Consider the following 115343-nt stretch of genomic DNA (forward strand, 5'->3'; position numbering starts at 1 on the left):
CATCTGCTCCTACAACAGCTCCACTATGGACAACACAGTGATGTCCAATTACAGATTCTGAATATATTTTGGCTCCAGCAAACACAACTACATGATCTCCTATTACCACATTATCTCCCACATATACATTAGGATATATTTTAACATTATTTCCTATTGTAACATTTTCCCCTATATAAGAAAAAGCCCCTATGTAGATGTCTTCTCCATAACGTGCTGTCTCATCTATAAACACCGGTGTCTCTACACCATTTTTGTTCATTTTTACTTGATTGTAATACTCAAGGAGTTTTGAAAATGATTTATAAGGGTCATCTACTTTGATCAGTGTTGTATGGATAATAGCATCTGCTTCGAAGTCTTTGTTAACAATGGTTACAGATGCCTTTGTTTTATATATGAATGATTTATATTTAGGATTAGCCAAAAAAGTTAAAGAGCCCTCTGTCCCCTCTTCAATTTTAGATAACCTAGATACCTCTACCTCAGGATTCCCTACTACATCACCTTCTAGAATCCCTGCTATTTGATTTGCTGTAAATTTCATTCTCGCAAAAGTATAAAAAAACTCCTAATGTTGGTCTTTTGGGTAACAGATGTAATATTTCTTAACAGGTTTTGATAACGCCAATATATTCAGTTGATCCGAGGCAATAGCAACATCTATTGTCTTTTTATTTTCTAAGAGAATATTGATATTGTGTTTTTTTGTATCGTATGCTTGGTTTTCTATTCCACCACTAAAAACAAAGTAATTGGCCTCATGTTCAGATATTTTGTGAGTTTTTGCAAAACGTTTTCTATGTTTTTCCAATTTATCTATAGAAATAGGTTTATTTTTTAGTTTTATTTTTAAAAGTGTACGGTTGATCAGCATGGTACACAATGTTGATAAGACATAATCATCTGAACGTTGCCATGCTTTCATAGCTGATACAACATCATAATCATCCAGTTTCGAGAATAAATCTAGATACTTAGTGTCAAAATCTTTTTTTGATAACTGGTTTTTCATAAAAAACAAAAGTGCATCACTTGCATAAAGGTCTTTCCCTTCAAGCAAAAGTTCCTTAGCACGTTTAAAAACACGAATCATGAGTTGTTCAGCAACCAAGCTGGTCTTATGTAAATAAACCTGCCAGTACATTAATCGCCTGGCTACCAGGAACTTTTCAATAGAATATACCCCTTTTTCCTCAATAGCCAATTTATCATCTTCAGTCACATTGAGCATTGTAATAATCCGTTCTGAGTTGATATTACCTTCTGACACCCCTGTATAAAAACTATCACGCTTTAAATAATCCATTCTATCAATATCTAACTGGCCTGATACTAATTGGTTCATAAACGTCATAGAGTAGTCTCCTTTGAATATAGCTATAGCCATTGACAATCTGCCCGAAAACTCTTGATTGAGTTTCTTCATGAACAATAATGACATGTCTTCATGATGAATCCCTTCAACAATGCTATGCTCCATAGCGTGAGAGAAAGGCCCATGGCCTATGTCGTGCAATAAAATAGCAATCAAAAGCGCTTCCTTCTCTTCTTCTGTGATATTAATGCCTTTATAGTGCAATACTGTTATTGCTTTTTGCATTAAATGCAAACACCCTAATGCATGTTGAAAACGTGTATGATGTGCCCCGGGATAAACTAGGTATGAAAGTCCCATTTGTGATATCCTTCGCAAACGTTGGAAATATCTATGTTGTATTAAATCAAAAATGAATGTATTGGGAATGGTAATAAATCCGTAAATTGGATCATTCAAAATAGTAAGCTTGTTCGTGGCTTTCAAATTAAGATGTAATTAATAAGTATTAGCAAATATACATATATGAATCATATTAAAATATTGTGGGTAGATGATGAAATTGAACTCCTAAAACCACATATTCTTTTCTTACAAAACAAAAATTATGATGTTGCTACTTGCCGAAGTGGCAGAGAAGCACTTGAAGATATAAAAAACAACGATTATGATATTGTTTTTCTGGATGAAAACATGCCAGGCATTACCGGCTTAGAGACACTCACTGAAATTAAAACAATGAAGCCTAATCTTCCAGTTGTAATGATTACCAAAAATGAAGAAGAATATATTATGGAAGAGGCCATTGGCGGAAAAATCTCTGATTATTTGATAAAACCTGTAAATCCAAATCAAATTCTATTAAGCCTCAAGAAGAATTTGGACCATTCAAGATTAGTTACTGAAAAAACAACTGCTAATTATCAGCAAGAATTTCGAAAAATTGCTATGGATATGGCCTCGGTGAATTCATATGAAGGCTGGGCAGAACTCTATAATCGACTTGTTTTTTGGGAGATGGAACTGGAAACCATTGAGGATTCCGGAATGTTTGAAATACTAGAGTCTCAAAAAACAGAGGCTAATATGCAATTTGGTAAATTCATTGAAAGGCATTATGATTTGTGGTTTAAAGACGCTAACCCTCCTGTAATGTCCCATACGCTTTTTAAAGAACGAATTGCCCCCGAGTTATCTCGTGAAGTCCCCACATTGCTTGTAGTGATTGATAATTTGCGTTTAGACCAATGGAAAGCACTTGAGGGTTCCATCGGGACTCATTATAAAAAATCAAATGAGGAACTGTATTATAGTATTCTTCCAACAGCTACACAATATGCTCGAAATGCTATTTTTTCAGGGTTAATGCCAGCAGATATGGAACAATTATATCCAACCCTATGGAGAAACGATACTGATGAAGGAGGCAAAAACCTATATGAAAAAGAATTTTTAGAAGCACAGCTCAAACGGCTCGGGCTTTCTCTTAATTGGGAGTATCATAAAATATCGAATGTAAAATCGGGAAAAAAACTTGCCGAGAATTTTAAATCACAAGAAAAAAATGACCTAACAGTTGTGGTTTACAATTTTGTGGATATGCTTTCGCATTCAAAAACAGAAATGGAAGTGATTAAAGAATTAGCGTCCAATGATAAGGCATACCGATCGCTTACGCAAAGTTGGTTTAAAAATTCTCCGCTACTAGAAATCATCCAACAATCACAATCATTTGGTTTTAAGCTTATCATAACTACCGATCATGGAACAATCAATGTAAAGAACCCTTCAAAAGTAGTAGGTGATAAAGAGACCAGTCTTAATTTACGCTATAAAACAGGTAGAAGCCTTACGTATAATGAGAAAGAAGTTTACGCTGTTAAAAACCCAAAAACCATTCACCTTCCAGCAATAAACATGAGCAGTTCGTTTATTTTTGCAAAAGAAGATCTGTTTTTTGCGTACCCAAACAATTATAATCACTACGTAAGCTATTACCGGAACACATATCAACATGGGGGTATTTCTCTTGAAGAGATGATTATTCCTTTTGTGGTAATGCAGCCCAAATAAGAATAGATGACAATTACATATAAGCTAGAAGATATAGATACCATTGCCAAGAAAATATTAGCGTATTGTAGCGGCAAAGTTTTTCTGTTTTACGGCGATATGGGTGTAGGAAAAACAACCTTGATTAAAAGTATGGCAAAACAATTAGGAGTAACACATCCCATGTCGAGTCCTAGTTTTAGCCTTGTAAATGAATATCTAACAAATGATGTTCGGATTTATCATTTTGATATGTACCGTATCAATAATGAAAATGAAGCGTTGGATATAGGTTTTGAAGCCTATTTAGAAAAGGATGGGTATCTATTTATAGAATGGCCTGAAAAAATTCCAAACTTAATTCCCTTTGATGCTCATAAAGTTTATTTAAAAGTCATTAATGACCATGAAAGAACAGCAAAGTTTTGATAAAGATGTTGCTGATTGTTTATTTTTTTCACTACATTTGTCCCGGTATTTAATCACTCACCCTCTATATTATGTCGATTAACTGCTTAAAAAAATCGACAAATATACAACAAAAGTTTTTTATACGCTTATTTTTTTTCTCCATAAGTTTGTGATGTTCAATAACCAATAAACGCAAAACATCATGAAAACTGGAAAATTTTTACTCGCCATCGCATTTATAGCTACTACATTATTTGTATCTTGCAGTCCAAACAGCGTAGCCGATGAAGACAACCTATACACGGAAGGAGTCGAAAAAGCAAAAATTAAAGTCTCCGATATACGTTAAATCAAAATTTTTATTTGATTCTATAGCCGTACTACTTATAATATTATCACCTTTTATAATATACGTATATACAATAATTCCTAATAAAGAAGCTATAGAGACTCCGTTCTTTACACTCACAAAGAACGGATTTTCTAGTATAATAGTAGCTGTATGGATATATGTTAGTAAAATAGTTCCCCTATATTTATTCATATTATGGTTTATTACATGTAAACATTGGTGGTACCATGCGATTCTTATTCCCATCGCTATGTATGCTTTTCAATTTTTTACAGCCATAAATAATGATTCATCCATTATGGATGAAAATGAAATTATTTGGTTGATTCCTGTCGTTATGGTAGTAACGCCCATTGTTTATTTGATCCGTATCAAACTTTTTGATAAATTGGTCTATGGTATTGATCTAAAAGAGATTGAGCGTGAACTGGACGAATACAAACAACGGGAACGGGAAGAAAAAAAGGAAAAAGAAGCAGCACGTAAAAAACGGCTCTCTGATATCCATTAATAATTTGGCTATATGAGTAAACCAATGTCCCCTTTTACCCGTCAGCAATTATTGCCTCAAGAAGAAACTCTGGAAATTGCCAAAAAAAAAGGTGAGCTATTTATTGGTATCCCAAAAGAAACAGCCTATCAAGAAAAACGTGTATGTCTTACCCCAGATGCCATAAACGCACTTGCCTCACATGGACACAGGGTTATGATAGAGTCTGATGCAGGAGAAGCTGCCAATTTTACAGATAAAGAATATAGCGATGCAGGTGCAGAAGTAACCAATGATACTAAAAAAATATTTTCTTGCCCAATTATTTTAAAAGTAGAACCTCCCACATTACAGGAGATAGGATACATGAACCCACAAGCCATCCTTATTTCTGCACTACAGATAAAGACCCGAAGCAAGAAATACTTTGAAGAACTTGCCAAAAAACGAATTACTGCCATCGGTTTTGAGTATATAAAAGATGAAGATGGTAATTATCCAGCTGTTCGAGCACTAAGTGAAATTGCCGGCACGGCATCAGTGCTAATCGCTGCAGAAATAATGACCAATGGCGAATATGGTAACCGGTTAATGTTTGGAAATATTACAGGTGTTCCCCCTGTAGATGTTGTGATCATTGGAGCAGGAACTGTTGGTGAATTTGCCGCACGGGCTGCATTAGGGCTTGGGGCAACTATCAAAATATTTGACAATTCAGTGACCCGGTTGCGAACTATTCAGTTGAATCTGGGAAGGCAACTGTACACTTCTACGTTACAACCAAAAACCTTGTTAAAAGCATTAAAACGTTGTGATGTGGCTATAGCAGCCGCTAAGGGAAAAAGCAGAGCCCCTGTTATTGTAAATGAAGCAATGGTAGAAAACATGAAAAAAGGAGCTGTCGTTATAGATGTAAGTATTGATATGGGAGGATGTTTTGAAACCAGCGAAATTACGACACATGATAATCCGGTGTTTGAAAAACATGGTGTATTGCACTATTGTGTACCCAATATCCCTTCTCGTTATTCCAGAACGGCTTCTATATCGATTAGCAATATGTTTACACCATATTTATTAAAGATCGGGGAAGATGGCGGTTTGGAAAATTCGCTTCGTTTTGACAAGGGATTGAGAAACGGGTTGTATTTTTATCACGGAATACTGACAAGTCGCTCTGTCGCCGAATGGTTCGATTTACCACACAGTGATATTAACTTATTGATTTTTTAATGACACTACTCCGAAGGATTGGGTTTTATTTAGTTGGATTTGCTATAGGGTTAATTATTTTGGCATATGTTCTCAAAGAGAAAAACACTACTTTTTGCTATTCACCAAATTGCAGAGTGTTAAAAAATATACGGTCAAAAAAATTGTCTTTTAATGAAAAGTTGCAAGGACAAGAAATTGACACAAACTTGTTTAATTATATACTAACCAAAGGAAAAGTGAGTTTTTCGAAGAGTGACACAAAAACTAAGCCCTGCAAAAAGTATATTATTTCAGGAAGTTATCAAGAAAAAAATACAGAAGTTACTATTAAAAATTGTGACAGCACAGCTATTGTGCAAAAAATAGAATTAAAACAATAACCGGATATTTCTCCTCTTCATTTCTTGTTGTAAAAGTGATAGCTCTCTGTTACTTTGCCCTGCTACAGAGGTGTTTTCCTGAGCCCTTCTAGTTAAATACGGAATTACTTCTCTAATTGGGCCAAAAGGGATTAATTTTGTAGCATTGTAACCCTTTGCTGCTAGGTTATATGTTATTTGTTCACTCATACCATACAATTGCCCAAACCATATTTGTTTATGGTGATTGGCTAATCCTTTGCTTTTCATTAATTCTATTGCCAAATATGTACTTTCTTCATTGTGCGATCCTACAAAAAGCGAAAAAACATCTAAATTATCCAAAACATAAGTAAGTACATCATTAAACATAGAATCCGTGGCTTCTTTGCTTTCGCATATAGGCGATTTGCGGCCCATTTCCATAGCACGAAGGTTCTCTTTTTCCATATATGCACCCCTCACAAGCTTTGTGCCTATTAAAAAGTTGCTTTTTACCGCTTTTTCTTTAAGATGTTTTACATACTGCAACCGGTCCCATCGATAACATTGAATTGTATTGTAAACAATGACCGATTCTTTATTATATAACTTCATCATTTCCTCCACAAGTTCGTCTGCGGCATCTTGCATCCAGGATTCCTCGGCGTCTATTAATACGGGAACATCCTGTTCATATGCTTTATGACATATTTGCTGAATGCGTCTTTGAATATTTCGCCATTCTTCTTCTTCTTTGTCTGAAAGGCTATCATTTGCAGTAATTTTCTCCCACAAAGCAAAACGACCTAAAGCAGTTGGTTTCATTGCAACAAATGATATATGCCTATTTTTAGAGGCCAACATTATCAATTCACACTTTTTAGCAGCAGCCCTTTCAAAATCAACTTCTGAAATCTTTCCTTCTACCGAGTAATCCAAAATAGAGGAGATATTACTACTGCTTAGGTTTTTTATGATTGTTTCACACTCATGCACTGTGGTTCCTCCGCAAAACTGTTTAAAAATAGTGCTTTTAATGATCCCTTTTATTGGGAGGTGCATTCTCAAAAGAAAATTTACTACGTTCGTTCCTAGCTTCACCAATAAAGGATTTGCTATAATTTTGAAGAGGAGAAACGTTTTTTTTAATTCTGTATTTGATTTGCTGGCAAACGCAATTTCAGTATTGTCAAATAATTTATTCATTAAATGCTAAAAATGTGAGCAAATATACTTATAGAAAACTATTTTTTCTGTAAAATCTTTTTATTTTGGCTACTCATTAAAAGAAAAACATGCTCAAGCCAATAGTTACAAATGAATCGCCGATATTGTTTGATAACGACTCATACAACTTCCTTTGTCAGTATATCAAGGAACAAAATTCCTCCAAGCTATTTGTAATTGTTGACAGCCATACAAAAAAGGAATGCTTGCCCTATTTTTTAGATCGCATCCAGAAACTCGAAAACATAATTGTCATTGAAATACAACCCGGAGAAACCTACAAGAACATAACTACATGTTCTTATATATGGGAAAGGCTATCATTACACGGTGCAGACCGTAAAAGCCTTATTATTAATCTTGGAGGTGGTGTTGTAACTGACTTAGGAGGCTTTGTAGCAGCTACATATATGCGAGGTATTCGTTTTATAAACATCCCCACCTCTCTTCTGGCTATGGTAGATGCTTCTGTTGGAGGAAAAACAGGTGTTGATTTGGGTATTTTAAAAAATCAGGTGGGGGTTTTTGCTGCTCCACAATTTGTAATTGTAGATCCCCAATATCTCATAACATTACCGAAAAACCATATAACAAACGGTATTGCAGAAATGTTGAAACATGGGCTTATACATAATAAGGATCATTGGGACGCTGTTTCCCTGCTTCAGAAAGGGACTATACCCTCAAGAAGGCTGGTATATGATTCTGTAGTGATCAAAAGTACAATCGTAAATGAAGACCCTAAAGAACAAAACCGTCGTAAGATATTGAATTACGGACATACGCTAGGCCATGCAATAGAGTCCCATTATTTAAAAAAGGGAAATAAGGAAGGAGTTTTACATGGAGAGGCCATAGCAATAGGCATGCTTCTGGAAAGCTATATTTCTTCTGTCCAAGAAGGGCTATCAAAAGATACATTGAAAACTATTAAAGAAACTATTTTTTCTTTTTTTGAAAAAAAACAAATATCACATACTGATATTGATGAAATTATAGCACTTTTACAATACGATAAAAAAAATTCGGAAGGAGTTGTTAATTTTGTATTATTGAAAACTATTGCTCAACCGGTAATAGATAAAAAAGTGGATCGTCAATTAATAAAAGAAGCGTTTTATTATTATTTAAATTAAAGAATATCAATACATTGTGTTTGTATTTTTATAATGAATACAATTCTTCATTACGGGCATACTAAAGAAAGAACATTGTTTTTCTTTATTTCTCAGGAGCTGAGAACCCGGGTAAATATGGAAATTCAATTAAAAATTCCCTGTATTATTTTCAGGTGTGTTTTTTATATGTTGCGAATTTGAATTTTGCATCCATGTACATTTCCCTCTAATTTTTTATAATTGAACTAATAAACAGCAATGAAAAATAAATATATCGATCTAATAGATCAAACCTATTACTTCCCTCAAGAAGAATTTACTTTAGACAAGGAACATTTATTGTTTAGGGGAGTTGATTTAATGGAACTCATCAAAAAATATGGAACCCCGTTAAAATTCACATATTTACCTCAAATATCTAACAACATCAATAAAGCAAAAATATGGTTCAGCAAAGCAATGGCTAAACATAAATATGAAGGTAGTTATCATTATTGCTATTGTACCAAAAGTTCCCATTTTGAACATGTAATGACCGAAGCATTAAAAAATGACATTCACATTGAAACGTCCTCTGCGTTTGATTTAAACATAGTAAACAAATTAAAACAACAAGGCACAGTAACAAATGACACTTATATCCTCTGTAACGGCTTCAAGCGTGATCAATACATAACTAACATTGCTAATCTTATAAATAGCGGGCACCATAACTGTGTACCCATAATAGATAATTATGAAGAATTAGACCTTTTATTGGAAAGCATTGATAGAAAATTTGAAGTCGGAATACGTATTGCCTCAGAAGAAGAACCTAAGTTTGAGTTTTATACAAGTAGGTTGGGAATTGGTTATAAAAACATCGTTCCCTTTTATAATAGAGAAATTAAAGACCAAAAAAGAGTAACACTCAAAATGCTTCATTTTTTTATTAATACCGGTATACGGGACAATGCTTATTATTGGAATGAACTCTTAAAGTGTTTAAAAGTCTACACACAGCTGAGAAAAATATGCCCTACATTAGATAGCTTGAATATAGGGGGAGGCTTTCCTGTTAAAAATTCCCTTGCTTTTGAATATGACTATGAATATATGGTCGACGAAATTATCAATCAGATAAAGGTGACATGCGAAGAAGCCGAAGTTCCTGTTCCTAACATTTTTACAGAATTTGGAAGTTTTACAGTAGGTGAAAGTGGCGGGGCTATATATGAAGTGTTATACCAAAAACAGCAAAATGACCGTGAAAAATGGAACATGATCAATTCTTCTTTTATTACCACATTACCTGACACATGGGCTATTAATAAACGTTTTATTCTGTTGGCGATAAACAGATGGAATGACGAGTATGAACGTGTGTTACTTGGTGGTTTGACTTGTGACAGTGACGATTATTACAACAGTGAGCAAAACATGAATGCCATATATTTACCAAAGTTCAACAAAGGCAAACCGTTATATATTGGTTTTTTTAACACCGGTGCCTATCAAGAAACTATAGGCGGTTATGGAGGATTACATCACTGCCTAATCCCCGAACCACAATATATTCTTATAGACAAAGACGAGAATGGAAATATAATCACTTCCCTGTTTTCTGAACAACAGAAAGCGGAAAATATGCTAAAAATATTAGGCTATGAAAAGTAAAAAGACATATGCAGGGATTCCTGAAAAATATGCCCGGTTAGAAGATGCCTATGTTGTTCTAATACCTGTTCCCTATGATGGGACAAGTACTTGGCAAAAAGGGGCTGATAGAGGCCCGGAAGCTTTTTTACATGCATCTGAAAATATGGAGTTGTTTGATATCGAAACGCGTACCGAGCCATATAAAAAAGGAATATACCTTGCTCCTCCCATAACCGAAAGTTCTTCTCCGGAAAAGATGGTAGACACTGTACATAAAACCACTAAAAATTATATTCAGCAGAAGAAATTCGTAACGGTATTTGGAGGGGAACACTCCATTACGATTGGTACTATTAGAGCTTTTAGAGAATGTTTTGACAATCTTACGGTTGTACAAATAGATGCCCATGCAGACCTCCGCCCAGAATATGAAGGCAGTACCTGTAATCATGCTTGCGCTGTTTATGAAGCTAGTAAAACTACCAACCTAATTCAAGTAGGGATAAGGAGTATGGATGTTGAAGAGCTTCAACACATGGATGAAAATCAAGTATATTTTGCACATCAATTATTAGATGACGATGATTGGATAGATAATGCTATACATCAAATGACAGAAAATGTATTTGTTACTATTGATCTAGATGGTTTTGATCCCTCTATCCTACCCGCTACAGGGACTCCTGAACCTGGAGGGTTATTGTGGTACGAAACATTAATGTTTTTGAAAAAAATATTTAAAAAGAAGACCGTAGTAGGTTTTGATATTATGGAACTATGCCCTAATACAATTGAAAAATCTTCGGATTTTTTGGCTGCAAAACTCTACTATAAAATGCTTGCATATAAATTTAAATACACCATCTCATGAGTACAAAAGGGCCTATTTCCGACTTTATAGAAAAATATTACCTGCATTTTAATGCTGCTGCATTGGTTGATGCTGCCAAAGCATATGAGCAACAACTGAATGCCGGTTCAAAGATGATGATAACACTTGCCGGCGCCATGAGTACTGGAGAATTAGGGAAAATCCTAGCTGAAATGATCCGCCAAGATAAAGTACATATTATCTCATGTACGGGAGCAAATTTAGAGGAAGATATTATGAATTTGGTTGCCCATTCACATTACAAACGTATTCCCGATTATCGAGACCTTACCCCTAAACAAGAATGGGGTTTATTGGAAAAAGGACTTAACAGAGTTACAGATACCTGTATTCCGGAAGAAGAAGCCTTTAGAAGACTTCAAAAACACATCTATAAATTATGGAAAGATGCAGATGATAAAGGAGCGCGCTATTTTCCCCATGAGTTCATGTATAAAATGTTATTGTCGGGAGTATTGGAAGAATATTATGAAATAGACTTGAAAGACTCATGGATGTACGCAGCTGCAGAGAAAAACCTTCCTATGGTAGTCCCCGGTTGGGAAGACAGCACCATGGGCAATATTTTTGCTTCATATGTTATTAAAGGGGAACTGCAAGCCAGCACCATGAAAAGTGGAATTGAATATATGGTGTTTTTAGCAGAGTGGTACTCAAAAAACTCAGGGGAAGGAGTTGGTTTTTTTCAGATAGGTGGAGGTATTGCAGGTGATTTTCCCATATGTGTGGTTCCAATGCTCTATCAAGACATGGAAATGCACGATGTTCCTTTTTGGAGTTATTTTTGTCAGATATCAGATTCTACAACTAGCTATGGGTCATACTCAGGGGCAGTCCCTAATGAGAAAATTACTTGGGGAAAACTAGACATCGATACCCCTAAATTCATTATTGAATCTGATGCTACCATAGTAGCGCCACTCATATTTGCTTATATTCTAGATATGTGAAATTTATTTTGACAAACTATTGCGTAAAATATTTTTTTTGATTTACATTTATACTAACCAATCTTAATCAATATATGAAACGTGTAATAGTTGATTATAAAAAACTTACAAACGAAATCTTATCATTGTTGGTTGAAAAATATCCTGACGGATATGGCGATGATGATATCATCAGGTTCAAGAATGCCAATAATGAAACTGTAGAAGCTGTAGAAGTACGTACAGAAGACACTACTTATTTAGTGAAAGTGAGTACACGCTTAGCAAATACGATGGAAAACTATGAAGAAGACGATGATGATTTCCAGTCTTCTGACGATATAGAAATCCCTGATGAAAATGAACAGGAAGAAGAATGATTTAATTAAGCAGAATTTCTACTTGCATTAATATTCCCAAATAATGATCGGGTTACCATCTTTTCATATACTTTAAGTAATTTCTCGTTTGCCCCTCCACCCTTTTCAATTGCTTGTATCTTTCTTAAGGCATATTGCTGAATGGTAAGTAATGGTAAAACGATCTTTTCGCGTACTCCAATAGATGCTTTCATAGAAGGGCTGTCCTCCATAAGTGTCTTATAGTTTGTCACTTTCAATATCATTTGTTTGCTTCTCTCATATTCTTCATGAATACTATTCCAGAATTCACCAAACTCTATATCTTCCTTCATATATGCTGTGAGTTTAAAAAAGGACTTTGTTAAACTCATCATGCTATTTTCCAACAGTGCACGAAAAAAAGCAGAATGATTGTATAAGGATTGTACTTTTTCCAGTTCATTATTTTTAGCAAAGGCTTCAATAGCAATGCCAACACCATAAAAACCCGGAACATTTTGTTTCAATTGGCTCCATCCCCCTACAAAAGGAATGGCCCTAAGGTCTGAAAAAACAAGTTTATCGGATTTACCTCTTTTGGATGGACGGCTTCCGATGTTAGTTTTCGCATAATATTTAAGCGTGCTCATTTTTTCCAGATATGGTATAAACTTTGGGTGTCTTTTAAAATTTTTATAGGCTTCATAGCTGATTTCAGCCAATCGCTCCATAGTAGCTCTATCTTCCGGGGTCAACTTATTTTTTTCATTTTCAAACAACTTGTTTATAATACCTGAACTGAGCAGCTGCTCCATATTATATTGGCAAGAGTTAAGCGTTCCGAAATTCGAACTAATTGTTTGCCCCTGTATCGTCAATTGCACTTCTTCTGCTTCTATTGTAGGTCCTAACGAGGCATAAAATTGATGTGTCTTTCCTCCTCCTCTTGCTGGTGGCCCACCCCTCCCATCAAAAAATATCACTTTAATATTATATTTCCTTGATATTTCCGTAAGAGCTTCTTTTGCTTTAAAAATGCTCCAATTAGCCATTAGATATCCTCCATCTTTAGTTCCATCAGAAAAACCAAGCATAATGATTTGCTTGTTTCCCCTTCGTTTCAAATGTGCAGCATAAGCATCATTTGTATAAAGTGTTTTCATAGCCCTCCCTGCTGTCGTAAGATCATCAACCGTTTCAAATAAAGGGATAATATCTACCGAAGGGGTTTTCCAATCACATAAACGAATCATGGCAAATACTTCCATCACGTTTAGAGCCCCTCTATTGTTACTAATAATATAGCGGTTGGCTCCTTGTTCCCCGTTTTGTTTTTGGATGGTTTTCATGGCATAGATAGACTCTATAGTATTTCTGGTAGTTTCATTGGAAAAAATGTCAGGATTTAATTTTTCACTTACATTTTCTAATACTTTTATTTGTTCTTCTTCGGGTAGCTGTAGGTAATTTTCAGGGAAAATACCTGATCCGATTTTATGTGTTTCTTCTATAATATTGGTTAAAACGGTATGGTGTACCCGGGAATCTTGCCGTATATCAAGCGTTGCAAAATAAAGTCCAAAAAGATTGACTTTATTGATTAATATCTGGACTTCATCAACAAATAGTGATTGATGCTTTTTTTTAAGTATGTTTTTAATTTGATGCAGCTTTTCTAAAAGCACTTCTTTCGACATAGAGGCTTTATTGTCTGAAAAAATGTTATTGTATAGCTGCAACTCAACCTCAGTAACCAATATATCTACTTTATCGAATGTTATTCTTCTTTTCAATAAACGAATGTCTCGGTAATAATTCCGTATAATACTTCCGCGAAGCCGTTCAGCTACTTTTAATGTTATTTCTGTTGTTACAAAAGGGTTGCCATCTCTGTCTCCTCCCGGCCAGAACCCTAAATTTATAATATGGTTATCTATCGGGGAGTCTTCAAAAATATTATTTTGAATATATTCATATATTTTACTGGCCGATTGGTAAAATACATTTTCAAGGTACCATACTAAGCTGACGGCTTCGTCATAGGGCGTTGGTTTTTGTTTTTTAAAAAAGGGGGTTTTCCCTAATTGTGCGAGCAGTTTTTTAATAGCAGTAAAATCATTTTCTTCAATTGCTTTTGCTAAATCAGTAATAATACCCAATACAGGGCCAGGATAGAATTGCGTAGGGTGGGCTGTTAAAACCGGCCGTATGTTGAATGTCTGCAAATACTTTTGTAACTCTTGCATTTTGTTTTTAGCAGCAGCCTCTTCTTTTATACTCCTTAAAGTACCATGGCCTTCCATGTTGTTGATTACTGAGAACGCTGCATCTTCTATAGCATCAAACAAGACTACTTGTCGTTCTATATATTGAATAAAACGAAATAGTAAATTTATTTTGTCATTCTCATTTGCTCCTTCTTCGTATTTTGAAAAAAATGTATTTACTATTTCAGTAGGATTATTATTCTCTTCATATCCTTTTTCACAAACATCACTAAATAATGGTAATAAAACTCCTGTATTAGTTATATCATCAAATGGCAATGTCATAAAAATGCTGTTGTATATCTGATACTTTGACAACACATTTTCATTGAACCGATCTAACTTTGGTTTCCTGAGCATAGCATTTGTTTTATTACAAAAATACCCTTTCAATTACACAACTGAAAGGGTTTTTATGTTATACTTTAAACAAATGTTTTATAATTCATTAAATATCCTATGCATTAATCGTTTTTTATCGTTAATGCTTTCTTCTAAAGAAATCATCGTTTCTGTTCGGGTCACACCATCAATATCATCTATTTTAAAAATTATTTCTTTAGCATGCTGCGTGTCTTTGGCTCTAGCTTTACAAAAGATGTTAAACTTCCCGGTAGTAATGTGCGCAACAGTTATATAAGGTATTTCTCTAAGCCGCTCCAATACAAATTTAGTCTGATATGTTTTTTCTAAAAAGATACCTACATATGCTATAAAGGAATAGCCTAACTTTTCATAATCTAAGGTTAATGAAGATCCTTTTATAATACCCGCGTCTTCCATTTTTTTTACCCGGACATGTACCGTACCTGCCGATATAAGCAATTTTTTAGCGATGTCCGTAAAAGGTGTACGCGTATTATCAATCAACATATCTAATATTTGGTGATCAATTTCATCCAATTTGAACTTTGCCATATCTCTTATATCATTTTAGCTATGCTATAATTACACAAAAAAAATAAAAATAATTGGATATTTTGATCTTTTCTATCAATATCTTGCATACAATGACTAAAAACTTTGATTATTCTTTAAAATTTGGCTTACCCAGTCTGGAGTAATCATTTTTTGATGGATAGAAATGGTTGATGGGCTTAATGCTATAGTTTTATGAGCATAATAAGTGCTTAAGTCCCCTATTTTCTCTACCTGGGGGATGAATTTAATAGCCCCCTTTTTTAATAGTTCTTTATACAAAACCCCAACAGCTGAAATTCTTTTTTCTTTATCACCAATAACATGCACATTTTTGATAATAACATCATAAAATTTTTTTTGATTTTCAGGGATTTCAAAGTAGCTATTATGTTCATATTGTGATAGCGTATCAGAAGAGATGCTATTTAATGCCCCTATTAATGCATAGAAAATAAATTCTCTGGTTTTTTCCCTATCATAGTCATACTGAAAATGCCCGGCCTCAAAAAGTATCGTAGGCACTCCCATAGATTGAAAAGTATCTCCTACGCAATTTGAGTTAAATGAATCATCGTACCTTCCTATTTGTCCGAGAATAACATGCTCAAGAAGTGCATTCATAGCAACAATAAGCTTCATTGCTGCTTTTCGACTTTCTGTAACTGTATGCTTTTTGTCTGCTGCAGGTGCTAAAAATGATATTGTAGCAGGTAATGGGGCATTTCCGGCACTGAAAATAGTACGTTGATCATGTAAATTAAAACAAAAATGAGGGCAAATATCATCAAAAGTTTTTCGTAGTATAATGCTTTCAGGCTGTGATAAGGTTTGAGCATCCCTGTTAAGGTCTACTTTATTGGCATTTTCTCGTGTGTATACCTCAGCACCATCAGGGTTAAGCATTGGGATTATATGTAACTGGCATTTAGTTAAAATTTCTTTTACCTCCTCTGATCCGTTTCGCAGATAATTGATAAGGTCAAAAACAGCTTTTGTAGTGGTAGATTCATTTCCGTGCATTTGCGACCACATAAGAACCTTTATGGAACCGCTACCTAATGAAATTTTGTAAATAGTACGTTCTTCAACAGATTTTCCAATTTTCTGCACCTGAACAGTCTTATCAATGTTTTCTAATAAAGGAGTAATTGTTTTTAAATTGACATAGCGCCCTTTTAGTGACTTCTCAAAGGATTGCACGTACATTTTAGTTAAAGAGGAACTATTCAACATTCAACAATAGATTAGATTACAAAAGTAAATAAGTTAATTGTTACAAAAGTAAACACTTAATAGTCTTTAATCGAATATTGATGTAAATAGCATATTCTATAAATTTACTATTGTAAACAAATGGTTTTAATATTTATTAATTAATATTTAATATACTTATTTTCAATAATTTATATATTCATATTTGAATATATAATTTAAAAATATTTTATTAAATTTGTTATTAAGGAATTTTGTATCTTTATCTTTCAATATTAAAAAACAATTTGTATTTTACAATGTTAAACAAATCAGATTTTGTAACTCGTTTAAAATATTTGCTAGATTATTATGATTTATCAGCCGCAGCTTTTGCAGATAAAGTAGCTGTGCAGCGATCCTCTATTTCGCATATCTTATCCGGACGAAATAAACCTAGTCTTGAATTTGTTTTAAAAATAATTACCATATTTCCCGAGGTTTCATTTGATTGGTTATTGCTAGGTAAAGATCCATTTCCAGTAAATGATACCGATAGTGACACAAACACCATTACCACTCCACGCTTTCATAAAGAATATTCTCAGGAACAAGAAATTTTACCAGAAACAACAAAAATTAAAAAGAAAGAAATTCAAAAGATTGTAATTTTGTATCATGACGGGAGTTTTGATGAATATCATAATTGATTTTTAATTTTCCTCCAATTCTGTATAGTTTTATGAGAGTTTATATTTTACTTATTATAGGGATGCTTACAGTTTCATGCTATCAGCCTGAACGTGTATGTAGTGACTTCAGAACAGGTACTTTTGAGTTTTCATATATCATAGAAGGTAAAGAAACTACAGATATGTTTATCAGAAACGATTCTATAGAAATTGCTTATACAAATAGTACTACTGACACTTCTTCAATCAGATGGGTGAACGATTGTGAATTTATTGTAAAAAAGTTATACCCCACCTCATTGTCTGAACAGAAAGCTGTCCATATAAAAATAATTGCTACTACAAAAGATTCTTATACTTTTGAGTATGCCATTGTGGGAGATACAAAAAACAAGCAACGGGGAGTTGCTAAAAAAATAGACTAACTATGTTTGAAATTTTTGCTAGTGCTGATGCGTGGGTTGCATTATTAACACTTACGTTCTTAGAAATTGTTTTAGGGATCGACAATATCGTTTTTATCTCTATAGCTGCTAACAAGCTGCCCGAACATCAACAACGAAAGGCTACCAATCTTGGTCTTCTATTGGCCATGGTACAACGGATTATTTTGTTATTCGCCGTATCATTTTTAGTGAGTTTAAAAGAACCTTTCTATCATTTAAAAACTGATTGGATATCTATGGGGGTTAGTGGTCAAAGTATTATTCTACTTTTTGGAGGGTTATTTCTATTGTATAAAAGCACGTCTGAAATCCATGAAAAAATAGAAATGCCGGAACATGATGAACATACAATAAAAAATAAAAACATCACCTCTTTGTCCAGAGCAATATTTCAAATTATTATAATTGATTTTATCTTCTCTATCGATTCTATTTTAACGGCAGTGGGTATGACCAACGGTATTTCCGAAAATCCGGATCACGCCCTATTATTAATGATTATTGCAGTTGTTATTTCTATAATTGTGATGATGCTTTTTGCAAACCCTGTACGGGTATTTATTAATAAGCATCCTTCTATACAGCTCTTAGGCATGGCTTTTCTAATCCTTATTGGGTTCATGCTCATAGCAGAATCAAGCCACCTCTCACATACTGTTGTGTTCAATCAGGAAATAGGAGCTATTCCTAAAGGCTATTTGTATTTTGCTATTGCCTTTTCGTTATTAGTCGAATTTTTAAACATGCGCTTCAAAAAAAAGGTTACGCTAAAAGAAAAGTAAACCCTTGAAAATTATTCCAATTCTAATGTAGTCTGCCCATCAGATGATGGTTTTTCATGCCCTTCTGTTCCTGTGACTGCCTCTTCATCAACAACTTCAATATTTTCAGGTGCGTTCTCTTCGGGTTCTTCATAAGGTAATGGGTCTAAAAGATTAATTTGTTTGACTTTTTCTTTGGTCAATTGATTGCCCAATGCCTTAATTCCTTTAACAGCTATGAATTGCTCTAAATCAATGGTTTCAGCAGGGTGTTGTTCCTTGCCACGTTGCTTCATATATAGTACTTCTGCAACAGGCCGCCAATCAGTAGCTACTAGCTCTAGTTGTGACTTAGGGTGCTCTGTAATAAACAATTCTTCTTTGTTTTCATTCTCAACAAGAAACCGTTTGATAAAACAACGTTCTTTTTCTCCGTCATAATAGATAGCCGAAATAGGCTTTTTTGGGTGCCATTTTTCCAAAACAATCATATCGTCATCAAAATGTGTTGTGAGCTCCGGGATGATTGTTTTTATCACCCCTTTTTGAGTGATAACAAGTAGCCGGTCATCTCCTTTAAATGCTCCTAGCAACTCTCCTCTACCATCGGTGTTTAAGCGTTGAACGGTTTCATCAAACCATATTTTCCTGGGTTTTAATGTAGAAACCCCTTTTTCTTTAAGCTCGATACGCTTTACGGTATATTTTGTAACGATATTTCCTTTGGAGTTTCTGCCTTTGATAAGCACATCAGCGAAATCAATGTCCCATTTGAGCTTTTTAATGCTTCCGGCCTGACGAAGATTGATTGTTATAATTTCAGCTTCTCCATTTGGGTTTGCAGAAAGGTATAACACTTCCGACCCTTTCTTTTCTTGTGCAAGGTCATACTCACGATCGCGCGTTACACCACTTACATAAAAGCGTTTAATATAGCTAGCCCCTCCTTTGCCATCTTTATAGATCATATTATAGATGGTGCGTTTATCGTTCTTTTTAAAGACCGCCACATGTATAATATCCTTACCGACAAAAGTCTTGGTGTCTACTTTTGTAACCATCATCTTCCCTTCCTTAGTAAACACTATAATATCATCTATATCGCTGCAATCTGTCACATATTCATCGCGTCGGAGCGATGTCCCGATAAACCCTTCTGCCCGGTTTACATAAAGTTTCGTGTTTCGTATTACCACCTTAGTGGCCTCAATATCATCAAATACCCGTATTTCTGTCTTTCGCTCACGTCCTCCCCCATAAGTTTTCTTAAGGTTTGTGAAATAATCGATGGCATAATCAATAAGATTGTTTAACTGTTTTTTTACTTCTGCAATAGCACCTTCAAGCGCTTCTATCTTTTGTTGGGCCTTATCGATATCAAATTTTGAGATCCGTTTAATTCTAATCTCAGTAAGCCGAACGATATCTTCTTCTGTAACTGCACGTTTTAGATGTTTGATATGCGGCTGTAACCCCTTGTCTATAGCATTTAATACACCTTCCCAGGTGTCTTCTTCTTCAATATCTCGGTAAATACGGTTTTCTATAAAAATCCGTTCTAATGATGCAAAATGCCACTGTTCTTCTAGCTCTTCCAATTGAATTTCTAATTCACTTTTCAATAATTCAACTGTATGGTCAGTAGAACGCCTTAACATTTCAGAAACTCCAATAAATATAGGCTTGTTGTCTTCTATAATGCATGCCAGTGGAGAAATGGAAGATTCACAGGCTGTAAAAGCATAAAGTGCATCGATCGTCTTATCAGGAGATATACCGGAAGGCAAATGGATCAAAATTTCTACCTCTGCCGCTGTATTGTCTTCTATTTTTTTGATTTTGATCTTTCCTTTGTCGTTTGCTTTAAGGATAGAGTCTATAAGGGATGACGTGTTCGTACCAAATGGTATTTCTGTAATTGTCAACGTATTTTTATCAACTTGTGAAATTTTAGCACGGATACGGATTTTTCCACCGCGTTCTCCATCATTGTAATTCCCTACATCCATAATACCTGCAGTGGGGAAATCAGGGTATAATGTAAATTTCTTCCCTTTTAAATGTTTGACAGAAGCATCAATAAGTTCGTTAAAGTTATGAGGAAGTATTTTGGTAGAAAGTCCAACAGCAATTCCTTCCGCCCCTTGAGCCAATAATAATGGAAACTTTACAGGGAGGTTTACTGGTTCTTTTTTTCGCCCGTCATAACTCAACTGCCATTCCGTAATTTTTGGGCTGAAAACAACCTCTAAGGCAAATTTTGATAGGCGGGCCTCTATATATCTAGAAGCGGCTGCTCCATCTCCTGTTAAAATATTTCCCCAGTTTCCTTGTGTATCAATTAAAAGGTCTTTTTGCCCTATTTGCACCATGGCATCTGCGATACTGGCGTCTCCGTGTGGATGGTACTGCATGGTATGCCCTACTACATTGGCCACTTTATTGTAACGACCATCATCCAATTCTTTTAAAGCATGCATGATACGGCGTTGTACCGGTTTAAAGCCATCTTCTATCGCAGGCACGGCACGTTCCAATATCACATAGGATGCATAATCTAAAAACCAGTCTTTGTACATTCCGGTTACCCGGGTAATGGTATCTTGTTGGGGGTCTTCGTTATTTAGATGTTCGTTATCGGGTTGTATATGCTCCTCCATCAAATATCAGTCAGTTGATTTATATTTAATTATCCTCTACTATATCTAGTTCTACTTTAAGGTTTTTGATGATAAACTCTTGGCGGTCTTGTGTGTTCTTTCCCATGTAAAATTGTAACAAATTTTCGATGGACATGGCTTTATCTAACATTACAGGGTCTAAGCGGATATCATCACCGATGAAATGTTTGAACTCATCCGGAGATATTTCTCCCAATCCTTTAAAACGGGTAATTTCTGGTTTCCCTTTTAAAGAATTAATAGCTTCTTTCTTTTCTTCTTCACTATAACAATAAATGGTTTGTTTTTTGTCACGAACCCTAAACAAAGGGGTTTGAAGGATATACAAGTGCCCTTCTTTAATAAGTTCAGGGAAAAACTGTAAGAAGAAAGTAATGAGCAATAGCCGGATATGCATGCCATCTACATCTGCGTCTGTAGCAATTACAATATTGTTATAACGAAGATCTTCTAAAGATTCTTCAATGTTTAATGCGGCTTGCAATAAATTGAATTCTTCGTTTTCGTACACAATCTTTTTGGACATCCCATAGGAGTTTAAAGGTTTTCCTCTGAGACTGAATACTGCTTGTGTATTTACATCCCTAGATTTTGTGATAGAGCCCGAAGCAGAGTCGCCCTCTGTTATAAATAAAGTTGTTTCTAAACGCCGGTCATTCTTCATATTGTCTAAATGAACCCGACAGTCTCGTAATTTTTTATTGTGAAGGCTCGCTTTTTTAGCACGCTCTTTAGCTAATTTTCGGATTCCTGAAAGCTCTTTTCGTTCTCGTTCCGCTTGTAAAATTTTCCGCTGTATTTTCTCTGCTGCTTCCGGATTTTTATGGAGGTAATTATCTAGCTGTGTCCCTACAAAGTCATTGATGTACGTTCGGACCGTTGGCAGTCCTCCTCCCATATCGGTAGAGCCTAATTTTGTCTTTGTCTGGCTTTCAAAGACAGGCTCCATTACTTTGATCGAAATTGCCGAAATAATGGATTTCCGAACATCTGATGCATCATAATTCTTACCATAAAATTCACGGACCGTCTTTACGATGGCTTCTCTAAAGGCTAATAAATGTGTGCCTCCTTGTGTTGTGTTTTGGCCGTTTACAAACGAATGGTACTCTTCGCTATACTGTGTTTTACTGTGTGTAAGTGCTACCTCTATATCATCACCTTTTAAATGGATGATCGGGTACAACATGTCTTCCTTATTAGTAGTATCCTCTAGAAGGTCTTTTAATCCATTTTCCGAATAATACTTTTCTCCGTTAAACAATATGGTCAATCCCGGATTGAGATAGACATAATTCTTAAGCATCTTCTCTACATATTCATTCCGGTATTTGTAGTGTTTAAAGATAGATTCGTCCGGCACAAATGTAACCTTAGTGCCCCGACGTCTGGAGGAACCAATGACAGGCTCATCTTTTATTAAATCGCCTTTTTCAAATTCAGCAACCTTACTTTGGTTATCTCTATTAGATTCTACCTTGAAATATGCAGAAAGTGCATTTACGGCTTTGGTTCCTACCCCGTTTAACCCTACTGACTTTTTGAATGCACGTGTATCATATTTTCCTCCGGTATTCATTTTTGAGACCACATCCACTACTTTCCCTAAAGGGATTCCACGACCATAATCGCGAACACTTACATGGTTATCCTTGATAACAATTTCAATGGTTTTGCCGGCTCCCATGACATATTCATCAATACAATTGTCCAGCACCTCCTTCAAAAGGATATAGATACCATCATCGGCAGAAGAACCGTCGCCTAATTTTCCAATATACATTCCGGGGCGCATACGGATATGCTCCTTCCAATCAAGTGATCGGATATTTTCTTCAGTATATTGAGAAGTTTGTGCCATATAAAAACTATAGGGGTTTCGTTGCTAATATAACAACTCAACGTAAAAATATGAAACTTAGGTTGTATAAATTAATTAACAATAAAAAATACGTGTTGTTGAGAAGCTAAATAGCAGTTTTATACATTAAAACGAAAATGCATCACATCACCATCTTTTACAATATACTCTTTTCCTTCTACACGCATTTTTCCGGCTTCTTTAACTTTAGCCTCACTACCATATTGCACATAGTCGCTATAAGAAATAACTTCAGCACGGATAAACCCTTTTTCAAAATCAGTATGGATAACCCCCGCTGCTTGTGGTGCCGTAGCGCCTATTGGAATGGTCCAAGCACGTACTTCTTTTACCCCTGCCGTAAAATATGTTTGAAGGTTCAATAATTTGTAGGCAGTGCGTATTAATCGGGAAACCCCGGGCTCTTCCAGTCCAATATCTTCAAGGAACAACTGTCGCTCCTCATAACTCTCTAATTCTGCAATATCAGCTTCAGTAGCTACAGCCAATACAATGACTTCTGCATTTTCATCTTTTACGAGTTCTTTTACTTTGTCAACATATACGTTTCCATCTTTTGCAGCAGCTTCATCCACGTTACATACATATAAAATTGGTTTTGCGGTGAGTAGCTGAAATGATTTCATAAACACTGCTTCATCTTCGTTGACCTCAACAGCCCTCGCAGAAATACCGGATTCTAAGGATGTTTTAAATTTGGTTAAGGTTGTTTGCTCTTTTATAGCTTGCTTATCACCTGTTTTAGCCGCTCTATTAATTTTCTCTAACCTTTTTTCAATAGTTTCCAAGTCTTTTAGCTGCAGTTCTATATCAATAGTTTCTTTATCACGTATTGGATCAACATTTCCATCTACATGCACAATATTATCGTTATCAAAACAACGTAACACATGGATGATAGCATGGCATTCACGAATATTTCCTAAAAATTGATTTCCCAAACCTTCCCCTTTACTGGCCCCTTTCACCAAGCCGGCAATATCCACAATCTCTACGGTGGCCGGCACTACACGTTCCGGATTCACCAACGTTTCCAGTTTTTCCAATCGTGCATCAGGAACATTGACCACCCCCAAGTTAGGCTCTATAGTGCAAAAAGGAAAATTGGCGCTTTGTGCCTTCGCATTTGATAAACAATTAAACAATGTTGATTTTCCCACATTGGGCAACCCTACAATACCAGCCTTCATACAATACTATTTTAAAGGCGCAAAGATAATGGGTTTTTAAATAAAAAATCTGACATTCTTAAAATATGATTTTATCTATCATGAACTCATTATTGATTACAATATAAAAACTTGTTTTAGATGATTTTTTATATATTTATAGTAGATTTTATCTGCAAAAATTAGAATTTATTAACCTACAAAAATAAGGCCATGTCAAAGTATTTTCCTTCCAAGATATATAACAATGATAGAAGAAGAGGTGATGAACCTACCTTTTCAATTCTGAGTATGGTCAAGGATTTTAATCTCGAAGATGCTATAAATAAAGTGTCTGAGATGCCTCCCAAAAATATCTTCATCCTTATAAATGGGCAACAAACTTTAGAATTACGCACAAATGATGATGTAGATGGTTGGTTCGGAAGGGCTTTGTGTGGTATAGACAGAATAGGCGAAAAAGAAGAAGGTGAAGGGGTTGCAGGAGGTAGTGGTACTTGGAAAGGGGACTATAAAATTTACACTTCATCTTCTGAACATAAAAACGTGGCTTCTACTCTGTATGATGAATATGGAGCTAATGATTTAATTATTGATGTATTGAACGCTAAATATGATTGGGAAAAATCGCTTCGAAAAAACACAAAGTCCTTTGAAAAGTTTTGTGGTAGGCTTAAAGAAATTTTGGATACTATAGGTGATTGTTCATCTTTACGTTTTTTTATAGCAGGTTTTAGCAGAGGAGGTATGTTCTCTCTCAGACTAGCCGAATGGATTAAAATGAACAATTATGGCAAAGAAACCATAGTGGTAACTCTTGACCCCGTAATAAAACCAGGAGAAAAAGATGATTGGGTTGTAAACTGGGCAGATTGGAAAAATGCCATATTGGAAAAAAACAGAAGATGGAAAATAGGGAACCTCCACGCCGGGAGTTCTAAATATTATTTCCCCATACTTAGAGCTCCAGGAGACATACATTACAATGTCTTTGAGCGCGATTACCAAGGGATTGGTAAATTGATTGCCGGACTTTTGGTTTCTCCTGAAATGCTTGCTTCTTATTTTCTTGAAGATCTCATTCCGTATAAGGACTATCCCATTGGCTGTGCTGTTGACGGAGCTATAGCTCCTGGTTATGAGTATACCGGGGACAGAGCAGATCATTCAGATTTTAAACTTAAAAAACTTCCATTAGAAAGCCCTTATGATCAATATGACATCGAAACCAGGGAGCACACTCCATTACCGACAAAGTACCAGGATTGGGTCTTAAGCATAGTGCATAAGCATTTTTCAGGTATTGAATTAGGGAGGTCATCAAGTATTGAATTGGATAAGAAATCAACTATTGAATGGGGCAACACATATGGAAACCCAGGGTCACAAATGCACATTACCTTTCAACCATACCCTGAAAACAAACCTTCCGTATCTATTAAAATTAACCAGAAAAAAATTAATATCACCTGGGATAAAGACAATAGAAGCACTGTTAATTTTAATATCCCGGAAGACATTAACCCTGGCAAGTCAAAACTCCATGTGACTTTTGATGGCAAAAACATCACCACCAATTTTCTCGTTACACCATTCATCAATTCTTGTGATAAAAAATATGTACCAACAGGAGCAGAACTAACAATTCATGGAAAATTCCACAAAGGAGACAAAGTTGTTATCGATCAACATGAAATCATTCCAAATTATATAAATAATAGTTTAACAGTTCAAATACCAAAAAATATAACAACAGGCAAAAAAAATCTTTCAGTATTAAGCGGCACTCAATATTACAGTAATAATACTGATCTCATTATATGTGAGACCTTTATCTTACCTGCTATTGAAGAGCCTATTAAGACAGCTATAATTTCTGAGTCAATGAAAATTAACTTAGGTGAATTTGTATCAGATTCAAATGATATCTTTTTGTTAAATGGAAATGAAGTAGACGCTATTATTTATGTTGAAGATGAAGATACAATTGTTGAACTTAAACCCTTCTGGCATACTCCTGTCGGCGAAAACTCCTTTCAAATAGTTAGAAGAAAAGGGTCTATATATTACTTAAGCAATTCTATCAAGGTCATAATATGCAATTTGATTGGTAACACCAATACCATGGAATTACACCTGGATAGTTGTATCTGGGTAACAAAAATGCTTCCATCTAACAAAGAGTTAATTAGCCCTCTTATTGATAATCTGAAGAAAAGTGGGTATGATAATTGTCATTGGTGTTTGGGAGGTAGTAAACGCTAAATTATAAGCAAAACTTAAGGAATAATTCTCCTAAAATAAAAAAAACATAAAATTACTCTGGGTGCATAAACTGTTGTTTTCCCAATAAGGTTTCTTCCGGTTCCACATGGTCTTCGTCTGGGATACAACAATCTACCGGGCATACTGCTGCACATTGGGGTTCGTCATGAAACCCTTTGCACTCAGTACATTTATCAGGGACTATATAGTAGATTTCATCAGAAATAGGTGCTTGTGCCTCGTCAGCATCTACTGCTTTACCGTCAGGTAGAACGACATTTCCTTTCAATGATGTGCCATCGCTATAACGCCAATCATCTGCCCCTTCATATATTGCTGTATTCGGACATTCCGGTTCGCATGCGCCACAATTAATACATTCGTCTGTTATAATGATTGCCATAGCAATTTGTTTTATATTTTTACGCAAAATTAATGCGCAATACAATTTTAGGCAAATATAATGGCTAACTTACAAAATACCGTTAAAGCTTTTGTAAAACTGGGGCAATTTTTGGGGCAATATAAAATCAGTGGAACGGTTGAAAACCCTAATGTTAAGGGCAATGAACTCTTCTTTCATCAATTTGATAAAAAAATAGCACTCGCAGTAAAGCACAATGGGTGGTTTACAGAAGAAAATATACGTTTTGCTATTATAAAATGGGCTGAGCTACTTACCGAAAATACGCTTAATGAATGGTTGTCCCAGTATACATTCAATGCTAATACTTCCAGTAAAGACATAGCTATTATAATGGCGGGGAATATACCTTTGGTTGGTTTTCATGATTTTCTCTCTGTTTTGGTTACCGGACATACTGTTATTGTGAAACAATCGTCCAACGACAATCAGTTATTACCAATGATTGCTGACTTTCTAAAATATGTACAGCCCGACCTTCAAAATAAAATCACCTTTACAGAAGGCATTTTACCTGATTTTGATGCTGCCATAGCAACAGGAAGCAATAATACCGCTCGGTATTTTGATTATTATTTTTCTAAAAGACCATCAATTATCCGAAAAAACAGGAATAGTATCGCTATATTAACAGGGAATGAATCTAATTCCCAACTAAAAGCATTAGGAGAAGATATCTTTCGTTATTTTGGACTGGGTTGCAGAAATGTTTCCAAAATATTTGTCCCTGAAAATTATGAGTTTGACCACCTTTTTAATGCGCTTTATGATTGGAAAACTATAATTAACCATCATAAGTATGCTAACAATTATGATTATAACAAAGCTGTTTACTTAATGGGCTCGACTCCAATCCTAGATAATAACTTTCTTATTTTAAAAGAAGATACCGGATATGCCTCCCCTATCGGGGTTCTTTTTTATGAGTATTATAGTGATGTTAACAGCCTAAAGGAGAAACTTAATGAACACCCAGAAGCAATACAATGTGTTGTATCTTCTGGGTTTGACAAAAAAGAAGTGGCATTTGGTAAAACACAACATCCTCAATTATGGGATTATGCAGATGCCATAGATACTGTTGATTTCCTGTTAAAAATCTAACATAATATTTATTGTTTTCATAACAAAAGTTCTTCTCAAATTTATGACCTTTGCAGCTTAAATATGCTTTTATACTATGAAAAAACATAACTTTAGTGCAGGACCCAGTATCCTTCCCCGTCAAGTGATTGAAAAAGCTGCAGATGCAGTATTAAATTTTAATGACTCCGGACTCTCTTTGATAGAAATTTCCCATAGAAGTAAAGGGTTTGTGAGTGTCATGGAAAAAGCCCGTACACTTGCGCTGGAATTACTTGGACTCGAAGGAAAAGGTTATCAGGCATTATTTCTGCAAGGTGGCGCAAGTCTTCAATTTTTGATGGTTGTGCACAACCTTCTTGAAAAAAAAGCTGCTTATTTAGATACAGGTACCTGGGCAAATAACGCCATCAAAGAAGCTACACCCTTTGGTGAAGTAGCAATTTTAGGCTCTTCAAAGGATAAAAACTATAATTATATTCCAAAAGGCTATAGTGTTCCTGAGGATGCTGATTATTTCCATTGTACCTCTAATAATACCATCTTTGGAACACAAATGAAAAGTTTTCCGGATTCACCGGTTCCGGTAGTCTGCGATATGAGCTCTGATATTTTTTCCAGACAATTAGACTTTTCAAAATTTGATCTTATTTATGCGGGAGCGCAAAAAAATATGGGGCCTGCAGGAACTACTCTGGTTATAGTAAAAGAAAACATATTGGGGAAAGTATCCCGAAAAATCCCTACCCTGCTTGATTATCGGACGCATATCAGCAAAGATAGTATGTTTAATACCCCTGCAGTCTTTCCGGTATATGTTTCGATGCTTACTATGGAATGGATAAAAAATAATGGTGGAATTGAGGCGATAGAAAAAACTAATACTGCAAAAGCAGAGCTTCTATATAATGAGATAGACCGGAATCCGTTATTCAAGGGCTTTGCTGCCAAAGAAGACCGAAGCTATATGAACGTGACTTTTAATTTAGTTGATGAATCCCATAAAGAATCTTTTGATTCTCTATGGAAAAATGCCGGAGTCGATGGTTTAAACGGACATCGAAGTGTTGGTGGCTATCGTGCCTCTATATACAACGCCATGTCAATAGAAAGTGTAAAAGTATTGGTAGCTGCAATAAAAGAACTGGAAAACAATATATAAACGACAATCAGATGAAAGTATTAGCGAATGACGGAATTTCGCAAAGTGGTGTAGAAACCCTTGAAAAAGGAGGTTTTGAAGTCATCACAACCAAAGTAGCACAAGAACAACTTATTAATTACATCAATGAACATCATATTGATGTTATTTTAGTACGGTCAGCTACAAAGGTTAGAAAAGACCTCATTGATGCCTGTCCAAGTGTTAAAATTATAGGACGTGGAGGTGTTGGCATGGATAATATTGATGTTTCCTATGCCCGTGAGAAAGGGTTGCACGTTATCAACACCCCTGCCGCTTCTTCTGCTTCTGTAGCAGAGTTGGTTTTTGCACACTTGTATTCAGGTGTGCGTTTTTTATACGATAGCAATCGGAATATGCCTTTAGATGGTGATGCTAAATTCAGTGAATTAAAAAAAGCCTATGCCAAAGGGATCGAATTACGAGGTAAAACTCTCGGTATCGTTGGTTTTGGGCGTATTGGCAATGAAGTAGCTAAAATTGCCATTGGAATAGGAATGCATGTGATTGTATATGATAAGTTTATTGATAAAGGAACCGTTCAATTAACATTTTTTGACGGACAATCGGTTACTTATGAAATCAAAACACAACCTCTTGATGGAGTTCTTAAAAATGCGGATTTCATCACCCTACATGTCCCTTCACAGAAAGAATATGTAATTGGCAAGAAGGAGTTTGGCCTCATGAAACAAGGGACAGGTATCATCAATGCCGCAAGAGGTGGTGTTATTGATGAAAATGCTTTATTGGATGCATTAGAGAATGGGAAAATTGCTTTTGCAGGGTTAGACACTTATGAAAATGAACCTACTCCGGCTATTAAGTTGTTGATGCACCCAAAAATATCGCTCACCCCCCATATTGGAGCTGCTACGAATGAAGCGCAAGACCGGATTGGTATAGAGCTTGCAGAGCAGATTATTGGCATCTTAAAATAAAGGTTCATTAAACTATCATGATTATTGCACCTATTACAGATATTTTGTATATTAGAATATGAAATATATAGTAATAATAGGTGCTTTTTTCTTGGTTTTGTGGAGTTGTTCTACCTCAGGTATTGTTGTTTCTAATGCCGAAAAAGAGGCTTTTAATAAAAATGCGAAAGATACCATTCATATTGCCAATGACAGTTTGGAATATGAAATTATCATTATTGAACCTGGTTTTAATTACTGGCTCAATAGTATTGCAAAACCCAGAGGGTATTACACACAATCTTATTTGGAAAACAGAAACCAGATATGGGTAAATGAGTGGAACCAACGTGTATTACAATCAAACCGGTTTAATCCTAACCTCTATATGTTTCAAATAGACTATGAGCCTCAAATTGATTATGGTTACGAGGTTAATTATCAATTGTATTACTACTTCGTGTATTTTCAACGAAAATATAACCAACGACTTTCAGGATTTGTCCCTAGGATATGATTTTGTATTTTTGCTGACGGTAAAATAGCATGCATGAAAAAATTAAAAAAGCGTTGGGGGATTGATTCTAATTTTCAATTGGTTATCATCTTGGTTGTTTTTGCAATAACCGGTTCCTTATCTGCTAAAGTTGCAAGTCCTGTTACTGAATATATAGGTTTGGGAAAAAGTGAAACTAATGCTTGGGTTTATTGGCCTGTTAGGATTTTGTTAATCTTTCCAATTTATCAAGTATTATTGATTTTCTTTGGCTGGGTATTTGGCCAGTTTCAGTTTTTCTGGGCATTCGAGAAAAAAATGTTGTCTCGAATGGGGTTTAAGCCTTTTTTTAAAGAATAGTTCGGTTTTGAAAATCATGAAATCTGTCTATATAGTTGTTTTTTCGGGAATACTTACAATAGGAGTACTTTTCCCATATGCTATCCAGGCAGTACATGCATTATCTTATCACAACCATCATACATGCGTTGAATATTCAAAAACCCATTTCCATAAGCAAGATATTGATTGTGACATCTTAAACTATAAACTTCCTCCTCAAATATCCTTATCAGTTGAACATTTTACTGCTTTAAAATTTCATGTTCCTAAGCATAATTTACAGGATTATTATACATTTCTAAGTCGTTTTAAAGTACTCCCCTTTTCGCTAAGAGGCCCTCCTTCCATTTCATGATTTAACTTAAACATTAATTTCTGTCTTTTTTAATAACAATAACAAATCATGAAAAAAAACATATTGATATCATTGCTGTTTATAGCAATGGTTGTTTCTTATAACTATTCACAAAACAGCTTAGAGGGAGTTGTTCTAGATGAAACAACAGGAAGTTCTATAGAAAATGCCTCTGTGTACTTTCCATTACTAGAAAAAGGAAGTATTACAAATGAAAATGGTTCGTATGCTGTTTCAAAATTACCTCTGGGAAACCATAAAATAATTATATCTTATATTGGATATGCGACATACGCCACAGAAATCCTCATAAAAGAAGGGAAAAATAATTTAAATGTATTACTTCAACCGAGTGCTATAGAAATAGAAGAAGTAATTGTCTCTACTCCTTTTCACAAATTGCAAAGTGAAAATGTAATGAAGGTAGAAAGGAAAAGCATTGCTGAATTAAAAACAAATGGAGCTGTTACCTTATCAGAAGGAGTCGCAAATATTGCCGGTGTATCGAGTGTCTCTACTGGTGTTAGCATTGGAAAACCCGTAATCAGGGGATTGAGTAGTAATCGTGTGCTAGTTTATACACAAGGGCTCCGTTTAGAAAACCAACAATTTGGAGACGAACATGGGTTAGGCATCAATGATGCCGGAATTGAAAGTGTTGAAGTTATTAAAGGCCCTGCCTCCCTACTCTATGGTTCAGATGCTTTGGGAGGGGTACTTTATCTAAACCCGGAACGATTTGCAAACAACAATGATACAGAAGGTGATTTCAACACCTACTATTATTCTAATACAGAAGGATATCAAATAAATGCAGGTATAAAAACATCTGGAGAACATTTCAAATTCTTGTTACGGGGCGCACATGCTTCACATACCGATTATAAAGCCGGTAATAATTTGCTTGTTACAAATTCTCGGTTTAATGAATACGATTTTAAAAGTGGGGTCGCATATCAATTAAGCAATTTTAAGACAGAATTACGGTATAATTATAACAATTCTGAACTAGGAATTCCTGAGGAAGTTGGAATTCAAACTAGAAGAAGATCCCCCGATTTGCCTTTTCAAGAGATCAATAATCACATTCTTAGTAGTAAGACATCGTTTTATTTTAAGAACAGTAGTCTTGACATAACACTAGGGTATATATTTAACGACCGTAAAGAATTTGAAGAGCATGAGGAGGAAGTTGGTCTTCCTGAAGAGCCGGAAGAAGGTCCTGCTCTACATATGAAATTGAACACATATAGCTATAATTTTCAATATAACTTACCTAAATGGGGAGGTTTAGAGACAATTCTTGGTTTACAAGGAATGCTACAAGAGAATAGTAACTTTGGAGAAGAAATTCTAATTCCTGATGCCACAACCAAAGATATTGGAGTATTATTGACCACACATTACCATCTTAATAAAAATGATTTTCAATTTGGTATCCGTTATGATAACAGAAATGTTGATTCACAGCAACAAGGATTAGTTGGTGATGAGGATTTCATCGCAGCACTAGATAGAAACTTTAGCAGTTTCAATATTTCCCTTGGCTACAAAACGAACATCAGCGATAATCTGGTTGCGCGATTAAACATGGCAACTGGCTTTAGGGCTCCTAACCTTTCTGAACTAACCTCAAACGGGGTACATGAGGGAACAAACCGATTTGAAATAGGTAATCCTAACTTGGATAATGAGCAAAACTTTCAAATAGATATTTCTCTGGAATATAAAAACGAGCATATTGAAATTTATGCAAATGGGTTCTATAATAAAGTGAATGATTTTATATTCCTTTTTCCAAACGGGAATTTTATAGATGATGACCCTGTTTTTCTTTATAGACAAGAAGATGCCAAGCTATATGGAGGGGAATTTGGTTTTCATTTACATCCACATCCCCTTGATTGGTTACATTTAGAAAGCAGCTATGAAACTGTTATAGGCAAACAAGACAATGGGAATAACCTTCCACTGATCCCTGCTAATACATTAACCAACACATTCAGGGTTGAATTTAATAATATTAATAAGTTTAAGAACAATTATGCTTTTATTACCCTCATTAATGTATTCCGGCAAGGGAAAGCAAGCGTTTTTGAAACACCAACAAGTGGATATACGTTATTAAATGTAGGAATGGGAAGCTCGTTACCTTTCTTTAATAATAACTTAAAAATTCAATTGAGTGCTAACAACCTATTAGACAAAACATATATAGCACATCTTTCCAGATTAAAGACTGATAATGTCCCTAACATAGGAAGGAATATTAGTATAGGATTAACTTTAGGTTTCTAATGTTGAGAATAAACCTCACAGGTTTTATAAAACCTGTGAGGTTTATTAAAACTTTCGTTATATCTACGGACGATTTGTAACTTTATGTGATGGTTTTATTAGATAAGTATATATCCACGTTAATGTAAACGTAGGGATAATATCCAGTCCAGGCAATAATTCCTCTATGAAGGAAACAGCGCCTGCTATTTGACCTGTTCTTCCTTCGTACATACGGGTCATTAGCCAGCCTGAAAGTGGTGCCCAAACAATATCTGAGAACTCCCCGATACCGGGAATCAAAAAAGAAACATACCCTATAGCATCAAAAATAAGGCTTAATATGAGCTTTAAATATTTATTTTTTGTTATAGAAGTCATTGCATAATCTTTATAGCGTTTGAGTGATTAAAATTATCAAGGCACCAATATCTTGAAGTGATCATTATCAAATTTTATTTTTTAATTTGTGGGTATATTTTTCATTCAATTTTTTCAGTTTGGGTTGAATTACTAATTGGCAATATGGTTGATTAATATGTTCATCATAATAATCTTGATGAACGTCTTCTGCCTCATAAAAAACAGTCAATGGCATTACTTCTGTAACTATATGTCTCTGAAATATCTTTTCCTTTTTCAGTTTATCAATAAACCCTAACGCACTTCTTCTTTGTGATTCATCTGTATAAAAAATAGCAGAGCGGTATTGCGTACCTATATCATTTCCTTGCCTATTTAATGTAGTGGGGTTATGTGTAGCAAAAAATACCTCTAAAAGTTCTTCATAGGCAATATCATCAGAACTATATGTAAGTTTGACAGCTTCAGCATGTCCGGTTTTACCGGTACATATTTCTCTATAGGCTGGGTTTTTAACATCACCTCCTGTATAACCTGAAGTTACGTTAGTCACCCCTTTCAATCTTTTAAAGACCGCTTCTGTACACCAAAAACAGCCTCCAGCAAAAACAGCTATATTATTATGTTCTTTTTTTTTCATATCATAATAATATGTCAAAGTTATGGAAATCTATTTTTTTTTAACTTTTACTTAAGACATTGAAAAATATAAGTCTTTTAGATTTGTCAATAATTCTTTTTGAGCCCTATAAATAACTTTAATTGATGCCCAACAAATTATTTACTTTCCTTTTATTAATAGTGACCTGTTTTATACACGCTCAAAATGAGAAAAAAACAATTCAGGCAACTCGCATAAATACGCCTCCCAAAATAGATGGGATTCTGAATGACTCAATCTGGCAAGTACTACCTGCTCATGGTGATTTCTCAATGTTTGCACCTGATAATGGTAAAAATGAACCTGAAACGCATCGCACAGAAATAAAAATGGCTTATGACGATAAAGCTGTTTATTTTGCGGCCTACATGTATGATGACAATCCGAATAATATCTTAAGGCAATTTAGCCAAAGAGATGACACTTCTGCCCAAGCAGACTTAATTGCTATCAATATAAACACGTTAAATGATGGTATCAATCAAACGGTTTTTTATGTCACAAGCGCCGGAACCATAGCAGATTCCCGGGTACAGAATGGCAATGAAGATTACAATTACAATGTAGTGTTTCAAGCCAATATATCATTTGACAATAAAGGCTGGTATGCTGAATTTAAAATCCCTTACAATGCGTTACGTTTTCCGGAAGTTGCTGTTCAAAACTGGGGAGTTAATTTTTTTAGAAAAATTATTCATCGTAATGAATCCTATACGTGGAATTATATAAATCGATCTGTCGGACTGTGGACACAATACAATGGTCTTGTAGAAAACCTAAAGGATATTGACCCTCCTTTTCGCCTTATTTTATTCCCTTTTACTCAAGGTACCGTAAGTAACTTTGATGGCGACACAGAAACGGATTTCAGTGCCGGTATGGATATTAAATATGGACTTAGTGATAGTTTTACTTTAGATGCTACATTGATACCTGATTTTGGACAGGCTGCTTTTGATAATGTGGCATTAAATTTGGGGCCTTTTGAACAAGTATTTTCTGAAAACAGGCAGTTTTTCACAGAAGGTATAGAATTGTTTAATAAAGGTGGATTATTTTTTAGCAGACGTGTAGGAGGTGCCCCTACCGGTAATGCTGACGATCTGCTTGAGGAAAATGAAGAAGTAATTGACAACCCAAGTAAAATTGACCTTTTAAACGCTCTGAAAATATCCGGTAGAACCAAAAACAATTTAGGCATTGGGTTTTTTAATGGAATTACTGCAGAAACAGAAGCAAAAATCCGTAATACAATTACTGGAGATACGCGCTCTGTTGTCATAGAACCTATAAGCAACTATAACATTTTTGTGCTAGATCAGCAATTCAATCAAAATTCATCCATAACACTCATCAACACCAACGTAACCCGTTCTGGAAGTTTCAGGGATGCCAATGTAACAGGATTATTATATGACATTTATAACAAGTCGAACTCATACCGTTTTGAAGGAGGTGCTAGGCTTAGTCGCATCAAAGAGAATGGAACGGTAACTACAGGATTACGCACCAATCTTGAATTTCAGAAAACAAAAGGAAATTTCAGATGGTTTTTAGGGCATTTCATGGCAGATGACAACTATGATAGTAATGATTTGGGTGTACTTTTTAGAAATAATTTTAACAATATATTTGGCCGTATCTCATACCAAATATTTAAGCCAACAAAAACATTTAATGAATACCGTATAGCTTTAAGAGCCAGTCACCGAAGGCTATTTAAACCTAGTGTAGTTACCCAAAATTTTTTGGATGCCGAGGCCTTTTTCGCTACACCAAAACGATTCAGTTTTGGCGCTAACATCCGGTATAACACAGAAGAAGATGATTATTTTGAACCCAGAGTAGATGGTCGTTTTGTTACCTTTAGTTCTAATGTGACTTTCGGAGGGTTTGTTTCTACTGATTACCGGAAAAAATTTGCATTCGATACTAATTTTCAATATTGGAACTGGTCCAAAGATCCTCAAACACGGTTTTCAGTATTTGTGTCACCACGTTACCGTTTCTCAGATAGCTTTTTGCTAGTATGGGGCACGCGTTATACGAAAAGTAATAAGAATTTTGGTTTTATCGAAAATATTGATGACGATGTGTTTTTAGGTCAACGCGATATTACAAGTATTGAAAATACATTGCAAGCAAGCTACAATTTTGATTCATACAAAGCTCTTAACTTACGATTTAGAAACTTCTGGAGTACTGCTGATTATAGTGATGATGTGTTTTTTATTTTAAATAATGATGGCTCTCGCTCACAAATTAATTATGATACTTCTGAAAATAACCCAAATACCAATTTTAATATCTGGAACCTCGATCTGAGCTTTAACTGGCGGTTTGCGCCCGGAAGTGAAGCAATTTTATTGTATCGAAATGCTATTTTCAATAATGACGACTTCTCCACATTAAATTATTCCGATAGCCTAAAGAATCTCTTTGAACAGCCTATTCGTCATACATTATCATTGCGAATTGTGTATTTCTTAGATGTGAACAATGTCAAAAATGCTTTCAAGGGATAATGTTTGTCACATCAATTTCTTATGTTTACCTTCACAGTCTCTAAGCATTCTGTATGATTATTGCAAAAAATATTCATAAATATTATGGTTCACTAGAGGTTCTCAAAGGTGTTGACCTTCAAATACAAAAAGGGGAGATTATTGCTATTGTGGGAGCTTCGGGAGCAGGGAAAACAACTTTATTGCAGATCTTAGGTACTCTGGATAAAATGACGCCTAAAGTAGATAGTTATCTGAAAATTGACGAAAGAGAACTCTCTAAACTTTCTGATAAAGAGTTGGCTAAGTTCAGAAATAAACATATTGGTTTTATCTTTCAATTTCATCAGCTTTTACCCGAGTTTACTGCAGTTGAAAATGTATGCATTCCTGCTTATATTAACAAAATCCCCAAGCAAGATGCTGAACAAAAAGCAAAAGAACTGCTTAATTTTTTAGGGCTCTCCGGTCGTTATCATCACAAACCTTCTGAGTTATCGGGGGGTGAACAACAACGGGTTGCTGTCGCACGCGCTTTAATAAATAACCCCACGGTCATTCTTGCTGATGAACCCAGTGGAAACTTGGATTCAGAAGCTGCTAACAATCTGCATAAACTCTTTTTTGAGTTACGGGACAAATACCAACAAACATTTGTTATTGTTACCCACAACCAAGAGCTTGCCAATATGGCTGACAGAAAATTAACCATAAAGGATGGCAAAATCATTTGATCTATGAATGTCGATCAACTTAAAGAGTTTTTAAATGTCAAAGTTGACGAATACAACCGCCCTAAATTCATAGCATCTGATCCTATCCAAATTCCACATCAATTCACCACAAAAGAAGCGATTGAGATTTCCGGTTTTCTAACGGCTACTATCGCATGGGGAAACCGAAAAAGCATTATAGCCAATGCACAAAAAATGATGCAACTCATGGGAAATGCTCCATACGATTTTGTTATGAGCCATAATCAAGTACAACTTGAAAGTGTTGAGCATTTTGTGCATAGAACGTTTAACGGAATTGACCTCATATGTTTTATTAAAGGGCTTCGCCATATCTACATGAACCATGGTGGTCTGGAAAGAGTATTCAATACATATGCTAAAAAGAATTCATTGCAAGTTGCTATTTCTAAGTTTAAGGCACACTTTTTTGAAATCCCATATCTAAAAAGAAACACAAAACATATCTCAGACCCACTTAAGGGGTCTGCAGCAAAACGGATTAACATGTTTTTGCGGTGGATGGTACGCAACGATAATAGCGGTGTCGATTTTGGTATATGGAAAACACTCTCCCCTGCTCAACTTTCTTGTCCTTTGGATGTTCACTCCGGAAACATTGCGCGAAAATTAGGATTGTTAACACGGGTACAAAATGATGCCAAGGCAGTTGCCGAGTTAGATAATAGTTTAAGAGAGTTAGATCCCTTAGACCCTGTTAAATATGACTTTGCACTTTTTGGATTGGGAGCTTTTGAAAAATTCTAATAATCTCAAACAAGGTAAGTTCTCAAAATTTTCTTAATTCATCATTGGTTAGTTTCTGAATCTTTTATCTTTGATAAATTTTAGATTAGGAATGCAATTCAAATATCCGGAAATTCTATGGTTACTTTTATTACTTATTATTCCTATTCTTATCCATCTTTTTCAGCTTAGAAAATTTAAAAAAACACCTTTTACAAATGTAAAGTTGTTAAAAGAGATTGTTTTACAAACCAGAAAAAGTGCCCAACTTAAAAAATGGCTAGTGTTGGTTACCCGTCTTCTGATACTTACTGCCATTATTTTTGCATTTTCTCAGCCCTTTATCGCAAACAGATCAGCATTTAATACAGACGAGATTGTTATATATCTTGATAATTCTTTTAGCATGCAATTAAAAGGCTCTAAGGGTGAATTATATAATAGAGCGGTGCAAGAATTAATCAATAATGTTCCGGAGAGTGAAGAAATAAGCTTGTTTACAAATACGGATAAATATGACAAAGTAACCATAAAAGCTATTCAAAATGAACTGTTACAACCTGATTATTCTTCAATTCAACTAGACCTCAACGAAATCTACTTGAGGGCCAAAGGTATTTTTTCCGGTGATCCGAATTCACGAAAAAACCTTATTATTATCTCTGATTTTCAAGAACGAGACAGTACCCCTACAATTAGCGATACATTACTAAATAATATCTTTATCCGCTTAAATCCTGTAAGTACTCAAAACAGTTATATTGACAGTGTCTATATTTCAAAAGCAACTTCCACTACTATAGATATGACAGTACGTTTGAAAAAGACAGGAAAAGAATCAGCAGTGACATCAGTATCATTGTATAATAATCAGAATTTAACAGCAAAGACAGCCGTTGATTTTGGTGAAAGCAATGAAAATAGTGTCATTTTCAATATCCCTTCAAATCAGGTTTTTAATGGAGAAGTCCGAATCGAAGATACTGGTTTACAGTACGACAACAGTCTCTTTTTTGTTATAAACGCTCCTGAAAAAATAAATGTTCTGTCAATAAACGAAGTAACGGATAATTTTTTAAAACGCATATTCACTCCGGATGAGTTTGTATATACTTCCTTTTCTCCTAATGATGTAAATTATAGTTTATTTCAAAATCAAAACCTTATTGTTCTAAACGAACTGAACAACATTCCTAACCCACTTAGCATAGCGCTTAATCAATTTGTAAATAATGATGGAGGGAATATTATTGTAATCCCCTCAAGCAACATTGAACTGAACAATTATAACCAGTTTTTCCGTTCATTTGCATTAAATGGCTTTGATAGTCTAATCATGAATGAGAGGCGTATTTCTCAAATTCAATTTTCGCACCCTGTATACGAAGATGTGTTTGATAAAGAAATCCAAAATTTTCAATACCCTAAAGTCAATACCTATTATTCAATGTTAGGTACCTATGCTTTTTTATTGGGTTATGAAAATGATATGCCTTTTCTTCTTGAAAAAAATGGGATATATGTATTTACTGCTTCACTCAGCGATGAAAATTCTAACTTCAAGAATGCACCTTTAATTGTTCCTACATTTTATAGCATTGCTAAGAAAAGTTATAATTTGCCTGAATTATATTATGAAATAGGGAGACAAAACCGGATTGATATAAAAACGGTCCTCTTAGATGATGAAATAGTCACTATAGAAAATGAAAACGGTGCGTTTATCCCTTTACAACAAACTTATCCAAACAAAGTGGAAGTTATTATGGATGAATATCCTTCTATATCAGGAATCTATACGGCAAAAAATAGTACTAAAGTTATTCAGAACCTTGCTTTTAATTATCCCAGGACAGAAAGCAATTTAACTTATTATACCCTTTTTTTGAATGATAAAAACAATACAGATACTATTCAAGATGTATTTAATGCTATAAAAACAAAGCGTGATATAAATGCGCTTTGGAAATGGTTTGTTATTTTTGCCTTAGTTTTTTTGATTATCGAAATGCTTATCTTAAAATATTTTAAATGACAGTGCTATTAAAATCTGCTAAAATTATTTGTCCAAATAATACTGCATTTCATAATAAAACAAAAGATATTCTTATTGAAAATGGCATTATTGCCCAGATTGCAGACCGTATAGAAAAACCCAATGTTAAAACTATTCAACTCGATAATCTACATGTTTCTGCCGGTTGGTTTGATAGTAGTGTGTCTTTCGGTGAACCCGGACATGAGGATAGAGAAACAATTAAAAATGGACTCCAGACAGCTGCTAAAAGTGGTTTTACAGATGTAATTGTAAACCCAAATACGACTCCTGTTATAGACTCTAATGCAGATATCTCGTTTTTGAAATCTGCTGCAAATGGGAATAAGACTAGATTACATCCTTCAGGTGCATTGACTATGAAAAGCGAAGGAATTGACCTCGCAGAGCTATTTGATATGAAAAATGCCGGGGCTGTGGCATTTAATGATTATCAAAAACCTATTAAAAATGCCAATCTCCTGAAAATAGCCTTGTTGTATACTCAGAGTTTTGATGGCTTGGTATATTCCTTCCCACAAGATAACAGTATTGCTACAAATGGTGTGATGAATGAAGGAGACATTGCAGCACAAATAGGTTTAAAAGGCATTCCTGCTATGGCAGAAGAATTACAAGTAGTTCGTGATTTGTCCATTCTTGAGTACACCGGGGGAAAACTTCATATTCCTACTATATCAACAGCAGGAGCTGTAAAACTTATTAAAGAGGCTAAGAAAAAAGGATTAGATGTTTCCTGTAGCGTAGCTGTTCATAACCTGTTTTTTACAGATGAGAAATTGAAGGAATTTGATACTAGTTACAAAGTTTTACCTCCACTACGCACAAAAATAGATGTTAAAGCACTAATTAAAGGGCTGGATGATGAAACTATTGATTTTGTGACAAGTGATCATAACCCAATTGATATTGAACACAAAAAAGTAGAGTTTGAATATGCTTTATACGGATCTATAGGCCTCGAAAGTTTTTTTGGGGCGCTTAACAGGCTTGTGGGAACAGAGAAAGCTATTTACTTGTTAACAAAAGGAAGAAAAAGGTTTGGAATCCAAGAACCAGAGTTAAAAGAAGGGAGCACTGCTTCTTTAACGCTATTTAACCCTGAAATGTCATATATCTTCAACAAAGAGCATATTTACTCTTCTTCTGCCAATAGTGTTTTTTTAACGGCTTCTTTGAAGGGAATAGTGTATGGCATATTTTCAAATAATCAGTTGCTACTCAATCAATAATCCTATGCAAAACCTAACGTATAAAAAAGGGAAAACTACTGCAATTGTAAGTTACATTACCATTATAGGAACGCTCATTGCCATATTCATGAACTTAGAGCCAAAAAATGATTTTGCCCGATTCCATATCCGGCAAGCATTTGGTGTCCATATTTCTTTTTATGCTATTGGATTTATGATAAGTATGTTTAATAGCTGGTTTATTTCGTCAGCTTTTTATATTATCATTATAACTCTATGGATATATGGGTTCTCCGGAGCAGTTCAAGAAAGAAAAACATTGATTCCCTTATTGGGAAATTCATTTCAAAAATGGTTTAGCTTTATTCAATAATGCAAAAACACGCACTCTCATTAGAACATATTATTAGAAAGTCAAGTGTTACTGACAGAAAGCCTCCTGTATTGTTTATGCTCCATGGTTATGGAAGCAATGAAGATGACCTGTTTTCTTTTGCGGGAGAGTTACCTGAAGAGCTTTTCATTATCTCGGTTCGGGCTCCATATCGTTTAATGCCTTATGGTTATGCATGGTATGCTATTCATTTTGATGCTACAGAAGGAAAATGGAGCGATCATGCGCAGGCAATAAAATCAAGAGATTTAATTGTTTCTTTTATTGATGAAGCTATTGAGGCTTATTCACTCGATAAAAAAAATGTGACATTATTGGGTTTTAGTCAAGGAACCATATTAAGTTATGCAGTGGCATTGTCATACCCGGAAAAGGTAAACAATATAATTGCCTTGAGCGGCTATATAAATGAAGCTATTTTAGTAGCTAATTATAAATCCAAAAATCATACTCATATAAATGTATATAGCTCTCATGGGAGTGTTGATCAAGTAATTCCAGTAGCATGGGCCCAAAAAGCTCCTGAATTATTGAAAACACTGTCTATCAATACTATATATGAAGAGTTCCCTGTAGGCCATGGGGTATCCCCTCAAAACTTTTATGCGCTACAAAAATGGTTGAACAAACAGCTTATGTTTTAATCTGTCAATAATACATTGGGTATAGAAGGTGGTCCAATAATATAAATTTGATGTCTTTACTTTCTTTTATTTCATATTTTATAAATAGCTCCCCCCAGTGTTTTCCATCACTAAAATCAGCAATAATCCATTTGTGGTTAAGCACTTTTATTTTATTTATTTTCATGGGCTGCCCTGTCATTCCTTCATAAGGGATCAAAGGATTATTTCCACTACGTTCATTTGTTTCTAGCAAACGATCACGGATATAGTTGGATAAATCAGGAATTTGCATATCATCATAATAAGAAAGTGCATCATCATTATTTTGAAGGTCAAAATACTGTAAATCAAGTTTTTCTAATAATAATCCTTGTGCGGAGTCTTTTAGTTTTAAAACTTTATCTTCTAAGGCTTTAATCTTCTTTTCTTTGGATTTAAAATAATTTCTAGAATTCGTGTACTGAAATAAAATAAAGAGTACTGAGAAAAAGAACAAATACATAAATATTCTACTACGCATGTTTCTATTTTTTTAAATATGAACAGTTAAGTTATCATATGCCAGATAAACGTTCTCAGGAAGCATTTCTTCTACTTCGGAATGAAAACCCATCAAATGGCTGATATGTGTAAAATAAGCCTTCTTAGGTTGTATTATTTCTACAAATTTCAATGCTTCCTTTAAATTAAAATGCGAATGGTGTGCTTCTTCACGGAGCGCATTTACCACTAACACCTCTACTCCAATAAGCTTATCTATTTCTTCTTCTCTAATTGTTTTCACATCCGTTAAATAGGCAAAATTATCAAATCGGTAACCAAAAACCTGTAACCGGTTATGCATGGCATTGATGGGGATTACATTTAAATTTCCTAACCTAAACGGTTCATTATTTCGTACTTCATGTTCTTGCACGGCCGGAGCTCCGGGATATCTGTGCTCACTAAGGAATATATAATCAAAACGTCTTTTTAGTTCTTTGAGAACACGTTTATGGGCATAAATGGGGATATCACCTTGCCGAAAGAAAAAAGGCCGGATATCATCCAGTCCTGCAGTGTGGTCAGCGTGTTCATGCGTAAAAACAATTCCGTCAATTTTAGAAACATTTGATATAAGCATCTGTTGCCTGAAGTCGGGGCCACAATCTATAACATATGTATAACAATCCCATGTTATCAATACAGAAACCCTTAAACGTCTATCCCTGGGATCATTACTTAAACATACTGGATGTGTACTGCCAATAACAGGGATTCCTTGTGATGTTCCCGTACCTAAGAAAGTAACTTCCAAATCTGGTGGTTTTAATTCAAATTTATGACTAATTTATGGATTTCAACCACGTTTCTTATTAACTTTGCAGTAAATAAATCCTTTCTCAATGGCCACCGTTTTATCAGGAGATAAAGAGTTTGAAAATGTCCCCTCTACCCTATCAAAAGCTTTACGTATAAATCTAAATGAACACATTTATGGTACTTTTTCTGAAATAGGGGCCGGACAAGAAGTAGCGCGCCATTTTTTTCGTGCAGGTGGAGCTTCTGGAACAGTGGCAAAAACAATGAGTGCTTACGATAAGGATTTTAGTGACGCTATTTATGGTATTGAGAATGATAAACGATATGTAACGGAAAACCGTCTGAAACGTATGCTCTCCCATGAAATGGAATTGATTGAACAGCGTATTTCCAGAAAAAAACATCCTGAAAAATTATTCTTTACATATGCTAATACAGTAGCAACCATCGATTTCGCAAAAAAATATAAAGGCCATGGTTGGATGGGCATTCGTTTTCAGGTAGCTCCTGGTGAAGCATATAATGATATTATCCTTCATATGAGGTTTCATCAAAATGAAGCACGGTTGCAACAAGAAACTGTAGGTATTATGGGAGTAAACCTTATCTATGGTGCCTTTTATAAATATAATAGTCCCAAAAAATTGCTCCGTTATCTCTATGATCATATAGATAAAGACATTGTAGAGATTGATACTATAAATTTTTCAGGTCCTAGATTTGCTGAAATAGACAATAGATTGATGAGCTTGCAGCTTGTTAAAAATGGCATGACCGAAGCAGTTATGTTTGGTTCTGATGGAAATAATATCCTTCCGGCAAGAGTACTCTACAAAAAAAATATCTTAGCGCTTCGGGGAAGTTTCAGACCGGTAACAAAAGTTAATATGGATATGTATAAAAAGTCCTATGACATATTCATACGTGAAAACAAAGTTGAAGAAGACAAAACAATAGTCATTTTTGAGATTACATTATCCAATTTAAAAGCAGAAGGAGAAATAGACGAACAAGACTTCATGGATAGAGCTGAACTGTTATGTTCTTTAGGTCAAAAGGTAATGATCTCAAATTTTAAGGAATACTACCGAGTAGTAGACTACTTCTCTAATTATACAAAAGAGCGAATGGCATTGACGATGGGGATAAATAATTTGATAGAAATTTTTGATGAAAAGTATTATCGTCATCTAAGTGGTGGGATTCTTGAAGCATTTGGTAAATTGTTCTACAAAGATTTAAAGGTCTACCTATACCCAATGGTAGATCCTGAAACAGGTGCACTCATTACCAGCAATAATCTAAAAGTACACCCAAGAATGAAAGAGCTTTATAAGTTCTTCAAGTACAATGGGAAATTAATTGATATCTTTGATTATGACCCAAATATTCTCCATATTTTCTCACGAGAAGTTTTAGCCTTGCTGGCCGAAGGCAAAGACGGTTGGGAAGAAATGCTTCCAGAAGGTATTGCTGAACTTATCAAGAAGAAAGGTTTATTCGGCTATGCCCCCAAACAAAAAATTGAAAAAATACAAGGGTAAACTATTTATCTAATATTTGGGCAGCATGATCTTTGGTTTTAACCTTATCAATAACCCGTTCCACTGCCCCTTTCTCATTTATTAAAAAAGTCATTCGGTGAATACCATCATATTCCTTGCCCATAAACTTCTTGCGTCCCCATACACCAAATGTATTAATAACTGTTTTGTCCTCATCAGCTAATAGGGGAAATGGAAAATCATACTTATTTTTGAAATTTAATTGTTGTTTTTCAGAATCAGCACTCACTCCCAGAAGGTAATATCCTTCATCTTGAAGTACTTTATAATTATCACGAAGATTACATGCCTCTGCTGTACAGCCTGGTGTATTTGCTTTTGGGTAAAAGAAAACTATTAACTTTTTTCCTTTGTAATCTGACAATGATACAGTATTTCCTTCTTGGTCTTTTGAAGTGAATGGAGATACCTGATCTCCTACTTTTAATGTCTTCATAGTCAATTTTTAATTTAATTACTTTTGCATCTAAAATAATCAAAAATGACCAAAACGGAAAAAGTTTATTTTGTAATTGACACATTGGAGCAACTTTATCCCAAGGTTCCAATTCCATTAAACCATAAAGATCCTTATACTCTACTAATAGCCGTATTGTTATCAGCCCAGAGTACCGATGTAAGGGTTAATCAAATAACCCCTATACTATTTTCAAAAGCAGATACCCCTCAAAAAATGATTCAATTGTCAAAAGAGGAGATCAGGGATATTATCAAGCCTGTTGGGTTATCCCCTATGAAATCTAAAGGCATCTATGAACTCTCTCATATTCTTATCGATAAATACAATGGGAAAGTACCTGCCGATATGGAAGCACTAGAATCTTTACCTGCTGTTGGGCATAAAACAGCCAGTGTGGTAATGTCACAAGCTTTTGGAATTCCAGCCTTTCCGGTCGATACACATATCCACCGGTTAATGTACCGATGGGGGCTTTCTAATGGGAAAAATGTTGTCCAAACAGAAAAAGATGCAAAACGGTTATTCCCAAAAGAAAAATGGAATAAACTGCATCTTCAAATAATCTGGTATGGTAGAGAATATTCCCCTGCAAGAGGTTGGGATTTAGATCAAGATATCATCACCAAAAAAATAGGAAGGAAAACGGTTATTGACATTTACTTAAAAAATAAAAAAGCCCGTTAGCTGAACGGACTTTTTCACAAAGTTTAGTTGAGAAGCGTTTCAAACTTCATTCTCTTGTACTTAATAACACTTAAAGCCTTTGAATAACTTAGCAAATATTCAATGGTTTCTTTTCTGGGTTTCAATTTTTTTAGTTCTAATGAACATTTTTCGGTGTAAAGTTTTGCCATATTATAAATTTTGTATGATAATATTAAATTCATAACGCAGCAAAAAGATGTTTATTGTTTCTAGTTCGTTAAAACTATATTTTTCTTATTTATAATCTTCCGTAAATTGATGATAGCATAACGCATCCTACCCAATGCAGTATTAATGCTTACACCTGTAGTCTCTGCTATTTCCTTGAAGCTCATGTCTTTATACATACGCATAACCAGTACTTCTTTTTGATCTTCTGGAAGCTCTTCGATTAATCGGCGAAGGTCACTTTCAACTTGGTCTTTAATAATTTGTTTTTCTGCATTCAAAGAAGAGTCACTAATAAAAGAAAAAATATTAAAATCATCATTCCCCTCAAACTTTGGCATCCGGTTATTTTTCCTGAAATAATCAATTGTCAAATTATGTGCTATCCGCATCACCCAAGGTAAAAACTTACCTTCTTCATTATAGGCTCCGCGTTTTAGGGTTTTGATAACCTTTATAAATGTGTCTTGAAAGATGTCTTCAGTAACGTCCCTATCAAAAACTTTCGAGAATACAAAACTATATATCTTTTGAGAATGGCGATTGATAAGTATTTCTAATGCAGTTTCGTCGCCCTTTAAGTACTTTTCTATTAAAGTAGAATCTTTGGGTAATTGCTCCATAAAATTACTTTTTAGGTTAATTCACATAGTCACATAGATGATGTGAGCTACTATCGATTTGGTTGACTAAAAAGTAATTTTATATATAAGCAAGTGTTTTTTTAGGTTGTTATTTGAATCAAATATACTATTATTCACTAATAAAAAACAAATTTTCTGTTTCTTTTTTTATTAAAATTCTTTTTATCCTTCTTTTTAAAGGCGCTGCAAGATTAGTATCTTTGCGGTTATTTTATAGCAAATGATAGATGTTTCAACGTTAGACTCAAAAGATTTTATCCTTATTAAGGGTGCTAAATTGCATAATCTCAAAAACGTTGATGTAGCTATACCTCGTAACAAATTGATTGTAATAACAGGGCTTTCAGGCTCCGGGAAGTCCAGTTTAGCATTTGACACACTCTATGCAGAAGGACAAAGAAGGTATGTAGAAAGTTTATCATCTTACGCCCGGCAATTTCTCGGCAGGCTTGATAAACCTAAGGTTGATTACATAAAGGGCATTTCCCCGGCTATTGCCATTGAACAAAAGGTGATTTCGACCAACCCTCGCTCTACAGTTGGTACAAGCACTGAAATCTATGACTATATCAAACTCCTTTATGCAAGGATTGGGAAAACTTTTTCACCTGTTTCCGGCCAAGAAGTCAAAAAACATACAGTTTCTGATGTTATTGACCATGTAAAATCATTTCCGGAAAACACTAAACTGTTACTACTTTCCGCTGTTCACATCCCTGAGGGCAGAGAAGTTTTAAAATTTTTAAAAATACTCACTCAACAAGGTTTTGCACGTATAAAATATCAAGGCCAGATAGTAAGGATCGATGAAATTAATAAAGAAATAACTCGGGACTTTGAATTGGTTGTTGATCGTATCGTTGTTAGAAAAGACGAGGATTTTTTTAATCGTCTTGCAGATGCTGTAAACACTGCTTTTTTTGAGGGAAAAGGAGGTTGTATTATTGAAGAAGTAGTTTCAGGTAAAAGGATGGTATTTAGTAATCTATTTGAATTAGACGGTATGCAATTTCCGGAGCCCAATGCTCATTTGTTCAGTTTTAATAATCCTTATGGTGCATGCCCTAAATGTGAAGGCTATGGAGATGTTATTGGAATTGATGAAAGCCTTGTAATTCCAAATACCGGATTATCTGTATATGAAAATGCTATTTTTCCATGGCGAGGTGAAAGTATGAGCTGGTATCGGGACCAACTGGTAAACAATGCCTATAAATTTGATTTCCCCATACATAAGCCTTGGTTTGAGCTTACCGATGAGCAAAAACAATTGGTGTGGAACGGGAATACATATTTTGAAGGTTTAGATGATTTTTTTTCGCAACTGGAAGATAAAAGCTATAAAATTCAAAATCGGGTAATGCTATCCCGCTATCGTGGAAAAACAAAATGTGCCGTTTGCAAAGGAAAAAGATTACGTCCGGAAGCAAATTATGTAACAGTTGGTGGCAAAACTATTTCAGACCTAGTTGAAGTACCTATTGATAAGCTGATGCCTTTCTTTGAAGAACTTAAGGTATCCCCTCATGAGGAGAAAATTGCTTCACGGCTTCTCAAAGAAATTAAAAGCAGGCTCTCCTTTTTAGCAAATGTAGGACTTGAATACTTAACGTTGAACAGAAAATCCAATACATTATCCGGTGGCGAATCACAGCGTATCAATTTGGCAACCTCATTAGGGAGCAGCTTGGTAGGGTCTATGTATATTCTTGATGAACCAAGTATAGGGCTGCATCCCAAAGATACGGAAAGGTTAATAAGCGTCTTGAAATCGCTTCGAGATCTAGGAAACACTGTTATTGTTGTAGAACATGATGAAGATATCATGAAAGCTGCAGATACCATTATTGATATTGGTCCCGAAGCAGGTTCACATGGAGGAGAAATTGTAGCAACAGGCACTTATGATGATATTCTTGAAAAGGATACACTGACTTCTAACTACCTGAATAAGCGCATGGAAATCAAAGTTCCCGAAAAAAGAAGGGTTTCCAAAAGTGTTATAATGCTTAAAGGTGTTCGGGAACATAATTTAAAAAATATTAATGCTAGCTTTCCTCTAAATTCCTTAACAGTGGTTACCGGAGTGTCCGGTAGCGGAAAGAGTACATTGGTTAAGCAAGTTCTTTATCCTGCAATTCTGAAAGAAATTGGGGAATACGGAGAAAAACCAGGACAATTTTCAACAATTGAGGGGGCATTCAATGCTATTACATCAATAGAGTTTGTAGATCAAAACCCAATAGGGCGCTCGTCCAGATCTAATCCTGTCACCTATATAAAGGCATATGATGATATTCGTAGTTTATTTGCTAACCAAAAATTATCGAACCTCCGAAATTATAAAGCCAAACATTTTTCTTTTAATGTAGATGGCGGGCGTTGTGAATCATGCAAAGGAGAGGGCGAAGTAACTATCGAAATGCAATTTATGGCTGATGTACACCTAGAGTGTGAAACCTGTAAAGGGAAACGTTTTAAAAAAGAAGTGCTCGAGGTTGTTTTTTATGAAAAAAATATTGATGAAATCCTCAATATGACTGTTGATGAAGCTATTGAGTTCTTCTCACTGCATAAACAAGATAAAATTGTAAATAAAATTAAACCTTTACAAGATGTAGGACTTGGATATGTGACCTTGGGACAGTCTTCTTCTACCCTTTCAGGAGGGGAAGCCCAACGCATAAAATTAGCCTCTTTTCTTATTAAAGGAAGTACAAAAGAAAAAGCATTATTTATTTTTGATGAGCCTACCACAGGGTTACACTTTCACGATATACAAAAACTATTAAAATCATTTGATGCTTTAATCGACAAAGGACATTCAATTATTGTCGTTGAGCACAACATAGATCTCATAAAATGTGCAGACTATATTATAGATTTAGGCCCTGAAGGAGGTGATCGAGGTGGAAATATAGTTGCCCAAGGAACTCCTGAAGAGATTGTTAATAATAAAGAGTCCTATACTGGGAAATACCTTTCCAAAAAGCTTTCTTAATATAAAGAAAAGGCAATCAGCAGCATAATTATAAAAGAAAAGGGCAGTATGAACATAAAGTAGGTGAATGATAACAAACCTAACTTAATGAACGTAATAAAATATCCCTGTTCATAAAAATGTTTCATTGCTAAAAACAGATAGAACACTGTAGAAAAAACTATCAGATAATCTACCCAATCAGGAATATTTACTATAAAATTGGCCAGTAAAATGATGCTGAACACTATAAATAAAAACGTAAAAAAGTAAAAGCTGAATACAATATGATGAGCGAAATGACCTCTACGTAAATAAAAAATCTTGAGTAACAGCGCAAAAATAGGCAGCAAAAAAAACATGGAGATTGGAATAGTATCATAAAATGTTTTTAAAATACCTCCTCCTTTTTGTTCATATAGTTTTAACCCCTGACCGGCCAAAAACTTCCCTATTCCCTTACTCTCTTTAGGCAAGCCAAGAGCTGCCAGTTTTTCTTCCTTAGAAGCCCCGGCAGCAATTAATGAATCTAACTTTGCCATATTAAAGCTCGTCTTTATTCCTTGGTTAGGGCTTTCTAATATAGAATCCAGCTTTTTTAAATCATCTTCTTTGATGTTTACATCCAATTCTTTTAATTTCTCTTTTTGATTTTTAACAATCTCTTGAGCCCTTAAAAGATTAACAGAATCCTTTTTAGATATAGAATCTATTGTTTGTTTTGGCACAAAGGCCTTTTCTATAACCTTGTCAAATTCTTGTTGCTGTCTGGATATTACAATGGAAAACAGAAAAAAGAATACTACTGAAACAAATAAATAGTATTGTGCAGGATGTAGGTAACGCAACCGTTTTCCTTCTACAAACTTTTTGGCCAAGTATCCAGGACGAAACAACAATGGAAAAAAACTCCTAAAAAAACGCGCGTCTACAGAAAAATAATTACTAATGGTATTACTGAACAATACTCCTATGGTAAGCTCGTCATCTGATTTCTGCCCACAATATGGGCAATACGAGAACGTGCTATTAAAAGAAGCCTCACAATTTCTGCAAAAAGTCTGTTTTTCTTTCAAGGTTTTTAAGGTGGTTGGTTATTGGAATAAAAATAAGTATTCTAATTACTATAAGCAATTCTTTTATATTTTTTAAAATTTATATCCTCCATCCCTGTAATGATCAATAAGCTATTACGGCTAAGCTTAATAATAGAAAATAACATTAAAAACTATTTTATGAGTCTAAAAGAAAAATTAGAAGCACAGCAAACCAATTTTAGAAAAGGTGCTGATGCAAAGATTTTGAACATTTTTGATAAAACTACCAATAATTTGACCAAACAACACATTTCTAACCAGGCCTTAAAAAAAGGAGATATTGCACCACATTTTTCATTACCAAATGCTACTGGAGAGACAATAAGCTCTACCTCATTACTAAAAGATAATGACGCGTTGGTTATTTCTTTTTATAGAGGGACGTGGTGCCCTTATTGCAATCTTGAAGTGAACGCACTAAAAGAAATACTTCCACAAATTCATGAATATGGTGCTGAGCTTATTACCATTTCACCACAGACGCCTGACAATTCCTTAAGCATGAAAGAAAAAAATGCACTTTCTTTTGAGGTTTTGAGTGATGAAAATAATAATGTAGCAAAAAAATTTGGACTTGTATTTAAACTCCCTAAAGAGCTTTATGAACTGTATATCCAATTTGGGGTAGATTTAAAAGACTATAATGGGAATGACACATATGAGTTACCTATGCCGGCTACTTACATAGTGAACAAAAAAGGGGAAATTATATACAGTTTTATTTCCGAGGATTATACAAAAAGAGCAGAGCCTTCTGATATTTTAGACTGCTTAAAAAATTAATTGTTTGATTTTCAGTACAATATGTATAGTTTCGAATTTTTGGCATGCTGTTTGGTATTATAATGATGAGATCGATCGAGAATCATTGTTTAACATTAAATCCATAACGTCATGAAAAAGATTATACTCATCATAGCAGCAGTATTCATCGGGTTGTACACAACTATAGCACTTGGTAATACAAAAGAAGTTTTTAGTACTTATTATTATGGATATGGAAACTCGTTCATCTTTACAGAAAGAGGTATTACATTTTCTGTATATCCGGATGGGCAATTTGATTTTTACATTAACAATGGTTCCTATGTAAATGCAAATGTAGGTTTTGGCAATGTAAACATCAGTTTCAATTCAGGTTATAATTATGATGCCTATGTACAGTATGACGACTATGGCGCTGTCATACAAATAGAGAACGTCCCCATTTATTATGATTATTATGGAAGAGTATCACGCATAGGTTCTGTAAATATTCATTACAATTCAGGAAGAGTTGTTCAAATCGGAGGGATGTATGTTCACTATAATCCCTACGGATATTACAGCCACTATACTGGGTTTATAAACACATATAACAGGTATTACACCTATCATAATTACCATAACTATTTTAGAATACCTTATGCAATGCACTGTATTGTAAACTATAGGCCATATAGAATGTATTACAATCCTGTAAGATATACTTATTACAGACCCTATAGCAATAATCATAGAGTACGGTATGCTAATGTAGGTACTAAATACCGGTATAGTAACAATAGAAGAAGTGTCTATAGAGATGATAACCGTGTTAGAGAACGAAATAACAATACGGCATATAAAAGAAGTTATAAAAGAGACTCAAACAGAGCGAGTAATAATATAAACAGAAATGCAAGCAGAAGCAATAAGAGAACCTATGAAAGAACAGGTGCCGTAAGGAGAAATAGTGCTACTACTGCTAAGAGAAGTTATAGCGAGCCTAGGACAAGTACTTATAAAAGAAGCGCAACACGAAAAAGTACTCCAAGCTATAAATCAAAAAATATGAGAACTCGTAGTATTACAAGTACCCCGGCTAAAAAAACATCCTCATATACACGTAGTAACAACAGTGTAAAAAGGCAAGCCGTTAAAACAAAAAGCAATACCTATACAAAACGGAATTCAAGTAAATCTGCTTTAAAAAACAATATTATAAGTTCAAAGAGGAATAACTACAGTAAAGCCCGCAAAACTTCAAACACGACTTCCTCAAGAACTGGCAAAAGCTTAAGAACCAGAAGCCGAAATTAAAACATGCCGGTTAGCATGAAAAGACAGGAACACATATTAGTATCCTGTCTTTTTTATTTTACAAGAAGCCATAATACATTGCCTTATAATTCCTATATTCGTTTATTATATAAATATTATGGATTATACGAAAAAGATGCTCCAGGAAGGAGCTTTAAAGGATAAAACTATTGTAGTTACCGGAGGCGGTAGTGGTTTAGGAAAAGCGATGACCAAGTATTTTTTAGAACTAGGTGCCCAAGTAGCCATTACTTCCCGAAACATAGAAAAACTACAAAATACGGCTCAGGAATTAGAAACAGCAACCGGAGGAAAGTGCTTGCCATTACAATGCGATGTGCGCCATTATGATCAAGTAGAAGGTATGTTAAAAGCCACTTTAGATGCTTTTGGGAGTGTAGATGTATTATTAAATAATGCTGCCGGAAATTTTATCTCACCTACGGAGCGTTTATCAGCAAATGCTTTTGATACCATTATTGATATTGTATTAAAAGGGACTAAAAATTGCACATTGGCATTTGGGAAACACTGGATAGCTGCTAAGAAAAATAATGCAACCATTCTTAATATTGTAACTACCTATGCATGGACAGGTTCTGCATATGTGGTTCCTTCTGCAACAGCTAAAGCAGGTGTCTTGGCAATGACAAGGAGCTTGGCTGTAGAATGGGCTAAATATGGTATCCGTAGCAATGCCATTGCCCCCGGCCCTTTTCCCACCAAAGGTGCATGGGACCGTTTACTCCCTGGGGATTTAAAAGAAAAATTTGACCTGGCCAAAAAAGTTCCACTCAAGAGAGTTGGTGATCATCAGGAACTGGCAAACCTTGCCGCATATCTTGTTTCTGATTTCTCAGCATACGTGAACGGAGAAGTTATTACTATAGATGGTGGAGAATGGCTCAAGGGTGCAGGGCAATTCAATATATTAGAGGCTATTCCTGAAGAAATGTGGGATATGCTCGAGGCCATGATACGAGCGAAAAAAAAGTAAGGAGTGCACAATATTTTGATTAACCTTGTGTTAACAAAATACATTTTCAAAACCCGTAAATAATCGTATTTTTACCTTTCTAAATCTTATAACAACTTATGGGCAAAATAATTGCTATAGCGAACCAAAAGGGGGGTGTAGGAAAAACAACAACCTCTGTTAACCTAGCAGCTTCTTTAGGGGTATTAGAAAAAAAAGTCCTTTTGATTGATGCTGATCCACAGGCAAATGCCACATCCGGGTTGGGTATCGAGGTTGATAATGTTGAAAAAGGCAGCTATCAATTATTGGAGCATACCATTTCGGTTGAAGATGCTATTGTAAAAACAGTATCTCCAAATGTTGATATTATTCCGGCTCATATTGACCTTGTCGCTATTGAAATTGAGCTGGTTGACAAAGATGATAGAGAGTACATGCTCAAAAAAGCCGTTCAGGATATTAAAGAAGCATATGATTATATACTGATAGATTGCGCACCTTCTTTGGGATTGTTGACGCTTAATGCACTTACTGCAGCTGATTCTGTAATTATTCCCATACAATGTGAATATTTTGCATTAGAAGGGCTTGGAAAACTTTTGAATACTATAAAAAGTGTACAAAAAATACATAACCCCGATCTCGATATCGAAGGGTTATTACTTACTATGTACGACTCACGTTTACGCCTTTCAAACCAGGTGGTAGAAGAAGTAAAGAAACATTTTAATGAAATGGTGTTTGACACGATTATTCAACGAAACGTACGGCTTAGTGAAGCCCCCAGTTATGGAGAGACCATCATTGATTATGATGCTACCAGTAAAGGAGCTTCTAACTATCTAAACCTAGCCAATGAGCTCATAAAAAAGAACAAAGAAAAAAATACGGAAGAAGTATAAATGGCAAAGGCAACTAAAAAACAAGCATTGGGGCGTGGATTATCAGCATTGCTGAAAAATCCTGAAAATGATATTGAATCAGTAGAAGACAAAAACGCTGATAAAGTTATTGGCAATATCATAGAACTAGAAATTGATGCTATAGAAGTAAACCCTTTTCAGCCAAGATCCAATTTTAATGAAGAAGCCTTAAACGAGCTTGCTACTTCCATAAAAGAACTAGGGGTTATTCAGCCTATTACTGTCAGGAAAATAGGTTTTAATAAATACCAATTAGTTTCAGGAGAACGACGTTATCGTGCCTCTAAATCAGTTGGTTTAGAAACTGTTCCTGCATACATACGCATTGCCAATGACCAAGAAATGCTAGAAATGGCATTGGTGGAAAATATCCAACGACAAGATTTAGACCCTATAGAAATTGCCCTGTCGTACCAACGGTTAATTGATGAAATAAACCTTACGCAAGAACAACTAAGCGAACGGGTTGGAAAAAAACGGTCAACGATAACTAATTATTTGCGTTTGCTTAGGCTTGATCCTATTATTCAAACAGGGATACGTGATGGGTTTATTAGTATGGGGCATGGTAGGGCGCTCATCAATATCGAAAGTACTAAAAAACAATTGGAAGCTTACGAAAAAGTGATTGCGGGAGAATTGTCTGTACGTGAAACTGAAAAATTGGCCAGATCACTTCAAAACAATACTTCTCTTTCCGTAAAGTCCACGAACTCAACTTCTGATAAACATTCTGCATACATTGAAGAGGGAATAGCTCAAATAAGAGCATATTTGGCTGCTAAAGTGACTGCCAAAGCATCTAAAAATGGGAAAGGCAAGATTATCATCCCATTTCAATCAAAAGAAGATTTTATCCGGATCCAAAAACTATTAAAAAAGTGACAAGAAAAATTTCAAGCTTAGTTTTGTTTCTTGTCCTATTCTCAATTTCAATAGTAGCTCAAAATAAAGAAAAGGATACGATTATCATTACTGATAATAATTTTATTAAAAAAAGTATGAACCCTTTATCCCCTAGTAAAGCGGCTTTTTATTCCGCGGTATTACCGGGACTTGGACAAGCATATAATAAAAGCTATTGGAAAATACCTATTGTTTATGCCGCTATTGGTACAGGCGTTTACTTCTATGTAGATAACTCCAATCAATACAACCGGTACCGGGATGCCTTTAAAAGACGCTTGGCAGGGTTTACAGACGATGAGTTTTATGATATAAACGGCTCCGGTATTGACCCCGGAAACCCAGATGTCTCTGATGAGGCTTTGAGGGATGCGCAAGAAGTCTTTCAGCGACAGCGTGAGCTCTCCCTTATCATAACCATTGGTTTGTATGTCCTGAACATTATTGATGCTAATGTAGATGCACATCTAAAACAATTTAATGTAAATAATGACCTCTCTTTCAAGCCTGTAATTCAACAAAATACTATAGATATGAGAATGAATTATGGAGCTTCACTAACTTTTGATTTCTAAAAAATGAAAATAGCTCTTTTGGGATATGGGAAAATGGGAAAAGCAATTGAGAAAATTGCCATTGAAAGAGACCATGAAGTGATCCTTAAAATTGATAAAACCACTCCTACGTATGAGATCACGTTAGCTGATGTTGCTATTGATTTTAGTACACCATCTGCAGCGTATAAAAATATTTCTCATTGCCTGATAAACAATGTCCCTGTGATATCAGGCACCACAGGTTGGTTAGATGATTATGATAATGTTGTAAAGCTTTGTAACAAACACAACGGAGCCTTTATTTATGCTTCTAATTTTAGTATGGGTGTTAATGTTTTTTTTGAATTAAACGAACATCTTGCCAAAATGATGAAGCAATTGGATCAATACGATGTTCAGATCGAAGAAATCCATCATACACAAAAGCTAGATACTCCTAGTGGAACAGCGATTTCGCTGGCAGAGGGCATTATCAAAAACACCTCTAAAAAAACTTGGAAACTCAATGAAGGTGACAAAGAAAACATTCCTATTATTGCCAAACGGATTGAAAATATACCCGGCACTCATACAATAACTTATGAAAGTACAGTAGATAGTATTGAAATCAAACATACAGCACATAACCGGGAAGGCTTTGCAGCAGGAGCGGTGATAGCTGCCGAGTGGATTGTAGGTAAAAAAGGGGTGTTTACTATGAAGGATGTGTTAAACCTTCACTAAAATGTAACAAAAGAAGCTATTATTGCACTAAAGAAATATAAAATAAAAGTATTATGACAATGACACAATGGGCAGTATTCTTTTTAATACTGCAAGCAGTTCACTTTATAGGGACCTGGAAATTATACAAAAAGGCAGGAAGACAGGCTTGGGAAGCGCTCATCCCTATATATAATGCATACATACTAATGAAGATTATTAACAGGCCTTGGTGGTGGGTAATACTTCTTTTTATACCAATTATCAACGTTATTATGTTTCCTGTTATATGGGTAGAAACGATCCGCAGTTATGGTAAAAACACAAATCTGGATACTGTACTAGTGATTGCTACCTTAGGTTTTTATATCTATTATGTGAATTATATTGTAGATGTAACATATGTAGAAGACCGGAGCCTAAAACCCAGAACTAGTGCGGGAGAATGGATTAGTTCCATCCTGTTTGCAGTTGTAGCAGCTACTATTGTACACACATATTTCATGCAACCCTATGTTATCCCTACATCTTCATTGGAAAAAACACTATTGGTTGGTGACTTTTTATTTGTGAGCAAATTCCATTATGGAGCCAGAACACCCATGACGACAGTTGCTTTTCCTATGGTACACGATACCATACCTGTCATAAAATCAAAATCATACTTAAATACTCCACAACTACCCTACTTCAGGATTCCTGGCTTTCAAAAAATAAAACGAAATGATATTGTAGTATTTAACTGGCCGGTAGATACCGTCCGTTTTTTCAGAGATCCTTCAAACATTCATATCGATAAACCAATTGATAAAAAATCAAACTACGTAAAGCGGTGTGTAGCAATTCCTGGAGACTCTCTGGAAATAAAAGATGGATACATCCATATAAATGGAAAACGAACTGTACTTCCTGACAGAGCTAAACCACAATATGGTTATCTCGTGCAAACTAATGGGCAAGGGTTTAACCCTAGATATATGTATGAACGCTATGGTATAACTGATGGATTCGGGAGAGTAAGTGAAAATACTTTCTATTTTTCTTCACTTACGGAGGCGGCAGCTGCCATGCTAAAAAACAATCCTAATGTAATCAGTATCACCCGTAGAATTGACAAAAAAGAAGATTACGATCCTTCCATTTTTCCCCACCAGCCTGCAAAGTCATGGACAGGGGATAACTTTGGCCCTATCTATATCCCTGAAGCAGGAAAGACCATAGCATTAGACATAGATGTTTTACCATTGTATAAGAGGATTATAGAAGAATATGAAGGTAACAAGCTGGAAGTAAACGGAAATCAAGTTTTAATAAACGGACAGGAAACAACTTCATATACGTTCAAACAGGATTATTACTGGATGATGGGGGACAACCGACACAACTCGGAAGATAGCCGTTACTGGGGCTATGTACCATATGACCATGTTGTAGGTAAGCCTGTTTTTATTTGGATGAGTTGGAATTCCAACGCGAGCGGTATCATGAACAAAATTCGATGGGAACGTCTATTTACTACTGTAGGTGGCAATGGTGAACCGGTTTCTTATTTTAAATATTTTTTGATCCTGTTAGCTATTTGGTTCGGATACAGCCAGTATCGGAAGAGAAAAAAGAAAGCATAGCACAATTGAAAGCTCTGTTGCATCCTACATATTTTCCATCTATAGCACATTTTGTTTCAATCGTGAATAATGAACGTGTTGTATTTGAAGTGGCTGACAACTATCAAAAACAAACCTATAGGAATCGTGCATACATCTACGGGGCCAATGGGAAACAATTACTTACTGTGCCCATAAAACATATAGGGAATAATGGCCGGCAAAAATATAAGGATGTTAAAGTTGAATATAGTTTCCCTTGGCAAAAACAACATTGGAAAACCTTACAAACGGCCTACAGGACTTCTCCTTTTTTTGAGTTTTACGAAGATGATCTAGCCTTTTTATTTGAGAACAAAGAAACTTTTTTAATAGATTTAAACTTCAAAACAATCGAAATTGTTTCGGATTGCTTTCAGCTCAAACTAAATTACGAAAAAACAACTTCTTATAAGCCAGAAGTAACAGATATAAAAGATTATCGGGATTTAGTCCGTGCAAAAAATGAAGTGCACTACCCTTTTGAGTGTTACACACAGGTTTTTGGAGAGAAACACGGGTTTCTTTCCAACCTAAGTATTCTTGATCTTCTTTTCAATGAAGGCACTAATACAATCAACTATTTAAAAAATCAAAAAACAAACTTCCAATGAGTCGGTTTTTGATTCATTATGGTTTTCATTTTTTGTTCCCTTTTCTTATTAGTTACTTGTTCTATAGGAAACAATTCTTAAAAACTTATCTGATCTTAATCGCAGGGATCATAATTGACATTGATCATCTGCTAGCCACTCCTGTTTTTGATGCAACCAGATGCAGTATAGGCTTTCACCCCCTTCACAGTTATATTGCTATTCTTTTTTACACAATTATGACAGGCATCCGGGAGATACGTATTTTTGGAATTGCTTTATTGATCCACATATTGGCAGACAGCATAGATTGCTTTATGATAAATTAGAAAACTAATGATGCCTTTATGGGATAGTGATCTGAATATTTTTCAGAAAATGTTTTATGTGCGATCACTTCTATAGGTTCATCAACCAGAATAAAATCAATGCGCATAGGAAAATATTCAAAATTCAAAGTTCTTCCAAAGCCACTTCCTGCTTCATCAAAACTATCTTTCATATCCCCTTTTACTTGTCGATAGATATTCGAAAACTGGGTATTATTAAAATCTCCACAAACTACTTTCCTGTAGTGATTTTTTCTTTGATGTTTGATGAATATTTCTGCTTGTGCTTGTTGTAGCGCAAAAGCATTCCCCATGCGCTTAAAAAGTTTCTCAGAATCACTCCGTTCAAGGTCTTGCCTTTCAATACTTATATGTAGTGATTCTAAATGTAGGTTGTATATCCTTATAGTGTCTTTTCCTTTTACAACATCAATAAATATGGCATTATTGCCTGTATCTGGAAATTCTAAAGAGCCTTCATTGACTATTGGGTGTTTTGAAAAAATAGCCTGTCCCGTGCGTTGGCTCTTTGCCCTGTACCTTACATATTTATAAGGATATTCACCAAAAGCATTCTCATAGGTAAAATAAAACTCTTGCAAGCATATAATATCTGGGTTTTCTTTCTTGATTAGTGCCTGTATTTTTGTATCAATCTGTTTGTCATCTGACCAATCATAAGCATTAAATAGTCGGACATTATAACTCATAACGGTAGTTACCTCTGGCAAAATCGCTATCTCTTTTCCTGAAAATTTATAGAAGGCCAAAATATGGCTATACCCTATAAGTAAAATGATTAATGAGAGTAGAAATTGTTTTTTAAGGCCCAATAGCCAATATATGAGAAAAAAAAAGTTGATAATGATAAGTATAGGAACCGTAAGACTTAATACAGAAAGTGCTGGAAATCGCTTAGGAAATACATATGGCAATGCATATGATAATAATAATAACATTGCGAAAATGGCATTCAGAGAAAAAATGATTTTATTTAAAATACGTAATATACTCATTACGAATCTTTTCCTGCGTTGAATAAATAATCCTTCTCTTCTTTAGAAAGGCTTTCGTAACCACTTTTACTAATCTTATCAAGAATATCATCAATCTTCTGTTGATGTTCATTTTTAGTATAAGAAGCACTATAGGATGCTGTTGTAGCAGTTACCTTTTCTTTTTTATATACCGTTTTTAGGGGCGATTTCTTTTTCGGTTTAAAAAATGATACCATACGGGACATTATCTTCTCAAACCATTCCCCTATATCTTTTCCTTCATATAGTTTTTTCGCATATACAAACCCTAATGTTGCTCCTCCCAAATGTGCCAGATGGCCTCCTGCATTCCCAAAAGGTATTTGTACTAAGTCTAAAATGACAAAAAAACCCCCAATATACCACAGTTTCACATTAAAAAATAATATTCTGGTTTCTTGGTTTGGAATATAGGTACATACAAAAATGAGTATTGCCATTACAGCTGCCGATGCCCCTATTAAAGAAGTGTTTACCTGAAAAAAAGCCGGGAACATGTTGTAACTTAACACAAAAAATACGCCTCCCATTATTGCTCCAAGAAAATAAACATTTAGAAAGCGGCGTCCTCTAAATAAATTTAAAAATATCCTCCCTGAAAAATAGAGCAGTACCATATTCCACAAAATATGCCAAATGTACAAGCGTCCTTGTCCTATACCGTCCGCATGAAAGAAAGCATACGTGATAATAGACCATGGTCGGGTAATAAATTCTGAAAATTGCTTGGGGAGCTCAAACCATTTCAGAAAAAAATCCTGTGGTAGTGAAAAAAGAAAAGGCAACAGAATGTTTAAAATAAAAATAACCGTATTAATGACTATCATCTTGCCAACAACAGACATGGATGCATATTTATAACGTATGTCATTACTAATTCCCATTTAATCCCAACGATTTTTATTGAATTGATTCCGTTTCCAATACCACATCATGATAAAACCAAATAACGCCCCTCCTACATGGGCAAAATGGGCAATCCCCGAACCAAATATAGAATAGCCCGTAACACCTGAAAACAAATCAAGAGCTATCAAGATAGGAATAAAATATTTTGCTTTTATAGGAATCGGGACGAAAATAAGAAATAACTCGGCATTTGGGTATAACATGCCAAAAGCTACCAAAATTCCATAGATAGCTCCCGAAGCTCCTACTGCAGGTGATATATATGAGCTTAAAAAGTTGTCAATAGTGCTTTTAGAAGCAATCTGATACCATGAAGAGTCATACTGTCCGGCATTTAACAGTGAATATATTTGATTCTCATCAATCCCTGCTCCTATCAATGCCTGAAATCCCTCATTAAAATAATAATAATTGACCAATGTATGAAGAAGTGCTGCCCCTAAACCTGCTGAGAAATAGAAAAACAAGAACTTATTCCTTCCCCACATATGTTCTAATGGGGAACCAAAGGCCCACAAGGCATACATATTAAAAAAGATATGCATAAAACTACCATGCATAAACATATGAGAAATTATCTGCCATAGATGAAAATTTCCATTCTTAGGAAACCACAATGAAAAGAGTTGGTATAGAACGTCTCCATAAAGCTGTGCCCCTATAAAAAACAGAACATTAATAATTAATAAATGTTTAACTGCATTGGTGATTCTTCCCATTTACATAAATTTTTTATCCAGTTCTTCTACTGTTATAGTTATATAGGTGCGTCTATCAAAAGGTGATTGTTCAGGTTCTTTACATGCAAATAGATCATTTACTAAATTTTCTTGCATGTCTTTGTTTAATACTTCCCCTGTTTTTACTGCTAATGATTTACTCAATGTCTTTGCAAGCACATCTGATTGCGAAAAACCAGTATCCGGTATCCCTTCACGAAAATCCGCTAGTAGTTGTTCCAAGACCATGCCTACTTCACTTTCTCCTACATTCATCGGTGTCCCAGTTATTTCTATCGTTTCTTCTGTTGTTTTTCCAAAGGCAAACCCTGCACTAATTAGACTCTCTTTTAGTTCCTTAATCAACATGGTATCAGACATTGAGAAACTCAATGCCAAAGGGAACAATAATTGTTGGCTTAGAGCCTCTTTTATAGTAATATTCCCTAAAAATTGTTCATACAATATACGTTCATGTGCACGCTGTTGATGTATAACAACCAACCCTGATTTTATCGTCGTGACGATGTATTTTTTATGAAGTTGGTACGATGTTGGCCTTTCAATCTCAACATTGTCGAATAACTTTCCTGTGGCCTCTTCTGGTTCAAATTCAATAGTTTCAAAGTACCCTTCTTTTTCTTTTGTTTTTTCACCCAATCCTACATATAAACTTTCCCAACTTCCTGCATTCGACCTTTTTGATATATTGATTCCTCTATTTGTTACCGTTTCTTTAAAGGGATTATAATCTGAATCTACTTCTACTGTAGGGAAGCCGGCCTGTTTGTTTTTATAATCATAAGGTGTTTCTAAATTTGAGTCTTTTTCAAAATCAAGGATGGGCCCTACGTTGAATTGTCCTAAACTGTGTTTTATGGAAGACCGAAGAATAGCATATAGCGTATGCTCATCATCAAATTTTATTTCTGTTTTGGTAGGGTGTATATTAATATCAATAGTAGCGGGTGGCACATCAATAAAAATAAAATAGCCCGGATGTGTTTGCTCTTTAATAAGCCCCTGAAATGCTGAAACCACAGCATGATGAAGGTAAGGGCTTTTTATATAACGCCCGTTCACAAAAAAAAACTGTTCCCCCCTACTTTTCTTCGCATATTCGGGTTTTATAATAAACCCATTTATTTTAACCACTTCGGTTTCTTCTTGTATGGGTACTAACTTTTCGTTGGTCTTATTCCCATAAATATGTACAATCCGTTGTCTGAGGTTTGAAACAGGGAGATTAAATAGCTCTCCCTTATTGTGGTACATTTCAAAATGAATCTCATGATGCGCTAATGCCACCCTGTGAAACTCATCAATGATATGACGAAGTTCTACTTGATCCGATTTTAAAAAATTGCGTCGGGCAGGAATGTTAAAAAATAGGTTTTTCACTGCAATGGACGTCCCTATGGGAACTACGGCTACCTCCTGACCAGTCGCCTTACTGCCTTCTATTTTTAGCTGCGTCCCTACCTCCTCTTTCTCCCTTCGTGTATTCATTTCTACATGGGCTATAGCTGCGATTGAAGCAAGCGCTTCCCCTCTAAACCCTTTAGTATGCAGTTCAAAAAGGTCTTCTGCTTTTCGTATTTTAGATGTAGCGTGGCGTTCAAAACTCAAACGAGCATCCGTTACACTCATTCCAATACCATCATCAATAACTTGTATCAGTGTCTTACCTCCATCTTTCACAATCAGTTTTATAGTGGTGGCATTGGCATCAATGGCATTCTCTAATAATTCTTTAACCACCGAAGCCGGTCGTTGCACAACTTCTCCTGCTGCTATCTGATTTGCAACATGATCGGGTAAAAGCTGAATAACGTCTGTCATTAAAATAAGGAATCTAGATTAATATATTTTAGGGCTGCCAATACAAACATAAGAAGAAAGATAAGTATTACAAAGAAGCGTATCCGAGAATCTTTGTCTGTTTTTTTATTTCTGGCAGCCTTCCAATCTTTACGGTAACTTTTTTTTCGATAGCCTCTAAAATAATCCTCATCACTTCTTTTTTCTTTACTTTGTTTCAGTTTTTCTAAACGTTCTTTCCGCTCATCATAATATCTCGGGGTATAATTGAACGTTTTGTTTTTTCGTTGTTTAAACAATGATGGAAGCTTCATGATATGACTTATGCTCTATTCTTCCAAAAGTACTTAAAATAGGATAGAAATATAAGTAGTAAATCCTAAAAAATGTTAACAAATTTCAGAACCTAAACCTGAAATTTAGCAACTACTCCTTATTCTTTAATAAGGCCATTTTTATAGCCACAATAGCGGCCTCTATTCCCTTGTTTCCGTGTTTACCACCACTACGGTCTATGGCTTGTTGTAATGTGTTGTCTGTAAGTACACAAAAAATCACGGGAATATCGTATTGTATATTCAAGTCTTTTATTCCTTGCGCCGTGGCGCTACACACAAAATCAAAATGCTTGGTTTCTCCCTGAATAACGCTTCCAATAGCAATGATTGCATCTACTTGTTCCAATTGTATAAGTTTTTTACTTCCATAAACAAGTTCAAAACTTCCAGGCACATTTATTTGTATGATGTCTTCCTGATTTGCCCCACAATCCATAAGTGTTTTGTACGCTCCTGAATGAAGGTTTGTGGTGATCTCACTATTCCACTCAGAAACAACAATCCCAAATCGAAGGCCTTTCGCATTTGGGATGGTATCTTTATCGTAGTGTGATAAGTTTTTGTTTTCGGTAGCCATTATTTTAATGTTTCGGCTTTTCCTATGAATATATCTATCGTCCTCCCTTCCTCTGAGTTTGAAAATTCTTCTTTGATCCGGTTAAAATGTTTAAGTGCTTTTTCATTTTGTCCTAGGTCTAATGCTGTTATCCCTGCTTTTAAAAGGTATCGGGGGGTTGTAAAATCATTTGTGCTGTGTGAAACTGCCTGCTCATAATACGGTAAGGCATCTTCAGGTTGTTCAAGTTGAATAAATGCATCACCTATGGCACCTTTTGCCAAAGCACCTAAAATAGCATCATCAGAAGAAAAATCTTCTAGATAATTGATAGCCGATTCGTAATCATTCATATTCAAATAAGCCATTCCTGCACTATATGTTGCTAGGTTTGCTGCCTTTGTTCCTTTATACTTGTCAATGATGTCAACAAGACCGTATTTACCTTCTGCTCCATTTAAAGCTAGGTTGTACAATGAATCATTATCCGATTCATTCAATGCTTTGTCAAAATATTGCTGTGCAAAAAAGAGTTCGTTAGATGCTTCTATTTCTTTTGGCTTCTGTATAAATTGGTCATATGTCAGATATCCTATTATGCCTATTACAACGATTCCGATGGTCGTTAAAATGTATTTCTGGTTTTTGGCAACCCACTCTTCTGTTTTCGATGCGCTTTCATCAAGGGTATTAAACACTTCTGCCGTCGTACTCTGCTCTTCTTCTAACTGTGCTTTATCTTTTTTGTTCGCTGGCTTATAGCCTCTTCTTTTATATGTTGCCATAATAATCTATTTGTGCCCGCAAAAATAAAATTTTATTTGAAAAGGGAAAGGTTTATTATTTGATTATTTTCAATAATTTGCGAATAATTGAAAGAAATGCATGCGATTATCTATCTGCTTATAAATCAGTTATGTTTTTAAAAAAATTATCGCTTATTAATTATAAAAATTTTTCTTCTCGTTCTTTTGAGTTTGATGCGAAAATAAATTGTTTGGTTGGAAATAATGGGATAGGGAAGACTAATGTGTTAGATGCTATTTATACCCTTTCTTTCGGGAAAAGTTATTTTAATCCCGTAGCAACTCAAAACATTAAACATAAAGAAGGTTTTTATGTAATTGATGGGGAGTTTGAAAAAAATGGACGTACGGAAAAAATTGTATGTAGTTTAAAACGCGGACAAAAAAAGCTCGTAAAGCGTAATGGGAAAATCTATGACAAACTTTCCGAGCATATCGGATTCATTCCTTTAGTTATCATTTCTCCTGCTGACCGAGATCTTATTATCGAAGGTAGTGAAACACGAAGAAAATTTATTGACAGTGTTATTTCGCAATCAAACAAAACCTATTTACAGCACCTCATTAGCTATAATAAAGTATTGGTACAGCGCAATTCGCTCTTAAAATATTTCATGCTCAATAATACCTTTGACAGTGAAACACTCGCTGTATATAATCAGCAATTAACCGATTATGGAACTGAAATTTATACTGTCAGGAAAGAATTTTTAGAAAAATTCATCCCTATTTTTATAGAGCGCTATAAAGCAATTACAAAAAACAAAGAGGTTATAGCGCTTGTTTATCAAAGCCAATTACATGATGACACACTTTTGAATCTATTTGAAGAGAGTATTGCTAAAGACAAGGCACTACAATACACAACAGTGGGTATTCATAAAGATGACCTCCTTTTTGAAATTGAGGGACATCCTATTAAAAAGTTTGGTAGCCAGGGGCAGCAAAAGTCATTCTTAATTGCATTGAAATTAGCGCAGTTCGATTTCTTAAAAGCGCAATCTAACGTAAGTCCTATTCTACTATTAGATGATGTTTTTGATAAGCTCGATGAAAATAGGGTCGCACAAATTATCAAGCTTGTAGAAGATAAAGATTTTGGTCAGTTATTTATAAGTGATACACACCCTGAACGTACAGAAGCAGTTGTAAAAGAGACCCATCAATCATATCAAATATTCAAATTATGAAAAGAGCATTTTTTTTCTTTTTAATAGTAATTGTTGCTTGTTCCGAAAACAACAAGGTAACTATTGATGGTTTATCCGGTTATTGGGAGATTAAAGAAGTTTTATTTGCTGACGGCAGCTCTAAAACATATACTATAAATAATACAGTTGATTACTTTCAATTAACCGGAGATTCTTCAGGATATCGAAAAAAACTTCAACCTAAATTAAATGGCCATTTTTATACGTTAGATAGCGTAGCATATTTTATCATTAAAAATGATGGTATTATAAAACTCCATTATAAAACATTATTTGATGAATGGGGAGAAACTATTGAAAAGTTAAACAATGATGAACTTATTGTAAAGAATAAAGCAGAAATAACTTATATTTATAAGCGATTTAAAAATAGTTCTACAGAATAATCTTATGGGTAAACGCAATCATGAAAATCTTTCTTTGAACGATGCCTTAAAAGCATTTATTAAAGAAAACAAGTTAGAACAAGGCATGAACAAGATTTATGTGCGTCATGCGTGGGAAAGCCTCATGGGAAATGGAGTCAACAACTACACAACCAGTATACAACTAAAAAACGATACGCTTTATATAAACCTCTCTTCTTCCGTATTAAGAGAAGAACTTAGCTATGGGAAAGAAAAGATTATAAGAATGTTGAATGAAGAACTTGGAAAAGAAATAGTAAAAGAATTGGTGCTGCGGTAATGACAAAACAAAAAGAACACTGGGAGGCCATTTACGCTACCAAACAACCTCATGAGGTCAGTTGGACACAAAAAGTTCCTAAAACTGCCTTAGCATTCATCGAAAAGGCAAAACTTCCAAAAACAGCAAACATCATTGATATTGGAGGCGGTGATAGCAATTTTGTTGATCTCCTGCTACAAGAAGGATTTGAGAATATAACTGTCTTAGATATCAGTGAACATGCACTAAACCGGACAAAAAAACGATTGGGAGAAAAAGCAAAAAAAGTAACATGGGTTGTTAGTGATATGGTCGATTTTCAACCAAAAACAACCTATGATTTTTGGCATGACCGGGCTGCTTTCCATTTTTTAACCACAGACGAACAAATTGAAAGTTATGTTTCTACTGCTGCGCAAGCTATTAAAAAAGGTGGCTGCCTAGCTATTGGTACTTTCAGTACTGAAGGCCCTAAAAAATGCAGTGGACTGGACATTGAGCAGTATAACCCGGAAAAACTAATGAGAACGTTTGATAAGTATTTTGATAAGGTTCAATGCATTACACAAGACCATCTTACCCCATTTGGCACTACACAAAACTTTTTGTTCTGCTTATTAAAACGAAAGGGGTTTTTAGAAAACCTCTCTCCCTGAAAAATGAAAAGCACCTTCTATAGCTGCATTTTCATCACTATCAGAACCATGTACTGCATTTTCTCCAATAGACGTTGCATACAACTTGCGAATAGTCCCTTCGGCAGCTTCTGCAGGGTTAGTAGCCCCGATCAATGCTCTAAAATCATCTACCGCATTGTCTTTTTCTAAAATAGCAGCAACAATAGGCCCGCGGGTCATAAATGCAACTAATTCACCAAAAAACGGACGTTCTTTGTGAATGGTATAAAATTCCTGTGCGTCCCGTTTACTCAACTGCGTATATTTCATTGCAACAATCCTGAAACCCGCTGCAGTAATCTTCTCTAATATTGCACCAATATGCCCATTTTCTACGGCATCGGGCTTTATCATTGTAAAAGTTCTGTTTGTAGCCATTGCTTTTTATAAATTTTGCGCAAAAATACGGTTTTTAATTAGAATAGCAAGATGCTAATAGCGCTGTGTAAAACGCTGGTAAATGGTATCCCTGTCCCCTCTCATTTCCATCAGCACACTTTTGGTATCGAAATCAATACGTAAGACCCCAAAGCTTTTTTGATTGACCAGTTCCCCGATCCTGTATGGGTTTTCTTCTCCTGTATTTACAGTCGCTGAATGTGTCAATCCGCTTGATGTAAAATCAATCAAAGGATAGTCCATTCCAAAAACAGCCGTTCCTGAAAAATCTGAAATATGACGGTCTCCTGACAATACAATCACTCCCTTTGCTTCACTGCTGCTAACCAGTTTTGTTAATTTTTCTATCTCATTAGGAAAGTTGCCCCACGATTCGTACCCATGCTTGTCTGAGAGCACTTGTATGCTACTTACTATAATGTTGAAATCAGCTTCAGAGGTTTTTAGCTCTTTTTCCAACCATGTCCACTGTTGTACTCCCAATATGGTTCCATTATCATGCTCGTTTGGTTTGTATCGTTTGTCGGTTTCCGTATCCCTTGTTAAACCGGTTCTAAAATAGCGTGTATCTAAAACAATTATTTTAACAGTTCCTTCTTTCATTTTAAAAGTTTCTGAGTAATAAACCCCTTCCTGTTCCCTACGCGCATCATTCCTTGGGACACCCATAAAATCTAGAAACAACTGTTGGCTTTCTTTCTTTTTTTCGAATTCAACCCCTCCATCATTTAAACCATAATCATGATCGTCCCACGTGCCCATGATCTTGGTCTTTTCCATCAGTTTTTGATAATTTTTATTGGCAAGCTGTTTCTCATACTCCTTTTGCATGTTGTCCATATCAGCATCGGCATAAATATTGTCGCCTCCCCATATCCATACATTGGGGTTTTGGGCTATAATATCGTCCCACAATTCATTTTCCAACCGTGTACGGTTGCACGAACCAAATGTTATTGTAAAATCAGAAACTACTTCCTTCGGGTGTTCCTCATCCGTAACCCGTTTTTCTTTTTTAGTTGTACACTGAGTTGATAAAAAAGTAACTGTTAATAACGTATATGCAATATATTTCATAGTCATTGTATTAATCTGATACAAATGTATTATTTCTAGCTATAAATCCATCTTATAACCATGGCTTTATCTCTTAATTTTTCCTGGTCTTAATTTTAAATACTGCTCCATATAACCGTAAAAAACTCACACAGGAGCTAACAGTACCATAACCATATTGTTTGATTGTCAATATTTTAGAAAAACCGTTTCTCCTATGTATTCCCATTAACCTCTTTTATACGGATAAAACAACATTTTATTTTACCTTTCCTCACAAACAAGAACTATGGCTTAGCGCTTATATTGTCTATTATTTTATTATATTGTTCCTGATAAAAACAAGTTGGGCTTCATATCGATTTCCACTTCATCTGTAATTAAAATTCACGAGAAACATGAAATAAGAACAATAATTCATACGAAGTAATTAATTTTCATGCTATATTTGTAATTGTATTTCACAAAAAAAAGCATGAGTAACTATTTTTCACAACAAGTAACCGCATTTCATGGAAGGTCTACTCCCGAGCGTGGATTTCTTGCCGGCTATGCATTTTTAATAACGGTTATTGAAAAAGACGGAACAAACATTCCTTTACCAGATAGACTTGCTATTACTACTGAAAAACATCAACGGTATAATACTAACCAATGGCAAGTATTTACAATCAGACATAAACCGAATAATGACTTAACCAGCCATTTAGCATTTGCGTTAAAGTATGAAGGAATTGATCTATACATTCTAAAAAAATTCTTTCAGTATTCAGGTAAAGAACCAGTATTGAATATGATAAAGAAAGAGCCAACAAGCCAATACACCAGAAGAGTTTGGTTTTTATATGAATGGTTAATGAGCGAAATCCTTGAAATACCAGATCTAAAGACAGGAACATATGTCGAAATCGTAAATCCAAAACTACAGTTCACAAGTTCTTCAATAAATTCTACTCGACACAGGATAAAAAATAATTTACCAGGGACTCCAGAGTTCTGCCCGATGGTCAGAAAAACCGATAAAATCGAAAACTTCATAGCAAAAGATTTATCAGGTTCAATCGAAAAAGGATTAGATGGCAGAGATAAAGAACTCATCAGAAGAACCGCAGCATTTCTGTTATTGAAGGACTCAAAAGCTTCCTCTGCCATTGAAGGAGAATATCCTCCAAACCTTAGAGCAAGGAATTGGGGTAAAGCAATCGGACAAGCAGGAAAAAAACAGCTAACAATCGAAGAGTTAGAAAGGCTTCAGGACATAGTAATTGGAACAAAAAAGCTGAAGAATATGGGATTAAGAACGCAGGAAGGGTTTATCGGAGAACACGATCGAGAGACTTTCTCTCCTTTACCCGACCATATATCAGCAAAGTCTAAAGATTTACCCTCTTTGATGAAAGGACTATTAGATACAAACAATCTCTTACAGAAGTCCGGATATGATCCTATTATGGTTGCTGCCACGATAGCATTTGGATTTGTATTTATTCACCCTTTTTCTGATGGTAATGGTCGTATACACAGATACATGATTCATCATATATTGATTCGAATGGGGTATACTAAAAGAGGGATGATTTTCCCTGTATCAGCGGCCATACTAAATCGAATTGACGAATACCAGTCGATTCTGGAGTCATATTCTTCTCAAAGAATAGATTTAATCGAATGGAAATCCACAGGAGATTATAATGTTAAAATTCTAAATGACACTATTGATCTATATCGTTATTATGATCTAACCAAACAAGTCGAATTTTTATACAAATGCGTGGAAGATACCATTGAGCAAATAATACCAGAAGAATTAGATTATTTAGAAAAATATGATCGAATGACTAAGTACATAAATACTTATTTGTCTTTGCCTGACACCAAGGTAGATTTATTAATTAAGTTGCTAAATCAGAATAATGGTAAGTTATCAAAGAATAAAAGACAGAAAGAATTTGACGGCATTACTGATGAAGAAGTTTCATCGATTGAAGAGAATTTTCAATCCATTTTCAAAATAAATAATGAATAAACCGAAAGCCTAACAAAACCTAAACTGCATTAAAAACGCAGTTTAGCCAGACCGCTAAAAATAATTAAAAACAAAAGAGAATCATGAAAATTGTATTATTAAATTTTATTGGATTTTTACTTATTCTATGCTCGTGTAAAAATGAAGCGAAAAAGGAAACTTCAAATGAAGTTACTAACGTCAAAGAAATTAGTTTTTACACTTCAGATAGCATTCAGATTTTTGGAGATTTATATGAATTGGATAAGAAAGGAAAAACAATACTACTCTTTCACCAGGGTGGGTCAAATGCCAGAGGGGAATATGCGCCTATTATTCCAAATTTAATTGAGAAGGGTTACAATATTTTAGCGATTGATCAAAGAGTCGGCGGGCAATATTATGGAAGTTATAACCGTACGCTTGCTAACATTCCTACTAACAGTTTTGGTGATGGATATGGCTATTGTGATGCCTATAATAATCTTGAAGGCGCTTTAGATTTTATAATTGATTCTGGATTTTCGGGAGCTAAAATTATTTGGGGAAGCAGCTATAGTGCTTCTCTTGCCATACAACTAGCCAACAATCGGCAAAATGATATTAATGGAGTATTGGCGTTTTCACCTGCATCTGGTGGGTCAATGAAAGATTGCCTTCCTGATAAATATTTTGAAACATTAAAGATTCCTTTGATACTATTAAAACCGCCTAATGAAATGGAGAGTGAAAACTCCAAGTTACAATTTGATTTAGCAAATAAGTACAGTCACCAAACTTATGTGCCAAAAAATGGCGTCCATGGTTCATCTATGCTTGTTAAGGAAAGGGTTGGAAGCGAAGTTAAAGATACATGGGCAATCGTTCTGGCGTTTCTAGAGATAATTGAAAAACAATAACTTTAAATACATAGCTGACAGTTATACAAAACCGTTGTAATACATTTGCAAAAAGTGTAGAATATGATGAGCGCCAAAGCCTTATTAAGGCTTCTTCCAACTTTAGGTATTTTGATTTTCATAGGCCTTTACGTCTATGCCACTACCCTATATCCCGGAGGCTCACAGGCAGATATAAACTCCGTAGGATTTGATTGGCGCAATAATTTCTGGTGCAACTTGATGAGTGAAGATGCAATGAACGGACGTGAAAATCCTGCAAGTCCAGTTGCCCTTATAGGAATGGTCATTCTCTGCTCGAGTATGACACTTTTCTTCTTTCAATTTGCGAATTATTTTGTTAAAAATAGCATTTGGAAAATGACCATTAAAATTGCCGGAGCTATAGCAATGCTGTCAGCAGTCTTTATTTTTACTAAATATCATGATATTATGACCTCTATATTAAGTATTTGTGGTGTTGTGGGAATCATTGGAATAATTAGAGCGCTTCATAAAAATAACCTGACGTTTTTCAAGGTAAGTGGCATTATATGCATGGCGCTTGTGGGAGCTAACAACTTGTTCTACTATACTGAAAATTTAATACAGTACCTCCCTATAGTACAGAAAGTGGGCTTTATTTTGATACTTGCCTGGACAGTCGGGCTTAATTTAAAAATGAAAAATAAAAATGTTAATAGAGCACTAGTCACCAAATCCTAAATAAAACAAGCTCAGCAATTAGTATCTTTTCATTGTTAAAAAGGAATTGCCTTTAACACATTGTTATAAAATTGTATCTTAGCCGGCCATGAATAGAGATGAAATACAACAGCTAAAGAAGGTACTTTCTGCGCCTAAAAATATTGTTATCATTCCTCATAAAAGCCCTGATGGCGATGCCATTGGATCTACGTTAGGGCTGTATCATTATTTAAAAAAGAAATCGCACAACGTTGCTGTCATTGCGCCGAATGATTATCCGGAGTTTTTAAAATGGATGCCTGGAGAAGATACGATCATCAAATTTGATACACAGGAACAAGAAGCTATTAACAAAATAAATGCTGCTGAGTTAATTTTTACGTTAGACTTTAACGACTTAGAAAGGATTGGAGAAATGAAAACTGCTGTTGAAAACACAAAAGCTGTTTTTGTAATGATAGACCACCATCAACAACCTGAAAAATATGCTGCCTATACGTATTCGGATGCTACTATGAGTTCTACCAGTGAAATGGTATATCATTTCATTCATTTTATAGATGAAACACCTGTTATCAATAAAGATATTGCCTCTTGTCTGTATGTTGGTATTATGACTGATACAGGGTCTTTCAGGTTTTCCTCAACGAGCAGTGTTACCCATAAGGTAATTTCAAACCTGATAGAACAAGGGGCCGAAAACGATGCTATCCATAATGCCGTATACGATTCCTACTCTATAGGAAGGCTTCATTTACTGGGGTGTGCCCTCAAAAACCTAACATATCTAGAAGCCTACAATACTGCTTTTATTTCTTTATCTTCTAAAGAGCTTGAAGAAAACAACTTTAAAAAAGGTGATACAGAAGGGTTCGTAAATTATGGTTTGTCACTAAAGGGTGTTAAATTTGCTGCTATTTTTATTGAAAACGCCCAAGAAAAAATCATAAAAATTTCATTACGGTCTAAAGGGAAATTTGATGTTAATACTTTTGCTAGAAAACATTTTAATGGCGGCGGACATATCAATGCTTCTGGAGGAAGAAGCACTGATTCCTTACAAACAACCGTTACACGGTTTAGAGCACTTTTAGAAGAGTACAAAAGCGAACTAGAAAATTCATGAAGAAAACAATTGCCTTTCTATTTATAGTAATCTTTTTCTCAAGCTGTAATGAGCCGGCTCCCAGACGGCCTATATCAAAAAAGTCCGGGACTTTTATCAAAGAATCCGTAGCCCGTAATAAAGAACTTTTAGCATCTGAAGAAAAGCAAATTGAAGACCTCCTAAAAAAGGATTCTATACATGATCATTTAAGATCTTCTAATGGTTATTGGTATTATTATATCCATAAAATTGATCAAGAGTTACCTTTGCCAAAGGAAAATGATGTTGTTACCATCGCATATGATATCAGGTCATTAAACAATGATACTATTTATGCAAAAAGTGCCATTGGAAATATAAAAGTAAAGATCGACAAGACAGCACTCTTTCCAGGATTGCGAACAGCTGTAAAGCAATTAAAGAAAGGAGAAACGGCAACTTTCTTTTTTCCATCATCATTGGCATATGGATATCATGGCGATAATAATAAAATAGGCATCAATGTTCCTATCATAAGCACACTAACGCTTTTAGATATTCAAAAAACCACAAATGATACAATTTCATTAAATTAGCACCTATGAAAAATATCAAATTTTTAGCGCTTATTCTCATAGCAATCTTTACAGGTTGCAAAACCATGAATTACAGAGATTTAGGTGAGGGTCTTTTTGCAGATATCCAAACCAATAAAGGGGCCATTGTCGTAAAACTAACTTATAAAGCTACTCCAGTAACCGTTGCAAACTTTGTTACACTAGCTGAAGGCAACAATCCTGGAGTAAGTGATGAATATAAAGAAAAGCCATACTATGACGGCGTTATCTTCCATCGTGTCATTAAAGATTTCATGATTCAGGGAGGAGATCCAACAGGTACCGGAAGAGGTACGCCCGGATATCGGTTTGATGATGAAATTGTAGATAGCTTAGTACATGACAAACCGGGTATTTTATCTATGGCCAATGCAGGCCCCAATACAAATGGAAGTCAATTTTTTATTACACACAAACCTACACCTTTCTTAAATGGAAAACATGCTGTTTTTGGAGAGGTTGTAAAAGGATTAGAAGTGGTTGACTCTATCGCAAATGTAAAAACCTCCCAAGACCGGGCTACAAAAGATAGACCTATAGAAGATGTTGTTATGAATAAAGTGATTATTGTCCGTAATGGAAAAGAGGCTAAAAAGTTTGATGCCGTTAAGGTTATGACTGATTATTTTGAAGCAGTTCATGAAAAAGAAGAAGCTATTAAAAAAGCAAAAGAAGCATTTCTTAATGAACTAGCATCACAAAAAAATGAAGCAACAGTGTTACCAAGCGGTCTCAAGGTATATAAACTAATTGAAGGACAGGGAGAAAAACCAAAAACAGGGCAAACGGTCTTGGTCAATTATGCCGGTTTTTTGGCCGACGGGACCTTGTTTGATACTTCCGAAAAAAAAGTTGCAGAAAAGCATCATAGTTTTGAAAAACTAAGCCGCCAACGCGGAGGGAGTTTTGAGCCTATTGGGATGCTATACAGCCCTGAAGCCCGATTAATTGCCGGGTTTAAAGAAGGCCTTATGACGATGAACGTTGGTGATAAAATACGGTTGTTTATCCCTCCACACTTAGGTTATGGCCCAGCAGGGGCTGGGGATATAATCCCCCCTAATGCAGAACTTATTTTTGATTTGGAAATTATAGAAATTCAATAGTCCTCATATTCAAACATAAACAAGGGCTTGAATAAAATATTCAAGCCCTTGTTTATGTATTTTCGTTAGAAAAAATTAATTCGCCACTTCGCTAATAAATTTAATGCGGTACAACCGTAACTCCTCATCTTCATAATCACCATCAAACTCTTCGGAAGCCACTGAAATCTTATCACTTTCTGCTTCCATAAAGTACTCATGGAGTTCTTCCTGCTGATCTTCATCGAGTAATTCATCAATCCAGTAATCTATATTCAATTTAGTTCCACTATAAACTATCTGTTCCATTTCCTTAATAAACCCTCCCATATCTAACCCTTTTGCAGTTGCAATATCGTTCAATGGTAATTTTCTATCTATATTCTGGATGATGTACAACTTTAAAGCTGAGTTAGAACCCGTCGTTTTTACCACTAAATCATCCGGGCGTATAATATCATTTTCCTCCACATATTTTGCTATGAGGTCAATAAATGGGTTTCCGTATTTTTTAGCCTTTCCCTCTCCCACTCCATGAATATTGATCATCTCATCCACAGTTATTGGATATTTTAATGCCATATCTTCTAGCGATGGGTCTTGAAAAATCACAAATGGAGGTACTCCAAGTTTTTTTGCTTGGTTTTTGCGCAATTCTTTAAGTATTTTTAATAATCGCTCATCGGCAGCGCCTCCACTACTTTTCCCTGAGGTTATAATGGTGCCATTATCCGACTCATCAAATACATGGTCTTCTGTCATCATAAAAGAATGTGGAGCATCTATAAAAGCTTTCCCTTCTGCTGTAAGGAACAATACACCATAAGCTTCTATTTGTTTTTTGAGGAGTTTTGCTACTAATAGCTGACGGATCAATGCCATCCAATGACGCTCGTCTTTATCTTTTCCTGTACCGAAAAAAGATTGTTCATCTACTTTGTGTGATTTAATAAGTGCATTTACCTTGCCTACAAGCGTAAATACAATCTCTTTGGCTTTAAACTTTTGTTTAGTATCTCGAACAGCCTTAAGCAACTTCACAACATCTTCTTTCGCTTCCTTTTTTGTCTTCGGATTCCTAACATTATCATCCATCTCAGCCCCTTCACCGTTTACGCCATCAAATTCTTCTCCGAAATAATGTAATATAAATTTCCGTCTCGACATCGAAGTTTCTGCGTAAGCAACCATATCTTGTAACAAAGCATGGCCTATTTCTTGTTCAGCTACAGGTTTCCCCGACATAAACTTTTCGAGTTTCTCAATGTCTTTATATGAGTAAAATGCTAAACAATGCCCTTCTCCACCATCCCGGCCTGCCCTTCCGGTTTCTTGGTAATAGCTCTCAATGCTTTTGGGGATATCATGATGAATTACAAAGCGTACATCCGGTTTATCAATGCCCATACCAAATGCAATAGTCGCTACCACCACATCTACATCTTCCATAAGGAACATATCTTGGTGTTTAGATCGGGTCTTTGCATCGAACCCTGCATGATACGGAACGGCAGATATTCCATTCACTTGAAGCGTTTGCGCCAGTTCTTCTACTCTTTTCCTGCTCAAACAATAAACAATTCCTGATTTTCCTTGATTTTGTTTTATAAAACGGATAATATCCGCATCCACACTCTTTGTCTTAGAGCGTACTTCATAGTATAAATTAGGTCTGTTGAACGATGCCTTAAAAAGTTTAGCATCGGTCATGCCTAAGTTTTTAATAATATCTTCCTGGACCTTCGGGGTAGCCGTAGCTGTTAAAGCAATGATAGAAATATTGTCTCCTAGCCGGCTTATAATAGTACGAATATTTCGGTATTCCGGACGAAAATCATGTCCCCATTCCGATATGCAATGTGCTTCGTCAACAGCTACAAAAGAAACCTTTATAGTTCTTAAAAAATCAACATATTCATTCTTTGTAAGTGATTCAGGTGCTACATATAACAATTTTGTGACTCCGGAACGTAAATCATCTTTTACCTGATTGACTTCAGCTTTACTAAGTGATGAATTTAGCACATGTGCAACACCACTATTGGAAGCAATCCCCCGTATAGCATCTACCTGATTTTTCATCAGTGCAATAAGTGGTGAAACCACAATAGCTGTTCCTGTTTTGATTAATGCGGGGAGTTGATAACATAACGATTTGCCTCCTCCGGTTGGCATTATAACAAATGTATCGGAGTTATCTACGATACTTTTGATAACTTCTTCCTGGAGGCCTTTAAAATGATTGAAACCAAAATGTTGTTTTAGTGCAGTTTGTAGGTTAATTTCGACTAAATCCATCCTTCCTTTTTACTATTTTACATACATTTGCATATACTAAAGATAATACTTTCTTCATTTATACAAAAACAAATAAAATTAAAAATTTTGAGTACTTATAGCACCATTATAGCTGTCGCTAAAGAAGTTATTGAAATAGAAGCAAGTGCTATAAAAAACCTCGCTTCATTATTAGATAATCAATTTACTGAAACTGTTGAATGTATCTATCAATCCAAAGGAAGGGTTATTATTACCGGAATTGGGAAAAGTGCTGTAATTGCCACAAAAATTGTGGCTACATTAAACTCAACCGGTACTCCTGCTATCTTTATGCATGCGGCAGATGCCATTCATGGCGATCTTGGAACGATTCTTTCTGATGATGTGGTCATCTGTATTTCAAAAAGTGGAAACACACCGGAAATAAAAGTATTGGTGCCTCTCATTAAAAATGGAGGAAATAAATTAATCGCGCTTACAGCTAATAAAGATTCTTTTTTAGGTAAACAAGCTGATTATGTTTTAAATGCCTACGTAGAGAAAGAAGCCTGTCCAAATAATTTAGCCCCTACAACCAGTACTACTGCACAATTGGTTATTGGAGATGCACTAGCAGTATGCTTGTTAAATATGAAAGGGTTTAGCAGTAAAGATTTTGCAAAGTACCACCCGGGAGGGGCGTTAGGTAAAAAATTATACTTACGGGTGCATGACATAGCCTCCGTAAATATGAAACCACAAGTGTCTCCTAACACCAATATAAAACAAGCAATCATTGAAATATCTGAAAAAATGCTAGGTGTAACTGCCGTAGTAGAAAACAATAGTATAGTAGGCATTATAACTGACGGGGACATAAGGCGCATGCTTAATAAACATGAAAATATAAATGGGCTTCAAGCTAAAGATATCATGTCGTTAAAACCCAAAACAATTACTTCAAATGCACTTGCTATCGATGCGCTTGAATTAATGGAAGCCAACAATATTTCTCAACTGCTTGTTGAAGATTCAGGAACATATGCAGGCGTTATCCACATACATGACCTTATTAAAGAAGGAATAATTTAATGAGTGCCAAAAACCCTCAAGACATGTCTTTTTTAGCCCATCTGGAAGAATTGAGATGGCACTTAATACGTGCTACATCAGCAGTTGTTATTGTAGCTATAGGAGCCTTTCTGGCCAAGGAATTTATTTTTGAGGTGATCATTTTCGGACCTAAAAAACCAGACTTTATTACCTATGATTTCTTTTGTAGAATATCTAAAGCATTGGGGCTCGATGATACTTTCTGTACAGGAGAACTTCCTTTCAGAATTCAAAGCCGGACTATGGCCGGGCAGTTTTCTGCACATATATGGACCGCTATCTGGGCAGGGTTTATTGTTTCATTTCCATATATCTTATATGAAGTTTGGAAATTTATAAGTCCTGGACTTTACGAAAAAGAACGTAAAAATGCCCGAGGATTTATATTGATCGCTTCGCTACTTTTTTTTATGGGGGTTTTGTTCGGGTATTATATTATCGCACCACTTTCTATTAACTTTTTAGGGACGTATTCAGTCAGCAAAGAAGTCTTTAATGATTTTGACTTAAGTTCGTATATTTCAACAATAAGAGCTTCCGTAATTGCTTGTGGTTTAATATTTGAACTCCCTATCATCATTTATTTCTTGACCAAAATAGGCATTGTTACCCCAAAACTTCTAAGAAAATACAGAAAGTTTGCATTGGTTATTGTCCTAATTCTATCTGCTATCATTACACCTCCGGATATCGCAAGCCAAGTCATTGTTGCCATACCCATACTCATCTTGTATGAAATAAGTATTTATATATCAAAAATTGTCTTAAAAAATCAAGAACGAAAACTAAAGAAAAATGACTAACCCTATTGATGATTTTAATACCTATCGTTCTAAAATGAACGAACGTATATTAAGTGATAACAATAAACTCATTAAGCGTATTTTTAATCTTGACACTAATGCATTTATGGATGGTGTATTGGATATAAAAACAAAAGAATTGCTAGGGTTGGTAGCCTCTGCTGTATTGAGATGTGACGATTGTATTAAATACCATTTGGAAGGTTGTTATAAACAAGGATTGAAGCATGAAGAAGTAGCGGAAGCACTAGGAATTGCAACTTTGATTGGCGGAACCATTGTTATCCCTCATTTAAGACGTGCATATGAGTATTGGGATGCCCTACAAACTAAGCCACAATAAGTGCTAATATTTCTTTAAAATTGTTGCTTTCTACAAAGAAATAAATACTTTTGAAAAACTGATGCCATACTATTTATGAAACTACGTGCTGAAAATATAATGAAGTCCTATAAAGGGCGTAAGGTTGTGAAAGGCATCTCACTAGAGGTAAACCGTGGAGAAATTGTTGGCTTGTTAGGCCCAAATGGAGCTGGAAAAACCACTTCTTTTTACATGATTGTTGGTCTCATAAAACCCAACGGGGGGACAATCTACCTAAATGATACAGAAATTACCAAATTCCCTATGTACAAAAGGGCTCAAAATGGCATTGGTTATTTGGCGCAAGAAGCATCGGTATTTAGAAAATTAAGCATTGAAGATAATATCCTGAGTGTATTACAGCTCACCAAGCTTTCAAAAAAAGAACAACAAATGAAAATGGAAGCGCTCATAGAAGAGTTTGGGTTGAGTCATATAAGAAAAAGCAGAGGGGATTTGCTTTCAGGAGGAGAACGAAGACGAACAGAAATTGCCCGGGCTTTAGCAACAGATCCAAAGTTTATATTGTTGGATGAACCCTTTGCAGGGGTTGACCCTATAGCCGTAGAGGACATCCAACGCATCGTTGCACAACTAAAAAATAAAAATATCGGTATTCTTATTACCGACCATAACGTTCAAGAAACATTGGCCATCACAGAACGTTCTTACTTGATGTTTGAAGGGAGTATTCTTAAAGCTGGTGAACCTGAGGAACTCGCTGCTGATGAAATGGTTCGAAAAGTATACTTAGGACAAAATTTTGAGCTCCGAAAGAAAAAGATAGAATTTTAACCTACATAAAACTACATATGAAACGATTATTATTTATTGGGCTAACTACAATAGCAATCAACAACTATGCTCAGAAAGCAAACTCCGTTGATTATGCCAAAACCATTACTGAAACGGAACTTAAAGAACACTTATACATCTATGCCTCAGATGAATTTGAAGGCCGTGAAACAGGGAAGCCCGGGCAAAAAAAAGCAGTTAATTACATAAAAAAACAATACGAGAACATGGGAGTCGCTGCTGCTAAGGCTGATGGAAATTATTTTCAGGAAGTACCTTTAGAATATGGAGCACTTCCTGAAGTTCAGTTTGCGATAGCTGAAAACAATTATGTATTTGGGGAGCATTTTTTAACCTTTAGTGGTTCTGGTAATGTTTCAATAAATGCCAACGAAATTGTATTTGCTGGCTATGGAATCGATGATGCTAATTATTCTGATTATAGTGATATAGACGTAGATGGAAAAATAGTGTTTATTAAATCTGGTGAACCAAAAAATGAAGATGGCACCTATCTTATTAGCGGTACAGAAGCCCCTTCCAAATGGTCCAACATTCGACAGGCCTTTGAAAATAAAATTTCATTAGTTTCTGAAAAGGGCGCTAAAGGATTGCTATTTTATGATCCTGATAATTTTTCATTATTAAAGCAACAATATACTTACTTAAAGAATCAATCAAATAAACGTATGCGTCTAAAACCAGATGTAAAGAATGATTTCTTTTACCTTTTCATAAATGACAGTATTGCGCAAGCCATTGGTGATATTAAATCATTTTCATCTAACGGAACATTGATAAAAACAAATATTGATGTTACTTATAAACAAGATTCCAGCAATACCGTTTCTTCCGAAAATGTGGTTGCATACATAAAAGGAAGTGAGAAACCAGAAGAGTATATTGTGATCTCATCCCATCTTGACCATATAGGAATCACAAATGGACAAATAAACAATGGTGCTGATGATGATGGTTCCGGTACTGTGGCACTTATAGAAATTGCAGAGGCTTTTAAAGAAGCAGTTAAAAATGGACATCGTCCAAAACGTTCTATCGTATTTCTACATGTAACCGGAGAAGAAAAAGGGCTTTTTGGTTCTGAATATTATACTATGAACCCAATATTTCCTCTCGAAAATACAGTAGCTAATTTAAATATCGACATGATAGGAAGGGTTGACCCAAAACGAGAAGGTGACCGAAACTATATTTATCTAATTGGCTCTGATAAATTAAGTACTGAACTTCACAATATCTCTGAGGAAATCAATAAAAAATATACCAATCTAACATTCGACTACAAATACAATGACGAAAACGATCCTAATCGTTTTTATTACAGAAGTGACCATTACAATTTTGCAAAAAATAACGTACCTGTGATTTTTTATTTTAACGGGACACATGCAGACTACCATAAGCCTTCCGATACACCGGATAAAATTGAGTATGACCTTTTAGCAAAACGTGCCCAACTTATTTTTTATACGGCTTGGGAGTTGGCAAATAGGGAAAATAGGATAATAGTGGATAAAGCTACTGTTTCGGAATAAACCATGTAAAAAACAAACCTCACAAGTTTTAAAACCTGTGAGGTCTTGTGCTTTTTTAATAATTTCCGTCTTTAACAGAATATTTCTTTGGGTGAAAGATCCCGCTTTGGCGGGACAACCTCTTGGGTGGAAGACCGGTTTCGAACCGGCGACCTCTAGAACCACAATCTAGCGCTCTAACCAGCTGAGCTACAACCACCGTATTTGTGCCTGCAAATGTAAATTATTTCTATCCTTCTACAAAAGGAATTTAAGAAATTTTTAGATGAGCGCATCCAATGTATCTACCGCCACATAGCGCTCTACAGTATAACCTTCAGCGGCTTCAACACCTATTAACCTTCCCAAATCATTCGCACGGTACCGGATACTATCCATAAAATTTTTACTGCTTATAGGAGTTTCAGGCTCATCATTTTCAGGGTCGTAAAACTGAGAAGCATATGCGCTTACTGCAGCTATTTTTGTATCTATAAAGCCGGTAACATTTACCACAAAATCAGGTTCTAGGTTTTTCCATTGTATGTAATGATACACATGCTTTGGCCGCCATGGCTTTTGCCACTTGTCATCTCCGTCCAATTTAGTGTTGATTTTAACTAATCCACTCAAAAAACAGGCATCGCTTACCAATTTAGCAGCCTTCCCATGATCAATGTGCCGATCATCCACAGCATTGCATAACACAATATCAGGACAATACTTTCGGATCATTTTTATAATTTCCAACTGATGCTTCTGATCATTCGCAAAAAACCCATCAGCAAATTCCATATTTTCTCGTATCGCTACGCCTAAAATAGCTGCAGCTTTCGCAGCTTCTTTGTCCCGTATCTCGGCAGTACCACGCGTACCTAGCTCTCCCCTTGTAAGGTCTAGGATCCCCACTTTCTTGCCATTAGCTATTTCTTTAGCTATGGTAGCCCCACAACTTAATTCTACATCATCGGGATGTGCCCCTATGGCCAGTATATCTAATTTCATATATGTTATTTATGAATGGCCTCAAAGGCCTGTTCCATGTCTGCTATAATATCTTTTTCATCCTCAATGCCAACTGAAAGCCGTAGGAGTTGTGCATTTATCCCTCGTTCTGCCCGTTCTTCTTCACTCATCAACATATGGGAGGTCAGTACCGGTGATGATATGGTGCTTTCCACGCCTGCTAAACTAATGGCCGGTTTTATCAATTTAAGGTTTTTAACAAACAAAGAAGCGTCTAATCCTTTTTTTATTTCAAAAGACAACATCCCTCCAAAGCCTTTCATTTGTGACTTTGCCAATTCATAATCCGGATGTGACTTTAACCCCGGATAATGCACTTTTGCTACATCAGGGTGTTTTTCTAGATATTTAGCTACTTTCTTAGCATTCCTGTTTTGTGCTTTTACACGGATTCCAAGTGTTTTAATACTTCGTTCCAACAGCCATACGGTATAATCGCTTAAGCTACCACCCAAGCTCCTCGCTGTAACAAATATGCTATCAATATGCGTTTTGGACGCTGCTATGGCCCCAGCACATATGTCACTATGCCCTCCAAGGTATTTGGTAGCGCTATGCATGACAATGTCGATACCAAAATCAATTGGGTTTTGGTTCACCGGACTGGCAAAGGTATTATCTATCATTGTAATAATTCCATGCTGTTTGGCAATAGTAGCCACTGCTTTCATATCGGTAATGGTCAATAATGGATTGGAAGGGGTTTCTATATAAATCATTTTGGTATTTGGTCGAATGGCATTTTTCACATCCTCTGTGCCCAGCCCTTGAGCAAAAGAATAGGAGATGCCAAATTTTTCCAATTCCTTGGCAACAAAGCTATAGGTGCCTCCATAAACAACTTGTTGCAATACCACATGGTCTCCCTGTTGCAAAAAAGCATACATTGCCGAACTAATAGCTGCCATGCCACTACCAAAAATTAAGGCCGCTTCTGCATGTTCTAATGCCGCTATTTTTTGGCACAAAGCTTCTTGATTGGGCGTATTAAAATAACGTGGGTAACGAATGATATCTGTTTCTTCGTATCCATAAGCAGAAGCCATGTACAAAGGTGATACCGTACCTTTATATTTTTCATCTTTTACTTCTCCTGTGTGGGTGCATATAGTATTAAGTCCTGCTTTTTTTATCATCATATTAATGGTTTTGGCGGGTCTAATTTACAAAAAGGAAGTGTCAAAATGTACAACTTTAAACTTATGCATGTAACAAATCCTCTAGTTATTCGTGTTGTTACTAAATTAACTACTTATATTATGAAAAATTTAACATTAGTATTAGCCATTATTATTTTGACAACAGCTTGTAAAAATACCTCTAAAAAAGATGTGCCTCTTACTGCACAAGAAATAATTGAAAGAAGTATTGAATACTATCATATGGAAGATTGGGGTTCATTTTCTGGGAAATTTAAAATCTCTCAAACTATTCCAGAAGCAAAAGAAGAAGATGAAGCCTTCATCACTTTATTAGAATTTGATAATAGCAAACAATACTTTAGATTAGAACGTCCATCGTTAGAACAAATTTTTGGCGTTAAAGACGGTGTTTTATTCGCCGAGGTTAAAGGGGAAGATGCTCTCCATAAGGATGTTTCAGAGTTAAATATTACGTCCATGAAAAGTTACTGGACATACTTATTAGGAATTCCTGCTAAGTTGAAAGATCCTGGTTCAGTGCCTAATGATACTATAAAAAAAGTGTCTTTTCGTGAAAAAGACCATTGGTTAGTTACTATACCTTACGAAAAAGAAACATGGAGTTTTTATTTTAATTCAAATACCTATGCGTTGCAGAAAGCTTGTTTTATAATGAATCAAAACCCTTCTTATGGTAATTGTATTGAGTTTGAAAAAGAAATAGAAGTTAATAATATTAAATTTCAACAAGAACAACATTGGTATGACCTTGATGGGAAAAAACTAGGAGAAGAGGTTATTGAAGCAAGTAGTTTATATTAATGAAATAAAAATTATTATAATTATAAAAAAAGAGATAAAAATAAGTAAAACAGGTACTAAAATAGTGCCTGTTTTCTTTTTTATGTACGTAACTTTTCATTTTTAATCTTAATGTCATCGCATTATGATATCAAAAAAATGAAGTCTCCATTTCGGAGCACCCTCTATACAACTGCAACAATTTCCTATTTTCTTCGTCCTTATAAAGACTATAACTTAAAATTTTATTATGAAAAAAACAATGTTCTTAATCTTAATTGCCTTCTTTAGTAACAGTTGTAAAAACAACTCTAAAAAAGACATCCCTCCCACAGTGGATGAAATAATAACAAAAAGCATTCAATATTACAATATGGAAAACTGGGGTTCATTCGCAGGGAAATTTGAAATCTATTCAGAAATGAACAATGCTAAACAAGAAGTAACAATTGACAATAAGAAAAGTTTTTTTAAAATTAATTACGTAAATGACAGTGTTACAATAGGTGTAAAAAATGATAAATATTTTGGCGAGGAGAAAGGGAAGCCTATTCCAGAAGAAGATATTAATAAAAATAATGTCATCTCTGCGAGAAACTATTGGGCTTATTTTTTGGGTATCCCTGCAAAATTAAAAGATAAGGGCACTAAGCCCAATGAAAAAGTTGAAAAAACTGAACATCAGAATAAGACACATTGGTTAGTAACAGTCCCATACGATACGTTTACATGGAAATTTTTCTTTGATAAAGAAACATATGTCATCTCAAAAGCTTGTTTCTATGTTAATGAAGATATTACAAAAGGCGAGTGTATTGAATTTGAAAAAGAATTCGAATTAAATGGAAGTAAATTCAGAATGCTACAACACTGGTATCACTTAGATGGTGAAAAAATAAACAAAGACAGTATTGTAGGGAAAAGTATATATTGATGCTCATTAATGAAATAGGGAATGATTTTGGCTTATAGCCAAAAAAGGAAGTGAAAATAAGGAGCGCAGGTACTATAATAGTGCCTGTTTTCTTTTTTATACACGTAACTTTTCATTTTTAATCTTAAATTTAATGCCGCGTGAATTATAATTATGTAAATGTCACCATATTATGATATCAAAAGAAATACAGTCTAAATTTCGGAGCAATCTTTTTAAGCACTTAGATGGAATTGTGGTTGCCCCTAGCGCATACACATTAAAAGAAAGAGGGGTTATAGATTATCTATTGGCCAATAAAGAATGTTCATTACAAAAACTTACCAAACAGTTCAATGCAAATGAAGGGTATTTAAATGTCGCCTTACGGACACTGGCTTCTCAAGGTTGGCTCATTCAACATATAGATAACAAAAATGACCACATAAGCTATGCTGTTTCAGAAATGGGGAAAATAGCGTTCAAGTATGTTAATTTATATGAAGATGCTGTAAACCTGCTTAAATTCTCAGAAAAATTTCACCCGAGAAGTTTTGAAGCAGAGCCGTTCCTTAGGTTGGAAAAAGTTTTTAACGATTACAAAAAAGATTATGAAATTGATTTCTCAGAAGATCAAACAGTGCTTAAGGTTCAAAAGCAGGTATTAAAACATATTGAAGGGACTATAATAGGCCCTGTAACAGTTCATTTAGGGATGTCCGGAATGTTTCATAAATACTTTATGGAAACCCGTTTTAGTCCGGAAGAATTCCATAAAGATGCTGATATTTTTCAAAGACTTTTGGATATTTTTCACCATTTCGGTTGGTTTACTAAAAAAAATGGGACGTATCAGTTTACAGAAAAAGGGTTGTTTTATGCTAAAAGAGCTAGCGCCTATGGGGTAACGGTGTCTTATATACCAACACTTAGGAGGTTGGATGATCTTATTTTTGGGGACCCTTTTATCCTTAAAAAACTTTCCACTAAGGGCAAAGAAGCCCATGTGGATAGGGAAATGAACGTTTGGGGGAGCGGAGGGGCACACGCCAGTTATTTTAAGGTGATTGATGAAATTATTATCAACCTGTTCAATAAACCTCTAGAAGAGCAACCTAAAGGAATATTGGATATGGGATGTGGAAACGGTGCCTTTCTTCAACACTTGTATTATGTAATCGAAAAACATACGTTGAGGGGCAAAATGCTTGATGAACATCCTTTGATTTTGGTAGGGGCCGATTATAATGAAGCAGCTATTAAAATAACCAAAGCCAACCTTATCAATGCGGATATATGGGCAAAAGTAGTATGGGGAGACATTGGCAACCCTGCCTTATTAGCCAAAGATCTGAATGATAAATACGATATTAACCTAAAAGAACTATTGAATGTAAGGACATTCCTAGACCATAACAGGGTTTGGAAGGAACCATCGCAAACTAATCCTGACAGGATAAGTGGGTCAACAGGGGCCTATGCCTATGAAGGGAAAAGAATTAATAATAATTTTGTAGAAGAATCCTTATTAGAACACTTCAAGCAATGGGAGCCCTACGTCAGGAAGTTTGGATTGCTTATTATCGAATTGCACACAATTGCCCCCGAGTTAACTGCTGATAATATAGGTAACACTGGTGCTACGGCATACGATGCAACTCATGGATACTCTGACCAGTATATTGTAGAAGTGGATGTTTTTAATAAAATAATGAAAGAGGCCGGGTTGATATCCGATGAAAAAATAGCTAAAAAGTTTCCCAACAATGATTTAGCAACGGTTACTGTCAATCTTTTTAAAGCAAAACAACCATGAAAATAGAAGCCAATACACCGGATGAATATATAAGCAAGTTGTCAGAGGATCGAAAGAACGCTATAGAAAAGCTTAGACAGGTTATTATCAATAATTTACCGAAAGGGTTTTCAGAAACCTTAAATTATGGAATGTTGGGCTATGTAGTGCCTCATGATATATACCCTAATGGTTATCACTGCGATCCAAAGCAGCCATTGCCCTTTATGAATATTGCTTCTCAAAAGAATTTTATTGCAGTGTACCATATGGGGATTTATAGCGATCCTAAGTTAATGGATTGGTTTGTAAAAGCATACCCAAAGCACTGTACCACAAAACTGGATATGGGAAAAAGCTGCATCCGATTTAAAAAAATAGATCAAATTCCATATGAACTCATAGGGCAATTGGCTGGTAAAATAACTCCTGAAGAATGGATTGCTACCTATGAAAAACACATAAAAAGGTAATTATTGTTCTGAGAAGAAATAATGTTTAAAAAGCCAACAACTTTTTTAATTCCTGGTAACAGGAACGGCTTACTTTTAACTTCTCCCCTGTTTTTAGCTGTAAAACATAACTTTCCTTGCCATATTTTTCAATTTTCTGCATGCTGTTAACATTTACTATATAAGAACGGTGAATGCGAATGAAGTCACTTTTATCCAAATGCTCCTCATAGTATTTCATGGTTTGGTATTTCAGGTGTTTTTGTCCATTGGCATGTATCATCACATAATCGTCTTCTGCTGCTATATAATTGACCTGTTCTAATGGAATAACATGAATGGTATTATTTGATTTTACTACAATTTTATCTAAAACCTTCTCATCTATTACTTGATGTTTTAGTTTTTTTAGGTTTGAATTATCTGATGCTATTTTGGTAATGGCTTTCTCAACCGCTGCTACAAAACGGTCTTTTGAAAAAGGTTTTAATAAATAATCCACCGCATTCATATCAAATGCTTTGATGGCATAGGCATCATATGCCGTGGTGAAAATAATCGACGGTGGGTCTTCTAACAACTCCAGTAGCTCTAACCCGGTAATTTTGGGCATCTGGACATCTAAGAATACGATGGCCGGTTTTAATTCATGAATTGCTTTTAATCCGGAAAAGCCATCTCCGTACTCCCCTATCAATTCAATATTTTCTGTAAGTTGCAAATACTGTTTTAACAATTCCCTTGCCGGCTCTTCATCTTCAATAATAACAGCTTTATATTTTTTCATTCTGTGGAAATTTAAGGGTTACAGTAAAAGTGTTCTTCGCTTTTTTGACAGCAAATAGATCATTCCTTTTATAGATTAGGAACAATCGTTCACGGGTATTCTTCAATCCTATTCCGGCCCCTTTTACTTGTTTTGCTTCCGGGTCAAAGTTGTTTTTTAGGGTTAGCTGTAATTCTTCTTCATTCAAAATACAGGTTAATTTAATATGGATGGGTGCCGTGCTTTCATAGACCCCATGCTTAATTGCATTTTCCATAAGCGGTTGCAGAATCATCGGGGGAATTTTGGCAGGCAAACATATTTTAGGGCAGTTCACTTCAAAATGTAAGCGGTTTCCAAAACGGATTTTTTCAATAGCTAAGTATAGTTTGATATTTGAGAGCTCTTTTTCCAGCGTGGTTACTTGTACTGACTCAGTACTTAATGAATACCGCAAATATTCTGAAAGTTTAATCACCATTTCTTGTGCTCTTTCAGGGCTCGTCATGGTCAAAGAACTAATAGAATTGAGGCTATTGAATAAAAAATGTGGATTGATTTGGTTTTTCAAAGAACTTAGCTCTACTTCTTTCAGCAAGGTCTTAAGGTTGGCTTCTTTTCGCAGTTTTTCTTGAATATCCTGGTAATAGATAACTACATAATATACCAACACAAAAACAGCAAAATAAAACACCCCATTCACGATACGCCATGGAAAAGAAGCTTCTAAAAATAGCTGATACGAACTTTCATCAACAAAATACTGTAGCAACATATAGCCTGTAACCAACCAAAGGCCTACTATTAACATAGCAGATACCACATAGTTGGTAAACAATACCAAGAATTTACTATTGGATTTATTATACCGGATGACATACCACAGACTGATCCCCAAAAAAGCAAAAAATACATTAAAGACCAGGCTATCCGATAGTGCTATCCAAATAGGCAATTTATAATACCCGTATAAAACAGCAAAGTGCGCCCCAATGATCATGGACCACACTATTGCATAATTGATTAGATAGTTTTTATTATTGGTAATAGGGTTTAACATCTCTGCTAAAAATATTAGAAATTAGTAACTTTTTACCTCTCCACCACCAAATATGGTATAGCCTTTTATCTTTAATACTTTGGCAGATGCATCTTTGGAGTTCTCTATAAGTCCTCTTTTATCATCAAATCCACCAAAAATAGATGTTACCTCTACCTGTACGTCCCAATCTCTAGGGACAACAATTTCACAGCCCCCAAACATGGTATACACATCAATTATAGCTTCTTTTTCCTGAATGTTTGCCGATGTTAAATCAATTTCACTCCCTCCAAGAATGCTGGTCACCTTTCCACCTATAAATTTTTCTGAAGTGATTTTTCGCTTGCCGCCACTAAAAATATTAATCAGATCAATAAAATTTTCAGAAGATTCCCCCCTTCCTATTGATCTATGCCTATTCCGTACCGAAATCATTAATACTCCAATAACTACAAAGATGGCCGGCCAAAACATTTCCCGTACTTCAAAAGGGATATTAAATATTTTTGGCAAGATAAAAAATGTACCAATGGATATTAATATGAGCCCTGCCCTATAATTTTCCCTAGTAATGATATTAATTGTCCCTATAAGTATCAATAACATTTGCCATGAGATAATGATATGATTGATACTTTCCGGAACGATTCCTGCTTTTTTAGCAATTAATATCCCTCCTATTGCTATAAATATGAATCCAATTATAGAACGCTTTTTACTTCTGTGTTCTTGATAGTTTTCTTTTGAGTTCATTGTATTAGTGTTTTATTTTCTTAAAGATCTTTGCTGTTGTTATGTAATTAGGTTTAGTATAATCCCTGTCATTATAGTTACCAAAAATAAAATTAATCGTACCATGTTTCTAATTTTTTGTGCTGATTTCTTGTTTTTAATTTCTGAAACAAATATAGAACGGCTAAGAAAGCCTTAAAACAATAATTAGGTAAATGACAGCTGTGATTCGGTAAGTGGGGAATAGTAAAAATTATTAACATATTTGATATATGATATATATTTTATATATTTGATATATAAATACATTATATGAAAAAGAATATAGATATTGATGATAGTTTACTTTTCAAATTGAAAATGTTAGCCGTTTTCGAAAATATGAGTGTGAAAGCATTAATGGAAAAAGCCATTTCTTTCTTTGTAGAATACAAAGAAAAAGAACAATTCGACTCACTTACGAAAGAAGAAAAAGAAGATTTAGGATTACTTCTGCTGATGCAAAAAACAGACAACAACGATACTGTCAGCAAAGAAACATTCCTTAAAGCATTGGATGAGTAATGCATATTATCTACACACGAGCAATTACTAAAGATGCCCGAAAAATAAAAGATGAGAAAACAAAAGCCGATATCCGAAAACTGATTGAGATACTGGAAAAAGCAATTTCACTAAAAGACATCCCGAATATTAAGAAATTAAAAGGGCACCCAGAGGCTTATCGAATCCGTATACGTGACTATCGTTTAGGGCTATATTGTGATGGTAAAAATATTGTACTTTCCAGACTTCTTAAGCGAAATGATATATATAAGGTGTTTCCGTAAAACTGTTATTATTATAACCAACTTTATTTTTAAAAAAGTCTCATTGCATGAAGTTCTTTTGAATTGCTTTCAAAATTGTATTTTTAGTGATGACTCACAGGCATCACATGTGATATATTTTTTACCTTTTAGTTGTGAATTGCTTTCAAAATTGTATTTTTAGTGATGACTCACAGGCAAAAAGAATAATATAAAGAACTTCCTTTAGTTGTGAATTGCTTTCAAAATTGTATTTTTAGTGATGACTCACAGGTCTACGGTTCTATCGTCTATAACCTTGTAGTTGTGAATTGCTTTCAAAATTGTATTTTTAGTGATGACTCACAGGTTGAGGATGGTACGATTGTGTACGTGGCCCGTTGTGAATTGCTTTCAAAATTGTATTTTTAGTGATGATTCACAGGTAAGCACCAAACTATCCGTAGCCGTAGCACGTTGTGAATTGCTTTCAAAATTGTATTTTTAGTGATGATTCACAGGCAAAAGGTAAAATAAACGCAAAAGTTTTCAGTTGTGAATTGCTTTCAAAATTGTATTTTTAGTGATGATTCACAGGTTGTTTAGCTTCTTCAGGTAAATCAAACGTGTTGTGAATTGCTTTCAAAATTGTATTTTTAGTGATGATTCACAGGGAGTCCTGGATCAAAATATAAGCGCTCTACGTTGTGAATTGCTTTCAAAATTGTATTTTTAGTGATGATTCACAGGACTTCTTTTAACATTTTTAATAACTTCTCTGTTGTGAATTGCTTTCAAAATTGTATTTTTAGTGATGATTCACAGGGAATTCAATTCCTTTCATTGTTTTTGTATTGTTGTGAATTGCTTTCAAAATTGTATTTTTAGTGATGATTCACAGGTTTGTTGGCTCATAAATATATGGGTTTAGAGTTGTGAATTGCTTTCAAAATTGTATTTTTAGTGATGATTCACAGGTTTATCAACTTACAACAACTATTTGTTACCGTTGTGAATTGCTTTCAAAATTGTATTTTTAGTGATGATTCACAGGAGAAAAATTGCAGAAGGCTTTAGAAAGGCAGTTGTGAATTGCTTTCAAAATTGTATTTTTAGTGATGATTCACAGGGCAACGCCTTAGCTACATTTAATGCACCTAGTTGTGAATTGCTTTCAAAATTGTATTTTTAGTGATGATTCACAGGTTTGAATCACAATTAAATCCTTAAAAATGGGTTGTGAATTGCTTTCAAAATTGTATTTTTAGTGATGATTCACAGGGAAATCATTCCATTATTTAAACGATACGCTGTTGTGAATTGCTTTCAAAATTGTATTTTTAGTGATGATTCACAGGATTCCAAAATCGGCTTCATTAGCAATAACTGTTGTGAATTGCTTTCAAAATTGTATTTTTAGTGATGATTCACAGGAATAAAAAAGAAATTAGAGATAAGAGGTAGTTGTGAATTGCTTTCAAAATTGTATTTTTAGTGATGATTCACAGGTTCGACGCCTTTTAGAATAAGTAGAACTGGGTTGTGAATTGCTTTCAAAATTGTATTTTTAGTGATGATTCACAGGTGCACCGTGTGGCTACACCATCTTTATGCCGTTGTGAATTGCTTTCAAAATTGTATTTTTAGTGATGATTCACAGGGTCAATCTTAAAAAACCCCTTTTTTTCAAGGGGTTTCCCTTTTTTACAGGATGAAGAAAATTAAAACAATTCCAACTGTTGGGAGGGCGGTGGCATGGAAATTTCTTCCCTGCCATGGAATATTTCCATCATGCCAAACTGCCGGTCGGTAATCTCAAAAATACAGACCTTACCATATTTAGGAAGCATGCGTTTTACCCGTTTTATGTGTACCGCCGAATTTTCACGGCTGGGGCAATGCCGCATATAAATGGAAAACTGAAACATGGTAAAACCGTCATCAATCAACCGTTTCCGGAATAGACTGGCCGCTTTCCGCTCGGCTTTGGTATCGGTTGGCAAATCAAAAAGTACAAGTACCCACATAATCCGATATGCATTAAAACGATCTTTGTTCATTACATTAAAACAGGATAGCTAATGATCCGTTTCTCGCCGGTAAAACATTTATATAATGATGCCGTAGTGGTAGTTACCGCTACCATTAACGGACGTTGGTTGTCCTCAATAACCGTGTCAACAGTCGCAATACTTAATAGATATGCCTTGGCCTCATTGGTAAGCGCTTCCTCATCAGGGTGCTGTTGTACCCAATCCAGCACCAAAGCATCCACATAAGGCCTGTAGGGTTCCATAATATCATCAGCTAGGCAATAGGTATTGTATTTGTTTCGGTGAAAAATACCCAAAGCAGGCAACAGGCCACTACTTACTAGTGCCCTTGCCACAATGCTGCGCAACACCGCATACCCAAAATTGAGGTAATTGTTGGGGGTGCTGCCAAAACGGTCGCGTGTAAAATCATCCAAAAGGTGCTTCCAGTAATGGACAGCGGCTTTGCCTTCCATATTTTTTTCATCGCCGGAGTTTACATTCTTTAAATACTCATCCATGGGGGCAACGGGTTTATTGTACTGTAACAGTAATTCCTTTTGATTGGTAATCTTTGCCAGTACCGTTTGCTTCCACAGTTGCTTTTTTAAAGGGATAGAGGCCTCGAGTTGATACCGCCAGCGTTCGGTGAGTTCGGAATGCCCATCTAAGGGCAGCATCAGTCCGTTGGGCAAGTGGTGGGCATCGCAAGAAATGACCACTACAGTATTGCCCATTAAGCGTTGTACCAACTGGTGCGACAGGGTAATCTGCGGGTGGTCGAGCATCAATACGGCCATATCTTCTATAGGCACCGTGCCTTTTATGTCCCCCAAAGGTTCCTGTACCAACAACTGGTTTTGCTTTATTTTTAAATAGGCGGGATTGCCAATATAGATGGTGCGTTTTATCATTATTCCCCTATTTTAACAATATCCCCCAGATGGTTTATTTTTATTTTAGTTAGTCTATCCAAATCGTCATTTTTAGATATCTTTTCCCATGTAATTCCTTTTAATTCCTTTTCATTTCTATTTACTGTTGTTTCCAAATGATGTCTAAAATCTATTATAAACTGCCCAACACTACTTTTAGAAAGTCTCTGCATTCTAAACAACCTTTTGCTGATAGTTTTTCGGTTTTCCGGATTAAAAAAGTCAAGTTCATTTCCCTCCTGTGGATTTTGGTTGTGTTTTAAATCAAAAACAAACAGGTCATTAATCTGCATGGAAAACTGAAATTTCCCTAATACCGGGTCATTATTTCTATTTATAATAGGGTATGGTTTTCCGGTCTCTTCAATATTCTGCATGCCAATATTTACAGCTTCCCAAAAACTAATCACTTTGTCATAATACTTTCCTTCTTCGTCTTTGTATATGAGAGCATGGTGATTATTACCGGAGGCTACGTAACCTTCTCTTACTTTTTCTACTTTGCTTTCATCAGCTACGGTAACCGATTTTATTTGTATTCTTTTAGCCTCGTTCAACCATAAGGGGTTTTCACTCAAATTGGAAAATGCTTTTTTAATATTCCCTTCGTTTTCCAGTATCCTGTTTTCCAGTATTGATTTTACCTTGTTGTCTATTATTTTTTTTATTTGCGGAGCCCTAATGTTTTCATCAACTTTTACTCTTTTTGTACATACTTCTTCATAAACTTTCACCGCTGTCAATGGCTTCCCCTTGTATAAAAGAGGCTGCTTTTTTAAACTGCCGGCAGAAAAGGCCATACGTGCATCATTATCAAAAGCCTTAAGATGTTCTTTTAAAAGTTGTTTTATCTCGGGGTTTGCCACAACATCTAACTGAAAGAACCTGCTATTTAATTTTACAGGTTTTTCAGCAATTCTTTTAACACGCCCCATCACCGTCTCTTCATGTAGCCTTCCCCGGGGTGTCCATACAGTTTTCGGTTTTCCGTTTTTTGGCTCATTAATATTCTTGGTTAACACTTTTGAATTTGATTTTTTGAAGGACACAAAAATCTCATCCAAATGTTTTTTCGTCTGCTCTCTCAAGTCTTCAATGGGTTTGTCAAACCAATTATCGGAAAGGTCAGCAAAACTTTTAAGGGTAAGCCCGTCTTCATAGTCTTTTTTATATTGTTCAAATTCTTTAAAGGTTAAGCCGTCTTTATGATCCTGATAAATCTTATTAAGATTATTGAGTTTAAAAATAATTTTCTGGTCGGTTAATGCACATATTAAAGCATCTACTGCATGGTGGCGATGGTCATCCCTTTTACTCCATTCTTTTATGGCTTCGTATGATTTTATACCTCCGTTTCCGTCTTTATGCTCCCTTATTTCTGTTTGCCCTATTTTTTTATACACGGGGAGCATTGCTTCCTGCAATACATTCTTTAACTCCCATTTATCTCTTAAGAAATCGGTTATTTGCCCGGTAGTCGTATAGGTATCTTTACATATCCCTTTTAGTATTTTTACTGTTTCTTTAGCAATGTATTGCGAATCCTTTTTCATCCGTTCTACAAAATCGTCAGGAATGTCCATGCCTTTACATAATAAGTTCTCAAACTTCAACTTATTAATGTTTCCTTTCCCGTCTTTATATAAATCATTCACCTTATTTAGATATTGATTTAAGGCATCTTCTCCTTTAGAATTCATAAAATCATAAGCTGTCATCTGATTTTTGCCATCCGTTCCACTATTGCACCGCTTATGTGCCAAAATGTAGTTGTTCATAGAGTTATTAAAGCTGCGCGATTTTGGTAGAATATGCTCAATTTCTGCCTGGCCGCTTTTAAATTCGGCTACAGAAATGTTGTTATTACAGTACAAACATTGTTTGTTGGTTTCCTGCCAAAGGATATACCTTTTTACATCACGGCCGTTAACAATCTTAAAATCGTACTCCTCTTTTAAGCGTTGCCTTATTTTCTCATTTTCTTTTTTATTTTTACTGTTATTTCCTGTTATTTCTTTCCTTTTTTTAGCACTGTTTCGCAATTCCCTGGCTAATTCTACCCGTATTTCATCAAATTTTCCATGTTTTTCAATTGCGAGGTTGACCATATTGACCACCTGATTTAAAACCTGTTCTACCACGGGGTTTCTAAGGCTGTTTTGAGGGACTGGTTTTAATTTATCGGTTAATTTTAGTTCTGTTTTATATCCACTATGGTCATACCCTACAACATCGCATGCTTCACTATAGCCCAATCCTTTTTGCAAATGGGGCAATAGTTTACGGATGGCTTTTGTTGATACGTTTCCATAATCTGACGGATATCCAACTTCATTGGCTATATATTCTGCCTGCTCCTTTGAAAAATGAAATCGGTTTTGCAGTGTATTAACAACCTCTTTGTTAGTTGGCAGAGAATAGGTGATATGCCATAATTCAAACAGTCCTCCTTTTTCATCATTTTTATCTAAATTGAAAAACAGGTATTGTTCGGGGTTTTCAACTCCTGCTTTCTGTAGCGCATTTTTTAGCATGCTATAAGTCCTGCTACCGTCCAATTCTGTATGAGACAGATATATTTTGTCATTTTTTCCGTATCCTAACACTCCTTTTATTTTGGACACTGTAAGTTTATAACTGGAGTTCAAATCCTTCCCGTAAAATAATTTTTCAAATAATATTTGTTTTTGTTCTTCTGAAGGGGTTAACTTTTCCCCTATCGATAATTTCCATGAAAGGTCATTTAATTTTTGCCATATCCTGAATATTTCAAAGTAAGGAGAGCTTTTTGTAACTGCTTTATGGTATTTTTCAAAAGGGCAATCGGATACTAATCCCTTTTGGCTTTTTAATGGCCGTTGATAAAATATTATCCTATTTCTTATAGTATCATATAAAGTTCCTTGATTTTCATCTTCATTAGACCCTCCGGTTAAAACCGTATTATAAAATTGTTTCTGGCACTCCCATATTCTATCAAATTCTTCTATATAGGAAGCTCTTAAATACGTACGCTCTCTAAGCAGTACTTCATAAGGGTTATCAACTTCAGACAATTCTTCATATAGTTTTTCCCCAATGGTTTTGTTTCCTAAACTTTCTTCTAAAAGTGTTATCTGTTTTTTATATTCCGTACTGTTTTCTTCCTTAGTATTACTTTTTCTATTGCTTAAAAATCCCCTGCGTTGATTTAATAAAATCAATACTCTGCCCAGTTCCTCCAAAGATATTACCTCACCAACTGCTTTAGCCCTTAAGCCATATAATTCCCTAGCTCCCAAATCAAATAACTTTTCATTTGGAAACATTTTATTTTCCTTTAGAACTGCATATAATTTATCCCTTCTAATCTTAAAACGTTGATTATTTCGGCGACTGCCCCGTTTTTCGGTTCTTGCCAAATTTTTACTTGCTGTATTTCCTGAATAAAACTTCCCATGAAAATCAGGATCTTCAGGAACTATCCTAACGGCAAGCTCTTTTATTTCTTTTTGATCATTATTTTCTTCAACAACAGCTATTCCCACAGAAGAAACACCTATATCCAATCCTAATATTTTTTTATTCATTTTTATAATTGTAAATAATTATTTGAAACTTTTTATTACTTTTGATATACAATTTTGAAAGCAATTCACAATAAGGATTATTCCGTTGTGAAAACTTATCAGGGTATCCCTCACCTGTAATCGGGGGATTTTTTTGTTTTATTAAGTATGTATGTAGAGTAAATATAAAAAAAAGACTACTTTAAAGTAGTCTTTATGTAAAAAAAGTGTCTTTTTGGGATTACACCTAACTATAATACTTCCTATACCTCCAATAACTCACACCGCCAAGCAATACAACAAAAGCTATTGCGTAATACACAAAAACAGGAGTAATGATCTTATCGCCACTGGCATAGCTATGAAGGCCTGTTAGGTAAAAATTGACACCAAAATAGGTCATCATAATGCTTGCATAGGCTATAATGCTCATAAAATTGTACAACCAACGCCCGCGAAGTCCGGGAACCAACCGCATGTGTATGACAAACGCATATACCATAATGCTAATAAGTGCCCAGGTTTCTTTGGGGTCCCATCCCCAATAACGCCCCCAACTCTCATTGGCCCACTGACCTCCTAAAAAATTCCCTATAGTGAGCATTACCAAGCCTGCGGTAAGAGCCAGTTCATTGATAATAGTAAGCTCTTTAATATTTAAATCCATTAATTTTTTGTTCTTCTTGGTCGTTAATAACATTAATAACAATGCTGTAACCCCTAAGATCATCCCGAGCGTAAATGGTCCATAGCTCCCTACAATTACCGCCACATGGATCATCAACCAATAGCTGTCCAATACGGGCTGTAAGTTTCCAATGGAGGGATCCATCCAATTCCAGTGCGCTACCATTAAAATAATGGAGGTTACAAAAGCAGTAGCGGCAATGGTCAGGTCACTTTTTTTACTAAATGCCAAACCAATGCCCATCGTCGCCCATGCTACATAGATCATACTTTCATACGCATCACTCCAAGGTGCATGTCCGGATACATACCATCGGGCAATAAGCCCTAGCGTATGTAATGCAAACAATGCAAAGATGGCATACTTACACAATACCACTATCGTCCGTACCCATTTGGTAGCTCTAAAAATCTGAACAATCAGGAAAATAAACATCAATGTACCGGCATACATAAACCAACTGAACAATTTTTTAAATATGTCATATTTGTTATACAGGATTTCTGTTTTTACCTGCTTATCAGAAGGCATAATGGAGGTACTATATTTTTTCTGTGTTTGCTTAAAAGCTTCGAGCAATTGACCGGCTTCTGCATAATTACCCGTTACACGAGCTCCCCGAAGCAATGAAAGGTATGCAGGAACTGACTGTTGGATAAAATTCAGGTACAACGAATCAGAAATAATATATTTTCCGGTATTGAGCTCTAGGGGTGATATCCATTTGTTATTCTCATCTTCCGGAACAGGGAATATTTTTAAAATTTCACCACTTAACGTTCGATTGAGCAATCCCAATTTCTGGTCAGCTTCTTTAAAATCTTTTTGAAATTGATTGGGTGTATTGGTGGCATATGCTTCCTGCAGGTATGGAGCCAGTTTATAATTTCCTTTTTCATCAAAGAAATCAATTGCACGGGCGTATTTTTTATCTTTTCCAATACCAATAAGATTTCGAATGCTATCGTTCCCTCTTTTGAGGTAAACGAAATCAATATTATACCAAACCACAGGGTTTTGCATCATGGACAGAAACACCTGATTGGCATCCAATCCGTCATAGGTGTCTTTTTTGCTCATTTTACGGAGCAGTTCCGAAGCAAATGTATTGATGGGTTTCATACGGCCTCTATCATCTTGGATCACCAAAGCTCCAAATGCTTCTGCATGTTTTCTGTTAATCGTTGTTGCTTGTATAATAGAATCTATCTGAGTTGTGGTAGGGGCTCCTGAATGTGTATGGTTTTCCTGCGAAAAGCTCATCAAGCTAAATAATAGTACTGTTAGCGTAAGTGCTGCTTTTTTTGCTCGTACTTTTTCTAGCATTTTAGACAGGTTTTTAAAGCGGGTATCGCCATAAAACATAATACCTAAAAGGCCTGCGTATAGTAAAAAATAACCAACATAGGTAGTCCATGTTCCCCAGAAATCATGGTTCACAGAAAGTACCGTTCCCTTTTCATCAGGTTGGAAAGAGGCTTGAAAAAAACGATAGCCTTTGTGATCGAGCACATGGTTCATATAAATATCATAATCAAATGGACGTTCGTCATTTACAGTCACTTTACTCATAAAAGATGAATAGCTGTTCTCCGTACCCGGATACTTCTCGGCAATAAAATCGTTTAACTTGATACTAAATGGCAATTCATGGCGAATGGAACCGTAAGAAAGATAAAATTCCAATCCGCCCATATTTAGTTGCTTTGGATTGTTAATAATCCCTTTGCCCCCTATAAGTTTTACTTGTTGTGTTTGTCCATCAACAGTAATATTTACGATTAATGCATCTTGCTGCGCAGATTCCTTGTCTATGGCTTCAATAACACCGTAGCTTCCTTTTACAACAGGTTCAGGGAACACAAATTGCATATTTGCAACACCGTAGAGTGAACGCAGCATTAATGGTTGAACACTATCTTTTATAAGTTGGCCACTCAGCTGATCTGCCATTCGTAAAAAAGTTCCTTCAAAAGGAGATTCAATGGTGTAAATACTATCATTTGCACTAATATTTATCGCTCCCGGAGTGTATTGATTCAATGCGAAAAGCACATTGTGAATACTTGTTATCTCCCCATCCTTTATGTAATGGTCATGACGGTTGCCATCTCCGGCCTCCACTATTTTTAGATAGGCCGCTCCATTCTCATCGGGAATTAACCCCTCCTCTGCTCCCTTTATAAATCCTGCATATGAAATAGTAAAAGGTTTTCCATTAAAATCAGATTTCCAAGGTAAGCTAGCATCCATAGCCTCAGGAGTAACTATGATAGCATCTTGCAGTGCTTTCCGGCGAGGTTGCCCATCAATTGTTCCATCTACAAAAACAGTAAGATACGTTTTGTCGGACAAGAAAAAATCTTCCGTAGCCCCTTCCCTAATCGGCATGACCCCTTCATAACTGATATAACGGGTAATAAATGCCCCTATAATGATAAGGATAAATGAAAGGTGCAGTAAAAGTGTGGCCCATTTTTCTTTTTTGTACAACCGGTACTTAAAAATATTCCCCGTAAAATTGATTATAAAAAACACTAAGATGGCTTCAAACCACGAGGCATTGTATATCCATATACGTGCGGTTTCGGTACTATACCAGCTTTCTATGAAAGTACCAAACGCCATGGCAACGGCGAAGATGATAAAAAGAACGGCTGTTAATCGAGTGGAGAAAAAAAGTTTCTTGAGAGAATCAATCATTATGAGATGGCCTTATGTGCTTTTAGGAATGCAAAAATAGGGTCTTTTTATCATTTTTTAAACGAAATTGACCTGTAAAACACTCCGGAAAACTGTTAATTATTTCTGAAAGAACCGCAAGGTTATAATTCTTTGAATCTATTCTAAAATAAAAGGAAATATATACCAATTTATGTATTTTAGCCATATGGTAAAGATCGTGCTCATCGGTGCAGGAAATGTAGCCATGCATTTGTATACTATATTCAAAGAGCATAATGCAATTGATGTTGTGCAATGGTATAGCAGAAGCCTTAATTCCATTCGAAACTATTCAAATGAGGTTGCCATAACAAACCATTTAACTGATTTGAAAGAAGCTGACTTGTACCTTCTCGCAGTCTCTGATAGTGCTATAGGACATATTGCAAAAAACCTTCCTTTTGAAGACCAGTTGGTAGTTCATACATCAGGAAATATTTCTTTAGAAATGATGCCGCCAAAGAACAGAAGAGGGGTTTTCTATCCACTTCAAACATTTTCTAAAGAAATAAGTGTTGATTTTAAAGTTGTCCCTATCTGTATTGAAGCTGAATTACAGAAAGATTTAGCATTACTAGAAATGCTAGGCAGCACGATATCAGACCATATATACCGTATCAATTCAGAACAACGAAAAGCTTTGCATCTAGCTGCTGTTTTTGTAAATAATTTTACCAATCATTTGTATTATATCGGTAATAAGATCTGTGAAGAACATGCTATCCCATTTGAGGTATTACAGCCTCTTATCAAAGAGACTGCCCGTAAAGTTGAAATATTACCTCCCTATGAAGCACAAACAGGCCCTGCAAGGCGAGAAGATATTAAGGTTATAATGAATCAAATTGCTATGTTAAAAAGCAAAGCTTATAAAAATGCATACACAACACTAACAGATGCTATTTTAGAAACGTATGGAAGACAAAAGTTATAAAGAATGCCTGATACATATTACTACCTTTATATTTGACGTGGATGGCGTATTAACAGACGGAACAGTCATACTCACTACAGATGGGCAATTGCTCCGTAATATGAACATCAAAGATGGTTATGCTATTAAAACAGCTATTGAAAGCGGATATAATATTTGCATTATTTCAGGAGGGAACAATGAAGGTGTAAGAAGGCGATTGAAAGGATTAGGAGTAACGGATATATATCTTGGAGCTCAACATAAAATTGAACAATTAAATGAATATTTTGAGCTTTATGATATCAAACCTGAGAATGTATTGTACATGGGAGATGATATCCCAGATATGCCAGGAATGAAAATGGTGGGGCTCCCCTGCTGCCCACAAGATGCTACTCCTGAAATCAAGAACATTTGTAAATACATCTCTCATAAAAATGGTGGAAAAGGATGTGTTCGCGATGTCATTGAACAAGTATTAAAAGTTCAAGGAAAATGGAACGGCAATGTTGATGCTAAATATGACTAAGGTTTTAATATTGAGCAGACTTAGAATCGTATTTTTGGTTCCATAAGGAATAACACTTTTTAACTTTAAACTTCTAAACAATTTTGCTTGCAGAAAAATTAAAACACCTGAGTATTATATTAGCTTCCGGTTCACCGAGAAGACAGCAGTTTTTTAAAGATTTAGGAATCGATTTTGAGGTAAAATTAAAACCTGTTGAAGAACAGTATCCGGACAACCTTAAACATACTGATATTGCTGTTTATCTTGCCAAATTAAAAGCAAGGGCTTTCAAAAAAGAATTGGGGAAAAATGAGCTGCTCGTTACTTCCGATACTATTGTATGGTATAATGAACAAGCTTTGGGAAAACCTACAAATGTTGAGCAGGCTTATGAGATGATTAAATCACTCTCAAACAATTCCCATGAAGTGATTACAGCCGTGTGTTTTACAAATTGCGTAAAACAAAAAACCATACATTCAACAACAAAAGTCTGGTTTAAGGATTTGAGCGATGAAGAAATAAAACATTATATTAATACCTATCAGCCATATGATAAAGCTGGTGCTTATGGTATTCAAGAGTGGATAGGTCTTATAGGTATTACAAAAATAGAAGGCTCCTATTTTAATGTAATGGGATTGCCTACTGATATGGTTTATCAAACATTCTTGGAGTTTACATAAAAATGTATTAAAATAGCACCTATACTGTATTACGTATGAAAGATTTTTTTATAACCCACTACGATGAAATAATAAAAAGCCTTATCACTTTGGGCATACTGCTTTTATTTAAGTTTATATCCACAAATACTATAAAGCGTGTAGGCAAAATAAGTGATTTAAATGAGGTACGTACCCGGCTCATTATAAAATATGTCAATATTACCATACTTATTACTGCTGCTATTGCAGGAAGTGTTATATGGAGTGTTGACTACGAACAGTTAGGGGTGCTGTTATCATCCGTTTTTGCCATTATTGGTGTGGCTTTATTTGCACAGTGGTCCATATTGAGCAATATCACTTCTGGGATTATTTTATTTTTCTCTTTTCCCTTTAAAATTGGTGACCGGATACGAATCCAGGATAAAGACTTTATGGAAGAAGCGATCATTGAAGACATAAGGGCTTTTCACATCCACCTCCGTACAGACAATGGTGAACTTATTACCTATCCTAACAACCTACTGCTCCAAAAAGGTGTTGCAGTCATAGAGAAGCCTCATGAAGATGATGGATCTGATACTTTATAAAAAATTAAAACTTCAGCTTGTTAAAGAATCTATAAAAACAAGTTGTTAGTACCCTATCTTAATTATATTTGGGCAACATATTATTCAAACCCAACATTATGCGAACGTTTTTACTGCTTGTACTATTTTCATTTTCTTTTTTTAAAGTACAAGCACAACAACCTCAAAAATTAAGTGCATCAGAAATTTATGAGGCTGTCAAAAAACTTAATTTTATAGGCTCTGCATTATATATTGCTGCCCATCCTGATGATGAAAATACACGCCTCATTTCCTATCTTTCCAATGATGTAAAAGCCCGAACTGCTTACCTTTCCATTACGAGAGGGGATGGAGGGCAAAACCTTATTGGGCCTGAATTAAGAGAACTTCTCGGAGTAATTAGAACGCAAGAACTATTAGCTGCTAGGCGCCTCGATGGGAGCCAACAGTTTTTTACCCGGGCAAATGATTTTGGCTATTCCAAACATCCGAATGAAACATTGACCATTTGGGATAAAGAAGCGGTTTTGCACGATGTTGTATGGGTTATCCGAAACTTCAAACCTGATATTATTATCAATCGTTTCAATCATCGCTCCCCTGGAACCACACATGGGCACCATACTTCTTCTGCCATGCTCAGTGTAGAAGCCTTTGATTTAACAAATAATGTGAATATTTATCCGGAACAACTTAAATTTACCGATGTATGGCAACCATCCCGATTATTTTTCAATACTTCTTGGTGGTTCTATGGAAGTCAGGAAAATTTTGAAAAAGCTGACAAAACCAACCTATTGAATATGGATATAGGTACTTTTTATCCTTCCACCGGTAAAAGTAATAATGAGATTGCTGCTCTGAGTAGGAGCCAGCATAGCTCACAAGGTTTTGGAAGTTCAGGAGTAAGAGGTCGTGAAATAGAATATCTGGAGCTTTTGAGAGGAGCTTTGCCTGCAGATAAATCAAATCCTTTTGATGGGGTCAATACTACTTGGTCTCGTATTAAAGGAGGTGAAAAAATCGGTGCTATTCTTTATGATATAGAACAAAATTTCAATTTTAAAAATCCTTCTGCACATATCCCAAAATTAATGAAAGCTTATCAGCTAATTGAGAACATAGAAGATGAGCACTGGAAAAAAATAAAATCAGAAGAGATAAAAACTATTATTGCTGCTTGTTCCGGATTATATCTGGAAGCAGTTGCTAATGCTTCCTCAGCTACTCCCGGAGAAGAAGCGGTTATAGCAGTAGAGGCCATAAACAGAAGTAATGTTTCAATTTCTTTAAAAAGCATCGCAACAATTCCGGGAAAGTCCATAGAAGCTAAAAACATCGCTTTAGAAAATAATATTGTAAGCCGTTTTAATACTACTATGACTATTCCCAATGATGCAACCTACACAACTCCCTATTGGTTAAATGGAGGGGCTACATTGGGTATGTACAAGGTGAATAATGCCACCCTTATTGGAAATCCTGAAACACCCAGACTCGTAAAAGTACAATTCAATATGTTTATTAATGATGTAGAAATTACTTTCTTAAAAGATGTTGTTTATAAATACACCGATCGGGCAAAAGGGGAAATTTACCAACCATTTGAAATACTTCCGGAAGTCACTAGCAAAATAGAGGACAAAGTAACTATTTTTAATACACGAAGCTCTAAGAAAATACCTGTAAAAGTACGTGCTGGAAAATCTGAAATAATCGGAAGTGTCTCATTAAAACACCCTAAAGGTTGGACTGTAACCCCTGATAAAATTGATTTTTCTATTGCTCAAAGAGGAGAAGAAAAAACGGTTATTTTTACCGTTACACCTCCACAAAATGTGGAAAGTGAAGGCTTTCTATACCCAAAAGTAGTAATCAATGGACATTCCTATACAGATGAACTTATAGAAATAAATTATGACCATATTCCAAAGCAAACCGTTTTATTACCATCAAAAGCAAAAGTAGTTCGGCTAAACATTCAAAAAGTCGGAGAAAATATTGGTTACATTGTTGGAGCAGGCGATAATGTTCCTGAAAGTTTGAAACAAATAGGTTATAATGTAATGACCATTGATCCAGAGAATATAGAAGCTGGTTCGCTAGACAAGTATGATGCCATTGTAGTTGGCATACGTGCCTATAATGTTATAAGTGCATTAAAATACAAACAGCAATTTTTGTTGGATTATGTAAATAATGGTGGCAATTTAATAGTTCAGTACAATACCAGTGGAAGAAGAGGTCTTAATTTTGACAACTTGGCTCCGTATGAATTAAATGTTTCAAGGGATAGGGTAACAGATGAAAATGCCCCTGTACGTTTTTTAGCAAAAAATCATACAGTGTTAAACTTTCCAAATAAAATAAAGCGTACTGATTTTGATGGATGGAAACAAGAAAGAGGGCTGTATTTTCCAAATAAATGGGGGAAAGAATTCACGCCCATTCTATCGATGAATGATAAAGGAGAATCTCCAAAAGATGGGAGTTTATTAGTAGCTCCATATGGCAAAGGTCATTATATATACACAGGGCTCAGCTTTTTTAGGGAGTTACCTTTAGGTGTGCCCGGTGCATATAAACTCTTTGCTAATATGCTTTCTGTAGGCAAAGAGAGTGTTGAAAAAAAAGAACGTATTAAAGGATAAAAACATGTTAGGTAAGCTTAAATGGAAACAATCGTATACTTGGGTACTTGTAGCAAATGCCATATATATCCTCCTTTTTTATTTTATCATGATTAATTATCGCTAGCAAATGGAAATAATAGATTGGATTGTTCTTTCTTCTGCATTGTTCTTCATTGTCGTTTATGGTGTGTGGAAAACCAAGGGGAGTAAAGATGTTAAAGACTATATCTTAGGAAATAATGAGGCTAAATGGTGGACTATTGGTTTATCTGTAATGGCTACACAGGCTAGTGCCATTACTTTTTTGTCTACCCCAGGACAGGCTTTTCATGATGGAATGGGTTTTGTACAGTTTTATTTTGGGTTGCCATTGGCCATGGTTGTTATTTGCTTGATTTTTATTCCTATCTATCACAACCTTAAAGTTTATACGGCATATGAATTTTTAGAAAAAAGATTCAACTTAAAAACAAGGACTTTAACAGCCATTCTTTTTTTAATACAAAGGGGATTAGCCGCAGGAATTACTATATATGCACCTGCAATAATTCTTTCAGCCGTTTTAGGATGGAATCTAAAAACACTCAATATCATTATTGGGGTTTTAGTTATTATTTATACCGTTACCGGCGGTACCAAAGCTGTTAGCACTACACAAAAACAGCAAATGTTTGTGATTATGGGAGGAATGATCATTACCTTCTTCCTGATATTAAGTTACCTGCCTGATGATATAACATTCAACAAAGCACTAAAAATAGCCGGAGCTAATGAAAAATTAAATATTCTCGATTTTTCATTTGATACCAAAAGTCGATATACCTTTTGGAGCGGTATCACCGGTGGTTTTTTCTTGGCACTATCCTATTTTGGCACGGATCAGAGTCAAGTACAGCGATATCTTTCAGGGAAATCTATTAGAGAAAGCCAATTAGGACTCATCTTTAATGGTCTTCTGAAAATCCCCATGCAATTTTTCATCCTTCTCATCGGAGTGATGGTTTTCGTTTTTTATCAATACAATGCATCTCCACTTCATTTCAATCCCGCAGCGACACAAGAAGTTCTTAACTCTTCATATGCCGATGAATACAATGCGCTAGAGAAAGATCATCAACTACTTGAAATTGAAAAAAAGATTGCACAGGATAAATTTTCGGCAGCTATTGATTTAAAAGAGTATGATGCCATTATGGTTGCAAAAAACAATATCGCTTCTATCAATACTAAAGAAAAGGAAAACAGGATCAAGGCGAAAGAAATTATTAAAAAAGCCAATCCTATTGTAGAAACAAATGACAAAGATTATGTCTTTATACATTTTATCTTGAATAATCTCCCAAAGGGGTTAGTTGGGTTGCTACTTGCTGTTATTTTATCTGCTGCCATGTCTTCTACCGCTTCTGAACTGAATGCTTTAGGGACCACAACTGTTATCGATTTATATAAAAGAGGACACAAAAATGAGCGGAATGACAAACATTACCTAAACGCATCTAAATGGTTCACTTTGTTGTGGGGCATTATTGCTATCATATTTGCAAGTATTGCATCATTACTGGATAACCTTATCCAGTTTGTAAATATTATAGGTTCTATTTTTTATGGGAATGTACTGGGTATTTTTTTATTGGCATTCTTCTTAAAATTTATAAGGGGTACTGCTGTTTTTTGGGCCGCAATTATTACCCAGTTAATCATCTTCTACATTTATTACCAGTACATATATGTAGAGGAAGTTATAGGATATTTATGGCTTAATTTTATCGGTTGTGTTTTGGTCATTGCACTCGCTATTATTTTTCAAAGTTTTATACAAATAAAGAACACTCTGAGTTCAGAATAGTTCAATAAAAAAGCCTGTAAAAAAAACAGGCTTTTTTATAATATTCTTTTATTTGCTTTTAAAGTGCGCCCCATTCTTTAAGTGAATCTTTATTAAGTTTCACATAATCAGCATTTCCTGCTTTCTCCGCTAGCTTTAAAGATTTTTTAGCAGCTTCAATAGCACCCTTTTTATCGCCTAATTTTGCATATATGAGCGACTGCTGCCGTTGCATCCAGAATGCTTCTTTATTCATTGACACTGCTTTGTCTATCCACTCTTTTGCCTTGTTTAAATCCTGTCCTTCTTGTAAATAAAATACTGCTGCAGAAAAATAATCATTAGCAGATGGCCCATTCATTGTACGTTCTATACTCGCCATGGCCTTCTCTTTCGTAGGTACTTCAATAGGCACTTTTACATATGTTTTTTCCCATATGATTTCAAGGTCAGCTCCATTATTAGTGAAATTTCCAAAATCCATTGCAAAAGTTTCTACATTGAATGGAATTGGCTCAACAGTTGCCTGAACGGAAGCAACTACTTTACTATCGTCCCAATTACGTGGAGTTCCCCAGTTACTGGCATCTGAATAAAATATCACTTCCCATGCCTCTGCTCCGGGTTTTGTATAAATAGCATACGTTCCTTTTTTAAGGGCGTTCCCACCTATCATTACATCATCACTAAATGTAATTTTAGTATTTGCATTGGCCCCTGTACGCCATACTTTTCCATAGGGTATCAAATCACCAAAAATAGTTCTACCTCTCATAGAGGGTCTCGAGTATTCTAAAGTAACATCGGTCAAACCAATTGTTTGTTCCAGTTTAGCAGTAGGACTAGGTTGTGGTGTTGTAATTTGTGCATGTACTGCATAAGAAGCAATCAATAATGCCCCTAAAAATAATTTTTTCATGTCGGTTAATAATTTTATATTTTTTGAATGCTAAAAATAGCTATTAACATCTTGGGAAGCTGTTAACAAAAAATTAAATCTTTCTCGATTATTTTTTAATAATGGTCAAACTTGAATAGCTTCTTTCATGATGAAAATACATGAAATAGATACCACTTTGTAGCCCTGAAAAATCAATTTGAGTTCTTGATACTGTTATAACTTCATCTTTCACAAGGCTTCCTGACATGTTATAAATAGAATAAGATGAGAATGTAATTGTATTGGGAAACTTAATATATAGTATGTCGCTTACCGGATTAGGATATGTTATCGGCATTCCTGGAGTTTCAGTGAAAGATATGTCTAATACTTCATCATTGGTATTGAATGCATAAATTTTAGGGTCTAAAACAAAAACCTGTGTGTTTTTTTCACTAGACAGAAAATAACGGTTCGAACTTACGCATGTAATTCCTTCTATTTGTGAGAAACCAAGCGAACTTAACGCTATTTTTACTTGTGACCCTACAAATATATTTTCTTCTGATATGCCTGAACTTGATGTTATAAAAGGTTGTAAAAGGTTACTATAGCCACACAAGTACAGCATCCCTGTGTCAGGGCTATATGTAGCACCGGTAATTAATCCTTGCACATCATATACTCCTTTATTAATGGCCGTATGTGCTCCAGGGGCTATAGGTATTTCATAAGCAGTTGTTTGTTCACTAACCCATTCTTTTGTACAAACATAAAGCTTGCCATTATAGCTAAACAAAGCCTCAGCATCCCAATTATTTGCATTGGGCAATGGAGTAAAGTCTATCTGATCTTCATAGCTAAAAGCAATAATTTCAGCAGTAACAGAGATATTTGTATCATATTGTAATTTATCTATCCGGTATATTTTTAAATCCGTTCGAGAACCATTGTTATTGCCTATATCGCCTATGTATATGTAATTGTCGTCCTGTGTAATGTCTTCCCAATCAATATTATTGGCATTTGTGACTGTTATTGTTCTCGTTATTGTATTTGACAACGTGTCTATTTCAAATAATTGAGGGGTATTCCCGGAGTCATTGTGAGTAATCAATTTTCCATTATAAAAGATAAGCCCAGAGGTTTCCTCTATCGTTGTTGGTAAAATAAACTTCTCTGTTACAACTATTTGTGCTGACGAGATTACAACAACAAATCCAAGTATGAAAAGTATTAAATGTTTCATATGACACCAAACTTAAAGAGAATGTGTTCTCGTTATAGTATTAAGTGGATAAAGTGTTGCTTTATTACTTTGTAACGCATCGTTAATAAATACATGACATTTAAAAATTTATTTGTTTTATTTTTGGACTGATGAAAAATTACATTGCAGAATTTATAGGTACATTTTCCATGGTATTTTGTGGAACAGGAGCTATGACCATTAATGAAATTACCGGGGGTGAAGTTACCCATGTTGGTATTGCTGTTACATGGGGGCTTATTGTTATGGGAATGATTTATGCGTTTGGTGATATTTCAGGGGCTCATTTCAACCCTGCCGTTACAATTGCTTTTGCTTTTGCAAAGAAGTTTTCATGGAAAGAAGTGCCAAAATATATTTTTGTCCAATGTTTGGGAGCTATCACTGCCAGCAGTATTTTGCTTTTTTTATTTCCAGAGGCTAAAACTTATGGAGCTACTATTCCTTCCGTAGATGTGTACCGTGCTTTTACTCTGGAGCTATTGCTTACTTTTTTTCTTATGGTCGTCATTATTAATGTATCTACCGGTGCTAAAGAAATAGGGGTCATTGCAGGGATTGCCATAGGAGGTGTTATTTTATTAGAAGCCATGTTTGCAGGGCCTATTACCAAGGCCTCTATGAACCCTGCGCGTTCACTAGGACCTGCTCTTATCTCCGGATACTGGCAGCCGTTATGGCTTTATCTCACAGCTCCGATTATAGGAGCAGTATTAGCTGTGGCCAGTTGCCGACTGGTAAAAGACGATCAGTGCTGTTAAATCAGCGTTTTATATATTTATTGATAATAGCTACTATGTCTTTTGAAAGAGAGATCCTGTAAATGGCCATCATATATCCAATAGCTATAATCCCCGATTTTAAAGTTATGTTTACGATGGGGTGAAAAGAAAAATCCCAAAAGAAAAAAAGCAAAACAAAACCTATTATAACTGCTGTAGTTTTTAATGTTTCCCTAGTAAACGGGTGCATATTAAACTTTATATATACATATAGTATTTTCAGGGTGTTGTATGTTAAAAATCCAATTAAAGTGGCTATGGCTGCCCCATTAATTCCCCATCGGGGAATAAAAATCATATTGAATACAATGGTAATTCCGGCAAGTAGCAAACCAAATAACAATATCATTTTGTAGTACTTTGAATTGAATAAAATGGAATTGTTATTTCCCAAAAGCATGTCTGTGAGCTTAGCTATTGAAATAATAAATACCACTAAAACCGCATCATTATATTGAGCAGGCAATAAGTTATACAGTTCATTGCTGTTGAGTACAATCAACAGAAAAATCCCTCCCCCGATAACATATAAGTTAAGTGAGCTCCTTTTATATAAATCTTGAAGTGCTACACTATTATGTTCATTAATCAGTTTGGCCGTTAAAGGGTAGGTTATTTGATGCATGGCACGAGCTGGAACTGTAATTACCACTGCAATAAAAACAGCAACGTTATAGAAGGCCACATTTTCAATAGCGATATATTGCCCTATCATGAATTTATCAATATCTAATAATACAATAGCAATAGATCCCGCTAAAATGATAAGTGCAGAGTAGCCAAGCACACTTTTATAATTAATTGGAAGGCTATTTTGAAATTTTGGTAGTTTTATCCGTACAGCACTAAATAGCATTAAAAGCATTCGTGCGATATACATAAACACTGATAATAGTATAAACTCTTGAACCGTAATCCATTTCAAGAAAATCAGAAAAATTAAAACCATAGAAGCTACACGGTGGAAAACTTCTTTTAAAAAATTTCCATATACCGATCGCATATGCACTTTTGCCCATGCAAAGAACACTTCAAAATACGCCATTGCAATAGCTACTACATATATCATCCATACATAATCTGTAACAATTGTGTTCTCTTTTGAAAGGAATGCCACTATATTCTCATAAGCCATTGTCCCGATAATGCCTATGGGAATAATGATCAATAAAGGCAACACAAACATCATCGTAGTAAACCGTTGTTGTTCCTTTGGCGTTGTATAAGAAGAATAGTATTTTATCAAAGTGTTATGCACTCCAAATGCCATAAGGGGCATCAATATGTTGGATGTAGAAAGTAAATAACCTAACAATCCATAATATTCATCTGTTAGAAAAAAAGGATATAACAACAATGTGTTTATAGCTCCAAAAGCAAACCCTAAATAGGTAGTAATAGTATTTTTAAATGACTGATTTACAACAATCCCCATTGATATACTTATTTAATAACAGATACCAGCTTCTTGGTCAAAGCCTTACGACTATATCTTTCTAACTCACTCGAATCAACTTGTAAATTGCCTGATCTATACGCATTATATAAAGCTAGTAACTTTTCTTTTAATTGTCTTTTCTCATCATAAGTATATGCCTTACCACCTTTTGTTTCTTCTAAAATAGAGACTACATCCCAATTTTTAGGGCCAATAGCTACAATAGGGCGTTTTGCATATAAATATTCAAATAGTTTTCCCGGGATTATGCATGCAGTTTCTTCACTATCTATCTCGATCAATAGTAATACCTGAGAGGCACTTTGCAGTTTTAAAACTTCATTATGGGTTACATAGCCCAATAACTGTGTATTTTCCTTTGGAATGTAACGATGAATAGTGTCTAATACATCTTTCCCTACTATCCCTACGAGCTGTAATATAA

The 115343-nt window shown here is 35.2% G+C and carries 109 protein-coding genes, 1 tRNA gene and 1 CRISPR repeat array (2 of these 111 only partly in view); of the genes, 69 read left to right on the top strand and 41 right to left on the bottom strand.

The window, feature by feature from the left end:
- Both lpxD and WBG21_RS00810 read right to left on the bottom strand, forming a co-directional pair.
- Positions 1-547, bottom strand: partial view of a UDP-3-O-(3-hydroxymyristoyl)glucosamine N-acyltransferase gene (gene lpxD, locus WBG21_RS00805; RefSeq protein ID WP_340073795.1) — the 5' portion only. The gene continues 485 nt to the left of window position 1, outside the view; the window shows 547 of its 1032 coding nt (coding positions 1-547); it begins with the start codon at positions 545-547; its stop codon lies beyond the left edge, outside the window.
- Positions 548-571: 24 nt separating this feature from the next.
- Positions 572-1804: an HD domain-containing protein gene (locus WBG21_RS00810; RefSeq protein ID WP_340073797.1), complete on the bottom strand. Its 1233-nt coding sequence runs from the start codon at positions 1802-1804 to the stop codon at positions 572-574.
- 39 nt (positions 1805-1843) lie between these two features.
- Between WBG21_RS00810 and porX the strand changes: the two genes are divergently transcribed.
- From porX to WBG21_RS00835, 5 genes are all read left to right on the top strand, one after another.
- On the top strand, positions 1844-3391 hold the full coding sequence (porX, locus tag WBG21_RS00815) for a T9SS response regulator signal transducer PorX (RefSeq protein WP_340073799.1): 1548 nt from the start codon (positions 1844-1846) through the stop codon (positions 3389-3391).
- Between the two features lie 6 nt (positions 3392-3397).
- Positions 3398-3799, top strand: coding sequence for a tRNA (adenosine(37)-N6)-threonylcarbamoyltransferase complex ATPase subunit type 1 TsaE (gene tsaE, locus WBG21_RS00820; protein ID WP_340073801.1), 402 nt, complete (start codon positions 3398-3400; stop codon positions 3797-3799).
- A 266-nt stretch (positions 3800-4065) separates the two neighbouring features.
- Positions 4066-4644 (top strand): hypothetical protein, encoded by a 579-nt coding sequence (locus WBG21_RS00825; protein ID WP_340073803.1) that lies wholly within the window; start codon positions 4066-4068, stop codon positions 4642-4644.
- Between the two features lie 12 nt (positions 4645-4656).
- Positions 4657-5856 (top strand): alanine dehydrogenase, encoded by a 1200-nt coding sequence (locus WBG21_RS00830; protein ID WP_340073804.1) that lies wholly within the window; start codon positions 4657-4659, stop codon positions 5854-5856.
- On the top strand, positions 5856-6218 hold the full coding sequence (locus tag WBG21_RS00835; protein WP_340073806.1) for a DUF4258 domain-containing protein: 363 nt from the start codon (positions 5856-5858) through the stop codon (positions 6216-6218). Before WBG21_RS00830 ends, WBG21_RS00835 begins: the two co-directional genes overlap by 1 nt.
- Here the strand turns inward: WBG21_RS00835 and WBG21_RS00840 are convergent.
- Complete coding sequence (locus tag WBG21_RS00840) at positions 6207-7385, bottom strand: proline dehydrogenase family protein (protein WP_340073809.1); 1179 nt, start codon at positions 7383-7385, stop codon at positions 6207-6209. The two genes, WBG21_RS00835 and WBG21_RS00840, sit on opposite strands and share 12 nt — an antisense overlap.
- 89 nt (positions 7386-7474) lie before the next feature.
- Between WBG21_RS00840 and aroB the strand changes: the two genes are divergently transcribed.
- From aroB to WBG21_RS00865, 5 genes are all read left to right on the top strand, one after another.
- Positions 7475-8542: a 3-dehydroquinate synthase gene (aroB, locus tag WBG21_RS00845; RefSeq protein ID WP_340073812.1), complete on the top strand. Its 1068-nt coding sequence runs from the start codon at positions 7475-7477 to the stop codon at positions 8540-8542.
- A 240-nt stretch (positions 8543-8782) separates the two neighbouring features.
- On the top strand, positions 8783-10180 hold the full coding sequence (locus tag WBG21_RS00850) for an arginine decarboxylase (protein ID WP_340073814.1): 1398 nt from the start codon (positions 8783-8785) through the stop codon (positions 10178-10180).
- Positions 10170-11033, top strand: coding sequence for an agmatinase (gene speB, locus WBG21_RS00855; protein ID WP_340073816.1), 864 nt, complete (start codon positions 10170-10172; stop codon positions 11031-11033). The genes WBG21_RS00850 and speB overlap by 11 nt, the downstream gene beginning before the upstream one ends.
- Positions 11030-12004 carry a deoxyhypusine synthase family protein gene (locus WBG21_RS00860; RefSeq protein WP_340073818.1) on the top strand — a complete coding sequence of 325 codons (975 nt, stop codon included), beginning with the start codon at positions 11030-11032 and terminating at the stop codon, positions 12002-12004. The genes speB and WBG21_RS00860 overlap by 4 nt, the downstream gene beginning before the upstream one ends.
- A 74-nt stretch (positions 12005-12078) precedes the next feature.
- On the top strand, positions 12079-12363 hold the full coding sequence (locus WBG21_RS00865; protein ID WP_340073820.1) for a hypothetical protein: 285 nt from the start codon (positions 12079-12081) through the stop codon (positions 12361-12363).
- Positions 12364-12368: 5 nt separating this feature from the next.
- Here the strand turns inward: WBG21_RS00865 and WBG21_RS00870 are convergent, their stop codons facing one another.
- From WBG21_RS00870 to WBG21_RS00880, 3 genes are all read right to left on the bottom strand, one after another.
- Entirely contained in the window at positions 12369-14951 is a 2583-nt protein-coding gene (locus tag WBG21_RS00870; protein ID WP_340073823.1) for a phosphoenolpyruvate carboxylase, read from the bottom strand.
- A gap of 78 nt (positions 14952-15029) precedes the next feature.
- Complete coding sequence (locus tag WBG21_RS00875; protein WP_340073825.1) at positions 15030-15509, bottom strand: Lrp/AsnC family transcriptional regulator; 480 nt, start codon at positions 15507-15509, stop codon at positions 15030-15032.
- A gap of 96 nt (positions 15510-15605) precedes the next feature.
- Complete coding sequence (locus WBG21_RS00880) at positions 15606-16718, bottom strand: M14 family metallopeptidase (protein ID WP_340073827.1); 1113 nt, start codon at positions 16716-16718, stop codon at positions 15606-15608.
- A gap of 305 nt (positions 16719-17023) precedes the next feature.
- On the opposite strand from WBG21_RS00880, the gene WBG21_RS00885 reads away from it, so the two are divergent.
- Genes WBG21_RS00885 through WBG21_RS00895 form a run of 3 tightly spaced genes read left to right on the top strand, consistent with a single transcriptional unit; the run spans position 17024 to position 18623 of the window.
- Positions 17024-17413, top strand: coding sequence for a helix-turn-helix transcriptional regulator (locus WBG21_RS00885; protein ID WP_340073829.1), 390 nt, complete (start codon positions 17024-17026; stop codon positions 17411-17413).
- Positions 17414-17445: 32 nt separating this feature from the next.
- Positions 17446-17820, top strand: coding sequence for a hypothetical protein (locus WBG21_RS00890; RefSeq protein ID WP_340073831.1), 375 nt, complete (start codon positions 17446-17448; stop codon positions 17818-17820).
- A gap of 2 nt (positions 17821-17822) precedes the next feature.
- Complete coding sequence (locus WBG21_RS00895) at positions 17823-18623, top strand: TerC family protein (RefSeq protein WP_340073833.1); 801 nt, start codon at positions 17823-17825, stop codon at positions 18621-18623.
- Positions 18624-18634: 11 nt separating this feature from the next.
- On the opposite strand, the gene WBG21_RS00900 is transcribed toward WBG21_RS00895, so the two are convergent.
- The 3 genes from WBG21_RS00900 to ychF all read right to left on the bottom strand — a co-directional run bounded on the left by WBG21_RS00900 (position 18635) and on the right by ychF (position 24355).
- Positions 18635-21262: a DNA gyrase/topoisomerase IV subunit A gene (locus tag WBG21_RS00900; protein WP_340073835.1), complete on the bottom strand. Its 2628-nt coding sequence runs from the start codon at positions 21260-21262 to the stop codon at positions 18635-18637.
- Between the two features lie 25 nt (positions 21263-21287).
- Complete coding sequence (locus tag WBG21_RS00905; RefSeq protein ID WP_340073837.1) at positions 21288-23144, bottom strand: DNA topoisomerase IV subunit B; 1857 nt, start codon at positions 23142-23144, stop codon at positions 21288-21290.
- A gap of 119 nt (positions 23145-23263) precedes the next feature.
- Complete coding sequence (gene ychF / locus WBG21_RS00910) at positions 23264-24355, bottom strand: redox-regulated ATPase YchF (RefSeq protein ID WP_340073839.1); 1092 nt, start codon at positions 24353-24355, stop codon at positions 23264-23266.
- 192 nt (positions 24356-24547) lie between these two features.
- Between ychF and WBG21_RS00915 the strand changes: the two genes are divergently transcribed.
- Entirely contained in the window at positions 24548-26599 is a 2052-nt protein-coding gene (locus WBG21_RS00915; protein ID WP_340073841.1) for a hypothetical protein, read from the top strand.
- 52 nt (positions 26600-26651) lie between these two features.
- Here WBG21_RS00915 and WBG21_RS00920 read toward each other — a convergent pair whose 3' ends face one another.
- On the bottom strand, positions 26652-27002 hold the full coding sequence (locus WBG21_RS00920; RefSeq protein WP_340073843.1) for a 4Fe-4S dicluster domain-containing protein: 351 nt from the start codon (positions 27000-27002) through the stop codon (positions 26652-26654).
- Between the two features lie 60 nt (positions 27003-27062).
- Between WBG21_RS00920 and WBG21_RS00925 the strand changes: the two genes are divergently transcribed.
- The 7 genes from WBG21_RS00925 (at position 27063) to WBG21_RS00955 (ending at position 33700) form a co-directional block, all read left to right on the top strand.
- Positions 27063-28127: an acyl-CoA reductase gene (locus WBG21_RS00925; protein ID WP_340073846.1), complete on the top strand. Its 1065-nt coding sequence runs from the start codon at positions 27063-27065 to the stop codon at positions 28125-28127.
- Between the two features lie 76 nt (positions 28128-28203).
- Positions 28204-29268, top strand: coding sequence for a 3-phosphoserine/phosphohydroxythreonine transaminase (gene serC / locus WBG21_RS00930; protein ID WP_340073849.1), 1065 nt, complete (start codon positions 28204-28206; stop codon positions 29266-29268).
- A gap of 11 nt (positions 29269-29279) precedes the next feature.
- Positions 29280-30230: a D-2-hydroxyacid dehydrogenase gene (locus WBG21_RS00935; protein WP_340073852.1), complete on the top strand. Its 951-nt coding sequence runs from the start codon at positions 29280-29282 to the stop codon at positions 30228-30230.
- A 58-nt stretch (positions 30231-30288) separates the two neighbouring features.
- Positions 30289-30726: a DUF6146 family protein gene (locus tag WBG21_RS00940; protein ID WP_340073854.1), complete on the top strand. Its 438-nt coding sequence runs from the start codon at positions 30289-30291 to the stop codon at positions 30724-30726.
- A 33-nt stretch (positions 30727-30759) separates the two neighbouring features.
- Positions 30760-31065, top strand: a complete 306-nt coding sequence (locus tag WBG21_RS00945; RefSeq protein ID WP_340073856.1) for a DUF6787 family protein — start codon at positions 30760-30762, stop codon at positions 31063-31065.
- 16 nt (positions 31066-31081) lie between these two features.
- Positions 31082-31402 (top strand): hypothetical protein, encoded by a 321-nt coding sequence (locus WBG21_RS00950; RefSeq protein WP_340073858.1) that lies wholly within the window; start codon positions 31082-31084, stop codon positions 31400-31402.
- Between the two features lie 48 nt (positions 31403-31450).
- Positions 31451-33700 (top strand): TonB-dependent receptor, encoded by a 2250-nt coding sequence (locus tag WBG21_RS00955; protein WP_340073860.1) that lies wholly within the window; start codon positions 31451-31453, stop codon positions 33698-33700.
- Positions 33701-33763: 63 nt separating this feature from the next.
- Here the strand turns inward: WBG21_RS00955 and WBG21_RS00960 are convergent, their stop codons facing one another.
- The gene (locus tag WBG21_RS00960; protein WP_340073862.1) at positions 33764-34060 is read right to left on the bottom strand and encodes a hypothetical protein; all 297 of its coding nucleotides are present in this window, start codon (positions 34058-34060) and stop codon (positions 33764-33766) included.
- A gap of 67 nt (positions 34061-34127) precedes the next feature.
- Positions 34128-34682: a peptide-methionine (S)-S-oxide reductase MsrA gene (gene msrA, locus WBG21_RS00965; RefSeq protein WP_340073864.1), complete on the bottom strand. Its 555-nt coding sequence runs from the start codon at positions 34680-34682 to the stop codon at positions 34128-34130.
- Between the two features lie 125 nt (positions 34683-34807).
- Here msrA and WBG21_RS00970 point away from each other — a divergent pair, with 125 nt between their 5' ends.
- The 7 genes from WBG21_RS00970 to WBG21_RS01000 all read left to right on the top strand — a co-directional run bounded on the left by WBG21_RS00970 (position 34808) and on the right by WBG21_RS01000 (position 42975).
- Positions 34808-37228 carry a DUF5916 domain-containing protein gene (locus WBG21_RS00970; protein WP_340073867.1) on the top strand — a complete coding sequence of 807 codons (2421 nt, stop codon included), beginning with the start codon at positions 34808-34810 and terminating at the stop codon, positions 37226-37228.
- Between the two features lie 53 nt (positions 37229-37281).
- A complete protein-coding gene (locus tag WBG21_RS00975; protein ID WP_340073869.1) occupies positions 37282-37941 on the top strand; it encodes an ABC transporter ATP-binding protein in 660 nt (219 codons plus the stop codon).
- A gap of 3 nt (positions 37942-37944) precedes the next feature.
- Entirely contained in the window at positions 37945-38709 is a 765-nt protein-coding gene (locus WBG21_RS00980; RefSeq protein WP_340073871.1) for a TIGR02757 family protein, read from the top strand.
- A 91-nt stretch (positions 38710-38800) separates the two neighbouring features.
- Entirely contained in the window at positions 38801-40723 is a 1923-nt protein-coding gene (locus WBG21_RS00985) for a BatA domain-containing protein (protein WP_340073873.1), read from the top strand.
- The gene (locus WBG21_RS00990; RefSeq protein ID WP_340073875.1) at positions 40720-41976 is read left to right on the top strand and encodes a dihydroorotase; all 1257 of its coding nucleotides are present in this window, start codon (positions 40720-40722) and stop codon (positions 41974-41976) included. Before WBG21_RS00985 ends, WBG21_RS00990 begins: the two co-directional genes overlap by 4 nt.
- 4 nt (positions 41977-41980) lie before the next feature.
- Positions 41981-42310: a hypothetical protein gene (locus tag WBG21_RS00995; RefSeq protein ID WP_340073878.1), complete on the top strand. Its 330-nt coding sequence runs from the start codon at positions 41981-41983 to the stop codon at positions 42308-42310.
- Positions 42310-42975 (top strand): alpha/beta hydrolase, encoded by a 666-nt coding sequence (locus WBG21_RS01000; RefSeq protein ID WP_340073880.1) that lies wholly within the window; start codon positions 42310-42312, stop codon positions 42973-42975. The genes WBG21_RS00995 and WBG21_RS01000 overlap by 1 nt, the downstream gene beginning before the upstream one ends.
- A gap of 4 nt (positions 42976-42979) precedes the next feature.
- Here WBG21_RS01000 and WBG21_RS01005 read toward each other — a convergent pair whose 3' ends face one another.
- Positions 42980-43477 carry a hydrolase gene (locus WBG21_RS01005; RefSeq protein WP_340073883.1) on the bottom strand — a complete coding sequence of 166 codons (498 nt, stop codon included), beginning with the start codon at positions 43475-43477 and terminating at the stop codon, positions 42980-42982.
- Between the two features lie 12 nt (positions 43478-43489).
- Positions 43490-44254 (bottom strand): MBL fold metallo-hydrolase, encoded by a 765-nt coding sequence (locus tag WBG21_RS01010; RefSeq protein ID WP_340073885.1) that lies wholly within the window; start codon positions 44252-44254, stop codon positions 43490-43492.
- Between the two features lie 88 nt (positions 44255-44342).
- Between WBG21_RS01010 and WBG21_RS01015 the strand changes: the two genes are divergently transcribed.
- Positions 44343-45803 (top strand): TonB-dependent receptor, encoded by a 1461-nt coding sequence (locus tag WBG21_RS01015; RefSeq protein WP_340073887.1) that lies wholly within the window; start codon positions 44343-44345, stop codon positions 45801-45803.
- Between the two features lies 1 nt (position 45804).
- Here WBG21_RS01015 and bcp read toward each other — a convergent pair whose 3' ends face one another.
- Positions 45805-46260, bottom strand: coding sequence for a thioredoxin-dependent thiol peroxidase (gene bcp / locus WBG21_RS01020; RefSeq protein WP_340073889.1), 456 nt, complete (start codon positions 46258-46260; stop codon positions 45805-45807).
- 45 nt (positions 46261-46305) lie between these two features.
- On the opposite strand from bcp, the gene nth reads away from it, so the two are divergent.
- Positions 46306-46968, top strand: a complete 663-nt coding sequence (nth, locus tag WBG21_RS01025; RefSeq protein ID WP_340073891.1) for an endonuclease III — start codon at positions 46306-46308, stop codon at positions 46966-46968.
- Positions 46969-47198: 230 nt separating this feature from the next.
- Here nth and WBG21_RS01030 read toward each other — a convergent pair whose 3' ends face one another.
- Positions 47199-47780, bottom strand: coding sequence for an RNA polymerase sigma factor (locus tag WBG21_RS01030; RefSeq protein WP_340073893.1), 582 nt, complete (start codon positions 47778-47780; stop codon positions 47199-47201).
- 241 nt (positions 47781-48021) lie between these two features.
- Here WBG21_RS01030 and uvrA point away from each other — a divergent pair, with 241 nt between their 5' ends.
- Complete coding sequence (gene uvrA, locus WBG21_RS01035) at positions 48022-50802, top strand: excinuclease ABC subunit UvrA (protein ID WP_340073896.1); 2781 nt, start codon at positions 48022-48024, stop codon at positions 50800-50802.
- Here the strand turns inward: uvrA and WBG21_RS01040 are convergent.
- A complete protein-coding gene (locus tag WBG21_RS01040; protein ID WP_340073897.1) occupies positions 50799-51857 on the bottom strand; it encodes a DUF3667 domain-containing protein in 1059 nt (352 codons plus the stop codon). The two genes, uvrA and WBG21_RS01040, sit on opposite strands and share 4 nt — an antisense overlap.
- A 159-nt stretch (positions 51858-52016) precedes the next feature.
- Between WBG21_RS01040 and WBG21_RS01045 the strand changes: the two genes are divergently transcribed.
- The 10 genes from WBG21_RS01045 to WBG21_RS01090 all read left to right on the top strand — a co-directional run bounded on the left by WBG21_RS01045 (position 52017) and on the right by WBG21_RS01090 (position 60571).
- On the top strand, positions 52017-52661 hold the full coding sequence (locus WBG21_RS01045) for a peroxiredoxin-like family protein (protein WP_340073899.1): 645 nt from the start codon (positions 52017-52019) through the stop codon (positions 52659-52661).
- A 111-nt stretch (positions 52662-52772) separates the two neighbouring features.
- Positions 52773-53939 carry a hypothetical protein gene (locus tag WBG21_RS01050; protein ID WP_340073901.1) on the top strand — a complete coding sequence of 389 codons (1167 nt, stop codon included), beginning with the start codon at positions 52773-52775 and terminating at the stop codon, positions 53937-53939.
- A 118-nt stretch (positions 53940-54057) separates the two neighbouring features.
- Entirely contained in the window at positions 54058-54936 is an 879-nt protein-coding gene (locus WBG21_RS01055) for an SDR family oxidoreductase (protein ID WP_340073903.1), read from the top strand.
- Between the two features lie 98 nt (positions 54937-55034).
- On the top strand, positions 55035-55820 hold the full coding sequence (locus tag WBG21_RS01060; protein WP_340073905.1) for a ParA family protein: 786 nt from the start codon (positions 55035-55037) through the stop codon (positions 55818-55820).
- On the top strand, positions 55821-56726 hold the full coding sequence (locus tag WBG21_RS01065) for a ParB/RepB/Spo0J family partition protein (protein ID WP_340073907.1): 906 nt from the start codon (positions 55821-55823) through the stop codon (positions 56724-56726).
- A complete protein-coding gene (locus WBG21_RS01070; protein WP_413789388.1) occupies positions 56723-57322 on the top strand; it encodes a DUF5683 domain-containing protein in 600 nt (199 codons plus the stop codon). The genes WBG21_RS01065 and WBG21_RS01070 overlap by 4 nt, the downstream gene beginning before the upstream one ends.
- A gap of 3 nt (positions 57323-57325) precedes the next feature.
- Positions 57326-58027 carry a 4-hydroxy-tetrahydrodipicolinate reductase gene (gene dapB / locus WBG21_RS01075; RefSeq protein ID WP_340073909.1) on the top strand — a complete coding sequence of 234 codons (702 nt, stop codon included), beginning with the start codon at positions 57326-57328 and terminating at the stop codon, positions 58025-58027.
- A gap of 53 nt (positions 58028-58080) precedes the next feature.
- Positions 58081-59631: a signal peptidase I gene (gene lepB, locus WBG21_RS01080; RefSeq protein WP_340073911.1), complete on the top strand. Its 1551-nt coding sequence runs from the start codon at positions 58081-58083 to the stop codon at positions 59629-59631.
- Between the two features lie 5 nt (positions 59632-59636).
- Positions 59637-60263 (top strand): WbqC family protein, encoded by a 627-nt coding sequence (locus WBG21_RS01085; RefSeq protein ID WP_340073913.1) that lies wholly within the window; start codon positions 59637-59639, stop codon positions 60261-60263.
- Complete coding sequence (locus WBG21_RS01090) at positions 60260-60571, top strand: DUF6122 family protein (protein ID WP_340073915.1); 312 nt, start codon at positions 60260-60262, stop codon at positions 60569-60571. Before WBG21_RS01085 ends, WBG21_RS01090 begins: the two co-directional genes overlap by 4 nt.
- On the opposite strand, the gene WBG21_RS01095 is transcribed toward WBG21_RS01090, so the two are convergent.
- The 7 genes from WBG21_RS01095 to WBG21_RS01125 all read right to left on the bottom strand — a co-directional run bounded on the left by WBG21_RS01095 (position 60568) and on the right by WBG21_RS01125 (position 66736).
- On the bottom strand, positions 60568-61530 hold the full coding sequence (locus tag WBG21_RS01095; protein WP_340073917.1) for an endonuclease/exonuclease/phosphatase family protein: 963 nt from the start codon (positions 61528-61530) through the stop codon (positions 60568-60570). The two genes, WBG21_RS01090 and WBG21_RS01095, sit on opposite strands and share 4 nt — an antisense overlap.
- A gap of 56 nt (positions 61531-61586) precedes the next feature.
- Entirely contained in the window at positions 61587-62492 is a 906-nt protein-coding gene (locus WBG21_RS01100) for a rhomboid family intramembrane serine protease (protein WP_340073919.1), read from the bottom strand.
- Positions 62493-63236: a rhomboid family intramembrane serine protease gene (locus WBG21_RS01105; protein ID WP_340073921.1), complete on the bottom strand. Its 744-nt coding sequence runs from the start codon at positions 63234-63236 to the stop codon at positions 62493-62495.
- Entirely contained in the window at positions 63237-65078 is a 1842-nt protein-coding gene (gene mutL, locus WBG21_RS01110; RefSeq protein ID WP_340073923.1) for a DNA mismatch repair endonuclease MutL, read from the bottom strand. It lies immediately after the preceding gene.
- On the bottom strand, positions 65078-65371 hold the full coding sequence (locus WBG21_RS01115) for a hypothetical protein (RefSeq protein WP_340073925.1): 294 nt from the start codon (positions 65369-65371) through the stop codon (positions 65078-65080). The genes mutL and WBG21_RS01115 overlap by 1 nt, the downstream gene beginning before the upstream one ends.
- Positions 65372-65483: 112 nt before the next feature.
- Positions 65484-65972, bottom strand: a complete 489-nt coding sequence (gene ribH, locus WBG21_RS01120) for a 6,7-dimethyl-8-ribityllumazine synthase (RefSeq protein ID WP_340073927.1) — start codon at positions 65970-65972, stop codon at positions 65484-65486.
- Complete coding sequence (locus WBG21_RS01125) at positions 65972-66736, bottom strand: tetratricopeptide repeat protein (RefSeq protein WP_340073929.1); 765 nt, start codon at positions 66734-66736, stop codon at positions 65972-65974. Before WBG21_RS01125 ends, ribH begins: the two co-directional genes overlap by 1 nt.
- Positions 66737-66867: 131 nt before the next feature.
- Here WBG21_RS01125 and recF point away from each other — a divergent pair, with 131 nt between their 5' ends.
- The 4 genes from recF to WBG21_RS01145 are packed head-to-tail and all read left to right on the top strand — an operon-like array spanning position 66868 to position 69293.
- On the top strand, positions 66868-67947 hold the full coding sequence (gene recF, locus WBG21_RS01130) for a DNA replication/repair protein RecF (RefSeq protein ID WP_340073931.1): 1080 nt from the start codon (positions 66868-66870) through the stop codon (positions 67945-67947).
- Entirely contained in the window at positions 67944-68354 is a 411-nt protein-coding gene (locus tag WBG21_RS01135; RefSeq protein WP_340073933.1) for a hypothetical protein, read from the top strand. The genes recF and WBG21_RS01135 overlap by 4 nt, the downstream gene beginning before the upstream one ends.
- A gap of 4 nt (positions 68355-68358) precedes the next feature.
- The gene (locus WBG21_RS01140; RefSeq protein ID WP_340073935.1) at positions 68359-68655 is read left to right on the top strand and encodes a DciA family protein; all 297 of its coding nucleotides are present in this window, start codon (positions 68359-68361) and stop codon (positions 68653-68655) included.
- Entirely contained in the window at positions 68655-69293 is a 639-nt protein-coding gene (locus WBG21_RS01145; RefSeq protein WP_340073937.1) for a class I SAM-dependent methyltransferase, read from the top strand. The genes WBG21_RS01140 and WBG21_RS01145 overlap by 1 nt, the downstream gene beginning before the upstream one ends.
- Here WBG21_RS01145 and WBG21_RS01150 read toward each other — a convergent pair.
- Together WBG21_RS01150 and WBG21_RS01155 are read right to left on the bottom strand one after the other, a co-directional pair.
- Positions 69273-69692 carry a nucleoside-diphosphate kinase gene (locus WBG21_RS01150; protein WP_340073939.1) on the bottom strand — a complete coding sequence of 140 codons (420 nt, stop codon included), beginning with the start codon at positions 69690-69692 and terminating at the stop codon, positions 69273-69275. The genes WBG21_RS01145 and WBG21_RS01150 overlap by 21 nt on opposite strands.
- 54 nt (positions 69693-69746) lie before the next feature.
- Entirely contained in the window at positions 69747-70790 is a 1044-nt protein-coding gene (locus WBG21_RS01155) for an alkaline phosphatase D family protein (protein WP_340073941.1), read from the bottom strand.
- Positions 70791-71244: 454 nt separating this feature from the next.
- On the opposite strand from WBG21_RS01155, the gene WBG21_RS01160 reads away from it, so the two are divergent.
- The 6 genes from WBG21_RS01160 (at position 71245) to WBG21_RS01185 (ending at position 77170) form a co-directional block, all read left to right on the top strand.
- On the top strand, positions 71245-72795 hold the full coding sequence (locus WBG21_RS01160) for a Fic family protein (protein WP_340073943.1): 1551 nt from the start codon (positions 71245-71247) through the stop codon (positions 72793-72795).
- An 83-nt stretch (positions 72796-72878) separates the two neighbouring features.
- A complete protein-coding gene (locus WBG21_RS01165; RefSeq protein ID WP_340073945.1) occupies positions 72879-73673 on the top strand; it encodes an alpha/beta hydrolase family protein in 795 nt (264 codons plus the stop codon).
- A 63-nt stretch (positions 73674-73736) separates the two neighbouring features.
- Positions 73737-74378 carry a hypothetical protein gene (locus tag WBG21_RS01170; protein ID WP_340073947.1) on the top strand — a complete coding sequence of 214 codons (642 nt, stop codon included), beginning with the start codon at positions 73737-73739 and terminating at the stop codon, positions 74376-74378.
- A gap of 88 nt (positions 74379-74466) precedes the next feature.
- Positions 74467-75486, top strand: a complete 1020-nt coding sequence (locus tag WBG21_RS01175) for a DHH family phosphoesterase (protein WP_340073949.1) — start codon at positions 74467-74469, stop codon at positions 75484-75486.
- Positions 75483-76043, top strand: a complete 561-nt coding sequence (gldI, locus tag WBG21_RS01180) for a gliding motility-associated peptidyl-prolyl isomerase GldI (RefSeq protein WP_340073951.1) — start codon at positions 75483-75485, stop codon at positions 76041-76043. Before WBG21_RS01175 ends, gldI begins: the two co-directional genes overlap by 4 nt.
- A 5-nt stretch (positions 76044-76048) precedes the next feature.
- Positions 76049-77170, top strand: a complete 1122-nt coding sequence (locus WBG21_RS01185) for a peptidylprolyl isomerase (RefSeq protein ID WP_340073953.1) — start codon at positions 76049-76051, stop codon at positions 77168-77170.
- A gap of 75 nt (positions 77171-77245) precedes the next feature.
- Here WBG21_RS01185 and recQ read toward each other — a convergent pair whose 3' ends face one another.
- The gene (gene recQ / locus WBG21_RS01190; protein WP_340073955.1) at positions 77246-79447 is read right to left on the bottom strand and encodes a DNA helicase RecQ; all 2202 of its coding nucleotides are present in this window, start codon (positions 79445-79447) and stop codon (positions 77246-77248) included.
- Between the two features lie 87 nt (positions 79448-79534).
- Between recQ and WBG21_RS01195 the strand changes: the two genes are divergently transcribed.
- The 5 genes from WBG21_RS01195 to WBG21_RS01215 all read left to right on the top strand — a co-directional run bounded on the left by WBG21_RS01195 (position 79535) and on the right by WBG21_RS01215 (position 84039).
- Complete coding sequence (locus WBG21_RS01195; protein ID WP_340073957.1) at positions 79535-80500, top strand: KpsF/GutQ family sugar-phosphate isomerase; 966 nt, start codon at positions 79535-79537, stop codon at positions 80498-80500.
- On the top strand, positions 80500-81324 hold the full coding sequence (gene tatC / locus WBG21_RS01200) for a twin-arginine translocase subunit TatC (protein WP_340073959.1): 825 nt from the start codon (positions 80500-80502) through the stop codon (positions 81322-81324). The genes WBG21_RS01195 and tatC overlap by 1 nt, the downstream gene beginning before the upstream one ends.
- A complete protein-coding gene (locus WBG21_RS01205; RefSeq protein WP_340073961.1) occupies positions 81317-81667 on the top strand; it encodes a carboxymuconolactone decarboxylase family protein in 351 nt (116 codons plus the stop codon). Before tatC ends, WBG21_RS01205 begins: the two co-directional genes overlap by 8 nt.
- A 75-nt stretch (positions 81668-81742) precedes the next feature.
- On the top strand, positions 81743-82483 hold the full coding sequence (gene lptB, locus WBG21_RS01210) for an LPS export ABC transporter ATP-binding protein (RefSeq protein ID WP_340073963.1): 741 nt from the start codon (positions 81743-81745) through the stop codon (positions 82481-82483).
- A 17-nt stretch (positions 82484-82500) separates the two neighbouring features.
- Positions 82501-84039, top strand: a complete 1539-nt coding sequence (locus WBG21_RS01215; RefSeq protein WP_340073965.1) for a M28 family metallopeptidase — start codon at positions 82501-82503, stop codon at positions 84037-84039.
- Between the two features lie 124 nt (positions 84040-84163).
- Here WBG21_RS01215 and WBG21_RS01220 read toward each other — a convergent pair.
- The 3 genes from WBG21_RS01220 to WBG21_RS01230 form a co-directional block, all read right to left on the bottom strand.
- Positions 84164-84239 (bottom strand) — tRNA-His (locus WBG21_RS01220).
- Positions 84240-84300: 61 nt separating this feature from the next.
- Positions 84301-85023: a bacillithiol biosynthesis deacetylase BshB1 gene (gene bshB1 / locus WBG21_RS01225; protein ID WP_340073967.1), complete on the bottom strand. Its 723-nt coding sequence runs from the start codon at positions 85021-85023 to the stop codon at positions 84301-84303.
- Between the two features lie 5 nt (positions 85024-85028).
- Positions 85029-86183 carry a trans-sulfuration enzyme family protein gene (locus WBG21_RS01230; RefSeq protein ID WP_340073969.1) on the bottom strand — a complete coding sequence of 385 codons (1155 nt, stop codon included), beginning with the start codon at positions 86181-86183 and terminating at the stop codon, positions 85029-85031.
- A 120-nt stretch (positions 86184-86303) separates the two neighbouring features.
- On the opposite strand from WBG21_RS01230, the gene WBG21_RS01235 reads away from it, so the two are divergent.
- The 4 genes from WBG21_RS01235 to WBG21_RS01250 all read left to right on the top strand — a co-directional run bounded on the left by WBG21_RS01235 (position 86304) and on the right by WBG21_RS01250 (position 90168).
- On the top strand, positions 86304-87008 hold the full coding sequence (locus WBG21_RS01235; RefSeq protein ID WP_340073971.1) for a DUF6503 family protein: 705 nt from the start codon (positions 86304-86306) through the stop codon (positions 87006-87008).
- A 229-nt stretch (positions 87009-87237) separates the two neighbouring features.
- A complete protein-coding gene (locus WBG21_RS01240) occupies positions 87238-87921 on the top strand; it encodes a DUF6503 family protein (RefSeq protein ID WP_340073973.1) in 684 nt (227 codons plus the stop codon).
- 172 nt (positions 87922-88093) lie between these two features.
- Positions 88094-89716, top strand: coding sequence for a class I SAM-dependent methyltransferase (locus WBG21_RS01245; RefSeq protein WP_340073975.1), 1623 nt, complete (start codon positions 88094-88096; stop codon positions 89714-89716).
- Entirely contained in the window at positions 89713-90168 is a 456-nt protein-coding gene (locus WBG21_RS01250; RefSeq protein ID WP_340073977.1) for a DUF1801 domain-containing protein, read from the top strand. Before WBG21_RS01245 ends, WBG21_RS01250 begins: the two co-directional genes overlap by 4 nt.
- A 25-nt stretch (positions 90169-90193) precedes the next feature.
- Here WBG21_RS01250 and WBG21_RS01255 read toward each other — a convergent pair whose 3' ends face one another.
- The 3 genes from WBG21_RS01255 to WBG21_RS01265 are packed head-to-tail and all read right to left on the bottom strand — an operon-like array spanning position 90194 to position 92708.
- On the bottom strand, positions 90194-90934 hold the full coding sequence (locus WBG21_RS01255; protein ID WP_340073978.1) for a LytR/AlgR family response regulator transcription factor: 741 nt from the start codon (positions 90932-90934) through the stop codon (positions 90194-90196).
- Entirely contained in the window at positions 90921-91973 is a 1053-nt protein-coding gene (locus WBG21_RS01260; RefSeq protein ID WP_340073980.1) for a sensor histidine kinase, read from the bottom strand. Before WBG21_RS01260 ends, WBG21_RS01255 begins: the two co-directional genes overlap by 14 nt.
- Before the next feature lie 21 nt (positions 91974-91994).
- Positions 91995-92708: a LiaF transmembrane domain-containing protein gene (locus WBG21_RS01265; protein WP_340073982.1), complete on the bottom strand. Its 714-nt coding sequence runs from the start codon at positions 92706-92708 to the stop codon at positions 91995-91997.
- A 291-nt stretch (positions 92709-92999) separates the two neighbouring features.
- Here WBG21_RS01265 and WBG21_RS01270 point away from each other — a divergent pair, with 291 nt between their 5' ends.
- Together WBG21_RS01270 and WBG21_RS01275 are read left to right on the top strand one after the other, a co-directional pair.
- Positions 93000-93251 carry a hypothetical protein gene (locus WBG21_RS01270; protein WP_340073984.1) on the top strand — a complete coding sequence of 84 codons (252 nt, stop codon included), beginning with the start codon at positions 93000-93002 and terminating at the stop codon, positions 93249-93251.
- Positions 93251-93517, top strand: a complete 267-nt coding sequence (locus WBG21_RS01275; RefSeq protein WP_340073986.1) for a type II toxin-antitoxin system RelE family toxin — start codon at positions 93251-93253, stop codon at positions 93515-93517. Before WBG21_RS01270 ends, WBG21_RS01275 begins: the two co-directional genes overlap by 1 nt.
- A gap of 55 nt (positions 93518-93572) precedes the next feature.
- A CRISPR array of direct repeats spans positions 93573-95136; the repeat unit is 46 nt; unit sequence GTTGTGAATTGCTTTCAAAATTGTATTTTTAGTGATGATTCACAGG.
- Between the two features lie 60 nt (positions 95137-95196).
- On the opposite strand, the gene cas2 is transcribed toward WBG21_RS01275, so the two are convergent.
- The 4 genes from cas2 to WBG21_RS01295 all read right to left on the bottom strand — a co-directional run bounded on the left by cas2 (position 95197) and on the right by WBG21_RS01295 (position 103382).
- Positions 95197-95535, bottom strand: coding sequence for a CRISPR-associated endonuclease Cas2 (gene cas2 / locus WBG21_RS01280; RefSeq protein WP_340073988.1), 339 nt, complete (start codon positions 95533-95535; stop codon positions 95197-95199).
- Positions 95535-96422, bottom strand: coding sequence for a type II CRISPR-associated endonuclease Cas1 (cas1, locus tag WBG21_RS01285; RefSeq protein ID WP_340073990.1), 888 nt, complete (start codon positions 96420-96422; stop codon positions 95535-95537). Before cas1 ends, cas2 begins: the two co-directional genes overlap by 1 nt.
- Complete coding sequence (gene cas9 / locus WBG21_RS01290; RefSeq protein WP_340073992.1) at positions 96422-100012, bottom strand: type II CRISPR RNA-guided endonuclease Cas9; 3591 nt, start codon at positions 100010-100012, stop codon at positions 96422-96424. Before cas9 ends, cas1 begins: the two co-directional genes overlap by 1 nt.
- 226 nt (positions 100013-100238) lie before the next feature.
- The gene (locus WBG21_RS01295) at positions 100239-103382 is read right to left on the bottom strand and encodes a cytochrome c biogenesis protein (protein ID WP_340073994.1); all 3144 of its coding nucleotides are present in this window, start codon (positions 103380-103382) and stop codon (positions 100239-100241) included.
- Positions 103383-103569: 187 nt separating this feature from the next.
- Between WBG21_RS01295 and WBG21_RS01300 the strand changes: the two genes are divergently transcribed.
- From WBG21_RS01300 to WBG21_RS01325, 6 genes are all read left to right on the top strand, one after another.
- The gene (locus tag WBG21_RS01300) at positions 103570-104337 is read left to right on the top strand and encodes a Rossmann-like and DUF2520 domain-containing protein (RefSeq protein ID WP_340073996.1); all 768 of its coding nucleotides are present in this window, start codon (positions 103570-103572) and stop codon (positions 104335-104337) included.
- Positions 104318-104848, top strand: coding sequence for a KdsC family phosphatase (locus tag WBG21_RS01305; RefSeq protein WP_340073998.1), 531 nt, complete (start codon positions 104318-104320; stop codon positions 104846-104848). Before WBG21_RS01300 ends, WBG21_RS01305 begins: the two co-directional genes overlap by 20 nt.
- Positions 104849-104931: 83 nt before the next feature.
- The gene (locus WBG21_RS01310; protein ID WP_340074000.1) at positions 104932-105516 is read left to right on the top strand and encodes a Maf-like protein; all 585 of its coding nucleotides are present in this window, start codon (positions 104932-104934) and stop codon (positions 105514-105516) included.
- A 35-nt stretch (positions 105517-105551) separates the two neighbouring features.
- A complete protein-coding gene (locus tag WBG21_RS01315) occupies positions 105552-106088 on the top strand; it encodes a mechanosensitive ion channel domain-containing protein (protein WP_340074002.1) in 537 nt (178 codons plus the stop codon).
- A 98-nt stretch (positions 106089-106186) separates the two neighbouring features.
- A complete protein-coding gene (locus tag WBG21_RS01320) occupies positions 106187-108721 on the top strand; it encodes a PIG-L family deacetylase (RefSeq protein ID WP_340074004.1) in 2535 nt (844 codons plus the stop codon).
- A 109-nt stretch (positions 108722-108830) separates the two neighbouring features.
- A complete protein-coding gene (locus WBG21_RS01325; RefSeq protein WP_340074006.1) occupies positions 108831-110549 on the top strand; it encodes a sodium:solute symporter family protein in 1719 nt (572 codons plus the stop codon).
- Positions 110550-110607: 58 nt separating this feature from the next.
- On the opposite strand, the gene WBG21_RS01330 is transcribed toward WBG21_RS01325, so the two are convergent.
- Entirely contained in the window at positions 110608-111447 is an 840-nt protein-coding gene (locus tag WBG21_RS01330; protein WP_340074008.1) for a DUF2911 domain-containing protein, read from the bottom strand.
- Positions 111448-111535: 88 nt separating this feature from the next.
- Positions 111536-112657 carry a T9SS type A sorting domain-containing protein gene (locus WBG21_RS01335; RefSeq protein ID WP_340074010.1) on the bottom strand — a complete coding sequence of 374 codons (1122 nt, stop codon included), beginning with the start codon at positions 112655-112657 and terminating at the stop codon, positions 111536-111538.
- Between the two features lie 131 nt (positions 112658-112788).
- Here WBG21_RS01335 and WBG21_RS01340 point away from each other — a divergent pair, with 131 nt between their 5' ends.
- Positions 112789-113439 (top strand): MIP family channel protein, encoded by a 651-nt coding sequence (locus tag WBG21_RS01340; RefSeq protein WP_340074012.1) that lies wholly within the window; start codon positions 112789-112791, stop codon positions 113437-113439.
- 1 nt (position 113440) lies between these two features.
- Here the strand turns inward: WBG21_RS01340 and WBG21_RS01345 are convergent, their stop codons facing one another.
- Complete coding sequence (locus WBG21_RS01345) at positions 113441-114895, bottom strand: lipopolysaccharide biosynthesis protein (protein WP_340074013.1); 1455 nt, start codon at positions 114893-114895, stop codon at positions 113441-113443.
- Between the two features lie 8 nt (positions 114896-114903).
- Positions 114904-115343, bottom strand: partial view of a glycosyltransferase family 4 protein gene (locus WBG21_RS01350; RefSeq protein ID WP_340074015.1) — the 3' portion only. 838 nt of this gene lie beyond the right edge of the window; the window shows 440 of its 1278 coding nt (coding positions 839-1278); the start codon falls outside the window, past its right edge; it ends in the stop codon at positions 114904-114906.

Source organism: Leptobacterium meishanense (assembly GCF_037645805.1).
GTDB classification, from domain to species: Bacteria; Bacteroidota; Bacteroidia; order Flavobacteriales; family Flavobacteriaceae; genus Leptobacterium_A; species Leptobacterium_A meishanense.

Coding starts and splice junctions, on each gene's coding strand:
- porX (WP_340073799.1), top strand. CDS start 1,844: ATGAATCATATTAAAATATTGTGGGTAGATGATGAAATTGAACTCCTA.
- tsaE (WP_340073801.1), top strand. CDS start 3,398: ATGACAATTACATATAAGCTAGAAGATATAGATACCATTGCCAAGAAA.
- WBG21_RS00825 (WP_340073803.1), top strand. CDS start 4,066: ATGAAGACAACCTATACACGGAAGGAGTCGAAAAAGCAAAAATTAAAG.
- WBG21_RS00830 (WP_340073804.1), top strand. CDS start 4,657: ATGAGTAAACCAATGTCCCCTTTTACCCGTCAGCAATTATTGCCTCAA.
- WBG21_RS00835 (WP_340073806.1), top strand. CDS start 5,856: ATGACACTACTCCGAAGGATTGGGTTTTATTTAGTTGGATTTGCTATA.
- WBG21_RS00840 (WP_340073809.1), bottom strand. CDS start 7,385: ATGAATAAATTATTTGACAATACTGAAATTGCGTTTGCCAGCAAATCA.
- aroB (WP_340073812.1), top strand. CDS start 7,475: ATGCTCAAGCCAATAGTTACAAATGAATCGCCGATATTGTTTGATAAC.
- WBG21_RS00850 (WP_340073814.1), top strand. CDS start 8,783: ATGAAAAATAAATATATCGATCTAATAGATCAAACCTATTACTTCCCT.
- speB (WP_340073816.1), top strand. CDS start 10,170: ATGAAAAGTAAAAAGACATATGCAGGGATTCCTGAAAAATATGCCCGG.
- WBG21_RS00860 (WP_340073818.1), top strand. CDS start 11,030: ATGAGTACAAAAGGGCCTATTTCCGACTTTATAGAAAAATATTACCTG.
- WBG21_RS00865 (WP_340073820.1), top strand. CDS start 12,079: ATGAAACGTGTAATAGTTGATTATAAAAAACTTACAAACGAAATCTTA.
- WBG21_RS00870 (WP_340073823.1), bottom strand. CDS start 14,951: ATGCTCAGGAAACCAAAGTTAGATCGGTTCAATGAAAATGTGTTGTCA.
- WBG21_RS00875 (WP_340073825.1), bottom strand. CDS start 15,509: ATGGCAAAGTTCAAATTGGATGAAATTGATCACCAAATATTAGATATG.
- WBG21_RS00880 (WP_340073827.1), bottom strand. CDS start 16,718: ATGTACGTGCAATCCTTTGAGAAGTCACTAAAAGGGCGCTATGTCAAT.
- WBG21_RS00885 (WP_340073829.1), top strand. CDS start 17,024: ATGTTAAACAAATCAGATTTTGTAACTCGTTTAAAATATTTGCTAGAT.
- WBG21_RS00890 (WP_340073831.1), top strand. CDS start 17,446: ATGAGAGTTTATATTTTACTTATTATAGGGATGCTTACAGTTTCATGC.
- WBG21_RS00895 (WP_340073833.1), top strand. CDS start 17,823: ATGTTTGAAATTTTTGCTAGTGCTGATGCGTGGGTTGCATTATTAACA.
- WBG21_RS00900 (WP_340073835.1), bottom strand. CDS start 21,262: ATGGAGGAGCATATACAACCCGATAACGAACATCTAAATAACGAAGAC.
- WBG21_RS00905 (WP_340073837.1), bottom strand. CDS start 23,144: ATGGCACAAACTTCTCAATATACTGAAGAAAATATCCGATCACTTGAT.
- ychF (WP_340073839.1), bottom strand. CDS start 24,355: ATGAAGGCTGGTATTGTAGGGTTGCCCAATGTGGGAAAATCAACATTG.
- WBG21_RS00915 (WP_340073841.1), top strand. CDS start 24,548: ATGTCAAAGTATTTTCCTTCCAAGATATATAACAATGATAGAAGAAGA.
- WBG21_RS00920 (WP_340073843.1), bottom strand. CDS start 27,002: ATGGCAATCATTATAACAGACGAATGTATTAATTGTGGCGCATGCGAA.
- WBG21_RS00925 (WP_340073846.1), top strand. CDS start 27,063: ATGGCTAACTTACAAAATACCGTTAAAGCTTTTGTAAAACTGGGGCAA.
- serC (WP_340073849.1), top strand. CDS start 28,204: ATGAAAAAACATAACTTTAGTGCAGGACCCAGTATCCTTCCCCGTCAA.
- WBG21_RS00935 (WP_340073852.1), top strand. CDS start 29,280: ATGAAAGTATTAGCGAATGACGGAATTTCGCAAAGTGGTGTAGAAACC.
- WBG21_RS00940 (WP_340073854.1), top strand. CDS start 30,289: ATGAAATATATAGTAATAATAGGTGCTTTTTTCTTGGTTTTGTGGAGT.
- WBG21_RS00945 (WP_340073856.1), top strand. CDS start 30,760: ATGAAAAAATTAAAAAAGCGTTGGGGGATTGATTCTAATTTTCAATTG.
- WBG21_RS00950 (WP_340073858.1), top strand. CDS start 31,082: ATGAAATCTGTCTATATAGTTGTTTTTTCGGGAATACTTACAATAGGA.
- WBG21_RS00955 (WP_340073860.1), top strand. CDS start 31,451: ATGAAAAAAAACATATTGATATCATTGCTGTTTATAGCAATGGTTGTT.
- WBG21_RS00960 (WP_340073862.1), bottom strand. CDS start 34,060: ATGACTTCTATAACAAAAAATAAATATTTAAAGCTCATATTAAGCCTT.
- msrA (WP_340073864.1), bottom strand. CDS start 34,682: ATGAAAAAAAAAGAACATAATAATATAGCTGTTTTTGCTGGAGGCTGT.
- WBG21_RS00970 (WP_340073867.1), top strand. CDS start 34,808: ATGCCCAACAAATTATTTACTTTCCTTTTATTAATAGTGACCTGTTTT.
- WBG21_RS00975 (WP_340073869.1), top strand. CDS start 37,282: ATGATTATTGCAAAAAATATTCATAAATATTATGGTTCACTAGAGGTT.
- WBG21_RS00980 (WP_340073871.1), top strand. CDS start 37,945: ATGAATGTCGATCAACTTAAAGAGTTTTTAAATGTCAAAGTTGACGAA.
- WBG21_RS00985 (WP_340073873.1), top strand. CDS start 38,801: ATGCAATTCAAATATCCGGAAATTCTATGGTTACTTTTATTACTTATT.
- WBG21_RS00990 (WP_340073875.1), top strand. CDS start 40,720: ATGACAGTGCTATTAAAATCTGCTAAAATTATTTGTCCAAATAATACT.
- WBG21_RS00995 (WP_340073878.1), top strand. CDS start 41,981: ATGCAAAACCTAACGTATAAAAAAGGGAAAACTACTGCAATTGTAAGT.
- WBG21_RS01000 (WP_340073880.1), top strand. CDS start 42,310: ATGCAAAAACACGCACTCTCATTAGAACATATTATTAGAAAGTCAAGT.
- WBG21_RS01005 (WP_340073883.1), bottom strand. CDS start 43,477: ATGCGTAGTAGAATATTTATGTATTTGTTCTTTTTCTCAGTACTCTTT.
- WBG21_RS01015 (WP_340073887.1), top strand. CDS start 44,343: ATGGCCACCGTTTTATCAGGAGATAAAGAGTTTGAAAATGTCCCCTCT.
- bcp (WP_340073889.1), bottom strand. CDS start 46,260: ATGAAGACATTAAAAGTAGGAGATCAGGTATCTCCATTCACTTCAAAA.
- nth (WP_340073891.1), top strand. CDS start 46,306: ATGACCAAAACGGAAAAAGTTTATTTTGTAATTGACACATTGGAGCAA.
- WBG21_RS01030 (WP_340073893.1), bottom strand. CDS start 47,780: ATGGAGCAATTACCCAAAGATTCTACTTTAATAGAAAAGTACTTAAAG.
- uvrA (WP_340073896.1), top strand. CDS start 48,022: ATGATAGATGTTTCAACGTTAGACTCAAAAGATTTTATCCTTATTAAG.
- WBG21_RS01045 (WP_340073899.1), top strand. CDS start 52,017: ATGAGTCTAAAAGAAAAATTAGAAGCACAGCAAACCAATTTTAGAAAA.
- WBG21_RS01050 (WP_340073901.1), top strand. CDS start 52,773: ATGAAAAAGATTATACTCATCATAGCAGCAGTATTCATCGGGTTGTAC.
- WBG21_RS01055 (WP_340073903.1), top strand. CDS start 54,058: ATGGATTATACGAAAAAGATGCTCCAGGAAGGAGCTTTAAAGGATAAA.
- WBG21_RS01060 (WP_340073905.1), top strand. CDS start 55,035: ATGGGCAAAATAATTGCTATAGCGAACCAAAAGGGGGGTGTAGGAAAA.
- WBG21_RS01065 (WP_340073907.1), top strand. CDS start 55,821: ATGGCAAAGGCAACTAAAAAACAAGCATTGGGGCGTGGATTATCAGCA.
- dapB (WP_340073909.1), top strand. CDS start 57,326: ATGAAAATAGCTCTTTTGGGATATGGGAAAATGGGAAAAGCAATTGAG.
- lepB (WP_340073911.1), top strand. CDS start 58,081: ATGACAATGACACAATGGGCAGTATTCTTTTTAATACTGCAAGCAGTT.
- WBG21_RS01090 (WP_340073915.1), top strand. CDS start 60,260: ATGAGTCGGTTTTTGATTCATTATGGTTTTCATTTTTTGTTCCCTTTT.
- WBG21_RS01095 (WP_340073917.1), bottom strand. CDS start 61,530: ATGTTATTATTATTATCATATGCATTGCCATATGTATTTCCTAAGCGA.
- WBG21_RS01100 (WP_340073919.1), bottom strand. CDS start 62,492: ATGGGAATTAGTAATGACATACGTTATAAATATGCATCCATGTCTGTT.
- WBG21_RS01105 (WP_340073921.1), bottom strand. CDS start 63,236: ATGGGAAGAATCACCAATGCAGTTAAACATTTATTAATTATTAATGTT.
- mutL (WP_340073923.1), bottom strand. CDS start 65,078: ATGACAGACGTTATTCAGCTTTTACCCGATCATGTTGCAAATCAGATA.
- WBG21_RS01115 (WP_340073925.1), bottom strand. CDS start 65,371: ATGAAGCTTCCATCATTGTTTAAACAACGAAAAAACAAAACGTTCAAT.
- ribH (WP_340073927.1), bottom strand. CDS start 65,972: ATGGCTACCGAAAACAAAAACTTATCACACTACGATAAAGATACCATC.
- WBG21_RS01125 (WP_340073929.1), bottom strand. CDS start 66,736: ATGGCAACATATAAAAGAAGAGGCTATAAGCCAGCGAACAAAAAAGAT.
- recF (WP_340073931.1), top strand. CDS start 66,868: ATGTTTTTAAAAAAATTATCGCTTATTAATTATAAAAATTTTTCTTCT.
- WBG21_RS01135 (WP_340073933.1), top strand. CDS start 67,944: ATGAAAAGAGCATTTTTTTTCTTTTTAATAGTAATTGTTGCTTGTTCC.
- WBG21_RS01140 (WP_340073935.1), top strand. CDS start 68,359: ATGGGTAAACGCAATCATGAAAATCTTTCTTTGAACGATGCCTTAAAA.
- WBG21_RS01145 (WP_340073937.1), top strand. CDS start 68,655: ATGACAAAACAAAAAGAACACTGGGAGGCCATTTACGCTACCAAACAA.
- WBG21_RS01150 (WP_340073939.1), bottom strand. CDS start 69,692: ATGGCTACAAACAGAACTTTTACAATGATAAAGCCCGATGCCGTAGAA.
- WBG21_RS01155 (WP_340073941.1), bottom strand. CDS start 70,790: ATGAAATATATTGCATATACGTTATTAACAGTTACTTTTTTATCAACT.
- WBG21_RS01160 (WP_340073943.1), top strand. CDS start 71,245: ATGAGTAACTATTTTTCACAACAAGTAACCGCATTTCATGGAAGGTCT.
- WBG21_RS01165 (WP_340073945.1), top strand. CDS start 72,879: ATGAAAATTGTATTATTAAATTTTATTGGATTTTTACTTATTCTATGC.
- WBG21_RS01170 (WP_340073947.1), top strand. CDS start 73,737: ATGATGAGCGCCAAAGCCTTATTAAGGCTTCTTCCAACTTTAGGTATT.
- WBG21_RS01175 (WP_340073949.1), top strand. CDS start 74,467: ATGAATAGAGATGAAATACAACAGCTAAAGAAGGTACTTTCTGCGCCT.
- gldI (WP_340073951.1), top strand. CDS start 75,483: ATGAAGAAAACAATTGCCTTTCTATTTATAGTAATCTTTTTCTCAAGC.
- WBG21_RS01185 (WP_340073953.1), top strand. CDS start 76,049: ATGAAAAATATCAAATTTTTAGCGCTTATTCTCATAGCAATCTTTACA.
- recQ (WP_340073955.1), bottom strand. CDS start 79,447: ATGGATTTAGTCGAAATTAACCTACAAACTGCACTAAAACAACATTTT.
- tatC (WP_340073959.1), top strand. CDS start 80,500: ATGAGTGCCAAAAACCCTCAAGACATGTCTTTTTTAGCCCATCTGGAA.
- WBG21_RS01205 (WP_340073961.1), top strand. CDS start 81,317: ATGACTAACCCTATTGATGATTTTAATACCTATCGTTCTAAAATGAAC.
- lptB (WP_340073963.1), top strand. CDS start 81,743: ATGAAACTACGTGCTGAAAATATAATGAAGTCCTATAAAGGGCGTAAG.
- WBG21_RS01215 (WP_340073965.1), top strand. CDS start 82,501: ATGAAACGATTATTATTTATTGGGCTAACTACAATAGCAATCAACAAC.
- bshB1 (WP_340073967.1), bottom strand. CDS start 85,023: ATGAAATTAGATATACTGGCCATAGGGGCACATCCCGATGATGTAGAA.
- WBG21_RS01230 (WP_340073969.1), bottom strand. CDS start 86,183: ATGATGATAAAAAAAGCAGGACTTAATACTATATGCACCCACACAGGA.
- WBG21_RS01235 (WP_340073971.1), top strand. CDS start 86,304: ATGAAAAATTTAACATTAGTATTAGCCATTATTATTTTGACAACAGCT.
- WBG21_RS01240 (WP_340073973.1), top strand. CDS start 87,238: ATGAAAAAAACAATGTTCTTAATCTTAATTGCCTTCTTTAGTAACAGT.
- WBG21_RS01245 (WP_340073975.1), top strand. CDS start 88,094: ATGATATCAAAAGAAATACAGTCTAAATTTCGGAGCAATCTTTTTAAG.
- WBG21_RS01250 (WP_340073977.1), top strand. CDS start 89,713: ATGAAAATAGAAGCCAATACACCGGATGAATATATAAGCAAGTTGTCA.
- WBG21_RS01255 (WP_340073978.1), bottom strand. CDS start 90,934: ATGAAAAAATATAAAGCTGTTATTATTGAAGATGAAGAGCCGGCAAGG.
- WBG21_RS01260 (WP_340073980.1), bottom strand. CDS start 91,973: ATGTTAAACCCTATTACCAATAATAAAAACTATCTAATCAATTATGCA.
- WBG21_RS01265 (WP_340073982.1), bottom strand. CDS start 92,708: ATGAACTCAAAAGAAAACTATCAAGAACACAGAAGTAAAAAGCGTTCT.
- WBG21_RS01270 (WP_340073984.1), top strand. CDS start 93,000: ATGAAAAAGAATATAGATATTGATGATAGTTTACTTTTCAAATTGAAA.
- WBG21_RS01275 (WP_340073986.1), top strand. CDS start 93,251: ATGCATATTATCTACACACGAGCAATTACTAAAGATGCCCGAAAAATA.
- cas2 (WP_340073988.1), bottom strand. CDS start 95,535: ATGAACAAAGATCGTTTTAATGCATATCGGATTATGTGGGTACTTGTA.
- cas1 (WP_340073990.1), bottom strand. CDS start 96,422: ATGATAAAACGCACCATCTATATTGGCAATCCCGCCTATTTAAAAATA.
- cas9 (WP_340073992.1), bottom strand. CDS start 100,012: ATGAATAAAAAAATATTAGGATTGGATATAGGTGTTTCTTCTGTGGGA.
- WBG21_RS01295 (WP_340073994.1), bottom strand. CDS start 103,382: ATGATTGATTCTCTCAAGAAACTTTTTTTCTCCACTCGATTAACAGCC.
- WBG21_RS01300 (WP_340073996.1), top strand. CDS start 103,570: ATGGTAAAGATCGTGCTCATCGGTGCAGGAAATGTAGCCATGCATTTG.
- WBG21_RS01305 (WP_340073998.1), top strand. CDS start 104,318: ATGGAAGACAAAAGTTATAAAGAATGCCTGATACATATTACTACCTTT.
- WBG21_RS01315 (WP_340074002.1), top strand. CDS start 105,552: ATGAAAGATTTTTTTATAACCCACTACGATGAAATAATAAAAAGCCTT.
- WBG21_RS01320 (WP_340074004.1), top strand. CDS start 106,187: ATGCGAACGTTTTTACTGCTTGTACTATTTTCATTTTCTTTTTTTAAA.
- WBG21_RS01325 (WP_340074006.1), top strand. CDS start 108,831: ATGGAAATAATAGATTGGATTGTTCTTTCTTCTGCATTGTTCTTCATT.
- WBG21_RS01330 (WP_340074008.1), bottom strand. CDS start 111,447: ATGAAAAAATTATTTTTAGGGGCATTATTGATTGCTTCTTATGCAGTA.
- WBG21_RS01335 (WP_340074010.1), bottom strand. CDS start 112,657: ATGAAACATTTAATACTTTTCATACTTGGATTTGTTGTTGTAATCTCG.
- WBG21_RS01340 (WP_340074012.1), top strand. CDS start 112,789: ATGAAAAATTACATTGCAGAATTTATAGGTACATTTTCCATGGTATTT.
- WBG21_RS01345 (WP_340074013.1), bottom strand. CDS start 114,895: ATGGGGATTGTTGTAAATCAGTCATTTAAAAATACTATTACTACCTAT.